The 115,343-nt window shown below is 43.3% G+C and carries 115 protein-coding genes and 1 pseudogene (2 of these 116 running past the window's edge); 43 read left to right on the top strand and 73 right to left on the bottom strand.

The genetic code is table 11. The features are described 5' to 3' along the window. Both FED51_RS14585 and trhA read right to left on the bottom strand, forming a co-directional pair. On the bottom strand, positions 1-192 hold the 5' portion of the coding sequence (locus FED51_RS14585) for a hypothetical protein (protein ID WP_010899011.1). Its footprint begins 36 nt before the window's first position; only the first 192 of its 228 coding nucleotides appear in the window; it begins with the start codon at positions 190-192; its stop codon lies beyond the left edge, outside the window. A gap of 125 nt (positions 193-317) precedes the next feature. Further along, complete coding sequence (gene trhA / locus FED51_RS14590; RefSeq protein WP_010899012.1) at positions 318-965, bottom strand: PAQR family membrane homeostasis protein TrhA; 648 nt, start codon at positions 963-965, stop codon at positions 318-320. Between the two features lie 221 nt (positions 966-1,186). Between trhA and FED51_RS14595 the strand changes: the two genes are divergently transcribed. Together FED51_RS14595 and FED51_RS14600 are read left to right on the top strand one after the other, a co-directional pair. Further along, positions 1,187-1,726 (top strand): HD domain-containing protein, encoded by a 540-nt coding sequence (locus FED51_RS14595; RefSeq protein ID WP_053430681.1) that lies wholly within the window; start codon positions 1,187-1,189, stop codon positions 1,724-1,726. Between the two features lie 87 nt (positions 1,727-1,813). Then, positions 1,814-2,806 carry a sodium:calcium antiporter gene (locus FED51_RS14600; RefSeq protein WP_053430680.1) on the top strand — a complete coding sequence of 331 codons (993 nt, stop codon included), beginning with the start codon at positions 1,814-1,816 and terminating at the stop codon, positions 2,804-2,806. 37 nt (positions 2,807-2,843) lie between these two features. On the opposite strand, the gene FED51_RS14605 is transcribed toward FED51_RS14600, so the two are convergent. Beyond that, a complete protein-coding gene (locus FED51_RS14605; protein ID WP_053430679.1) occupies positions 2,844-3,398 on the bottom strand; it encodes a TlpA disulfide reductase family protein in 555 nt (184 codons plus the stop codon). 82 nt (positions 3,399-3,480) lie between these two features. Between FED51_RS14605 and FED51_RS14610 the strand changes: the two genes are divergently transcribed. Then, the gene (locus FED51_RS14610) at positions 3,481-3,660 is read left to right on the top strand and encodes a hypothetical protein (protein ID WP_053430678.1); all 180 of its coding nucleotides are present in this window, start codon (positions 3,481-3,483) and stop codon (positions 3,658-3,660) included. A 111-nt stretch (positions 3,661-3,771) separates the two neighbouring features. After that, a complete protein-coding gene (gene trpS, locus FED51_RS14615) occupies positions 3,772-4,764 on the top strand; it encodes a tryptophan--tRNA ligase (RefSeq protein ID WP_010899017.1) in 993 nt (330 codons plus the stop codon). A gap of 49 nt (positions 4,765-4,813) precedes the next feature. On the opposite strand, the gene FED51_RS21595 is transcribed toward trpS, so the two are convergent. The 4 genes from FED51_RS21595 to FED51_RS14630 form a co-directional block, all read right to left on the bottom strand. Continuing rightward, complete coding sequence (locus tag FED51_RS21595; protein ID WP_010899018.1) at positions 4,814-4,936, bottom strand: hypothetical protein; 123 nt, start codon at positions 4,934-4,936, stop codon at positions 4,814-4,816. 120 nt (positions 4,937-5,056) lie between these two features. Next, the gene (locus tag FED51_RS14620; protein ID WP_053430677.1) at positions 5,057-5,803 is read right to left on the bottom strand and encodes a YjbA family protein; all 747 of its coding nucleotides are present in this window, start codon (positions 5,801-5,803) and stop codon (positions 5,057-5,059) included. Positions 5,804-5,896: 93 nt separating this feature from the next. Then, positions 5,897-6,124 carry a YuzI family membrane protein gene (locus FED51_RS14625; protein WP_041820753.1) on the bottom strand — a complete coding sequence of 76 codons (228 nt, stop codon included), beginning with the start codon at positions 6,122-6,124 and terminating at the stop codon, positions 5,897-5,899. Beyond that, positions 6,121-7,002: a DUF2268 domain-containing putative Zn-dependent protease gene (locus FED51_RS14630; protein WP_053430676.1), complete on the bottom strand. Its 882-nt coding sequence runs from the start codon at positions 7,000-7,002 to the stop codon at positions 6,121-6,123. Before FED51_RS14630 ends, FED51_RS14625 begins: the two co-directional genes overlap by 4 nt. A gap of 138 nt (positions 7,003-7,140) precedes the next feature. On the opposite strand from FED51_RS14630, the gene FED51_RS21175 reads away from it, so the two are divergent. The 4 genes from FED51_RS21175 (at position 7,141) to FED51_RS14645 (ending at position 10,164) form a co-directional block, all read left to right on the top strand. Then, positions 7,141-7,281, top strand: coding sequence for a hypothetical protein (locus FED51_RS21175; protein WP_153231710.1), 141 nt, complete (start codon positions 7,141-7,143; stop codon positions 7,279-7,281). 263 nt (positions 7,282-7,544) lie between these two features. Then, positions 7,545-8,495 (top strand): type I pantothenate kinase, encoded by a 951-nt coding sequence (gene coaA, locus FED51_RS14635; RefSeq protein WP_053430675.1) that lies wholly within the window; start codon positions 7,545-7,547, stop codon positions 8,493-8,495. 24 nt (positions 8,496-8,519) lie between these two features. Then, entirely contained in the window at positions 8,520-8,717 is a 198-nt protein-coding gene (locus tag FED51_RS14640; RefSeq protein WP_010899023.1) for a hypothetical protein, read from the top strand. A 229-nt stretch (positions 8,718-8,946) separates the two neighbouring features. Next, complete coding sequence (locus FED51_RS14645) at positions 8,947-10,164, top strand: ISL3-like element IS651 family transposase (protein WP_138090144.1); 1,218 nt, start codon at positions 8,947-8,949, stop codon at positions 10,162-10,164. Between the two features lie 214 nt (positions 10,165-10,378). Here FED51_RS14645 and FED51_RS14650 read toward each other — a convergent pair whose 3' ends face one another. Together FED51_RS14650 and FED51_RS14655 are read right to left on the bottom strand one after the other, a co-directional pair. Further along, positions 10,379-11,566 (bottom strand): D-alanyl-D-alanine carboxypeptidase family protein, encoded by a 1,188-nt coding sequence (locus tag FED51_RS14650; RefSeq protein WP_053430674.1) that lies wholly within the window; start codon positions 11,564-11,566, stop codon positions 10,379-10,381. 411 nt (positions 11,567-11,977) lie between these two features. Then, entirely contained in the window at positions 11,978-12,751 is a 774-nt protein-coding gene (locus FED51_RS14655; protein ID WP_010899025.1) for a CAP domain-containing protein, read from the bottom strand. 363 nt (positions 12,752-13,114) lie between these two features. Here FED51_RS14655 and FED51_RS14660 point away from each other — a divergent pair, with 363 nt between their 5' ends. The 3 genes from FED51_RS14660 (at position 13,115) to FED51_RS14670 (ending at position 15,856) form a co-directional block, all read left to right on the top strand. Beyond that, positions 13,115-13,702: a cell wall hydrolase gene (locus FED51_RS14660; RefSeq protein WP_010899026.1), complete on the top strand. Its 588-nt coding sequence runs from the start codon at positions 13,115-13,117 to the stop codon at positions 13,700-13,702. 131 nt (positions 13,703-13,833) lie between these two features. Then, positions 13,834-14,484 carry a hypothetical protein gene (locus tag FED51_RS14665; RefSeq protein ID WP_053430673.1) on the top strand — a complete coding sequence of 217 codons (651 nt, stop codon included), beginning with the start codon at positions 13,834-13,836 and terminating at the stop codon, positions 14,482-14,484. An 88-nt stretch (positions 14,485-14,572) separates the two neighbouring features. Then, the gene (locus FED51_RS14670) at positions 14,573-15,856 is read left to right on the top strand and encodes a CCA tRNA nucleotidyltransferase (RefSeq protein WP_053430672.1); all 1,284 of its coding nucleotides are present in this window, start codon (positions 14,573-14,575) and stop codon (positions 15,854-15,856) included. A 96-nt stretch (positions 15,857-15,952) separates the two neighbouring features. Here the strand turns inward: FED51_RS14670 and fabF are convergent, their stop codons facing one another. Both fabF and FED51_RS14680 read right to left on the bottom strand, forming a co-directional pair. Then, positions 15,953-17,188, bottom strand: coding sequence for a beta-ketoacyl-ACP synthase II (fabF, locus tag FED51_RS14675; RefSeq protein ID WP_053430671.1), 1,236 nt, complete (start codon positions 17,186-17,188; stop codon positions 15,953-15,955). A 37-nt stretch (positions 17,189-17,225) separates the two neighbouring features. After that, on the bottom strand, positions 17,226-18,164 hold the full coding sequence (locus tag FED51_RS14680) for a beta-ketoacyl-ACP synthase III (RefSeq protein ID WP_053430670.1): 939 nt from the start codon (positions 18,162-18,164) through the stop codon (positions 17,226-17,228). A 222-nt stretch (positions 18,165-18,386) separates the two neighbouring features. On the opposite strand from FED51_RS14680, the gene FED51_RS14685 reads away from it, so the two are divergent. Further along, a complete protein-coding gene (locus FED51_RS14685) occupies positions 18,387-18,686 on the top strand; it encodes a hypothetical protein (RefSeq protein ID WP_010899031.1) in 300 nt (99 codons plus the stop codon). Positions 18,687-18,781: 95 nt separating this feature from the next. On the opposite strand, the gene FED51_RS14690 is transcribed toward FED51_RS14685, so the two are convergent. The 20 genes from FED51_RS14690 to ctaG form a co-directional block, all read right to left on the bottom strand. Continuing rightward, a complete protein-coding gene (locus tag FED51_RS14690; RefSeq protein ID WP_053430669.1) occupies positions 18,782-19,036 on the bottom strand; it encodes a hypothetical protein in 255 nt (84 codons plus the stop codon). 68 nt (positions 19,037-19,104) lie between these two features. Beyond that, a complete protein-coding gene (locus FED51_RS14695; protein ID WP_010899033.1) occupies positions 19,105-19,434 on the bottom strand; it encodes a hypothetical protein in 330 nt (109 codons plus the stop codon). An 80-nt stretch (positions 19,435-19,514) separates the two neighbouring features. Continuing rightward, entirely contained in the window at positions 19,515-20,300 is a 786-nt protein-coding gene (locus FED51_RS14700) for a class I SAM-dependent methyltransferase (RefSeq protein WP_138090651.1), read from the bottom strand. Between the two features lie 185 nt (positions 20,301-20,485). Then, positions 20,486-20,665, bottom strand: coding sequence for a ComZ family protein (locus FED51_RS14705; RefSeq protein ID WP_041821709.1), 180 nt, complete (start codon positions 20,663-20,665; stop codon positions 20,486-20,488). Between the two features lie 92 nt (positions 20,666-20,757). Beyond that, complete coding sequence (locus tag FED51_RS14710; protein ID WP_053430668.1) at positions 20,758-21,708, bottom strand: BMP family ABC transporter substrate-binding protein; 951 nt, start codon at positions 21,706-21,708, stop codon at positions 20,758-20,760. 183 nt (positions 21,709-21,891) lie between these two features. Next, the gene (locus FED51_RS21180; protein ID WP_166740048.1) at positions 21,892-22,065 is read right to left on the bottom strand and encodes a hypothetical protein; all 174 of its coding nucleotides are present in this window, start codon (positions 22,063-22,065) and stop codon (positions 21,892-21,894) included. Positions 22,066-22,110: 45 nt separating this feature from the next. Next, positions 22,111-23,016 (bottom strand): NAD-dependent epimerase/dehydratase family protein, encoded by a 906-nt coding sequence (locus tag FED51_RS14715; RefSeq protein WP_053430667.1) that lies wholly within the window; start codon positions 23,014-23,016, stop codon positions 22,111-22,113. Positions 23,017-23,047: 31 nt separating this feature from the next. Further along, on the bottom strand, positions 23,048-23,794 hold the full coding sequence (locus FED51_RS14720; protein ID WP_053430666.1) for an alpha/beta hydrolase family protein: 747 nt from the start codon (positions 23,792-23,794) through the stop codon (positions 23,048-23,050). A gap of 556 nt (positions 23,795-24,350) precedes the next feature. After that, on the bottom strand, positions 24,351-24,530 hold the full coding sequence (locus tag FED51_RS14725) for a YjzC family protein (protein WP_053430665.1): 180 nt from the start codon (positions 24,528-24,530) through the stop codon (positions 24,351-24,353). 52 nt (positions 24,531-24,582) lie between these two features. Further along, positions 24,583-25,542 (bottom strand): ornithine carbamoyltransferase, encoded by a 960-nt coding sequence (gene argF, locus FED51_RS14730; protein ID WP_053430664.1) that lies wholly within the window; start codon positions 25,540-25,542, stop codon positions 24,583-24,585. A gap of 24 nt (positions 25,543-25,566) precedes the next feature. Then, a complete protein-coding gene (locus FED51_RS14735) occupies positions 25,567-28,710 on the bottom strand; it encodes a carbamoyl-phosphate synthase (glutamine-hydrolyzing) large subunit (protein ID WP_053430663.1) in 3,144 nt (1,047 codons plus the stop codon). After that, a complete protein-coding gene (locus FED51_RS14740; RefSeq protein ID WP_010899043.1) occupies positions 28,703-29,782 on the bottom strand; it encodes a carbamoyl phosphate synthase small subunit in 1,080 nt (359 codons plus the stop codon). The genes FED51_RS14735 and FED51_RS14740 overlap by 8 nt, the downstream gene beginning before the upstream one ends. Positions 29,783-29,857: 75 nt before the next feature. Beyond that, a complete protein-coding gene (locus tag FED51_RS14745; protein ID WP_053430662.1) occupies positions 29,858-31,012 on the bottom strand; it encodes an acetylornithine transaminase in 1,155 nt (384 codons plus the stop codon). Between the two features lie 12 nt (positions 31,013-31,024). Then, a complete protein-coding gene (argB, locus tag FED51_RS14750) occupies positions 31,025-31,807 on the bottom strand; it encodes an acetylglutamate kinase (protein WP_083445611.1) in 783 nt (260 codons plus the stop codon). Positions 31,808-31,835: 28 nt separating this feature from the next. Then, positions 31,836-33,071 carry a bifunctional glutamate N-acetyltransferase/amino-acid acetyltransferase ArgJ gene (gene argJ, locus FED51_RS14755; RefSeq protein WP_053430661.1) on the bottom strand — a complete coding sequence of 412 codons (1,236 nt, stop codon included), beginning with the start codon at positions 33,069-33,071 and terminating at the stop codon, positions 31,836-31,838. A 14-nt stretch (positions 33,072-33,085) separates the two neighbouring features. Beyond that, positions 33,086-34,123: an N-acetyl-gamma-glutamyl-phosphate reductase gene (argC, locus tag FED51_RS14760; RefSeq protein WP_010899047.1), complete on the bottom strand. Its 1,038-nt coding sequence runs from the start codon at positions 34,121-34,123 to the stop codon at positions 33,086-33,088. Between the two features lie 422 nt (positions 34,124-34,545). After that, entirely contained in the window at positions 34,546-34,749 is a 204-nt protein-coding gene (locus FED51_RS14765; protein ID WP_053430659.1) for a hypothetical protein, read from the bottom strand. A 400-nt stretch (positions 34,750-35,149) separates the two neighbouring features. Further along, positions 35,150-36,835: a glycoside hydrolase family 13 protein gene (locus FED51_RS14770; RefSeq protein WP_053430657.1), complete on the bottom strand. Its 1,686-nt coding sequence runs from the start codon at positions 36,833-36,835 to the stop codon at positions 35,150-35,152. A 224-nt stretch (positions 36,836-37,059) separates the two neighbouring features. Next, positions 37,060-37,665, bottom strand: coding sequence for an SCO family protein (locus FED51_RS14775; protein WP_053430656.1), 606 nt, complete (start codon positions 37,663-37,665; stop codon positions 37,060-37,062). 16 nt (positions 37,666-37,681) lie between these two features. Further along, positions 37,682-38,596: a cytochrome c oxidase assembly factor CtaG gene (gene ctaG / locus FED51_RS14780; RefSeq protein WP_010899052.1), complete on the bottom strand. Its 915-nt coding sequence runs from the start codon at positions 38,594-38,596 to the stop codon at positions 37,682-37,684. A 158-nt stretch (positions 38,597-38,754) separates the two neighbouring features. On the opposite strand from ctaG, the gene FED51_RS14785 reads away from it, so the two are divergent. The 3 genes from FED51_RS14785 (at position 38,755) to FED51_RS14795 (ending at position 41,009) form a co-directional block, all read left to right on the top strand. After that, positions 38,755-39,564, top strand: coding sequence for a Cof-type HAD-IIB family hydrolase (locus FED51_RS14785; RefSeq protein WP_010899053.1), 810 nt, complete (start codon positions 38,755-38,757; stop codon positions 39,562-39,564). Positions 39,565-39,700: 136 nt separating this feature from the next. Next, a complete protein-coding gene (locus tag FED51_RS14790) occupies positions 39,701-40,156 on the top strand; it encodes a GNAT family N-acetyltransferase (RefSeq protein ID WP_053430655.1) in 456 nt (151 codons plus the stop codon). Between the two features lie 244 nt (positions 40,157-40,400). Then, positions 40,401-41,009 carry a hypothetical protein gene (locus FED51_RS14795; protein WP_053430654.1) on the top strand — a complete coding sequence of 203 codons (609 nt, stop codon included), beginning with the start codon at positions 40,401-40,403 and terminating at the stop codon, positions 41,007-41,009. Positions 41,010-41,123: 114 nt separating this feature from the next. Here FED51_RS14795 and FED51_RS14800 read toward each other — a convergent pair whose 3' ends face one another. Beyond that, positions 41,124-41,693, bottom strand: a complete 570-nt coding sequence (locus FED51_RS14800) for a helix-turn-helix domain-containing protein (RefSeq protein WP_010899056.1) — start codon at positions 41,691-41,693, stop codon at positions 41,124-41,126. A gap of 88 nt (positions 41,694-41,781) precedes the next feature. Here FED51_RS14800 and FED51_RS14805 point away from each other — a divergent pair, with 88 nt between their 5' ends. The 5 genes from FED51_RS14805 (at position 41,782) to FED51_RS14825 (ending at position 47,873) form a co-directional block, all read left to right on the top strand. Continuing rightward, positions 41,782-42,495, top strand: coding sequence for an AzlC family ABC transporter permease (locus FED51_RS14805; protein ID WP_053430653.1), 714 nt, complete (start codon positions 41,782-41,784; stop codon positions 42,493-42,495). Next, entirely contained in the window at positions 42,492-42,800 is a 309-nt protein-coding gene (locus FED51_RS14810; protein ID WP_010899058.1) for an AzlD domain-containing protein, read from the top strand. The genes FED51_RS14805 and FED51_RS14810 overlap by 4 nt, the downstream gene beginning before the upstream one ends. A gap of 328 nt (positions 42,801-43,128) precedes the next feature. Continuing rightward, positions 43,129-44,676 (top strand): SWIM zinc finger family protein, encoded by a 1,548-nt coding sequence (locus FED51_RS14815; protein WP_053430652.1) that lies wholly within the window; start codon positions 43,129-43,131, stop codon positions 44,674-44,676. Next, positions 44,666-47,653 (top strand): DEAD/DEAH box helicase, encoded by a 2,988-nt coding sequence (locus FED51_RS14820; protein WP_010899060.1) that lies wholly within the window; start codon positions 44,666-44,668, stop codon positions 47,651-47,653. Before FED51_RS14815 ends, FED51_RS14820 begins: the two co-directional genes overlap by 11 nt. 13 nt (positions 47,654-47,666) lie before the next feature. Further along, positions 47,667-47,873, top strand: coding sequence for a hypothetical protein (locus FED51_RS14825; protein ID WP_138090653.1), 207 nt, complete (start codon positions 47,667-47,669; stop codon positions 47,871-47,873). Here the strand turns inward: FED51_RS14825 and FED51_RS14830 are convergent. The 5 genes from FED51_RS14830 to FED51_RS14850 form a co-directional block, all read right to left on the bottom strand. After that, the gene (locus tag FED51_RS14830) at positions 47,856-49,493 is read right to left on the bottom strand and encodes an IS1182 family transposase (RefSeq protein ID WP_138091084.1); all 1,638 of its coding nucleotides are present in this window, start codon (positions 49,491-49,493) and stop codon (positions 47,856-47,858) included. The two genes, FED51_RS14825 and FED51_RS14830, sit on opposite strands and share 18 nt — an antisense overlap. A 159-nt stretch (positions 49,494-49,652) precedes the next feature. Continuing rightward, on the bottom strand, positions 49,653-50,156 hold the full coding sequence (locus FED51_RS14835) for a BsuPI-related putative proteinase inhibitor (protein ID WP_053430651.1): 504 nt from the start codon (positions 50,154-50,156) through the stop codon (positions 49,653-49,655). A gap of 35 nt (positions 50,157-50,191) precedes the next feature. Beyond that, positions 50,192-51,013 (bottom strand): YitT family protein, encoded by an 822-nt coding sequence (locus FED51_RS14840; RefSeq protein ID WP_041821717.1) that lies wholly within the window; start codon positions 51,011-51,013, stop codon positions 50,192-50,194. 11 nt (positions 51,014-51,024) lie between these two features. Then, positions 51,025-51,804, bottom strand: coding sequence for an esterase (gene yjfP / locus FED51_RS14845; protein ID WP_053430650.1), 780 nt, complete (start codon positions 51,802-51,804; stop codon positions 51,025-51,027). A 174-nt stretch (positions 51,805-51,978) separates the two neighbouring features. Further along, a complete protein-coding gene (locus FED51_RS14850) occupies positions 51,979-52,233 on the bottom strand; it encodes a hypothetical protein (RefSeq protein WP_010899065.1) in 255 nt (84 codons plus the stop codon). A 113-nt stretch (positions 52,234-52,346) separates the two neighbouring features. On the opposite strand from FED51_RS14850, the gene FED51_RS14855 reads away from it, so the two are divergent. After that, on the top strand, positions 52,347-52,475 hold the full coding sequence (locus FED51_RS14855) for a DUF3941 domain-containing protein (RefSeq protein WP_010899066.1): 129 nt from the start codon (positions 52,347-52,349) through the stop codon (positions 52,473-52,475). A gap of 68 nt (positions 52,476-52,543) precedes the next feature. On the opposite strand, the gene FED51_RS14860 is transcribed toward FED51_RS14855, so the two are convergent. The 6 genes from FED51_RS14860 to FED51_RS14885 all read right to left on the bottom strand — a co-directional run bounded on the left by FED51_RS14860 (position 52,544) and on the right by FED51_RS14885 (position 58,939). Further along, the gene (locus FED51_RS14860; protein ID WP_010899067.1) at positions 52,544-52,915 is read right to left on the bottom strand and encodes a rhodanese-like domain-containing protein; all 372 of its coding nucleotides are present in this window, start codon (positions 52,913-52,915) and stop codon (positions 52,544-52,546) included. 39 nt (positions 52,916-52,954) lie between these two features. Then, complete coding sequence (locus FED51_RS14865; RefSeq protein ID WP_053430649.1) at positions 52,955-54,040, bottom strand: AI-2E family transporter; 1,086 nt, start codon at positions 54,038-54,040, stop codon at positions 52,955-52,957. A 233-nt stretch (positions 54,041-54,273) separates the two neighbouring features. Continuing rightward, the gene (locus tag FED51_RS14870) at positions 54,274-55,308 is read right to left on the bottom strand and encodes a LacI family DNA-binding transcriptional regulator (protein ID WP_053430648.1); all 1,035 of its coding nucleotides are present in this window, start codon (positions 55,306-55,308) and stop codon (positions 54,274-54,276) included. 113 nt (positions 55,309-55,421) lie between these two features. After that, on the bottom strand, positions 55,422-56,264 hold the full coding sequence (locus tag FED51_RS14875; protein ID WP_010899070.1) for a sugar ABC transporter permease: 843 nt from the start codon (positions 56,262-56,264) through the stop codon (positions 55,422-55,424). Then, the gene (locus FED51_RS14880) at positions 56,264-57,556 is read right to left on the bottom strand and encodes a sugar ABC transporter permease (RefSeq protein ID WP_053430647.1); all 1,293 of its coding nucleotides are present in this window, start codon (positions 57,554-57,556) and stop codon (positions 56,264-56,266) included. The genes FED51_RS14875 and FED51_RS14880 overlap by 1 nt, the downstream gene beginning before the upstream one ends. Positions 57,557-57,649: 93 nt before the next feature. Next, positions 57,650-58,939, bottom strand: a complete 1,290-nt coding sequence (locus FED51_RS14885; RefSeq protein WP_053430646.1) for an extracellular solute-binding protein — start codon at positions 58,937-58,939, stop codon at positions 57,650-57,652. A 321-nt stretch (positions 58,940-59,260) separates the two neighbouring features. Between FED51_RS14885 and FED51_RS14890 the strand changes: the two genes are divergently transcribed. After that, positions 59,261-60,997: an alpha-glycosidase gene (locus tag FED51_RS14890; protein WP_053430645.1), complete on the top strand. Its 1,737-nt coding sequence runs from the start codon at positions 59,261-59,263 to the stop codon at positions 60,995-60,997. A gap of 67 nt (positions 60,998-61,064) precedes the next feature. On the opposite strand, the gene FED51_RS14895 is transcribed toward FED51_RS14890, so the two are convergent. The 3 genes from FED51_RS14895 to FED51_RS14905 form a co-directional block, all read right to left on the bottom strand. Next, positions 61,065-61,664, bottom strand: a complete 600-nt coding sequence (locus tag FED51_RS14895; protein ID WP_053430644.1) for a hypothetical protein — start codon at positions 61,662-61,664, stop codon at positions 61,065-61,067. 90 nt (positions 61,665-61,754) lie between these two features. After that, positions 61,755-62,387, bottom strand: a complete 633-nt coding sequence (locus tag FED51_RS14900; RefSeq protein WP_053430643.1) for a DUF4328 domain-containing protein — start codon at positions 62,385-62,387, stop codon at positions 61,755-61,757. After that, complete coding sequence (locus FED51_RS14905) at positions 62,384-63,166, bottom strand: S16 family serine protease (RefSeq protein ID WP_053430642.1); 783 nt, start codon at positions 63,164-63,166, stop codon at positions 62,384-62,386. Before FED51_RS14905 ends, FED51_RS14900 begins: the two co-directional genes overlap by 4 nt. Before the next feature lie 457 nt (positions 63,167-63,623). On the opposite strand from FED51_RS14905, the gene FED51_RS14910 reads away from it, so the two are divergent. Further along, a complete protein-coding gene (locus FED51_RS14910; protein WP_053430641.1) occupies positions 63,624-64,907 on the top strand; it encodes an MFS transporter in 1,284 nt (427 codons plus the stop codon). A 45-nt stretch (positions 64,908-64,952) separates the two neighbouring features. Here FED51_RS14910 and FED51_RS14915 read toward each other — a convergent pair whose 3' ends face one another. Further along, positions 64,953-65,177 (bottom strand): hypothetical protein, encoded by a 225-nt coding sequence (locus FED51_RS14915; protein ID WP_138090655.1) that lies wholly within the window; start codon positions 65,175-65,177, stop codon positions 64,953-64,955. Between the two features lie 71 nt (positions 65,178-65,248). Between FED51_RS14915 and FED51_RS14920 the strand changes: the two genes are divergently transcribed. After that, on the top strand, positions 65,249-65,881 hold the full coding sequence (locus FED51_RS14920) for a LysE family transporter (RefSeq protein ID WP_053430640.1): 633 nt from the start codon (positions 65,249-65,251) through the stop codon (positions 65,879-65,881). 239 nt (positions 65,882-66,120) lie between these two features. Here the strand turns inward: FED51_RS14920 and FED51_RS14925 are convergent, their stop codons facing one another. Together FED51_RS14925 and FED51_RS14930 are read right to left on the bottom strand one after the other, a co-directional pair. Beyond that, on the bottom strand, positions 66,121-66,930 hold the full coding sequence (locus tag FED51_RS14925; protein WP_053430639.1) for a 2OG-Fe(II)-dependent halogenase WelO5 family protein: 810 nt from the start codon (positions 66,928-66,930) through the stop codon (positions 66,121-66,123). Between the two features lie 57 nt (positions 66,931-66,987). Beyond that, entirely contained in the window at positions 66,988-67,716 is a 729-nt protein-coding gene (locus FED51_RS14930) for an alanyl-tRNA editing protein (RefSeq protein WP_053430638.1), read from the bottom strand. A 92-nt stretch (positions 67,717-67,808) separates the two neighbouring features. Here FED51_RS14930 and FED51_RS21420 point away from each other — a divergent pair, with 92 nt between their 5' ends. From FED51_RS21420 to FED51_RS14950, 5 genes are all read left to right on the top strand, one after another. After that, positions 67,809-68,042 (top strand): hypothetical protein, encoded by a 234-nt coding sequence (locus FED51_RS21420; protein ID WP_233443838.1) that lies wholly within the window; start codon positions 67,809-67,811, stop codon positions 68,040-68,042. Further along, positions 67,985-68,731 carry a metal-dependent hydrolase family protein gene (locus FED51_RS14935; protein WP_053430637.1) on the top strand — a complete coding sequence of 249 codons (747 nt, stop codon included), beginning with the start codon at positions 67,985-67,987 and terminating at the stop codon, positions 68,729-68,731. The genes FED51_RS21420 and FED51_RS14935 overlap by 58 nt, the downstream gene beginning before the upstream one ends. Positions 68,732-68,862: 131 nt before the next feature. Beyond that, positions 68,863-70,221 (top strand): MATE family efflux transporter, encoded by a 1,359-nt coding sequence (locus tag FED51_RS14940; protein WP_053430636.1) that lies wholly within the window; start codon positions 68,863-68,865, stop codon positions 70,219-70,221. A gap of 201 nt (positions 70,222-70,422) precedes the next feature. Beyond that, a complete protein-coding gene (locus tag FED51_RS14945; protein ID WP_053430635.1) occupies positions 70,423-71,463 on the top strand; it encodes a TAXI family TRAP transporter solute-binding subunit in 1,041 nt (346 codons plus the stop codon). A 260-nt stretch (positions 71,464-71,723) separates the two neighbouring features. Then, positions 71,724-73,688, top strand: coding sequence for a TRAP transporter permease (locus FED51_RS14950; RefSeq protein WP_053430634.1), 1,965 nt, complete (start codon positions 71,724-71,726; stop codon positions 73,686-73,688). A 41-nt stretch (positions 73,689-73,729) separates the two neighbouring features. Here FED51_RS14950 and FED51_RS14955 read toward each other — a convergent pair whose 3' ends face one another. From FED51_RS14955 to FED51_RS14965, 3 genes are all read right to left on the bottom strand, one after another. Further along, a complete protein-coding gene (locus FED51_RS14955; protein WP_010899085.1) occupies positions 73,730-74,467 on the bottom strand; it encodes a sulfite exporter TauE/SafE family protein in 738 nt (245 codons plus the stop codon). Between the two features lie 260 nt (positions 74,468-74,727). Further along, positions 74,728-75,582, bottom strand: coding sequence for a MurR/RpiR family transcriptional regulator (locus FED51_RS14960; RefSeq protein WP_010899086.1), 855 nt, complete (start codon positions 75,580-75,582; stop codon positions 74,728-74,730). 19 nt (positions 75,583-75,601) lie between these two features. Continuing rightward, complete coding sequence (locus tag FED51_RS14965; RefSeq protein ID WP_053430633.1) at positions 75,602-76,987, bottom strand: aspartate aminotransferase family protein; 1,386 nt, start codon at positions 76,985-76,987, stop codon at positions 75,602-75,604. A gap of 324 nt (positions 76,988-77,311) precedes the next feature. Between FED51_RS14965 and FED51_RS14970 the strand changes: the two genes are divergently transcribed. Together FED51_RS14970 and FED51_RS14975 are read left to right on the top strand one after the other, a co-directional pair. After that, positions 77,312-78,493, top strand: coding sequence for a KamA family radical SAM protein (locus FED51_RS14970; protein ID WP_010899089.1), 1,182 nt, complete (start codon positions 77,312-77,314; stop codon positions 78,491-78,493). Between the two features lie 146 nt (positions 78,494-78,639). Next, positions 78,640-79,404, top strand: coding sequence for a hypothetical protein (locus FED51_RS14975; RefSeq protein WP_010899090.1), 765 nt, complete (start codon positions 78,640-78,642; stop codon positions 79,402-79,404). Between the two features lie 31 nt (positions 79,405-79,435). On the opposite strand, the gene FED51_RS14980 is transcribed toward FED51_RS14975, so the two are convergent. The 6 genes from FED51_RS14980 to FED51_RS15005 all read right to left on the bottom strand — a co-directional run bounded on the left by FED51_RS14980 (position 79,436) and on the right by FED51_RS15005 (position 87,202). After that, positions 79,436-81,406 carry a TRAP transporter permease gene (locus FED51_RS14980; protein ID WP_053430632.1) on the bottom strand — a complete coding sequence of 657 codons (1,971 nt, stop codon included), beginning with the start codon at positions 81,404-81,406 and terminating at the stop codon, positions 79,436-79,438. Continuing rightward, positions 81,384-81,872: a DUF1850 domain-containing protein gene (locus FED51_RS14985; protein WP_053430631.1), complete on the bottom strand. Its 489-nt coding sequence runs from the start codon at positions 81,870-81,872 to the stop codon at positions 81,384-81,386. The genes FED51_RS14980 and FED51_RS14985 overlap by 23 nt, the downstream gene beginning before the upstream one ends. Positions 81,873-81,940: 68 nt before the next feature. Continuing rightward, positions 81,941-82,948, bottom strand: coding sequence for a TAXI family TRAP transporter solute-binding subunit (locus tag FED51_RS14990; protein WP_053430630.1), 1,008 nt, complete (start codon positions 82,946-82,948; stop codon positions 81,941-81,943). 159 nt (positions 82,949-83,107) lie between these two features. Then, positions 83,108-84,469: a sigma-54-dependent transcriptional regulator gene (locus FED51_RS14995; protein WP_010899094.1), complete on the bottom strand. Its 1,362-nt coding sequence runs from the start codon at positions 84,467-84,469 to the stop codon at positions 83,108-83,110. After that, on the bottom strand, positions 84,447-86,450 hold the full coding sequence (locus tag FED51_RS15000) for a transporter substrate-binding domain-containing protein (protein WP_053430629.1): 2,004 nt from the start codon (positions 86,448-86,450) through the stop codon (positions 84,447-84,449). The genes FED51_RS14995 and FED51_RS15000 overlap by 23 nt, the downstream gene beginning before the upstream one ends. 179 nt (positions 86,451-86,629) lie before the next feature. Further along, positions 86,630-87,202 carry a hypothetical protein gene (locus FED51_RS15005; protein WP_053430628.1) on the bottom strand — a complete coding sequence of 191 codons (573 nt, stop codon included), beginning with the start codon at positions 87,200-87,202 and terminating at the stop codon, positions 86,630-86,632. Between the two features lie 88 nt (positions 87,203-87,290). Here FED51_RS15005 and FED51_RS15010 point away from each other — a divergent pair, with 88 nt between their 5' ends. Further along, positions 87,291-89,069: a B12-binding domain-containing radical SAM protein gene (locus tag FED51_RS15010; RefSeq protein WP_053430627.1), complete on the top strand. Its 1,779-nt coding sequence runs from the start codon at positions 87,291-87,293 to the stop codon at positions 89,067-89,069. Further along, positions 89,062-89,817, top strand: coding sequence for an NADPH-dependent oxidoreductase (locus FED51_RS15015; RefSeq protein ID WP_053430626.1), 756 nt, complete (start codon positions 89,062-89,064; stop codon positions 89,815-89,817). The genes FED51_RS15010 and FED51_RS15015 overlap by 8 nt, the downstream gene beginning before the upstream one ends. A 10-nt stretch (positions 89,818-89,827) precedes the next feature. Here the strand turns inward: FED51_RS15015 and meaB are convergent, their stop codons facing one another. The 5 genes from meaB to FED51_RS15040 all read right to left on the bottom strand — a co-directional run bounded on the left by meaB (position 89,828) and on the right by FED51_RS15040 (position 97,351). Continuing rightward, positions 89,828-90,850 carry a methylmalonyl Co-A mutase-associated GTPase MeaB gene (gene meaB, locus FED51_RS15020; protein WP_010899100.1) on the bottom strand — a complete coding sequence of 341 codons (1,023 nt, stop codon included), beginning with the start codon at positions 90,848-90,850 and terminating at the stop codon, positions 89,828-89,830. A 61-nt stretch (positions 90,851-90,911) separates the two neighbouring features. Beyond that, positions 90,912-93,038, bottom strand: a complete 2,127-nt coding sequence (scpA, locus tag FED51_RS15025; protein ID WP_053431941.1) for a methylmalonyl-CoA mutase — start codon at positions 93,036-93,038, stop codon at positions 90,912-90,914. Positions 93,039-93,048: 10 nt separating this feature from the next. Next, positions 93,049-95,094, bottom strand: coding sequence for a methylmalonyl-CoA mutase family protein (locus tag FED51_RS15030; RefSeq protein WP_053430625.1), 2,046 nt, complete (start codon positions 95,092-95,094; stop codon positions 93,049-93,051). Positions 95,095-95,146: 52 nt separating this feature from the next. Then, positions 95,147-96,697: an acyl-CoA carboxylase subunit beta gene (locus FED51_RS15035; RefSeq protein WP_053430624.1), complete on the bottom strand. Its 1,551-nt coding sequence runs from the start codon at positions 96,695-96,697 to the stop codon at positions 95,147-95,149. 3 nt (positions 96,698-96,700) lie between these two features. Further along, positions 96,701-97,351 (bottom strand): TetR/AcrR family transcriptional regulator, encoded by a 651-nt coding sequence (locus FED51_RS15040; protein WP_175414355.1) that lies wholly within the window; start codon positions 97,349-97,351, stop codon positions 96,701-96,703. Positions 97,352-97,609: 258 nt separating this feature from the next. Here FED51_RS15040 and FED51_RS21185 point away from each other — a divergent pair, with 258 nt between their 5' ends. Further along, positions 97,610-97,783 (top strand): hypothetical protein, encoded by a 174-nt coding sequence (locus FED51_RS21185; RefSeq protein WP_153231711.1) that lies wholly within the window; start codon positions 97,610-97,612, stop codon positions 97,781-97,783. 68 nt (positions 97,784-97,851) lie between these two features. Here FED51_RS21185 and FED51_RS15045 read toward each other — a convergent pair whose 3' ends face one another. From FED51_RS15045 to FED51_RS15055, 3 genes are all read right to left on the bottom strand, one after another. Further along, positions 97,852-98,145: an IDEAL domain-containing protein gene (locus FED51_RS15045; RefSeq protein WP_010899106.1), complete on the bottom strand. Its 294-nt coding sequence runs from the start codon at positions 98,143-98,145 to the stop codon at positions 97,852-97,854. A 293-nt stretch (positions 98,146-98,438) separates the two neighbouring features. Then, a complete protein-coding gene (locus tag FED51_RS15050; protein WP_138090657.1) occupies positions 98,439-99,212 on the bottom strand; it encodes a (2Fe-2S)-binding protein in 774 nt (257 codons plus the stop codon). A gap of 6 nt (positions 99,213-99,218) precedes the next feature. Next, a complete protein-coding gene (locus FED51_RS15055) occupies positions 99,219-99,440 on the bottom strand; it encodes a hypothetical protein (RefSeq protein ID WP_010899108.1) in 222 nt (73 codons plus the stop codon). Positions 99,441-99,559: 119 nt separating this feature from the next. On the opposite strand from FED51_RS15055, the gene FED51_RS15060 reads away from it, so the two are divergent. Further along, a complete protein-coding gene (locus FED51_RS15060; protein WP_053430620.1) occupies positions 99,560-99,919 on the top strand; it encodes a YhjD family protein in 360 nt (119 codons plus the stop codon). Positions 99,920-100,298: 379 nt separating this feature from the next. Here FED51_RS15060 and FED51_RS15065 read toward each other — a convergent pair whose 3' ends face one another. After that, positions 100,299-101,132 (bottom strand): YitT family protein, encoded by an 834-nt coding sequence (locus tag FED51_RS15065; RefSeq protein WP_010899110.1) that lies wholly within the window; start codon positions 101,130-101,132, stop codon positions 100,299-100,301. A 1,012-nt stretch (positions 101,133-102,144) separates the two neighbouring features. Here FED51_RS15065 and FED51_RS21600 point away from each other — a divergent pair. From FED51_RS21600 to FED51_RS15075, 3 genes and pseudogenes are all read left to right on the top strand, one after another. Then, on the top strand, positions 102,145-102,270 hold the full coding sequence (locus tag FED51_RS21600) for a hypothetical protein (RefSeq protein ID WP_010899111.1): 126 nt from the start codon (positions 102,145-102,147) through the stop codon (positions 102,268-102,270). 431 nt (positions 102,271-102,701) lie between these two features. Continuing rightward, positions 102,702-103,083: pseudogene (locus FED51_RS15070) on the top strand (transposase); the annotation flags it as partial. 40 nt (positions 103,084-103,123) lie between these two features. Further along, the gene (locus FED51_RS15075; protein ID WP_138090659.1) at positions 103,124-104,341 is read left to right on the top strand and encodes an ISL3 family transposase; all 1,218 of its coding nucleotides are present in this window, start codon (positions 103,124-103,126) and stop codon (positions 104,339-104,341) included. 191 nt (positions 104,342-104,532) lie between these two features. On the opposite strand, the gene FED51_RS15080 is transcribed toward FED51_RS15075, so the two are convergent. The 5 genes from FED51_RS15080 to FED51_RS15100 all read right to left on the bottom strand — a co-directional run bounded on the left by FED51_RS15080 (position 104,533) and on the right by FED51_RS15100 (position 110,110). Next, a complete protein-coding gene (locus FED51_RS15080) occupies positions 104,533-104,895 on the bottom strand; it encodes a response regulator (RefSeq protein WP_010899113.1) in 363 nt (120 codons plus the stop codon). A gap of 23 nt (positions 104,896-104,918) precedes the next feature. After that, entirely contained in the window at positions 104,919-105,386 is a 468-nt protein-coding gene (locus FED51_RS15085) for a chemotaxis protein CheW (protein ID WP_010899114.1), read from the bottom strand. 15 nt (positions 105,387-105,401) lie between these two features. Then, positions 105,402-107,450 (bottom strand): chemotaxis protein CheW, encoded by a 2,049-nt coding sequence (locus FED51_RS15090; protein WP_010899115.1) that lies wholly within the window; start codon positions 107,448-107,450, stop codon positions 105,402-105,404. 159 nt (positions 107,451-107,609) lie between these two features. Further along, complete coding sequence (locus FED51_RS15095) at positions 107,610-109,241, bottom strand: putative bifunctional diguanylate cyclase/phosphodiesterase (protein ID WP_010899116.1); 1,632 nt, start codon at positions 109,239-109,241, stop codon at positions 107,610-107,612. A gap of 38 nt (positions 109,242-109,279) precedes the next feature. After that, the gene (locus FED51_RS15100; protein WP_053430618.1) at positions 109,280-110,110 is read right to left on the bottom strand and encodes an HAD family hydrolase; all 831 of its coding nucleotides are present in this window, start codon (positions 110,108-110,110) and stop codon (positions 109,280-109,282) included. 258 nt (positions 110,111-110,368) lie between these two features. Here FED51_RS15100 and phnD point away from each other — a divergent pair, with 258 nt between their 5' ends. The 5 genes from phnD (at position 110,369) to FED51_RS15125 (ending at position 114,223) form a co-directional block, all read left to right on the top strand. Next, on the top strand, positions 110,369-111,310 hold the full coding sequence (gene phnD, locus FED51_RS15105) for a phosphate/phosphite/phosphonate ABC transporter substrate-binding protein (RefSeq protein WP_010899118.1): 942 nt from the start codon (positions 110,369-110,371) through the stop codon (positions 111,308-111,310). 118 nt (positions 111,311-111,428) lie between these two features. Beyond that, positions 111,429-112,205 carry a phosphonate ABC transporter ATP-binding protein gene (gene phnC / locus FED51_RS15110; RefSeq protein WP_053430617.1) on the top strand — a complete coding sequence of 259 codons (777 nt, stop codon included), beginning with the start codon at positions 111,429-111,431 and terminating at the stop codon, positions 112,203-112,205. After that, positions 112,198-112,989: a phosphonate ABC transporter, permease protein PhnE gene (gene phnE, locus FED51_RS15115; RefSeq protein WP_053430616.1), complete on the top strand. Its 792-nt coding sequence runs from the start codon at positions 112,198-112,200 to the stop codon at positions 112,987-112,989. Before phnC ends, phnE (FED51_RS15115) begins: the two co-directional genes overlap by 8 nt. Continuing rightward, the gene (gene phnE / locus FED51_RS15120; RefSeq protein WP_053430615.1) at positions 112,989-113,789 is read left to right on the top strand and encodes a phosphonate ABC transporter, permease protein PhnE; all 801 of its coding nucleotides are present in this window, start codon (positions 112,989-112,991) and stop codon (positions 113,787-113,789) included. The genes phnE (FED51_RS15115) and phnE (FED51_RS15120) overlap by 1 nt, the downstream gene beginning before the upstream one ends. Before the next feature lie 77 nt (positions 113,790-113,866). After that, positions 113,867-114,223, top strand: coding sequence for an SH3 domain-containing protein (locus tag FED51_RS15125; protein WP_053430614.1), 357 nt, complete (start codon positions 113,867-113,869; stop codon positions 114,221-114,223). 243 nt (positions 114,224-114,466) lie between these two features. On the opposite strand, the gene FED51_RS15130 is transcribed toward FED51_RS15125, so the two are convergent. Continuing rightward, positions 114,467-115,343 carry the 3' portion of a UvrD-helicase domain-containing protein gene (locus tag FED51_RS15130; RefSeq protein ID WP_053430613.1) on the bottom strand. 2,513 nt of this gene lie beyond the right edge of the window, so only the last 877 of its 3,390 coding nucleotides appear in the window; its start codon lies off the right edge, out of view — the gene reads right to left on this strand; its stop codon occupies positions 114,467-114,469.

The following is a 115,343-nucleotide window of genomic DNA, read 5'->3' on the forward strand; positions in this document are numbered from 1 at the left end:
CTCTTGCTCTTCACGACGCGATTCTTCTCGCTTTTTATCCAGTTGCTCTTTATACCATGCAAACGAAGCTTGATTAACGACGTAAGTTCCATCGATAAAGTAAGCCTTTACATGCCCTGCTTGAATTTGATTTTCTAAATATGCTTCAGGGAGTTCCAAATAATCACTTAGCTCCTTTAATGTTACGTACATAAAATCCCTCCCTCATGTTTAGCATATCTTCTCTCCCTTTCATTCGTGAACATCGCTTATTGGAAGCGAAAAAAGCACGCCTCCATTTGGTTGAGGCGCACTTCCCTGTTTTATATCGTCATCGGTCAACCGATTGGCAACACGTAAAACAAGATGAGAACAAAGTGTAGGATGCTACCAATTAACACGAACACGTGCCAAATCGCGTGATGATAGGAAAATCCGCGCCATACGTAGAAAATGGTCCCCACAGTATAAGCGATTCCACCACCAACTAAGCATGCAATCCCCCCTGATGGTAATGTTTCCATGATCGGACGGAAAGCGATGACTGCAAGCCACCCCATCGCAACATAACAAGCGGTTGATAGAAATAGGAAACGTTTGACGAAAAATGCTTTAAACACAATGCCGACGACCGCCAAGCCCCAAACCACTCCAAATAGTGTCCATCCGAGGGCTCCTTGGACAACAATAAACAATAAAGGTGTATAGGTCCCAGCAATAAAAAGATAAATTGCCGCATGATCAATTACCTCAAAAATATCCTTTACTTTTCCCTCTGGGAGGCTGTGTAACATCGTTGACGAGAAATAAAGCATGAGCATCGTCGTACCGTACACAGTGAAGCTAACTACGTGCATCGCACTTCCGTAAAGGCTGGCAAAAACGATTAGCACCACTAGAGCAGCTAAACTAAGTACGACACCGATTCCGTGGGTAATCGCATTCGCCAACTCTTCCTTGCGTGAAAATATGTGGGTCGTTCCCATTTCAGCATCCACCTACTTTTCCATCATAATGACCCATTATATCAAATAAAGTCATAAAAATCTCGTTGAGCTTGCCCCTTTTATCGAAGTTCATCTTTTTAAAAAGTGAAAAAGATGTTGCAACCTTTCTCCCACCTCTATATAATAGAAAAAATACACTTTTTTTATGTTCATTTATTTTACATCGTGTTAGGAAGAAAAATACAAAGGAGGGAAGATCCATGCATCGTGTCACGTTCGTTGAGCTTTTCAATCACCATATTACACAAAAATACGTCAAGCGTTCCGGGATGGCACATGCAATCGCTTGTGCGTACCATGCGCTTCAACTGGCCAAACAATACGGGGTCGACCCTGATCTGGCAACAAAAGCAGCCTTTCTCCATGATATTGGTCACTATACTTGGTATCGTAATGGTTCATGGGATTACGACTTATATAAAGAGAACGACATCCACGCCATTAAAGGAGCCGAGCGAGCACACAAACTCCTCATCCGTTTAGGCGAGCACCCGAAAAAGGCGAAGGAAATTGCTCTCGCCATCTTACTCCATACTGATTCATATTTACCAGAGGGGAAGTTGGAGCTCAGTCCGTTGCAAAAAGTTGTTGCTCTTGCCGATGAAGCAGACGAAGAACCAAAGGGCCGCCACCATTATCGAACCATTTCAGACGAGAAAGCGTTAGAAGCACTTCACCGCTTAGATCAGCTTATCGTCAAAGCACTACAGGAACATGACCTCTATCAAAAAACGGTTTGACGACCAATTTTACTCTTTTGAAGATCGTGCAATTCGGGCACACTCTTCAAGAGAGTTTTTTTATTTGCGCAAATGGAGGGATGTCTCATGGTGTTCGTTTGGTTTATCGTCGCCGCCATTGTCACAATACTTACCGCAATTAAGCTTTCCAACTATGCTGATACGATCGGTGAGAAATCAACATTAGGTGGGATGCTAGTCGGGACCATTTTTTTAGCAGGGGCTACATCATTGCCGGAAATTACAACGACCGTGTCTGCGATCGTTTTAAATAACCCCGATCTTGCCGTTGGGAATGTATTAGGAAGCAATATGTTTAATTTATTAATTTTAGCTACGTTAGACTTATATTTTCGGCGGGCACAACTGTTTCGTGGAGCTGACACATCTCACTTTTTTACCGCTAGCATCGGGCTTCTCCTTGCAATGGTTACGTTAATCGCCATTACCTTACGACTAGACGTAACGCTTTTAGGGATCGGGATCGATATGCTTGTTTTGATCGTGGTTTACGCCTTTGGAATGAAGTTACTTTCAGCGGTTCGAAATGATCCTGTGCCTGAAAGTCAAACAATTGATCAAGAGGGCAATCGACCGGTAAAGAAAGATGTTTCTTTACGACACGCAATGATCGGTTTTGCTATATCTGCTATAGTCATCATGGGAGCTGGAACACTTCTCACGGTAACAGGGGACGAAATTGCTGTCGTCACAGGGCTGGGCTCCAGCTTTGTTGGCAGCTTCCTCATTGCCGCAACCACCTCTCTCCCTGAAGGGGTATCGGTGTTCGTCGCCCTGCGATTGAAGAACATCAATCTTGCACTCGGTTCCGTCCTCGGTAGCAACTTGTTTAACTTTTTAATCCTAGGGGTTTCGGACATTCTTTATAGACCAGGCTCAATCATTGCTGCCATTTCGCCTGTTCACCAGCTTACCGCAGCAGCTGTCGGCATTTTATGTTTGATGACACTTTATGCGTTGCTCCGCCCGGCCGAGCAGTCGAAACGGATGTATTTAATGCCTTCGCTCGTATTGATTGTCTTTTATTTTTTCTCTTCTTATCTTATTTTCGTTCAATGAGTGGAACAAAAAAGGAAAACATCCACTAAGCCTTAACTTAGTGGATGTCCATTATTTCATCTATGATTTCTTCTGTTAGCACTCCATTATATCGTTTTACAATGGTTCCTTCTTCATCTAGGATAAGCGTTGTCGGGATGCCGATCACTTGATAAGTCTCCATGACCTCTCCATCTGTATCGAGTAACGGATCAAATTCCGCGCGATAATGCTGGACAAATGCTCGGACATCTTTAATAGAAGACTCTTGATTGGTCAAGTTTATCGCAAGGAATTGACCACCTTTTTGCCTGTACTCTTTATCGAGCTTGACAAGAGAAGGCATTTCATCTTGACAGACAGGACACCACGTAGCAAAAAAATGGAGAATGACTGGTTGTCCGCGTAGTGAAGATAGGTCAACAACCTGACCCTTAAGCGTTGTTAAGGAAAACGGTACTGCGCGCTGTCCTACTTGAACCCCTTCATTAAATGTCGTGATCGCTTCCTTATCGACTGGTCGGTAAACGTGCTCTGATTGACTGTAAAAGTAACCGACGGTACATAAGGCAAGAATAAGAAAACTTCGGTAAAATGCTTGCTTTCCTTTCATGACAATCCCCCTTTAAAGGACAAACCTGTTATAATAACGTATGTCCAAGGTTTCAAAAACATGCTTAAAGGAGGACTTACTCATGACAAAGCTTCAAATGTATCAGCTTGTCGCTGTGCTCCTGTTAGTGGGATTCGTCATCTATTCCTACACTACAAACGTTCGTTACCACATACCTTTTTTTATTTTAGTTGCTTTAAACCTCGTCCTATGGGTGTTGCGCTTAAAGGAACGTTACAGCAAAAAACATACCAATGCTTAAAAACTTACGGTGGCTCCACTAAGTTTACGAGCGGCATGCAATTCGTTAAGATAAGAGCATACATAGTCGTCAGCTGAACGATGATCATCTATCTGAAAGGAAGTCGAAATCGTGAAAAAAACCGTCTTTTCTGGAATTCAGCCAAGCGGCACGTTGACACTTGGCAACTATCTCGGAGCAATGAAGCATTTCGTCTCATTGCAAGAAGACTATAACTGCTATTTTTGTATCGTTGATCAACATGCGATTACCGTTCCACAAGACAGGCTCAAGCTTCGGGAAAACATTCGTAGTTTAGCCGCTCTCTATTTGGCCGTCGGGATTGACCCGAGCAAGGCGACCCTTTTCATCCAATCTGAAGTTCCTGCCCACGCACAGCTTGGTTGGATGATGCAGTGCGTGTCTTATATCGGCGAGTTGGAGCGGATGACCCAGTTTAAAGATAAATCAGATGGGAAAGAGGCCGTCTCGGCATCTTTGCTTACTTACCCACCTTTAATGGCCGCTGACATTTTACTTTATCACACAAACATCGTCCCCGTAGGTGAAGATCAAAAACAGCATTTAGAACTGACGAGGGACTTGGCGGAACGCTTTAATAAAAAATACAATGACATTTTCACGATCCCTGAGGTACAGATCCCGAAAGTGGGGGCACGTATTATGTCATTAAACGATCCAAGCAAAAAAATGAGCAAATCTAATCCGAATCCGAAAAGTTACATTTCTATGCTTGATGACGAAAAGACAATTACGAAGAAAATCAAAAGTGCCGTAACTGATTCTGATGGAATTGTGAAATTCGATAAAGAAAACAAGCCGGCCATCTCCAATCTCCTATCCATCTACTCTCTTTGCAAAGGAGCATCGATTGAAGAAGTGGAGGCACAATTTGTGGGTAAAGGGTATGGAGAATTTAAAGAGTCGTTGGCTCAAGTCGTCGTTGACACCCTAAAGCCGATTCAAGAACGCTATGAACAGCTCATCCAGTCCGAAGAGCTTGACCACATCCTTGATCAAGGAGCTGATAAAGCGAATCGTGTTGCAAGAAAAACGCTCGAGAAAGCAGAGCGCGCCATGGGCTTGGGACGTAAACGCCGGTAGCAACAAGAGTCATAAAACAAAAAAGCAACGGAAACCGTTGCTTTTTTGTTTAATACCCATTATTCTTTTTCCATATTTTCCCCACAAACAGGGACAGACCAATTGTTCCTACAAGTAGGACAACGGTTAACACTTGCATAACACCATAGGCAAAACCGTCCATCGTATCCATCGTTGCTTCCCCTCCCCTACAAAATCCGTTATGTACATTATAAAGGAAGGGCTCATCTTGTGTAAAGGTAACCGGAATGCCCTGTAGAAGTGATAGAATGTGGAATCGTTCCACCTTCTATCACTTCACGCTCTCACCGTGTTCAAGTTCCCATAATTTCTCAAAGAAAGCTTGTCCTTTGATTAAAGACTCACAAAAATGATAATGGTGTTCACTCCAACCTTGTCGAACGTCACGGTAAAGCGTTTCCCACGCCTGATGATGATCCATTCCTTGAATCTCATCGTACCTGTCAGGCTCCCATTCCGTTAACCAATACCGTATTTCTGCCTCATTTCCTGATGTAAATAGTTGATCCAACGCCATATAAAGTAGTTGCTTCAACTGACGTTCTTTCCTTGTCAGCCCTTTCATTTCCTTTGGATCTGGCGAAAGAATGTGGTGTTCCTTTTTCGGTTCGTGTCCTTGAAGATCGTAGCAAATGTCCGATTCATTTTGAAGCAATTCATAAACGAGCTGCTCTTGACGGGGAGTAAGACGACTTTTGCGAATCGGAGTTTTGTACCCCATCGTATCAACGGCAATAATTCGTTCACCATCACTTGCCACAAAGGCGTAATCAAGCTGTATTCGTGACATATTTTTTCGCAAATAGCTTTTTTGATACACATCTTGTAACAAATCCTCTGGAAGATCGCTCATTTGATTTTCGATATAATCAAAAAGCGGTGGACTGACACGAACCACAACCACTTGATCTAATACTTCAATTCGGTCATCGCTTCTCCATTCAAAGAAATCACAGACGTTATACCCGTTTTCTTCACCTTCGAACCAGTTTACCCACACGTCTCGCATATGAACCATTCGATTAGCCCCCTTTGCTCAGTTATTTGTATCAACAGTATGGTCAGAGGGAAGCCAGTTTATTCCACAATCACTATAAACATTCAACGGCTACTAGTATCTTCCTCTTCTTTTTCGTCGACGAATATCGGGGAAAAGTAAGGCAGCTACAAATAAACTAAAACCGAGAATCATGAGATACAGTTCAAAACGAAACACGATAAATAGGACATAATGAGTAAAGCTGTAGCCTGTCGTCAGTAAGCTTAAATACGCGAGCAAACTAATGCAGCCATACAAACCAGCACAAAGGCCAATGAAGGCTAACACGAAGCGAATCATGAGTGATCACGAGAAATTTCTCGACCTCTCACTGCAACAGCTCTTCCCCGTTTTGCAGAAAAAGAACGCTGCAAAATCGTCTCTGCTTCCATTTTCATCATCGAGGTTGTCGTTAGCGTAGGATCATTTTTCATCGCCTGATCAACAATACGATAGCCTAAATAGTACCCAGCCCATTCAGGAATCCCCCCTACTCCACCAAATAAATATGGATAATGTCGATCCCGTCCTTTCATCATCCGTTGCTCTAAAAGAAGCGCCCATAACGAATGGAGGTCCGCTTTGTCGTACCGTGATGTCCAAATTGCTAGTGCATCACGTCCCACTTCTTCGGCCACAGCTTTTTCAGCTAGACCTTCCATTACCATTGATTCGAGAAGGGTCATCGTCCCTTCATACAGCTTCAATTGGGTGAGCCGACAGCAATGGTGGTACTCGTGTGTCACAAGGGCTTGAACATCTTGATCAGAAGTCATTTCACCAATAAACAATACAATCTTGTCACGGTAACTAACACCCATTTTCATTCCTAATTGTTCACGAATCGTCGGATTTGCTGTATTGACGGGAAAAAGATAGATCGGAACATTAGGCCCCTTCCACTTTTCTCTAAGTTCTGTATATTGTTTATGAACCAAATGCCAAATGGCTCGATCCTGTAACGCACGGTAGCTTGGTTCAATATCATCCGTTGGTAAAAACAATCCTTGTCCTAGAAGCTGTTGCTGTAATTCGTCGAGGTGATCGGTATGAAAAGCATCTTTTAGTAGCGAGATGATTAACTTTTGCTGAAGCTCAAACTTCTCACCCGCTACTTGCGCTTTCGGCCATTGAACAACATACCGCTTGAGCCATTTATCTGTGCGGACAACCCCCATCAGTCTCACCTCGCGATCCTAATTGCTATTATTATTGTATGGGGATTTCCTAAAGAATGACCGGGCAATTTTTTATACTAGTTGTCCTTATTTTGCTACACTGAATAAAGATACTTGTGCAAGGGAGGCTTTCTCTAAATGAAAACTGAACGAGAAAAGCAGCGTGACGTCTATTACGACCTTGTTCAAACATACGATCGAACAGTGAGTCAACTCAATGAACAAGGGGAACCATTTAGGGAAGGAAACACGTTTTACACATTTTCGATTCTATCGTGAGCAGCTCGATCAATTAGCCGCCATTTACCAATACTTTCAATAGGTTAGAGTGGAGCCAGCAAAAAGGACCAATGAAGAGAATCAAGACGCTCGCTTTAAAACAATTTCATGCGTTCGTATCATCCCTAAATAAGACAGGACAACGAGTCATTTGCCACCGATAAATCACGGGCTTTTTGAACATCCTCTATAAAGGTGTATCGTTTTTTAGAAAAATAGTGTACAATGAACGATATTTATTTGATGCAAAAAGGAGCAAACGTATGGCAACGATAGAAGCATGTGACTTTTTTCCATATACCGTACTTTCTCGCAGTCAGTGGAAGTCGTTACGAAAAGCTTCAAGCCTTCCGATTAATGAGCAGGAACTAGAGCAGTTGGTTGGTTTAAATGAACCTATTACCTTAAACGAAGTAGCAGATATTTACGTTCCCCTTGCTGAGCTATTACACGTTCATGCAACCGCTTACCAACGGTTACAGCAGCAGAAGAGAGGTTTTTTTCACCATGGGAAAAATCGCTCCCCGTTCATTATCGGACTTGCAGGGAGTGTAGCCGTCGGCAAAAGCACGACTGCAAGACTCCTACAAAAACTACTTAAAGCTTGGCCAGAACATCATCATGTTGATCTTGTGACAACTGATGGGTTTCTTTATCCGAACGAAACGCTAGAGGCTCGAGGATTAATGGACAAAAAAGGGTTTCCTGAAAGCTATGACCTACCCGCTCTCATTCGTTTTTTATCCGATGTAAAGGCTGGTGAACCATACGTAAAAGCACCTGTTTATTCCCATTTAACATACAATATTGTGGAGGGGGACTATCAAGTCGTTCATGAGCCTGATATTGTCATTGTTGAAGGAATTAACGTGTTACAAGTCAACAAGAGAAACCATCATATACCGAATGTGTTCGTTTCTGACTTTTTTGATTTCTCGATTTATGTCGATGCTAAGGAGGAGCAAATTCTCCAATGGTACATCGAACGCTTTAAGCTATTGCAAAATACCGCCTTTCAGGATCCGAACTCTTATTTCCATCGCTTTCGCCATTTATCTGAAGTCGAGGCAGAGCAATTTGCCACCTCTATTTGGAAAAACATCAACGGTGTAAATTTACATGAAAACATTTTACCGACGAGGCATCGAGCGGATTTAGTGCTGCAAAAAGGCCCCCAGCATTTCGTTGATGAAGTGAAATTACGAAACATCTAATGATCACAATAGAGGAGGAGACGGATGAAGGTAGAGCTAAACGGTGTGTCCCTCTCATTATTTCAGGGTGCGAAGGTAAAACATGCCTTGCTCGCATACGATGAGGAAGTGTATCGCCAAGTTGTTGAGGAAAAGGCAGTCGTCGTCGACCCGTTCGGAAACGAAGTCGAGCTAAGTGGAGCCTTAGATCCCAGTTTTTCTTATACAGTTAAGGATCGATAGGTAAATAGGGAGAGGATGTCTCAAAAAGGCTGCTGTGGGCAGACCGAATGATGAGACATCCTCTCTTTTTTGACTCTACCAAATGTTGAATATTAAACGGCTTTTTTAGGCTCTACAATAAATGTTGGGGTTTTTGCACAAAAGAGGGCAAAAAAAATGCACGCAGGCTCCTTTATCCATTATCCTTGAATTGCCTAGAAACAAAGAAAGGATAGGAGCTGCGTGTACGATGAATTTTACCATGGATTTGCCCGGATTAAAAGGTGTGAAGGTCACAAAGATGGAGGAACGAGAGGACTTTATCGCGCTCCATGTAGAAATGCCGCGAACGCCTCATCGTTGCCCATCCTGCGGGGAGAGAACCGAGAGAATCCATGATTACCGCATCCAAAAAGTTCAACATCTCAAGCTCTTTGAACGGTGGGTGTATCTATTCTATCGAAAGCGCCGGTACGCGTGCAGATGCGGGAAGCGGTTTGCGGAGAAAGCCTGTTTTGTAGAGCGATATCAGCGTCAGACAGTGGAATGGAATCAAGCGTTTCGCTTACGGCTCATTCAAGGGAAGAACTTTACGGACACAGCGAATCAATTCCAAACGTCCGTGACAACTGCCATGCGCCGGTTTGATCAATTGGCGGCCCCCCTCGTGAAGAAGGTGGATCACCTTCCTCCTCGGATTGCGATTGATGATTACAAAGGGGATACGAATGCGGGGAAATATCAAGTGATCATTGCGGATGCAGATACACGGAAGCCACTGGATATCTTACCGGATCGTAAAGCCGATACGCTTAAACGATATCTTCAAGAGAAGGGTCATCATGTGAAAACAGTCGTGATGGATCTCAGTTATACCTTCAAGTCGGCTGTTCAAAAGGCCTTAGGCCACCCGCTCATCATTGGGGATCCGTTCCATTTCTGTCGTTACATCTACTGGGCTCTGGAAGGGGTTCGCCGCCGAGTGCAAAAAGCGTTCCATCCGTATCATCGAAAACGATGTAAACGGATCAAACATCTGTTTCAGAAAGAGAGAGAAGGACTGGATGATAAGCAAAAGAAGAAGGTGGAGCGGTACTTAGAGCTATCCCCTGATTTAAGGGAAGCGTATGAGCTAAAAGAACATTTTCGTCAGTGGTATCAAGAAGCGAAGATGCAAGGAAGGGAAGGACGAATGAGCGAGGTGAAGCAAGGGCTCTACGCCTTTTACCGAAGAGTGGAGGCGAGCCCGTTAAAGGAGTTCCACCGAGCCATTCAGACGCTGAAGAACTGGCAGACCGAGATCTTGAATAGCCTCGCGTTTGGCTTAAACAATGGTTTTATTGAAGGACTGAATAATCAAACGAAGGTGATTAAGAGAAATGCCTTTGGTTTTCGGCGTTATGATCGCTTGCGAAACCGTATTCTCTTGCATCATCAATTCAAACATCAAACATTCGGGGTAGGATAAGAGGGGCTCGCCCTCCTATGCCACCCCAACATTTGACTAAGAACCCTTTTTTAGGACTGAATGCTAGAATAGAGATTTAACGAGTTGATGACAATGGGTACTTTTCGCTGAATGATTTTTCGTCTATAAAAAAGTAGGAAGAGCCGAATTTGAGAAGGATTGGTACGAAAAAAGATACAATCACTGGTGAACTCCCGTTCACCAGTGATTCGTTTTAAGTGCTTTTAGCAAAAGCCCCTTCTTCCTCTGCCTGTGAAATCCACTCTATGAGTGAGGCCCACCAGCGAGCAAAAATGTTTCCATTCCCTTCTTTCTCAGTGGAAACTGGATCTTGGCTTGCAACCAACATATCGTCTTCAGGTACTAAAAACTTTAAATGCTTTTCTGCGACAGGTTCTCCGTTATGGTTGGTTACCGTTAAAACCCCGCCCTCTTCCAAAGAGATACCAAATAGCTCATCTTCCGGGATACTGAAGTAGAAATCCTTTGCTAGTTCATATTCCTTTCCATCTGAATCTACAAATCGTTCTCCCGCTTTAATCTTCTCCGTCTTGAAATGTTCAAATCCATAATCAAGCAACGTCATCGTATCATTGTAGGAAAAGCTAACACCTGGCGCGTTTAACGTGACGGCAATTAACTGTTGATCATCTCGTTCCGCAGTCGTTACAAGAGTGTAACCAGATTGTGACACATATCCATTTTTAACACCCGTAGTTCCAGGGTAATCCCATAAAAGGCGGTGATGATTGTAGATCGTCGTCTCCCATCCTTCACCGATCCATTCCAACTCTTTTGTTGAAGCGACGTCTCGAAATTTTTCGTTTTCCATCGCATACTTTGTGATCATAGCCATATCATAGGCTGTCGTATAATGCTCCTTATCAAACAGGCCATGTGGGTTTGTAAAATGAGTGTTCTCAACCCCGATCTTTACTTGGACGAAACGATTCATACGTTCAGCAAAAGCCTCCTCACTTCCGTCAAAATGCTCAGCAATTGCCGTACCTGCATCATTCCCAGAATTGATCATTAAACCTTGAACGAGCTTTCGCAACGTCACTTCTTCACCTTCGACTAGATATACCCGGGTTCCGATGACCTCCGTAGCTGTTTTACTAACCGTGACGATGTCATCTAAATCCCCTTCTTCAATTGCAATCAAAGCTGTAATAATTTTCGTAATGCTAGCAGGGTACATTTTTTTATCTCCGTGTTCACTATATAACACTTGTCCCGAGAGCTGGTCCATCAGAAGCACCGATTCACTATTTAGATGAAAATGAGCATCGTTTAATGTTTCACCTTCTGAAACAAAAGCAGAAGCATTCGTTTGAACAGAAAATTGAAGGGAAACAAAAAATAAAAATAATAGAATAAATACACGGAATAAATGCCTCATAATGAATCTCCTTTTTTTACACAAACAATTAAAAAGCACAAAGTGCCCGCTTAAAACCGTATACAATGGTTCGGAGCAATGGAGATATAGAAATCACGATGAGCTTGCAAACCGAATGTAAATTGTAGGAAGCTCTCGTGATTCATCTCATTTTGGTGCTTTTCACTAGACATCTTTGTTTATATTTTCCTTACTTGTAGAAAAACTCAGCTTTACCGCTAAGTCTTAGGGCGGAAGTTAAGTTATTTTATCCTTTAATCATTTATAGAGAGTAAGTTTTTTAAAGTAAAATATAATACCGTACTAATGATATCAGTAAAAGGTTACAGTTCTTTTGCATATATGTAACATTTTGATGGTAAATTAGTATGAAAAAACTCCCTTTAAGGGAGTTTTTTCATACTAATTCTATTAACCTTTGAACATTTGAACGAACATTTTACCGTAAGGACCACCTTCGACAACACCGACACCAATTTCAGTGTAGTTCGGGCTTAAGATGTTTGCGCGGTGACCTTGAGAATTCATAAGCGCTTGATGGGCAGCCTCAACCGTTTGGTTCCCTGCAAGGTTCTCACCCGCTGTACGGAATTCAATACCGAACTGACGCATCATGTCAAATGGTGAACCGTACGTTGGAGAGTTATGATCGAAGTAGTTGTTATCGATCATATCTTGCGCCTTCACACGAGCAACCTTTGTAATTTCAAGATTTGCTTTCAATGGCTGCAATCCGTTCTTTTGGCGCTCTTCATTCACTAAATCAATCATCCGCTGTTCATCTTGAGTTAACCCTTGGGTACGCTCAGTCGATGTTTCAGGGGCAGATGTTTGAGGTGTACGATTTTCAACTGGTTGAGCTTCCTGTTGTGGTACGTCAACTGTTGGCTGTTCCTGTTGCTCTGGTTGCTCAGGTTGTTCTGGAGCTGGAGCTTGTCCTTGCTTAGGCACTTGGAATTGATCAAGGTTGATTTGATCTAAATTCAAGTCTTCCACATTGATGTTATAGCGCTCTGCAATCTCTTTTAAAATATTGTTGAGATCTTCTACGCTATTTCCTTGATATTGGATAACCTTTGAATCTATATGGAATGGTAACTGATCTTTTCCTGCCGCGTCTGCCTGTCCTGAAAAACCTACAAAAGCTGCTCCTACTAATAAAGTAGTGGCTAGAAGTTTCTTCATATTTTGTACCTCCTAGATTTTTTTGTTGCTTTGTTCGTTTGAACAGTTAACATGCTAGCATAGATGCACGCCTTTTCAACATGGTAATTATTTCATCAATCCTCCCATACTCTCACCTCATTTGCTTCGAAACCTTGCGATGACAAGGATCATTCTAATTTTCCGATCGTTCAGATTCTTCTTTTTCTATAGATTTTTTAGGTTTCCCCACATTTCGTTACAAACTTGTAAAATAGGCCGCTTAGTTAAGTAATGTCAAGGGTTCCGGCCAATCTTATTTCGTTTTGGAAAAATTTAGACCGCGCTTTTCTAGTATCATTTTGATAGATTGTTAGTATCGCAAGAGGAGGTACAAACGATATTATGATGAAATTTGTATTGTTATTCAGTTGTATCATTTTGTCTTTCACGCTCTTTACCAATAAAGCAGAAGCAAGTCATTCTAAACACCAAGTTCAATCTGGAGATACTCTCTATTTATTAAGTGAGCAATACGGCGTCCCTATGGAAGCTATTAAACGTATTAACGAACGTTCTTCCAATACTATTTATCGTGGAGAACAGCTAACAATCCCTGCACGGGTAACAGCTTCTGAACGAGACTTACTTGCACGTCTCGTACATGCCGAAGCAGAAGGAGAACCTTATGCCGGAAAAGTTGCTGTTGCTGTTGTCGTCTTAAATCGGGTCGACCACCCATCATTTCCCGATAATGTGACAGATGTTATCAACGAAGTCAACAGTGGATACTATGCGTTCTCTCCCGTACAAAATGGACGTATTCAACGCCCAGCCAATGATGAGGCCAAACGAGCAGTTGATGAAGCCCTTCAATTCCGTGGGCAAGGGAATGGCTCTCTCTATTTCTATAACCCAAAAACAGCCACAAGCCCTTACGTTTCAACACGTCAACAAACGATCGTGATTGGAAATCACATCTTTGCAAAATAACAAACGACTGAGTATAAAGTGACTGACCGTCCCATGAGGCGTGTGAGTCACTTTTTTCTGTTCTTTGGCTACATTTCTTGATAAATTGAAAGTAGGGAAAGTGTTTCTCATTTCCAAGGGGAGGTGAATCTATGAGGAGAATTAGCCGCACTTCCTCAACACGGACAGGTTACCGAGCAACCTATGTCAATCCATTGGGAACATCAGATAGTGTAAGAAAAGTGGAACCGCCTCCACCAATAGAGCGAACGGCGAATGAAACAGCGAAACCATCTAACAATTTTATCCTCTCCTACGAACGATATAAGCAATATTTAAAAGAGCTAAAGCAAGTGTTTAAATCGTTTTATTTTCATGAAAAAGAGCTTTATCACACGCTACAAGCCATTGGGACAAATAAAGAAGAGCTCATCTCTCAAACGTGTACATTAATCTGTAAGTACAATGAGACGTTGAAAAGTATTCGTAAACTTGATCAACTTTTTCAAACATCTTACATGGATGACATCCAAGCATTGCATATACAACATCAAAAGGAGTTGGAGGCTCTCGGCCTGCTTCTAAACGACAACGGCACCCTTACACTTAACATTGATGTTTTTCGTTGTCAGTTATCCACATCAGACCAAGATACTATGGCAGTACTAAAACGCTTTAAGTCGTTGCTTTTGAAGCAGTATCATACGATAAGTCAACTTCAAGTGCCAAATTCGCATCAAATGTCTCCCTATGATCCACCGGGTGAACCGTTAAAAGGCTTCATCATTGAAGAAAAGGGCTAATTTATCAGTCATAGTGAAGCTATTTTCTTCCCACCCCCGTTTTTTGGTACACTAATAGAAAGAAAATGGAACATAAAGGAGTCCGACAATGAGTGAAGAACATCAAGAATCTTATCACTCTGACAATCTAATTGATTTAATGAACCACACACTCACAAACGATCATTTGCAATTGTTAAAGAAATTAGGCGAGATGGCCGCTAAATTAAGAATGAACCTCTTCCTTGTTGGCGGAACCGTTCGTGATATGCTAAGAGGGGTACCTGGTGGAGATTTAGACCTTGTAATAGAAGGGGATGCACTCGCCTTTAGCCAAAATGTTGCAAATGTCTTAGGTGGCAAGGTCAAGCATCATGAACCATTTGCCACCGCCACTTGGGTTGGAGCTGAAAACTTAAAGCTTGATATTGTCTCCGCTCGGGCCGAGTCGTATGCCAAGCCAGGCGCGTTACCCACGATTCGCCATTCTCACATAACCGATGACTTGGCTCGGCGCGATTTTTCCATCAATGCAATGGCCATTCATTTACATCCAGCCTCTTACGGCCAACTTGTGGACCCTTTTCACGGCCGTCATGATTTAACGAATGGGCTCATACGGATATTACATTCACAGAGCTTTATCGATGATCCAACCCGCTTGTTTCGGGGAGTTCGTTTTGTCAGCCGGTTCAATTACCGATTTGAACAAAAGACAGCTAACCTCGCTTTAGCCACACAGCCAGCATTAACGAATGCTTTGGCTAACGTATCACCAGAACGGATTGTCCACGAGCTAAAGCTTCTTTGTCACGAGACAGATCCGGTCAGCTCGTTTTCAAAGCTTGAAGATTTGCATGTTTGGCAAGCATTGCTTGGCCTTACGTTTTCTTCTTCTTCTGCCACCCACCTTTCGCGGTTGCAGGAAGAACAAAATGGAGAGCCACTTCATTGGTTTCAAGCAATTGCAACGGTTGGATTTCTTGAGGACAACTGGAAGGCTTCACTCGTTCCTTTCGCCATCACAGGTATGGAGCAGCGGTTCTTACAAAACATTGAGGACATCCAAAAACGGTTAACTAATATGACTCGTTTTTCAACGGACTATTTGCATAAGCAGCTATATCAAGTGCCTGAGGAGCCGCTTCGCTTTTATGCGCTGTCATCAGGCGAGGAAATGCAAAAGGTACTCAAATTGTATTTGCATCAACGTAAACAACTCCAACCTCTTTTGACAGGACATGACTTAATGGAACTAGGGATGAAACCCAGTCCTTTATTTAAAGAGTGCCTATTACTGCATGAATGCGAACAATTAAAAGGGACAATCGAAAACAAACAGGATGCACTCCAATTTGCCCGTGAATTTTTTAATCAGAAACAGCGCTTATGATACAAATGGAGAAAACCTCGGCTGCTCATCCACTTCATAAGCCGAGGTTTTCTCCTTCCTAAGAGTAAAAAGAGTCGCCTTGAAGGCGACCCTTTTCTATTGATATTTTTTAAAGACGAGAGTGGCGTTATGTCCACCAAAGCCTAATGAGTTACTTAATACAGCATTCACGTCCTGCTTTCTTGCTTCATTTGGAACATAGTCCAAATCACAATCTGGGTCTGGCGTTTCATAGTTAATAGTTGGAGGAACAATCCCCTCTTCAATCGCCTTCACCGAAAAGATCGCTTCTACAGCCCCTGCTGCACCGAGCAAATGTCCGGTCATTGACTTCGTCGAACTAATAGCCAATTTGTTCGCATGGTCACCAAACACTTGTTTAGCTGCAAGTGTTTCGTATTTATCATTGTAATACGTGCTCGTTCCATGGGCGTTCATGTATTGAATGTCTTCTGGCGCCAATCCTGCATCCTCGATGGCTTGCTTCATAGCACGGGCAGCTCCTTCTCCTTCTGGAGCGGGCTGTGTCACGTGATAAGCATCGCCTGTTGCGCCATATCCGACAATCTCAGCATAAATCTTTGCCCCACGCTTTTCAGCAGATTCCAGAGACTCAAGAATGAGAATTCCAGATCCTTCTCCCATAACAAAGCCATCTCGATTCGCATCAAATGGACGTGACGCCGTGTTTGGATCTTCGCTTGTTGAAATCGCCTTCGCCATACTAAAACCAGCAACAGCCATATTCGTGATCGGAGCCTCTGCGCCCCCAGTAATCATCACATCAGCATCTCCCCGTTGGATGACTTTAAACGCATCACCTATCGAGTTAGCTCCTGATGCACAAGCGGTTACAGAGCAAGAGTTGATTCCTCTGGCACCTGTTATAATTGACACTTGTCCAGAAGCCATATCAGGAATCATCATTGGAACGAAAAACGGACTGACCCGACGGTATCCTTTTTCGATAAACATTCTAAATTGATTTTCGTATGTTTCCATCCCACCGATGCCAGAGCCAATCCAGACCCCGACTCGCGGTGCAATGTCTTCTGTGATCTCAAGGTCAGCATCCTTCAACGCCATTAATGCAGAAGCGACCGCAAATTGCGTAAAACGGTCCATTTTCCGTGCTTCTTTTCGGTCAATATGCGTTGTCGGATCAAATTCTTTTACTTCAGCAGCTACTTTCATTGGGAAATCAGCAGCTTCGACACGCGTTAACAGACCAACCCCAGATTGGCCGGCAATGGCTTTTTCCCACGTTTCCTCTGCCGTATTTCCAAGTGGTGTCACTGCACCGATCCCCGTAACAACTACACGTCTATTCATATAACGATTCTCCTTTGCAACAGTTTTCCTCTTATGCTTATCTTCCCCATCTAAGAGCTAATGAACCCCACACAAGTCCAGCTCCAAATCCAACGAGTACGAGCAAGTCTCCATCTTTTATTTTACCATCATTTAACTCATCCACCATAGCCATCGGTATAGAGGCTGATGAAGTGTTCCCATACTTCTTAACGGTCGTTGACATTTTCTCAACTGGCAACTCCAAACGTTCTCTGGAAGCTTCCATAATTCGAATGTTCGCTTGGTGCGGGATAAGAAAGTCCACGTCTTCTTTTGATAGGCCCGCTTTTTCAAGGACGCTCAGCGCTGATTCACCCATTTGTCTGACGGCGAACTTAAACACTTCCCGCCCATTCATTTGGATGTACTCCCCTTTTTGATTAATATGCATAGCGCCTTCCCCGTCCGCTCCTAACTCATATGCAAGGATTCCTCTGTCTTCAGAGACTGCCCCCATGACGGCGGCTCCAGCCCCATCACCAAAAAGAACGGCTGTATTCCGGTCTGTCATATCTGTAATTTTTGATAGCTTCTCGACCCCAATGACGAGGACGTGCTTATATCCACCATTTTCAATGAATTGTTGTCCAGTTGCTAATCCGTAAATAAACCCAGCGCATGCTGCACTAATGTCCATCGCTGCCGCTTTTTTGGCTCCTAAACGTTGCTGAACCAATGTTGAAACAGTCGGGAATGGCATATCTGGTGTAACAGTTGCGACTAAAATAAGGTCAATCTCTTCCGCTGAGACTCCTGCAGCTTTTAATGCTTTGACGGATGCCTCATAGGCCATGTCTGATGTGTCTACATTGTCAGGGGCAAAACGCCGCTCCTCAATACCAGTACGTGTGCGGATCCATTCATCTGACGTATCGATCCGTTTCTCAAAATCTTTGTTTGTTACGACATGCTCTCCCACATAACTTCCAATTCCAAGAATTCCTGCTCTGGTCACTAGCTAGGACCCCTTTCTAATATACGATCATTCCTCGTAGGGATTACGAGTTATTATTAGTACCTACTACTAAATTTTATCTTATTTTTCTCCCCCTGTCTACTATATCCCCATTCTTCAAAAGCTACCTTTCATACAAGATGATCGCCCTACACCCATGGTCTCATGGCGCATATACTAAGTAGCGAGTAGAAGAAACGGATCGAGAAAGGAGTCAGTACGATGTCCAATCAGGAGGAGCGAGATTTTTTCACCGATCTTATGTTCGGACGGCCACCTGAAAGCACCGATGTTGCTGAGGAAAACCCTCAGGAAAGCACAAGTGGTAGCACCGTAGAAGAAACAAAAACAGAAGGAGAAACGAAGCAAGAAGAAACGAATGCAGCTCCAGCACTACCACTTACTTTTGAACAGATGGAACACATTTTTCGCTTGGCCCAATCATTAGGACCAGCATTGAAAAGTCTTTCCCCATATGTAAAGACGATACAACAATTGATAAGTCAACAGAAAAAAGACTAAACAAAGGGGCTGGCTCTCTTGTCAATCACATGACACAAGAGCCAGCCTTCCATTCATCGTTCTTTCAATCAAAAACCAAGAAGCATAGGGCTGATTTATTTATAGTAGCCAAAAGGTGACTGGCTAGGAGGACCATACATCGGACCAAAATTTGGACCGTAATTTGGGCCAAAATTCGGGCCATACGAAGGGCCATAAGCTGGTCCGTACCCTCCATAAGGCTTTCCACCAAATAATAACGGTCCAACGGCGAGGCCGGCTAAAAAGGGAAGGACGGCAGGATAAAAGCGTTCCCCTGTTCCGATATATCCATACTGTCTATAGTAAGGGCCATGCGTATAAACGTTCATCGTGACACTCCTTCTAATAGGTGTTCATACCATCTTATGCCCTTTGTCCGTCAGTTGCGCACGTCCCGTTATAACTGTTTATCACTACTTGCCAATTGAGCCAGCACATCATGCAAAAAGCCTTCTAATTTTTCAACGGCCTTCACTTCCGCTTCTGTCTTTAATTCCATCCCTTTAATGTCTTCCACTGTACGAAGAAACCCTTCAAATTCACCTGTTCGTAACTGAGCAATGGCATAGGAAACAAACACTTGCGGTTCGGCCACATCTGTCTGTCGGAAAAGCTCGATATACGGGGTCAACGTTTGGATTCCTTCTTCAAAACGCTTGTCTTTTAATTGTTGTTTTCCTTTTTTTACTTCTTTTACAAACGATCGTAGTGCATCCTCTTTGTTCATCTTCAAGCCCCTTTTCCTGTTCATTTCATACTACATAAATGGGGTGATTGAATCACGTGCATGATAAAAACGTTCGCTTGTCACAGCTGCTTCATACCTACCACACGTATCCGCTTATAATCGGCCCACCAATTCGTTCCATCAAATAACGCGTCCTTCACTTCCGCTTCGACAAACCGCACAATCTCTGCTCTCTCCGTCTCGCTTTTTCCTTCAATAACGCTTTCAGCAAACATGGCCAGCCAGTGTCGTATACCATCCCCGCCCTCCAAAAGGGTCGGGCGATTAAAATGTAGCGCGTGGGTTACTCGAAAACCAACTTGTTCCATGAGTGAGGTATATTGACCAATGCTTGGGAAGAACCATGGTAACTCCTCTTTTGACCAACGGCTATCGGCCTGACTCATCGCATCTGCTAAAGTGTTCACAATCGTCTCCACATTTCCTTTTCCGCCAAATTCCGCTACAAATCTTCCACCCGGCTTCAATGAACGATAAATGACCGTTAAGGCCTCTTCTGCGTCCTTTATCCAGTGCAAGACAGCATTCGAGAATACAGCATCGAATGTTTCAGAAAAGCTCAAGTCTGTCGCTTCTGCCACTTGAAAATCAAGGTGAGGGAACTTTCCCTTGGCTTGTTCGATCATTGACTCTGACACATCAACACCGATTACCTTTGACCCTAGCTGATAAATTTGCTCGGTTAAATCTCCTGTTCCGCATCCAAGGTCGAGAACGCATTCCCCTTCCTTCGGCGCTAACCATTGAATAAGATCTTCCCCATATGCTGATACAAAACGGTGCCTCTCATCATAAAGTTTCGCATTCCAGTCATCCGTCTGACGATTGCTTGACCCCAATCCCATCACTTCCCCGTTTTTATTTGAACCCTATTCGTACTACAGGAAAAAATGTAATATCATCACAAGCTTTTGCTTATTGCAAGTAAACTTTCTTAAAGGGCAAAAAGCTTCTTTTACTGAAAGTCATCGCGTAACCTTCGAGAAAAAGAATAAGGCCTCTCTGCTCGTCCAAAGCAGAGAGCCCTCTTTTATCCATCATTTTGGCTTTGCTGTGCGTCTTCCCAGCCTAACTCATAGGCTTCATTCATAACGTTCATTAAAAGTTGCAGCATTGGCTGCATCTCTTCCATCGATAGCTCAATTCCTTTTTCGTCGAGAAACGCTTTTCCCTCCGGAAGATGCTTCATCGCAATTTGCATGAATTGCATGTTACGATTTGGTTCCACCTGAAACGTCACCTCATTCACCTTTTGATGTTCCTACATTACTAAAAATCGTGCTTGCTTTCAAGGGTCATAGTCTAACGTTCTTCCTCATGTGGAAATTGACCCGTTTGAATATAGGTCGAGATGGCATCTGTTACTTGCTCCCTTACTTCATCTGGAACAACCGAGCTAAACTCCCCAAGAGATACGACTCCATCTTGAAAGTCATAATATAAGTTCCCTGATTCTAGTTTCCCTTCTTGGAACCGTTTCGCTACGAGTACATATAAATCATCGACATGCTGGACGGTGCTCGTTAAAATTGTAGATCCTCCTAAATCGGCTTGATCCCCGACATACCCAATAGCAAAATCTCCTTGATCTTTAATCGCTTCAACGACTGGGACATGGTAGCCATCCCCTGCAGGATAAAAAACATCAACCTGCTCTTTTTGCAATTCCTGAAATAACTCTAGTGCCTTGTCAGCATCTGTCCATTCTCCTACGTACCGAACAAAGGCTTCCGATTCATTCATGTACTTAGCGCCATCAACAAACCCTTCTACTTCAGGCTGCCATGGGAATGCCGCAATGACGCCGACCTTATGAGTCTCACTCATGCTTGCTGCCACCATACCACCAAAGTAGCCCATCGCGTACCCTTCAAAATGAAGGCTTGTTATATTTTCACCCTTCACTTCTCCATTAAAGCTTACAAAGTGCACATCTGGGTATTGATTATGTATGGTCGAGAAATATTCGGCGAAGGCATGTCCGTGTCCAAAAATAAGATTTACCCCACCATCAACTAATTCTTTAATTCGTCGGTGGGCTTTTTGCTCACTGTTCACACCTTCTTCTAAGACAACATCTACATCTAAGTTGCTATGAATATTTAGCAATCCTTCATAAGCCTTTCGATTCCAGCCTTGGTCATCGATGGTATCTTCGACTAACAATCCTACCATTAATTCTCTATCTGTTGGCATGTTGGAACAACCGGCAAGGAATAAAACAGCCAGAAGGATGCTTAATACACGTATCATCTAGTTCGACACGCTCCCTTACGAATGGATCATGCTTTCGTTGGATTTTCGCATGATTCCGTAGATTTGGCTTTCTCATGATCCATTTCTCTCTACTATCTCTATTCAATCAAAACTAACGGCAAACGGATATTACAGTATCGTTACAAAATGATGACAAACAAATTCCCTATATCTTTTTGACTATTTAGCGTGTTTCCATTTCATAAATAATCGTTCCACTAAAAAGCCACAAACTAAGGCAATCACAACACTAAACCCGTCTGAAAGCAACAACACATTATGGAATAGTATATAAGTGCTTATTGTTATTATAGCAAAAATGAAAATACCGAAAATGGCCTCTTTAACGTTCATGCCCTCCCTCCTTATGGCAAAATTTCTTATTCGTCATCTAAATGATTAATGCAGAAAACTCTTCCACCTTTGCCATTGTGTCACATGTTCTCGTTGCTTTTCAAGCCCGTTTTTCAACGGTGTTATCACCTTAAAACCGAGTAGCTGCTTCGCCTTCTCATTCGATAATATAGGGGACAATGGAGTAGAAGATGGATTCCATGATTTATTAAGTAGGTGTGCTTTCCCTTTTTGCCATTCGTTTACGTTTCCGGACGATAGCTGAATCGTTTCATTTGTATGCTTCGTTTTCCCTGCAAGTAGCAGTCCATTTATAGCATCACTAATATACAGTGCATCCAATGTTGATTGATCATCTTTTACCTCTTTTCGCCCTAGTAGGAGCTGCTGATACGTCATATCCTGACGTTGCCAAGGACCGTAGATTGTTGGCAAACGGAGGATCATATAATCCAGCCCCCGTTTGTCCGCTTCCTTCTGGAGCAGCTTTTCAGCTGCCAGCTTAACGATACCGTAAGGAGAGATAGGTCGTGTTGGTGACTGCTCCGTTATCGTTCCTAATCGCTCACCATACACTTCAACTGAAGACACAAAAATCAACCGGGTTCCTTCCTTTGCTTGCGCCGTAAGCGCCCGGATTCGCCTAAACGTATTTTCTTGATTTTCCGGTAAACGTGTCCATAGTTGTTCTCTTTTCGGATGAGCTGCCAAGTGATAGATCGTATCCACGTGTTGAGTGACTTTTGAAAGCTCAAAACGTTCGAGCGAACATTCAATGAAATGAAAAAGGGCATTTCGCCCCATCCGCAGTTGCTTCTCCTCGTACTCTTCCTTCCTCATCTCATCGTTGCAATGATCAATAATGGTTACGTCAATCCCTTGCCCTAATAAGGCTTCACAAAGATGATAGCCAATGAACCCTAATCCCCCTGTAATAAGCACTCGATTCACAGATGTCCCTCCCTACGATTTCGCCGGCTTTTCATGATAATTTTTTTTCGTGTTTACGGAAAAATTGATAAGTTGGATCAATTAAAGAAGAAAATGACTTTTGCGCCATTCGAAGCGTCAGTGTAACTGGACGGTTTTCACGCTCTGCTTTTAATTGAAACGGTTTACTATGGGATTGGACAGGATAACGTCTTTCATTCATTTCATGAAAGATGTGCATAGGTGTTTCAAGATTTGTATAACGATTGTTAAAATATTGATATATAAATGGTTCGACATCCTCGGTGCTCACTTCGTGGGCTGCTGCCATTTCAATTAAAAATCGTTTATAAAACAATTTGTTGGCTTTCTCTTGATCATAATAAGATACGAGATCTAAACATGGATTGATGAAAAATCCGGAGCGGATGCGATCTGGCATCTCCTCCATAACATTCATGGCTAACAACGCCCCCATCCCTTCACCAATCAAGTGAATGGACGGATTTAAAATTTCTCGTTTTATTGACAAATGATATAGCCTTAGAGCTAGTTTTGTTGCCTGTTCACTTCCCCAGTGTCTTCCAAAGAAATTGGAAGTGATGACAGTATACCCATGATGCAGCAAGCCACGAATAAACTGTTCTCTTTCGGGATGCTGTCTCCAAGAACAAGTCTCCTGTTCTACGTAGTGAGTGATGTCGCCAAATAACATACAGGCAAATCCATTTGGACGTGCAGGTAAATAAATAACACACCACTGATCTTCTAATTGAAAGGTCCTTCGTAAATCAATCATGACGTCGCCTCTCATCCACTAGCATTAAACCATTTTGATGGTTCGTCTCGCTTTTCATTCTCCACTATACGGTATGCAGCAGATGGAAAAACGGAATCAAGCTTCGTCGTTTTTTATAGAATTGATAATTTGCCTATTCCTTTCAGGTTTTGATCATCCTATGCAGCAACTTCTATTGTTATGTCTTTAAAGATGCTTTCAAACGTAATAGGATAGGCTTTTTTGTCATGAAACGACAAATAAAGGAGCTGGGACAAAAGTCTATCTTTTGAGACAGCTTCTTTTATTAGTTATACTTCACGATGAGTTGCAACTATGATCGGCGGAAACGAGCATTTTTCCTATGCATTCTCTTTGTAAACTTGCTGCAGGCGTCTCGTGATTTTGGCCATCAACTTGGAAACGTCCGTCAAGTTATGCGTATACAGAAAAAAGGTTCGGATCACTTAATTTTGATGATCCGAACCTTTTTTCTTACGTTTGGCTAGTATTGTTCCAACGTCCATGTTTCAGTTTCAGGTTATCTTGGTCGCGTTCCTCATTCACCCTTCATCTCTTAAGGCTTTCGTTTATACGTCCACTTTCGGTCTTTGTTCGTTGTTTCTGGAAACCGATCGCCTGCTTCTAATTTCACTTCTCGCGGATCGGTTACCATATCCCCCGTTTCACCGATTTCCACATAGACACCATTGTTAGGCGCTTTTTGCCCTGGAATGAACTGTCTGTTTTGCCCCATATTCTCGCCTCCTTTTAGTAAAAGGCTACCCAAATAAGTGAGCAATTATGTTTCATTCACCTGTTAAAAGAGCTGTTAGGACAGCCTTTTGTGCATGGAGACGGTTTTCGGCTTGATCATAAATAGCCGAATGAGGACCGTCAATGACAGAAGCTGTTACTTCTTCTCCGCGGTGAGCTGGTAAGCAATGTAAGAAACTAACGTCCTTTTTGGCTAATGTTAAAAGCTGGTCATTCACTTGATACGGCTGGAATATCTCTTCACGCTCAGACTGCTCTGCTTCATATCCCATACTGGCCCAAACATCTGTATAGATCGCATCAGCATTTTCCGCGGCTACTTGCGGGTTTGTCGTCTGAACGAGCGTTGCTCCTGTCTCTTTCGCTGCTTCTGTCGCTCGTTGAAAAATCTCCTGATCGACTTCGTATCCTTTTGGAGTAGCAACCGTCACATCCATGCCCGTTTTTGCCCCTATGGCAAGCAATGAATGGCAAACATTGTTCCCATCGCCAATATAAGCGAGCTTTTTACCAATAAGGGTCTCTTTTTTCTCGAGAATCGTCAAGGCATCTGCAAGCGCCTGACAAGGATGATAAGCATCCGTTAATGCATTAATCACTGGTACGGTCGCATAGTGTGCAAGCTCTTCCACAGACTCATGAGAATTCGTTCGAATCATAATTGCATCCACGTAGCGGGAAAGGACATTGGCGGTATCTTTAATTGGTTCTCCTCTACCAATTTGCAAATCTTTTGGGCTTAAAAACAGTGCATGCCCTCCAAGTTGCGTCATTCCGACTTCAAATGACACCCGGGTTCTCGTCGACGCATTTTCAAAAATCATCCCGAGTGATTTTCCTGTAAGATAAGGGGTCGGCTCTCCATTCTTTGCTTTTTGCTTCAGCTCGTGCGCTTGGGTAAGAAGTTGCTGAACTTCCTCTGGTGCATAATCTAACAGTGTTAATAAGTCACGACCTTTTAAAGAGATGACTTTTTCTGACAAATGGTTCATCTCGTGTTCTCCTCCCATGGTTTCCTAATTCATCACAACATCTGGAAGTAAAAACGGCTCGCCATCCTTTACTTCTAGACATTCAATCATTTTTTCGAAAGTGGCTAGATCAGACACGACCGTCACTCGTTGCTTCAATGCCTCTTCTCTATTTTGTTTTCCGGTTTTTTGCCCAGGAGCCGGAACACTCACTAAACAAATGGCATCCTCTGAAGCGAGCCACTCAGAAAAGGACATCGCTTCCTCCGTTACAACTGAATACCCTTTTTCTTTTAATTGTCGAAGAAGCGGTTGCCATTCGGTATCGTACGCTCGATCCACTTGACAGAAAACAGAGCCTTTTTTCCGGAAAAGCGCTGGAGTCTGTTCCTCTCCCCACGCAAACGCTTTTCGGAAAGCCGATGGGAGATCCTTACTAATAGCAATCAGCTCACCAGTGGATTTCATTTCCGCTTCTAGTAATGGATCGAGCCCCGCGAGCTTTTGATATGAAAACACAGGTGCTTTTACCGTATAATACGGGGATTCCTTTCGGTAACCAGCTGATAGGCCTAACTCGGCAATGGTTTTACCGAACAAAACATCAATTGTATGCGTGATGAGTGGTAATGAAGTGGCCTTACTGAAAATCGGCACGGTCCGGGAAGCCCGGGGGTTCACTTCAATAACGTATAGCTCTTCATCATAAAGGACGAATTGAATATTGAATAATCCTTTGTACGCCATCCCTTTAGCAATTTGCCTTGTATAGTTGATCGCCTGTTGCTTCCACTTAGCTTCAAGTGTAGGTGGTGGAGTCACCGCCATACTATCACCAGAATGAACACCTGCTTTTTCCACATGTTCAAACATCCCCGGTATGAAAATATCAGATCCATCTGTTAATACATCGACTTCAAATTCCACACCCGGATAATAGGCGTCCACAAGTATTGGGTACGTGACCGAATGGTTCTTGTCTTCACAAAAGGCCGCCAGTTCCTCCTGATTAGAAGCGATGAACATCCCTTGACCACCGATCACATACGATGGGCGGAGTAAAATTGGATAACCGATCGATTGTGCAGCTTTCAGTAGTTCTTCCTTCGTCTCTGCCGTCTTCCCTGGAATGTGAGGCACCTCGACGGAGCACATAAATTCATAAAAACGCTCACGATCCTCTAGCTGGTCGATGACATCTTGCGTCGTCCCTAAAATCGAGACACCTGCTTCTTCAAGCCCTTTCGTAAGACCGATCGCTGTCTGTCCACCAAGCTGAACAATGACGTGATCTACATTTTCCACCTCGATGACGTTCAATACATCTTCTACAGCTAATGGCTCAAAGTAAAGACGATCGGCTGTTTCATAATCAGTGCTGACCGTTTCCGGATTGTTGTTAATAATGATCGCTTCAAAGTTACGTGCTCTAAGGCTTTTGGCCCCATGTACAGAACAGTAATCAAATTCGATCCCTTGTCCAATACGAATCGGACCAGAGCCAATAATTAACACTCGTTCTTTTGCTTTTTCCGGTAGCAGTAAATCGTTTTCCCCAGTCCAACTAGAGTAGTAGTATGGCGTTTTTGCTTCAAATTCCGCCGCACACGTATCAACCATTTTGTAGCTTGGAACAACCCCTAACGCTTTTCGAGTGTGCCGAACATCAGCCAATCCAACTCCCCAACTAGATGCGAGCCATTCATCGGAAAATCCGTATTTTTTATAAGTGGAAAGTTCATCTGATGTTATGTCATCTAGTGATTGTCCTGCAATTTCCTTTTCCAATGTCATTAACTTGGCAAAGGAGGTGAGGAAAAAACGATCGATCTTCGTTTGCTCGTGAATCGCTTCAATTGTTACGCCACGGCGAAGCAGTTCAAGGATTGCAAAAAACCGGCGGTCATCCGCTTTTTTCACAATCGCCCATAACTCGCTGTCCTCCCATTGGCTAAGAGAAGGAAGAGAGAGTCCGTGCGTTTTGATTTCGAGCGAGCGTACCGCTTTTTGTAAGCCAGCCTCAAGATTCCGCTCGATCGCCATCACTTCACCAGTCGCTTTCATTTGCGTTCCTAGTTCGCGATTGACATGGACAAGTTTGTCAAACGGCCAACGTGGAAACTTTACAACAACATAATCAAGAGAAGGCTCAAAGCTCGCATACGTATCTTCGGTAACTGGGTTTTTTAGTTCGTGTAACCCGTAACCTAAGCTAAGCTTCGCTGCCATTCGTGCAATTGGATACCCTGTCGCCTTCGAAGCGAGCGCCGATGAACGACTCACGCGAGGATTGACTTCAATAAGATAGTATTGTTTGCTATCAGGGTCTAAGGCGAATTGAATGTTACAGCCGCCTACTATTCCAAGGGTACGAATGATCTTTAACGATGCTGAGCGAAGCATTTGATACTCTTGATCGGTTAACGTTTGTGACGGTGCGACAACGATTGAATCCCCTGTATGAACGCCAACTGGATCAATGTTTTCCATGTTACAAACAGTAATACACGTATCATTGCTGTCACGCATCACTTCATATTCAATTTCTTTAAAACCAGCAATGCTTTTCTCGATCAAACATTGTTGAATCGGACTTAGTTCTAAGCCGCCTTTTACAATGCGGATGAGCGCTTCCTCTGATTCAGCGATTCCACCACCAGCACCGCCAAGGGTATAGGCTGGCCGAACGATAATTGGATAACCAACCGTGTTTGCAAAATCAACGGCTTCTGCCACTGAATGAACAATTTCGCTTTCTGGTACAGGCTCATGGAGCTCATGCATTAATTGACGAAACGCTTCTCGGTCTTCCCCTTTTTTAATTGACTCCATGGGTGTCCCTAATAGCTCCACATTGTAGGCCTCTAAGATACCAGCTTCCTCTAGTTTCATCGCCAGGTTAAGGCCTGTTTGCCCACCTAATGTTGCCAGTAAGCCATCAGGTCGTTCCCGTTCAATAATGTTCTTCACACTGGCAACCGTTAATGGCTCGAAATAAACGACATCAGCGCACGCTTCATCCGTCATAACCGTTGCTGGGTTGTTGTTGACGAGAATGACTTGGATCCCTTCTTCTCTTAAGGCGAGGCATGCTTGTGCGCCAGCGTAATCAAATTCAGCCGCTTGCCCGATGACAATCGGACCTGAGCCGATTACGAGTACTGATTGAATATCCGTCCGTTTAGGCATAGGTTTTCTCTCTCCCCTTTGCTGCTACATCATCGATGAATGAGTGAAAAATTTCGTCACTGTCACTTGGCCCTGGATGAGCCTCTGGGTGGAATTGAACCGTCTGAATCGGTAAATATTTGTGGGTTAACCCCTCAATGGAACCGTCATTAATATTTTTAAACGTAGCGTCCCAATCCGTTCGTTGGAGTGAGTCTTCCTTCACTACGTAACTATGGTTTTGTGACGTCATATACACACGATTCGACTTCAGGTTGATCACGGGTTGGTTCGCTCCCCGATGACCGAAACGGAGCTTCTCCGTGTCTGCACCAAAGGCTAAGGCGAGCAACTGGTGTCCAAGGCAAATCCCGAGACTCGGATAGGTCGATGCAAGGCGATAGATAGTCGGAAGCCGATCCTCGATTTGCTTTGGATCTCCTGGACCGTTCGAAAATAAGAGACCATCTGGATTTAATTCTTGCACCACTTCAAACGAAACATCGTAGGGAACAATCGTCACCTGACAATCACGTTTTAGTAAAGAATTTAAGATCGATTGTTTAAACCCGTAATCAATTAAAACAATGTGAGGACCGTTCCCTTCAAACGTCTCTACTTTTTTCGTTGACACTTCATCCACTAACGCCCGCTCAGACAGGGGCACCCACTCTTCAAATGACACACGGGAAAGGTCGGTCGTGATGACCGCAGGCATATCACCTTGCTCACGAATTCGTTTCACGACAGCTCTCGTATCAATGCCTGTTAGTAGCGGAAGCTGGTGCTGATCACAAAATTGCTGCAACGATTGAGTCGCTTCATAATGGTGTCCTTCTTCCGATTGTTCACTAACGATAAGCCCAGCGGCTTGTGGCTCCTTGCTTTCAAAATCTGAAGCGTTGATCCCGTAATTCCCGATAAGAGGGTATGTGAAGACAACTAGCTGCCCTTTAAACGATGGATCACTTAACACCTCTTGGTAGCCAGTCATTCCCGTAAAGAAAACAACCTCTCCATATACATCCTCTTTTGCATTCGCGATCTCTCCAGCAAATGTTTCCCCTGTCGCTAATACTAAATATGCCTTCACCTTCGCTCGCCTCCAAAAATCGAATACTTATTACTCCTTAAGAATTTTTATACATTCAGTCGCTAAAAAAATACGTTAAGCGTGTACGGAAGCTTGATCAAGCACTTCCTTCAATTGTGTGACCGCCTCGTGCAACTCTTCCGAAGTCACAACGAGAGGTGGCAACAGACGAATCACATTCGGCCCTGCGTTTAAGACTAACAAGCCTTTTTCCCGCAGTTGTTTGATGAAAGGGGCCCCTTCTTCTTGAAGCTCGATTCCGACTAAAAGCCCGTTGCCTCGAATCTCTTTCACAATTTCTAGACCGGAAAGGGCTTCGTTCAAACCGCTCAACAACTGCTTTCCTTTTTCTTGCACAGCCTGTAAAAAGTTAGGCTGGAACACTTCTGTCAGTACCGCTTGTGCGGCCGCCATTGCTAGCGGGTTTCCACCGAACGTAGAGCCGTGACTTCCTGCTGAAAAAGCGTCGATCAAATGTTGTTTTCCAAGCATCGCGCCGACTGGAAAACCGTTTCCGAGTCCTTTTGCGACCGTTATGATATCAGGTGTTAGCTCGTATTGCTGGAAGGCGAATGCCGTCCCTGTACGGCCAATTCCTGTTTGAATTTCATCTACTATAAGTAAAATCCCATGCTCCTGACATACATGATTCACACTAGCGGCAAACTCAGGATCAATAAGGTTCACGCCACCCTCTCCTTGAATTACCTCAAGGACAATCGCAGCTGTTTGCTCGTTTACAACCTGTTTTAAAGCCGCAATGTCATTGAATGGAACGTGATGGAACGTTTCTAGCATCGGACCGAATCCAGTCTTAATTTTGTCCTGTCCTGTCGCAGACATCGTTCCGAGTGTACGCCCGTGAAACGATTGAGTAAATGTGACGATCTCGTGCTTGCCCGTTGCTTTACGTGCAAGCTTAATTGCCGCCTCATTGGCCTCTGCCCCGCTGTTGCAAAAAAAGACGGCATCCATTCCGCTTTGCTCCGTTAACAGTGCTGCTACATTTTCTTGAATTGGAATATGGAATAAGTTCGACACGTGCCAAAACGAATGAAGCTGCTCTTCTACGGCAGCCACGACCTTCGGATGGCAATGACCGAGGTTACAAACAGCGATTCCTGAGACAAAATCTAAATATTCATTTCCTTGGTTATCGTAAAGCTTTGTTCCTTTTCCAGAAGTAATCGTTACATCCCATTTGGCATATGTGGGAAAAAGATGGCTCATCGCGTTCCTCTCCTATCCTTGCGAATGAATGACTTGCTTTTTTATCGTCGTTCCGATCAACTTCCCAGACTCTGCAAAAAACACGTCGTTGCCATTAACGATCGAAACAGCCTCAAGGGTCCCTGTCAAACTATGAATTGCGGAACGAACCTTTGGAATCATCCCGCCATAGATCGTGCCCTCTTCAATCAATGACTCTACTTCCTCAGGCGTTAAAGCAGGGACTAACTCATCATCCTTTAAAATTCCTGCAACATCGGTTACGAAGATTAGTTCTTTTGCTTGTAACGCAGTAGCAACCGCCCCTGCGACCGTGTCTGCATTCACATTGTACGGTTCAAATTCATCATTGACGCCGATTGGAGCGAGCACCGGGACAAATCCGTCAGCTACAAGCATATGCAAAAGTTCACCATTAACGTGCACCGGTTCACCCACGTAGCCAAGATTTGCTTCATCGATCGCCTTGACGCGAACGAGTTCACCGTCAGAGCCAGATAATCCAATGCTTTTCACGCCTGCTTTTTGCAGTTTGCGGACGACCTTTTTATTCGTCTGACCACACAATACCATTTCGGCCACTGACAACACGGAATCCGTTGTTTTTCGCAAACCATCAACAAACGTTGTTTCAACCTCGAGCTTGGCGAGCATGCCATTTATGGCTGGTCCGCCCCCATGCACAATGATCGGTTTCGCTCCTTCGGCCTGCAAGCGCCGAACACTCGTAAAAAATGAATCTGACAGTGAATCTAATACACTTCCCCCGCATTTAATGACGACAATGTCCCCCATAAATGTTTCCGCTCCTTTTTTCAATCCCTTACGTTCGATAACCGGCATTAATTCGTACGTAATCATAGGTTAAATCACAGCCCCACGCTTTCCCTGTCCCATTGCCAATATGAAGGTTCACCGAGATTTTTACAGGGTCTGCTTCTTTCAAGTAAGCTGTTGCTTCCTCTTCTGAAAAGCTTGTAGGCTCACTTTGCTTTAATGTCACAATCGGTCCGATCGCTATATCAATTGTCTCTTGATTAACTTCACAACCGCTGTACCCAATCGCACAAATGACCCTTCCCCAGTTGGCATCAGCCCCGTAAATCGCTGTTTTGACAAGATCAGAACCGACGATTTGCTTCGCCACCATTCCTGCTTCTTGATCATTAGCAGCGCCTGTGACTTCGACTTCGATCAATTTTGTCGCCCCTTCGCCATCACGGGCAATTTGCTTCGCGAGATCTTCACAAGCAAGCTGGAGTGCCTTGTAAAAATTAGCCCAATCGGGATGCTCCGGTGTGAGAGCTTCGTTTTCGGCAAGACCGCTCGCCATGACGACAACCATGTCATTTGTTGATGTATCTCCATCCACGGTAATTCGATTAAAGGTCTCATTCGTAATCGCCGATAACGCCCCTTGAAGATGACCATGATCAATATTTGCATCCGTTGTCACGAACGATAACATCGTCGCCATATTCGGATGAATCATCCCTGATCCTTTTGCAACTCCTCCAACAGTAACGGTCATACCATTTACTATCGTTTGATAGCACGTATGCTTTTCTACCGTATCGGTCGTTAAAATCGCTTCATTAAACGCGTGAGCGCCCTCGATAGTCGCTTCTGGCTTCAATTGACGAATCCCATTCGTGATGACGTCCATCGGTAAAAATTCGCCGATCACTCCCGTAGAGGTCACCGCAACATAATGCTCTGGAATGTGAAATGTTTCTGCCCCTACCGCTCTCATCGTATAGGCATCATCCAATCCCCGTTTTCCCGTACAAGCGTTAGCAATTCCACTGTTGACGATCATCGCCTGCAGCTTCCCTTCCACGGCAATGCTTTCTTGTGTCACCTTTAACGGTGCCGCCTGCACTTTGTTTAATGTATAAACAGCCGCGCTGCTCGCAGGAACTTCACAAACAATCGCGCCTAAATCTTTTCGCTTTCGCTTGACACCCGTATGAATGCCTACGGCGGAGAAGCCTTTCGCCGATGTCACGCTGCCCGTTTCAAGTTTTAAGACATTTGCTGTTTCATTGATGACGTTCATCTCTATCGCCTCCATCACGGGTATAGGGGAGAGCCTTCCAAGCCCAATGTTTCCTCATATCCGTTCATTACGTTGTAGTTTTGTATCGCTTGCCCTGCAGCACCTTTCACCAAATTATCAATCACCGAAACGACCGTGATTCGATTCGTCCGCTCATCATAAGTCACGCCGATGTGACAACGATTGCTCCCAAACACTTCTTTCGTTGCTGGGTAACGCCCCTCTGAGTACACATGAACGAACGGTGACGTCTCATACACGTACGCAAAATGTTCGCGCAATTCCTTTTCAGAGATTGCTTGATTAGCCTCAGCATAAATGGTCGCCATAATTCCTCGAACCATTGGGACGAGATGTGTAGAGAAGGTAACATTGCCGACCGACTCATCCCAGTTGCGCAATTGTTGCTCAATCTCCGGTGTATGTTTGTGCTGGTTCACTTGATAGATTTTAAAGTTTTCGTTCATCTCACTAAAATGGGTAATCTGCGAAGGGTTTCGTCCAGCCCCTGATGTTCCTGATTTCGCATCAATAATGATTCGTTTCGGGTCAATCCATTTCTGTTGTACTAATGGCGCTAACCCGAGCAGGACAGCCGTTGGATAGCAACCTGGATTGGCAATGATTTGGGCCGCTGCTATTTCGTCACGTTGCCATTCGGTTAATCCGTATACAGCGCCTCGGATCGTTCCCACTGGAGCCGCTTGTCGCTTATACCAAGCTTCATAGACATCTGGTTCATTTATTCGCAAATCACCAGATAAATCGATCACCTTCAGGCCTAATTTCACAAGATCAGGTGTCAACTCTCCCGATACTCCAGGTGGTGTCGCTAAAAACACGGTATCCACGTCCGCGCGTATCGCTTCTGGATCGATTGCCTTTAACGTCCAGCGCACGTTTCCAGAAAGGTGCGGATACATGTCATCTAACGGTAACCCTTCTTGTGATGATGAATAGCAGATGATTTCCTCAACGTTCGGATGCTGCGATAACAGACGAATGAGTTCTAGTCCTCCGTAGCCTGTTGCACCGACAATACCAACCTTCACGATTGTTCTCCCCCAATATCTGTTTTCAGAACTTTTTTAACGTTGCTTCTGATTATAAAACTGAATAAAAATAAATTCAACTGTATTTTTATATATTTTTGTTTTATTTTCTAATCGGCGAAAATGACAAACGATAAGTGCTGAAGTTTTCATGTTTAGCTCCCGTTCTCGTCGGTGTTCATTCATGACTCTGTATAAGCGGCCGCTTAAATCCATAGCTACAACTGAGTGAAAAGAATGATGGTCGCTTTTTAGAACCTTGATGATTTGTGCTTTGTATAAGGTCTCTCCGTTTATACCTTTTAATAAAAGTACCATTTCCTTAGAGTGAAAAAAGAGCGCCGATACCATCTCGTGGTCAGCACTCTTCCTCTTTATTCATTGAGCTCGCTCCTTAAACATTTCTGGCGAGCTAGATTGATTTAATATCTTGGTGAGACGAAATAATGATTTTTCTGGGATAAAACCATTGTATCTTCGTGAGTTCCGCTATTATCCCCCCAATGGATAAGGAGTTGTATATAGTCATTTTTATTCGTAAACATCGATTCAAAGCTGTGAATAAAATCTTCGCTCTGATGCTCTTCTGTTAAAATCGCTTCTTCATAGAATTCAGCTTTATGCATTAGTTCACCATTCCGTGTAAACTCTGCATCTACAAGAGAGACCTCTCCCTCCCCTTGTCAATAGATAACACCGAGCCAGTCTCCTGGGGCATCAGGTTCTCGATTATAATCGTAAGCCGCTTCCCATTGGTATCTTCTGTCGCTCCTCCCCATTTCAGTGATTGATTGATTGAATATGCACCCCATATGAGAAGGAGGGTTGCGATTACGAAAATTGTGTAAAGATATGGTTTGTGTCGAGCCATTGTACTCACTATCCCCTCTGCCAAAGTAAACAGACTTAATATCGGTTACATCTCTCATGATACACGTTGTTCAAAAATTACTATCCTATCTCCTTTGCGTAGTTACAACCTCAGCATAAAAACCTGCTGTGTGTTTTACAGCAGGCTCTACTATTCTATTCATTCTTTCCCAAATAGACTCTTGCTTCATATGGACGTAATCGGAAGGATGTATATGATCCGTTTTCTTCTTCATCATAGTTGCTAAGCAGCAAAGTCGGTTCGCTTAACACTACCTCGGCTGGGCATTCAAAGTCGGTTATTCGCCCGTAAAAGTTACATACGACGAGAAGTGTTTGCCCATTGTACGTACGTTTGTAGGCAAAAATCTGTGGATCGTCCTCAAGAATGAGATCGTACGAGCCATGAACGAGGATCGCATGCTCTTTTCTTAATTGAATCAGTTTTTGATAGTGATAAAAAATCGAGTTCGGGTCTTTCAATGCTTGCTTTACGTTAATTTCCTTATAATTTGGATTGACTTCAAGCCACGGCGTTCCGTCTGTAAATCCTCCATGTTTTGTCTCATCCCACTGCATCGGCGTTCGTGCATTATCTCGCCCTTTTGCATGAATAGACGCCATAAGTGTTTCATGAGGAACCCCTTGTGCTCGTTTTTCTTTGTACATGTTCAGTGTTTCAATATCTTGATATTGCTCAATCGAATCGAAGCGAACATTCGTCATCCCGATTTCTTCCCCTTGATAAATAAAAGGGGTTCCCTTCATACAATGGAGAAGAGTGGCAAGCATTTTTGCTGATTCTACACGGTAGGATTGATCATCACCGAACCGTGAAACGATTCGCGGTTGATCGTGGTTGTTCCAATAGAGTGAATTCCACCCGATGTCTTGCAATCCTTTTTGCCAGCGGGAAAGACTTGCTTTCAAGTCTTTAAGCTCGAGAGGCTTAAGATCCCATTTCCCGTTTGGCCCTTGATCGAGACCAACGTGTTCAAATTGGAATACCATATTCAGCTCGTTACGCTCTTCTCCCGTATAAAGCTGGGCAAGCTCTGGTGTTACGCCTGGCATTTCACCAACCGTCATGAGATCATAATGCTGCAGGACGTTTTCATGCATTTCCTGTAAATACGTATGGATGTTAGGTCCATTCATAAAATAGTTCGAACCAGATACGTACGGTTGCCCCGGTTGAGGTTCTGCATCAGGTAGCCCGTCCACTTTTGATATAAAGTTGATCACATCCATGCGAAAGCCATCGATTCCTTTGTCAAGCCACCACGTCATCATCTCATAAATCTTTTCCCGTAACTTCGGATTCTCCCAATTTAAATCAGGTTGCTTTTTTGAAAACAAATGCAAATAATATTCACCAGTTGTCTCATCGTACGTCCATGCAGACCCGCTAAAATTAGAAGCCCAATTGTTCGGTTCCTTACCATCTTTCCCTGGTCGCCAAATGTAAAAATCCCGATACGGATTGTCTTTTGACTTTCGTGATTCTACAAACCATGCGTGCTCATCTGAACTATGGTTAACGACAAGATCCATGATCAGCTTCATTCCTCGGGTGTGAATCTCAGCTAAAAGTGTTTCCCAATCGGCCATTGTACCGAACTCATCCATGATCGCCTTATAATCACGAATGTCATAGCCATTGTCATCATTTGGAGAATCGTAAACTGGTGAGAGCCAAATGACATCCACTCCGAGCGTTTTTAAATAATCAAGTCGTGAAATGATACCAGGAATATCGCCAATTCCATCCCCATTGTAATCTTGAAAGCTTCGCGGGTAAATTTGATAAACGACACTTTCTTTCCACCATTGCGTACTCATCGTTTTACCTCCTAACGAAAACGTTTACGTAGACGACCAATTAAAATCTCCCCCATTTATCGGTCCGAGTTCTACTTTGATAGATATGGTCGAGAGAGAAAACGTTTACGTGAACATCCTATCACATCTTTTTTATCCCTTCCACCATTGTCTTTTATTTTTTACCTAAAGGTTCAACCGACTAAAAGAGCCTTGACTCAGATGTCAAGACTCCACAAGTATTCCTATTCAACAGTTGCCTTTAAATCGTTAATAATTTCGGCTTGGTCTGTCGCCATTCCATCATAACGACGAATCACTAGCCCTTGATCATCCACTAAGAAAAAGTCCGTCGTATGGATAATGTCCTCATTTTCCGGATCTTCTTGGACGATCGAAGCAAAGGCTGTTTTCGCCAATTCTGTGATCTCCTCATCGGAGTAACCAGTGACAAACGACCAATATTCGAAGTCGGCACCGACATTTTCCCCATAAACCTTTAACAGTTCAGGAGTATCGCGATCAGGATCAACCGTAAAGGACACAACCTTTACATCTAGTCCTTCTTCGATCATTGCATCTTGAAGGTTAACCATATTAGGAGTCATAATATTGCACACACCCGGACAGTGAGTAAAAATCATGTTCACTAGCCAGTAGTTCCCTTTCAGCTGTTCTGTTCCAAATGGGTCCCCTTCTTGATTCACATATTCAAAATCTGGTACGGTCAAGCCTGCTTCCGAAATATCGAAGGCTGGATCAGTTGCCTCATTGTTACTCCCCATATCATAAAGCCAGTTACAGCCGCCTAACATCAAAGCAAGGACGGCAATTGTCATCCATCTTTTCAATTCGTTTCGACCTCTCTTATTTGACAGTCGGAACATCACTAATGGTGAGCGCCCCGTCCTGCTGTTTTTCTTTTGATAACCATTGTTTAAATACATAGCCGATCGTAAACCCGTATGTGATCTCCTGCATAATCTTCATCAGGACGCCAGCTAATTGTTGATCCATTCTTGTTTCTAAAAAAGTAAATGAGTCTGGGCCATTAAATACTGACAGTGGAACCGACGATCCCGGAGGCAAGCAATAGGCCATCACTTCCGCCCAAATAGCTGGATTTGTATACGTTTGATAAAGAGGTTGCGGTGCAAAAATAATGAGCGCACACGCCGGTGTAATGAGAATCCCATTCGCAAAAATATAGCCGATCCGCCGCAAATCCGATAGCTTGGACGTACTTGGAATCGGAGCAATCATGTGCCACCACATTAAAAAGGCACCGTACAGTAATAAAAACTGATACAAGCTATGAAGGATTGGGGATTGCATCAAACTATCAAACATAAATGGGACGTGATACAATGAAAATAACCCATTAAATAGCAATAAAGCAACAATCGGATTCATAGCTATTTTTGCAAACTGCTCAGACCATGGACGTCTTAACTTTTCAAAAATAGCAGAAAACACCCAAGCTGGCGTTCCTAGTAAAAAGAGGGGTACCGCAATAAAATAAGCAAACACCATTTGTGCCATATGAAACGTGATCATCAAATGCCCAGCAACATAAAATGGGCTACCCCAACCTATATAAAGAGCAATTAGGCCTAAAACAAAGTAGATCTTTTTACGGATAGGTACTGGTTCACTATTTGTAAATCGTTCTCGCCATTTCGTTGCAATCATAAAATAAACAAAGCCAACCATGGCTAAGATGATGATCAGTTCAGGAGTCCAAAGAGCACGAAACCCAAAGTTTGAAAAAAGCTGATCCAAGAAAATCCCTCCTAAATCAAAAAACACCTTGCATTCATAGCAACACATGTCCACTCTAATGATAGCACAGTTTGACGTTTGCAGAATGGCTTGAATCTGTCCATTTTGTTACCTTATTTTGAAATCCAATAAAAAACAGACATAGAAAGGAAGTAAACATGCCACAACGACATTTAATTGCCCTTGATTTAGATGGAACCTTACTAACAGACAACAAAACCATCTCCATGAAAACAAAACAAACGATCCAAAAAGCACGAGAAGCGGGTCACATTGTTGTAATTTCAACAGGCAGACCTTATCGGGCTAGTATCCAGTATTACCAAGAGCTACAGCTCGATACAGCGATTGTTAATTTTAACGGTGCCTTCGTCCACCATCCGAAAGATTCCAGCTTCGGTACATATCACCATCCATTGGAGCTTTCAACGGCTAGGCAAGTAATTGAGACGTGCGAGGCGTTCGACGTGTCCAACATTATGGTGGAGGTCATCGATGATTATTATTTGCGCTATTATGATGAGCTGTTTATTCAAACCTTTACGGAAGGACAGGGGCCCGTCGAGCATGGGAATTTGCTTAAAAAATTAAGGGATGATCCTACATGTGTTCTCATTCATCCGAAAGACGATCATGTGAGTGAATTGCGATCCTTATTAGACGGAGCGCATGCAGAAGTGATTGATCAGCGAACATGGGGAGCGCCATGGAATGTCATTGAAATTGTAAAAGCTGGCATGAACAAAGCGGTCGGTCTCAAGCGAATTGCTGACTATTATCAAGTACCGAAAGAGCGGATCATTGCGTTTGGCGATGAGGATAATGATTTCGAAATGATTGAGTACGCTGGAAAAGGGGTCGCCATGGCGAATGCCATTGATCCATTAAAAGCTCTTGCCAACGACATCACATTATCTAATGAAGACGATGGGATTGCTGTTTATCTTGAAGAGGCGCTAAATCTTTAATGGTGTATTGCGGGTAGCGGAATGGCGCCCAAGTTTTTTGAAAGAGACAATCACATATTTCGGTCTACTCCCTTGACCCATTTTATGTTAGGCTAGTCTTAAGAAAGAAAGTGCAGGTATTTGGGAGGATAGGAGAATGGTGAACGTCTATAAACTGCCACGTAATGCGGATCGAGATACGCAAATACAACTGGCAGATCTACTTATGGGGCAATTGGAATCCATAGGGACAAAAGAGCCTTATCAACAAGCATTAAAAACCATTGAGCTAGCGCTACATCCAGATTCACAAGCACATATCTTTGTCGCAGAAAAGGATGAAGCAATGGTTGGAGCTGCTTTTCTTAATGTTGGTCTTAGCCTTGATAAGGGAGGCTACTATATTTGGCTCAATGATTTGTATGTGCATAAAGAACACCGGAACCAAGGAATTGCTAAAAAAATTTTACTCAAAATTATTTACTGGGCTGAAACGAAAGAAATCAAAGGAATTGAATTAGAAACAGGAATTAACAACGAGGCAACAAAGGCACTTTACAATTCATTAGGCTTTTATGATATTATTTCTAAACGATACGGATTTCGCTTTTAACCTTTCTGCACCGGCTTTTTAAGCTAGGTGCTTTTTTTGACGAAAGAAACGCCCATTTCTTCCTGAAGTGGGCGTTTTACTTCTTTTTTTTCGATCTCTTACATATGATAAAGCAACTTAAAACCGAAAGCGACACTCCCTGTTCGTACATGATTGTCGTTAAAAGTTGTCACCTCTCCATCATTTGTCCATCTTCCACTGCTGGGGATCCCTGATGTGAGATCAGGAAAAAGGAGTGTATCACATGCGAGATGCTTTTCAAGGTGTTGAGTTTGTTGATCTGTCTGTCAACCTTCCCAAAAAAACATTACATCATTTCATTAAGCAAATGATGAATGAAGAGTACTCCCTCTACTGGCGCTACGATGAGGATCAAATTAAATTATTAATCGAAAAAGAACAAACCGTACACGAAATCCCTTTTATTAAAAATGCACCTTTTTTAACTCTTTCTGCTAAGTCCCTTTTTGTGACTGAGCCTATCATAGCACAAGCCATCGAACGGCTACTGCAATCGGAAAAAGGGTCAGGAGTCGTCAAACGCCATACGAAGGGCCCCCAATACATTACGTCATATCAAGAGGGGGATATTGAATCAATGATTGAGATTGATGGGAGTGAAAAAGTGATGATGAACCGAAATGGCTCGATGATTCAGTACAAAGATGATGACCAAACAATGGAACCGCAAACAATTTACAACATCGTCAGTCTCGAAATTGATTATCTATTAATGGAATTATACGAAGCGCTCCAATCCCGCGATTCAAAAGTTATTGAAACGTGTAAACAAAAGCTCTCCCGACTCGCCAACCAACGCAAACAGCTGGAGCCGCTCGTGCGGGAACAATGATTCTTCCATTACCATATGAAGAAGCAAGCACATTATGACAACTTTTTTCTCGCTTGCTTCTTTTTTTGTCAAAAATTTTGCAGCAACTAGTAGGTTATTTTTTGTTTTATGAAATTAGAGCCCAGTCCATTCATAGGAGATGATGTTCGTAAACACGCATGCTTCACTGGAACTACCATTAATGTAGTGATGCACCTGATCGGCTGGAAAATGAATACCGTCCCCTCTTTCCAGCACATACACTTCATCCCCGATTTTGACGTTTAACGTCCCTTTCTCCACAATGACAAATTCATGCACACCTTGAGCATGGCCTTCAGACGTATGGTCCGTCCCTGCTTCCAGCTTCACCGAAAAAATTTCAAACGGCTTGTCTTTCGAACGGGGAAAGAGAGGAAACACTTGAAAATCACAGCCATCAATGATCGGTAGTACTTGATCACGTTTAATCACTGTAACATTCGGCTTCTCATCCTCAATAAAAGCGGTGAATGAGACGTGAAGGCCTGTGGCAATCTTCCATAATGTACTTACTGTTGGATTCGATTCTCCTCGTTCAATTTGACCGAGCATCGGTTTACTTACCCCTGTTTTCTTCGCTAACTGATCAAGAGTCATGCCTCGATCTGAACGAATTCTTTTCAGTCGTTGTCCAATTCGTTTGGAAAGCATCTCTTTGTTCATAAAAAACTCCTTGTCGTGATATACGTTATAGCGTACAATTATATTATAAAACAAACAGAACAGTAAATCATTAGAGAGGACATGTTTTATGGAAACTGCGTCAAACATGATAAAAGCAAGAGAGACTGATTGGCTACGTGGTGCTGCCATCGGTTCAAGCATTGCCATCGGCTATATTCCCGCGGCCTTAACCTTTGGCCTCTTAGCAAAGGGAACCGGCTTAACCTTACTTGAAACAATTGCGATGAGCTTGTTCGTTTATGCCGGTGCATCGCAATATATGGCTTTAACGCTCATCGCTATCGGGACCGGAACGATTGAAATCATTTTAACCACGTTTATCGTCAACATCCGTCATTTGCTTATGTCTGCTTCGATTCGTGCAAAGATGGAAGACACCCATCCAGTGAAACGAGCGATCACCGCTTTTGGTATAACCGACGAAGTGTTCGCCCTTGTCACCTCCCAAGATAGACGATTGACAAATGGATTTGTTATTGGTGTTGCTGTGATTGCCTATGTAAGCTGGGTCGTTCATAGCGCCGTTGGCTACATCGTTGGATCTGCTCTTCCCGCCACATTACAGCAAGGAATGGGAGTGGCATTATACGCTATGTTTATCGCTCTCTTAATTCCTTCTGTGAGAAAACATCGTTCTGTTCTTATTTTAGCGGGAACAGCTGCACTTTTAAACGGGTTATTTTCACTCTTTTTCCCAAGTGGATGGTCGATCATCCTAGCAACGCTCATTGCCTCTGTTGGTTATGAAATTGGAAAAGCAAAGAAAGGAGCGAGAGCATGAGTTTAATGATGGTTTGGTTAATCCTTGGAATGGCGCTTGTGACGTACATTCCTCGTATGCTACCGCTCGTATTTTTAGATACGGAAAAATTCCCCCAATGGATGAAGGGTGTATTACAGAATGTCCCTTACGCCGCACTCGGTGCTCTTATTTTCCCAGGGATTTTAGGGGCTCACGATCAACTTTGGATCGCTCTTTTTGGAGGAGTGGTAGCTGTAGCCTTTGCCTATCTTGGCGCCAACTTAATCGTAGTGGTTTTGGCGAGTATCGGGTTTGTTAGCGGACTCACCTATTTCTTTTCTTAATCTGACCTCCATTCTCCTTTGTAAAAAAGAGCGTAAAGCGTTCACAAAAAGATCGTAGCGACTGAGCCGAAGCCACGGGGATAAAGAAATCACGGTGAGCTTGCAAACCGATGAACTGATCATGGACACTCTCGGGATGTCGCTTCGTGTTTGGCGCTTTGCGCTCCTCATCACTAGTTAGCCTTTTTTATCAATAAAAGCAGATCACATTCCCCTTCTTCACTCCCTTAGCCTCCCTTTCATTTCTACATCAGACAGGTTACAATAATAGAATGGTTCTCTGACGAATTTTAAAAAACGTGGAAGTTAATTGCTAGAGGAGGCCACTATGGCGGAAACAACTCCATCTCTTTCCATTGAGTATGTGCAGCACTTACTAAATAAAAAATTCCAATCGTATATTGCTGAGCGCGGAAAGCGATATCATGAAGAAGGTAAAGTGATTAACTTTTCCGTTCAGTCGAATAACAGGATTGAAGCACAGGTAGACGGAACACATTTATACCATGTGACAGTGGTTCTTGACGACTTTGGCCTGAGCAACTGCACGTGTCCATACGAAGACTACTGTAAACACATGGCAGCCGCCTTGTATGAATGGCAACATCGCCAAGTACTAGCCAACATCTGGGATAAAAATATTCCGCAACCTGTGATCGATACGCTCCATCCTGTACTGTTTTCAACCTATCGTCAGCTCATATCAAGAGCTTATTTAACAGTGGCACAGGTAGAGGAGCTGATGGAAGCCATGAAAACAGCTGTGAAGCAACACTTTTCAGATGCGGAAGCGGCGGTCATTTATATTTATATCATTCAAGCCATGTACGGTATGGCCACGTCCTATCAAACGTACGAACGACAAGAACGACGGTTTTCTTCTTTTTTTCAAGGGCTACAAGAAGTCATAATCCAAGCGCTACCTGCCCTATCAGACGGTGACCTGCTACGGCTTGCCAAGGCGATGTTCCGTTCCTTTTTGTCTAATGAAAACACGGAATACGGACCTTGGGAATCTCTAATGAGGGAGTTTCTCCCCCTCGTTCCGTCACGACTATATCAAAGGCTATCCGATTTATTAGACGCCACGTATGAAAAGCAACCGCTAGGAAAAAAAGGGCGATTAGTGAAAAGCTATTTTCTCCTAGCTGAAGGACATGGTCTACTCGCATTACAGCAGCTTGAAGGTCATACGATCCGAGAGCCTGATGTCCTTCCTCATATGACATGGATGAAAACAAATCACGCATGGACAACGATGAAAGCATGGTTTCACATGCTCTTTCCTCGTAAAGAGTCGGCCTTTCTCTACCTACAGCCGTTTTACGATGAAATGGAAGTTGAGACAGCCAGTGATGAATCTTTGCAATCGTCGAACGTTTGGGCACGCTGGCTCCAACAGCCTTCATATCAACGGCTGCTGTCACTAACGAAGAATTGGTCAAAAGAAAAACGCTCAGCACTTATTCAAGAGCTGCTTCCAGCCTTAAAAAATCAGCTAGAGCAAATGCCTTCACGGATAGCGTATATTAAGCTCCTCACCCTAGAAAAACGAGCGGAGGAAGGGGCGAACTATTTACTACAATATGAAACAGAGCCTTTTCGTTTACGCCCTGAGGTAAATGAATTACTGCAAATGATTCAGTGTGAAAACAGAGAACTGCTGTTTCCTGTTTACCATCAATTCGTGCTCCGTTTAATCGAAAAAAAATCCAGACCTCATTATGAAGAGGCTGTCCATTTTTTAAAAATCTTGCATTGTTTGTATAAGGAAACCGAAGACAAGGAACGCTTTCACCAATACATTCGCCGGTTAAAATATACGTATAAATCGTACCGAGCGTTGCTAGAGGAGTTGAGACAGCTTGATTCCTAATATCATCGTCCACGGTGGTTGGTTCAAAGATCACTTTTTCATTTGGGGTGAAGAGCAAGCCTCTTCCTCCTCAGGCCGAATCGTTCGTTTCGAATATCCTTTTTTATATTCACCCTTTGAGTTAAGGCTTGCCCTGTTTCGGCATGATCCTCATTCTTTTTACGGGAGTTTTTTGCAACATGGCCAAGCTGTTTTAGAAGTCCCATTGGCGGAAAGAGCGTTTCATTCCCCTGCGGGTACAACAACGATCTACCAAGCCGAACCCTCGATGAAATCGTTTCGTTTTCCTGTCGAAGGGATTATGCTCTCGGCCGATGAATTGTTTGACTACGGTTCATTTTTGTCAAAGCTTGGGTCATCTTCGTCTGATGAATGGGTATTGGCTGACGACTTTCACTTTTGGCTCCATTTTTTCTTGTACATTCGCCAATCCATCAGAAACGGAGCCTTTTCACCATCCGCTCAAGGAACGTGGGTACTTAATAATCCGCATTGGAAAGCTTGGGCAGAAGCCATGCCCGAGGTGTGTCTTGCCCTTACGGAAAACGCCCCTCTTATTCAAACAACGGAAGAAGAACCAGTTCATGAACAATTGCAGGCGATCGGTGAGCACCTGACCGATAAGTGGATTCGCCGTTTGCTTCAAACAGATAAAGGGAAAGATCGCTTTCTTTCTTATGTTCAGTCGCTCCATCCATCTGTCAAACGAACGCTTGAACAGATGGGACCTTACGGAGAGGGACCGACGGAAGAGACGCATTCAGAAAAAGTAGACCGTGATCACTTTCTCGAAGCCGTTGGTGTGAAACCTCAGGCGCCATTCCAATGTGCCTTTGTGTTAAAAGAACCGATAACGGGTAAGACGGATTGGACCCTGTCCCTATGTGTGGTCGATAAAGTCAATCCATCGATTATCGTGGAAATGGAAGAGCTAAGCCAAGGGCAACACCCATGGCGAATGAATCCAGTACCATTACTAAAAGAACGGTTACCAGCCGTCACCGATCGTCTTCCTCTTTTGCAATCGATAAAGCTTTCTTCTCCTGTCATAAAGCTATCGAATGAGGAAGCATATCATTTGTTTACAACCTATGATGAATACTTAAAGGAACTTGGCTTTCGTCTCATCGTTCCTCGCTGGCTCACCCAACGAAGGCCATTAAAAGTGAAACTGAAAATGGATGCCCACGCCTTGCACTCAGAGGTTGAGCCACTATTAAATTGGCAAAGCGTCGCTTCGTTTCAATATGAACTGGCGATTGGGGATAACCGAGTTTCGCTAGAAGAATTCCAAACGTTTGTAGATGAAAACCGTCCGTTTTTACAGCTTAATGGCGAATGGATTGCTTGGGACCCATCCTTAGCTAAAAAATTGCGCGCTTATTTGAATAAGCTTGAACACGGGCAAACGACTTATCTTGATGCTTGGCGATTAGAGCAATCGGAAGAAGGATCTTTTCAAGAAGCGGTGGAGTGGGAGCTTGAGTGGAGCGCTGAAATCGAACAAAAGATCAAACAGTTGTTTCAACAGAACGTTCCATTAAGACCAGCACCTGCTTCCCTTCAGGCGACACTTCGTCCTTATCAGGAAGAGGGGGCTTCTTGGCTTATCCACCTTCGAGAGACAGGCTTTGGCGGTTGCCTAGCCGATGATATGGGGTTAGGAAAAACCGTACAGACCATTTCCTACATTCTGTATGTGCTCGAACACGGACAGCAGAACAAAAAGCCATTTCTATTGTTTTGTCCTACATCGCTCATTACAAACTGGGTTCATGAATGTAAAACGTTTGCTCCAAGCCTAAATGTTTATGTTCACCATGGACAACAGCGTCATCAAGAAAATGAGACGGCTTGGCGCGAAGCAGATATTGTCATTTCCTCCTACTCCTTAGCATATAAAGATCTCGACCAATGGAAGGACATTGAATGGAATGGACTAATCCTTGATGAAGCACAGCAAATCAAAAACGTTGATACGAAACAGCGGCAGGCGGTGAAATCCATTCGTGCAGCTCATCGAATCGCGTTAACTGGGACACCAATTGAAAATCGGTTAAAAGAATTATGGTCGATCATGGATGTATTGAACCCGTCCTATTTAAAATCACTCACCCATTTTACGCGGACCTTTATTAAGCCGATTGAAAGAGAAAAGGATGAAGCACGCCTTCAAGAATTGCAGCAACTCATTCAACCGTTGCTGCTACGGAGAAAAAAATCCGATGAAGCCTTAGCACTACAACTACCTGAAAAACGAGAGCACGTTCATCGTGTGTCACTAAGCGTCGAGCAAGCGGCATTGTATCAGGCGGTCGTTGATAACATGGTGCATCAGCTTGGCGACGTGACCCATATGGAACGGCGAGCACTCATCTTAAAAACTCTCACAAAGCTGAAGCAAATTTGCAACCACCCTGCCCACTTTTTAAAGGATAAAAACGTTGATGCTCATCAATCAGAAAAATGGGAGTTGCTGCTAACCTTAAGTGAGCAAATCATGGATCGACAAGAGAAAATGCTCATCTTTACGCAATTTAAGGAGATGGGTCATTTAATGCAAGATGCGTTTCAGTCGCAAATAGGTACACCGATCCCATTTTTGCACGGCAGTTTATCACGCCAACAAAGACAAGAAGCGGTAGAACGATTTCAAAATGACCGCGAGCTGCCAATCTTTATTCTTTCGCTCAAAGCTGGAGGGGTTGGGCTAAATTTAACAGCGGCCAATCATGTCATTCATTACGATCGGTGGTGGAACCCGGCGGTGGAAAATCAAGCGACCGACCGCGCCTATCGAATCGGGCAAACAGCGGATGTCACGGTCCATAAGCTAATGACAGAAGGAACATTGGAGGAGCGAATTCATCAAATGCTTGAGAGCAAGCAAGCTCTCGCCGAGCAAATTTTAACGGCAGGCGAAAACCAACTAACTGAGCTAACAGACGATGAATTGTTAGCACTCATCCGACTATAGAAAGGAGGACTCTATGGCCGCGGACGATCGTTTTTCCCATTATTGGCGATTGAAAAAGCAGTTGCCAAAAATCGACGACACTCCGATATATGAAGATGAATCCTTGTTAAAGGAAGAGTGGCTAAAACTAAGAAAAGCGATTCAAGAGGAAGCAAAGAGCGCTTTTCCACCGAACACAGAAAAGGGGCTGTCTCAAAAGCCCTTAAAAAGAAAAGCCTGAAGTGACATTTATAAGTCGCTTCAGGCTTTTTGTCTCCGATGATCGGTTTATCTCTTCCTGAAACAGGCGGATGGTCTTCGCCTGTTTCAGGAAGTTGTGGGCGATTGCGATCAGCCCAAACTCAATGTTCACCTTGTCAAGGCCACGAAGGTGAAAACGACGGAACGACCGATTGCCCTTGATATGACCGAACACGCTTTCGACCTCTGTTTTCCGTTTTCGATAGGTCTTTGCGCCTTCTTCCGTATCAAGGGCTCGTTTCATTTTTGATTTTCCTTCTTCATATACCGGATTATAGTGAATCTGGCGATTGCCTTTCGCTTTTGTACAATCCGTCTTGAATGGACACCCGGTACAGTCTTCACATTCATATATTTTGAAGTCTCGTTCGTATCCGTAGGCATCCGTTCGTTTGCGGTAGTATCGAAAAGTCACTCTCCGGTTATTTGGGCATATATAGGTATCATCATGTTCCAAATACGTCCAGTTCTGTACCTTCCATGGGTCGTTCCGATAGACCCGGCTTTCTTCTTTTCTCATCGTATGATAAGGGATGAGGGCATCCCATTCGTTTTCAGCGATATATAAATAGTTGGGCTCACTTCCATAACCAGCGTCTGCGATTAGCTTCTTTGGAAAGGGGAGTTGGCGTTCTTCAAGCATACGAAGGTGTGGAATCAAACAACGAGTATCTGTTGGGCGTTGATGAATGGAATAACCGACAATGAATTGATTTTCGGTCCCTGCCTGTACATTATATCCGGGTTTCAGTTGACCGTTTTTCATATGATCTTCCTTCATACGCATAAATGTGGCATCTCGATCGGTTTTGGAGAAACTATTTCGATCACCGAATGTCGCTAATTGATCTTCGTATCTTTCTAAGCGTGGCAGATAGTCTGTGTTTAACTTCTTATGTAATTGGCGCCAGTGACGAGCTTCCGCTTTTTTCTCTTTTTTCAGAACCGGATCTTGTTCGTCATGAAGGGCTTGTTCCGCTTGATTCGCCTGTTTTTCCACTTGAGTGACAGCTTCACGTAACTGTTCAGAAGTCACACGCTTGTTTTCCCCTTGATCATTCTCTACCTGCTGGTTATCGGAATCAATCGTCTCTTCAATGTGGGCGAATAATTCTTCGAGCTTGTCCTGTAGCCGCTCCTTATACTTCTGGACGGACTTTTTCCAAACAAACGTATATCGATTGGCATTCGCCTCGATTTTGGTTCCATCGAGAAAGTAGTTGTCCATGGTGATGTAGTTTTGGTCGAGCAGTAACTGAATGAGGGACGTAAACAATGGCTCAATGATGTCTTTCATTCGTTCCGAGCGAAAACGATTAATGGTGCGGAAATCTGGTGTTTGACGAGCGGCCAACCACATCATCGGAAGATGTTCACGCAGGGACTTGGCAATGTCGCGACACGAATATAATTTTTGCGTGTAGGCATACAAAATGATTTTCGTCATCATCTTTGGGTGGTAGGCACTCCGGCCGCCACCTTTGTATGGGGCGTAGAAGAGATCTTCATCCACCATTTCCACCATGTCATTCACCACACGCGCCACATGGTCTTCGGGGATGAGATCGCTAAAATCCATTGGAAGGACTAATTGGTCCATGTTATAATGAATGAAAGTAGCTATAGAGTTACTCAAAAGAATCGCCTCCGTTTTCTTATTTTGTTTGTGTGGGTACTTACATTATAACGAACGGGGCGATTTTTTTGTATTCAAAAGGGCTGCCCATAAGTCAATCATTTTGACTTATGGGACAGCCCCTTACTTTATGACGGTCGTTTGTGCTTTGTATGGAGACGGCTTTGGAACCGATTCGCCATCAACTGCAGCGACAACGACTTCTGCTAGCAACGTGTACGTACCTGACTCAAGGTCTCCTGCTGGGATCGATTCGGTCCATGTTTTCGATTCCCCTGCTGCAAGCGTCTCATCAATGAGCGCCATCGTAAACATCTTATCGTCCGAGTAACGATAGACTGTATCACCTGCTTCATTTTTCAAGATCAACTCATATTGCTGACCTGAAGAAAATTGAAAATGAACATCTTGATCGGTCGTGTTTGTGAGCGTAATCGTTGCTTCGATTTGATCTCCTACTGTTTCTGCTGATACAGATACATTCACACCATTCACCTCAGATTCTTCTTTTAGTTCCTTAGCATCCCCATTCGTTCCATCACCACTTGGCTCAGAACTGGTCCCCTGCCCGCAAGCAGAAAGAGTAGCGAGACCTAATGCCAATAATAGGGTCAAACATCTTCTCATCTTTCTTCACTCTCCCTTCAACAAAAACCTGCCTTTTACGTTTTGCGAAACAATCCGTATACACCCTCTGTATGCACAATATTCGTGAACGCCTCTGGGTCCACTTCTTGAACAACGTGTCGTAAGTCATACAGCTCGTAGCGCGTAAGGACGATCATCAGCACTTCTTTATCATCCTCTAAATACCCACCTTTTGCCGGCATTCTCGTGATCCCTCGTGTGATTCGCTCGTGAATCGCTTTTCGCAATTCTGTCGGCTTCTTCGTGACAATCATCGCAGTGAGCTTAACATGGCGAGTATGAATCGCATCAATGATCCGGGATGTCACGTATAACGTCACAAGAGTGTACAATGCTTTTTCTGCATCAAACAAAAAACCTGATGCGACCACGATCAACCCATTCAAAAGAAAAAAATAAATGCCGACGGGACGATCACTGACTCTCGATAACAAGAGGGCAATAATGTCCAATCCACCAGATGAAGCGCCGACTTTCAACGTGATTCCAGCGCCAATTGCCGCAACCACCCCGCCAAATACAGCGTTTAACAAAATATCAGGGGAAAACGCCTGAACCGGAAACACTTCTAAAAACAGCGTCGTCAATGCCACACTTAGAAAGGAGTAAACCGTGAAGGCCTTCCCGAGCTTTAACCAACCGATAATTGCAACTGGAATGTTGAGCAACAACAGTAAAATCCCCGTCGATAGAGGCAAGAGCGTTGCTAAGATTTGCGCCACTCCCGTAAACCCACTAGCAAATACATCAGCTGGAATAAGGAAGAAGTTTAAAGAAGCAGCGAGAAAAACAGCTCCTATCACAACAACGACGATCTTTTTTAACTCATTCCACATCGTCTGCTTCATCATGTCCTCACAGATGTAGTCGTTGGCATTAACTGTCTTGCCATCCAATCGACGCTCTCCAGTAGGGCTGCTCGTGAGACTTTGTGATCACCCCGAGGATCAGACGTAAACACCACTTGCTCATAGTTTCTTTGTTGTAGCTGCTCATTCAGTTGCTGAGAGTAGGCAAAAGGAACAACGTTATCACGCTCCCCATGCCACAAATAAAGCGGACGATTGTTTAAAGCATCAATCTCCTCGCCAAGATCAACCTCTTTCAATTTAATGAGGGTGTCTTCCTTTATTTCATTCGCCAGTGTAACCCCTCTTTCCTCAAGAAACTCGATCTGCTTTTTTGCAAAGTGCTGGTAAAAGGCACTTCCCATTAAGCTAGCACCTGCCCTGATCCAAGGGTATTTCTTTAAGGCGCCGAACATAGTGATCGCCCCCATTGATGTCCCTGTTACACCAATGGCGTCGCTAGCCGTCCACCCGTTTTCCACGACAAAATGTTTCATCTGAGGTAACTCTTCAATCGATCGCAGCACGATTTCCCAAAAGGAAAGCTGCAATTTCTGTTCGTCTTCAAAAGCTGCCCGTTCTCCGTGATAGAGGGCTTCTGGTAAGATGACGCGTATCCTCTTTTGTGCAAGTAAATACGCATGATGAAGATTATGCTCCTTCGCACTAGTAAACCCGTGTAAAAAAAACACGGTCGGTAAAGGCTCATGACGGAGCTCTTCTTGTACTACATGTAACGCCGGAATTGAAGCAATGGTTTCATTTGTAACGGATATCATCATCTCACTCCTGCTTTTTTCATTTCCATTTTTTCTAATTATAGCATTGTCCAGTAAAGAACACATCTTGTATCCTTTTAGACATTTTACCGCTTCTTTTTTCTCATACGGCTATCCTTTGATTATAAAAGGTGGCTCTCAAAAAGAAAATCGCATGAAGCAACATTTAAGGCTTCATGCGTTCTTTTTCTTATTATAATGTTGAATGCTGTAGAGGGCCCCTTCTTCCACCATTCGATTGTCCTCTGTATCATAAGGATCTGGATGACCAATGGAGATTCGTTTCGTTTTGTCGCCTTCTTTTTTCTGTTGGTTCCCTATTTTCACGACTCGTTTAAGCTTGCTCCGTATGGTGCAATTGTTCAGTGCATATGCTGTGACCCCTGCGATCGTAACGACTCCAGTTAGCCAGCCTAACGTTTTTTTCATTTTCACACCTCTCCTTTCTTTATCAATCCATTCCCAGCCTTACGTTCACTGAAACATGGTGTACATGAAAGTCAAGCTGGAGCACACACTAGCTTTAAAGGAGGGAAACGCGTATGGTAACGAAAGACAACAATAAGAAAAAGCAAGATCATCAGGCAGCTCGTGAGCTAAAGAACCAACAGGTGAAAGAGAATGCGAGACACGGAAAACATACGTATTCGAAAGATACCGATCACTTGTAATAAGTATATACGAAGCCGCTCCTTAAATCGAAAAGCACCCGTCATTAGTAGATACGGGTGCTTCCAGCTTATTTTTTATAAAGTTCATGGACATCTTTCACAAACCATTCAAGACCGGATGTCACCTCTCCAGTCCACTCAAGCATACCACCAGCATAGTTTTTCACATCACGGAAGCCTTGATCTTTTAAATAGAGCGCTACATTTTGGCTTCGGCTCCCGCTGCGGCAGACGAAGATGTAGGATTTTTCCTTATCCATTTCCGCAACGACGGCTGGGATGGACGACATCGGTAACAGCGGAAGTCCTGGGATATGTCCCGCCTCATACTCTTCTGGCTCACGGACATCGACGACAATCGTCTCATCGCCCTTTTCATTTAATAAAGCAGCTAGTTCAGTTTCCTCTACTTGTTCAATCCCATCTAATTCAAAAGCCATCTCTTAATCACCTCAATTGTTATCATACCAAAAAAACGTCTACTCTACAGGCTGCTTACGCAATTTCCATAATCGGTACGAATGGGTCACAATCACTTTGCCGACGGCGTAAGTTGGAACGGCCAATAGCATTCCGACCACTCCTGCAAAGCGGCCTGCCACAAGGAGAATGAAAATAATCGTAATCGGATGAATCGCTAACTTTTTCCCCATGACTTGCGGAGAAATAAGATTGCTCTCGATTTGCTGAATCACCACGACCACAATTACGACAATGAGCGCGGTGAGCGGTGAGTCGATAAAGGCCACAATGACCGCTGGAAATGTTCCAATCCACGGGCCAACGAATGGAATCACATTCGTAAACATGGCAACAAGGGCTAAAATCAACGCATAATCCAGACCAATAATTAAATAAGCAATATAGCAGAGAATACCTACACAAAAGCTGACGATAATCTGCCCTTGAATGTAAGAGCTTAACATTTTATCCATATCGGCTAAGATAAGTCGACCTTCGTGCTGCTGCTTCTTGTTGAAAAGCTTCAACAATTGAACGGGCAGCTTTTCCCCTTCTTTTAGCAAGTAGAACAAAATAAATGGGACGAGGACAAGGATGATAAAAAAGTTCGCAAGTGCCCCAATAAAGCCTGTAATATTGGCACCAATCGTTCCAATAATATCATTTAAAGAATTGACGAAGCGTGAAATCATCTCCTCAGGCTGGAACGTTTCACTTTCTTGGAATCGATTGAACAGCTCATTCGACTGTAAGGCTATAAACGTATCCCGTACTTGATTGATCAACGTAGGCAAATTATTATACAAACTTTGGAACTGTCTCTGTAGCTCTGGTCCGACAATTAACGAAAAGGCCGTGAATGCTCCAATAATCATTAAAAAGAGAATCAAGATCGACAGCCCTCGGTTCAGTTTTTTCGACAATAGCCCTACGATCGGACGGAATAAATAGTATAGAATTCCGGCAATAATGACTGGCGCAAATAGTGTTTGAACGAATACGACAATTGGACGGAAAATCCAATCAACAAGCGAGCCTAAATAAATAATGAGTAAAACAAGTACGATTCCATAACCGAATCGAAACCACTTCCCCTGGGGCATATGTACTCGATTCCTTTCAGCGTTTTTTTCAATTTCCATGCCATTACATTATACCATGCTTTCCAGTTTCTTCGAAAGAGAAACGGAAAAGCGCAGCAATTGACCCAAAGCACCGGAGTGAAAGAACAAACCGATAAGTTTGTGAACCGATGATGATTGGCAAGCTTTTAAAGGAGAAAAGATTCTCAGTTGTTGTACAAAAAAACGGTCCGACTATGTCAGACCGCTTGAACTTATGATTTTAGTAGACGCCGGCACGTTTGCCGTTTAATGAGCTTATGAGGAATAATAATTTGTGCTGGCGGTCGCTCTGGATCTTTCATTTTCTCGATCAAGCATTCGGTCGCTTGAAAGCCTAAGTCAAAAATATGAATATCCACTGTCGTAAGAGGCGGAGAAGACAGTTCAGAAATCATTGCATTGTTAAAGCTAATGATCGACATTTCCTCCGGTACTGAAACATCCATTTCGTCTAACATGCGCAAGACACCTAATGCCATTAAATCGTCAGCCACGATTAAGGCCGTCGGTGGCTCTTCAAGGGACATTAGCTCAATGACCGCTTCTTGTCCCCCTTCTTCAACCTCATCATAGTAGACAACATACTCCTCGCGAAACGGGATTCCTGCGTTGGCAAGTGCACGCTGATACCCTTCCTTGTGGTCAATCGTCACCGTGTATTCAAGATTCCCACCAATGAATCCAATTTTTCGATGGCCGAGTAATAGGATGTACTCTGTTACCATTTTGGCTGCTTTCACATTGTCATTATTCACGAACGAAACGAGTTCCTTAAGCTGATCGTCGTACGGTCGACCGACTAGGACAAAAGGAAAATCTTCTTCAATTAAATATGGCATCACTTTGTCATCTTGTTTCGCATACAACAAAAGAATTCCATCCACCCTGCGACTCTGCACCATCTCTTTTACCTCTGCAAGCAGTTCCTCTTCCGTCTGCCCTGTGGATAAGTACAAGCCATACTTTTCAACATACGCCTTCGTCGTGATCCCGCGAATGACTTCAGGAAAAAATGGGTTCTGAAACGCAATTCTCGCAGAGCTCGGAATGATGATCCCTAACGTTTTTGTACTTTGGTTCACGAGACTCCGAGCATTGTAATTCGGATAATATCCGAGTTGCTCCATCGCTTCACGGACGCGCTCCTTTGTTCGTTGGCTAATTCTCGGATTGTTGGCAATGACTCGTGATACCGTTGACGGTGCAACCTTTGCCAGTTTTGCCACATCTTTAATTGTTACCGCCATCGGTATCCCCTCCGATCGTAAAAATTTGTATGAACAATCGTTTTTTATTGTAAACGATTTTTTCACAAAAGACGATAGACTTTCTTTTTTATTTAAAGAAAGGGGTTCCTAATTTAACCTTTCGTAGCACCAGTCGTTAACCCGCTAATCAAATAGCGCTGCAAGAACAAGAAAACAGTTGCAATCGGAATGGCAATTAAAATTGCTCCTGCCGCAAACCTAGTAAAGTTGTTGGCAAACTGATCGTTCACAAAGTTGAATAACCCTAAAGCGAGCGTATAATTCTCGGGGCTTCGTAAAATAATTCGTGGCAAAATAAAATCCATGAAAGGCGACATAAAATTAAACAGTGCCACGACGGCTAAAATGGGCTTTGCCAGTGGTAGCATAATCGTAAAGAAAATACGGAAATGGCCAGCACCATCCAATTTCGCTGATTCGTCTAATTCGCGAGGAATCGTATCAAAGTAGCCTTTTACGAGAAACGCATTCATCGGAATGGAGGTTCCTACATAAATAAGGATAAGCCCAAGAAGCGTATCAAGCAAATTCACCGTGTTTAACAAAATATACAAGGCGACCATCGCCATTAAAACAGGGAACATTTGCAGCAATAAAAAGCCGTACAGGCCATATGTTCTTCCGACAAAACGATAACGTGAAAACGCATAGGCTGTTAAAGCGACAAGGAACGTTGAACAAACAGAGGTTACACTCGCGACGATGAGCGTATTTTTATACCATTGCAAATAGTTGCTTCGCGGATCGAAGAACAACCATTCATAATGGCGAAACGAAATCGTCTCTGGGATCATCCGTGACGAGAATAAACTTGTCCCGGGATTCAACGACAACCCGACCGTCCAAAGAAGGGGATAAAGAATGACGATACCCATGACGAGTAAAAACAAATAAATCGCTGTCACTTCGAGTCGTGATTTTACTTTTTTATTCATTAGATACTCCCCTCCTCTTTAAAGGAACGACTGCGACGGAACTGGAACAAAGCGAAACCGGCAACAATTAAACCGATAATAATCGAAATGGCTGCCGCCATACTGTACTGTGAGTTTTCAAATGTGAGACTGTACACCCACGAAATTAGAATATCGGTTCCGCCTGCATTTTGCCCGCGAATCGGCGGTCCCCCTTGGTTAAAAAGATAAATGATCGTAAAGTTGTTAAAGTTTCCTGCATACTGCATGATGAGTAGCGGCGCGGTCGCAAACAAAATATGTGGCATCGTAATGTGACGAAATTTTTGCAGTCGATTGGCTCCATCCATATCTGCCGCTTCGTACCAGTCGCTTGAAATGCTTTGAAGAACCCCCGTAAATAAGGCAAAAACAAATGGAAAGCCTAGCCAAGTTTGAATCATGATTAACGCGAACCGGGACCAGAATGGATCAGTTAACCATGGAGCCCCTTGGCCAAACAAAGGAATGAGAATATCTCGGTTAATAGCACCGAAATTGTCATTAAACATCGCAGAGAAAATCAAAATCGTCACAAAAGCTGGTACGGCCCACGGTAAAATTAGAATCGTGCGAATGAATTTTTTAAACTTAATCCGCGGATCATTGACCATCATCGCTAAAAATAACCCGAGCGCAATTTGACATGACGTGGCGACAAACGTCCAAATTAACGTCCAGGAAAAGACGCTAAAAAACGTTTCGCGCCAAATCGGTACTGTTACGAGCTGAACAAAGTTGTCAAATCCAACCCAATCAAGTAAATTGCGGGGCGGGGCATTATACAAATTGTAGTTCGTAAAGGCAAGTCCGAGCATAAACAACAGAGGAAAGACAACAGTAAAGATTAAAAAGATGAGTCCCGGCCCGATAAGCATATAAGGGAATCCTTTATCCCATGCTTGCTGAAAGCTTTCTCGAAGCGGAGGAATTCTCCAGCCTTGTTGAATTCTCTTTGCATCCTTATATGCATCACGTAAATTTAGAAGATAAAAGCCAACGGCAAAAACGGTAAGAATGAGCGCCATGATTCCTTGGGCGAGTAACATCCGTGAGTCATCGACTCTCTCTAACGTCCCTAGCGTCATAATCCCCCAATAGCCAATATTTAAAAAGTCATGAAAGACGATGATAAAGGCAGCAAAGAGAATGAAAAAGACCGACCCTTTTAAATAACGCTTATTGTACAATTGTCCCAATCCAGGAATGATCGACAGTAAAAGCGCGAGTTTTGGGTTCGTTGTCGCTGCTTTCTCCCTTACCTCTTTTTCCATTTTTGTTCCTCCTCTACATGCGATGACCTCGTTCACCGCCTACACTCTATCAGAAGGATGGAGAGCGGTTAACTCTCCATCCAATCACTTGAATTAACTTTCTTGAAGGGTGATCTTATCAGCAATTTGTTGAACCGCTTCTTCTAAAACTTCTGCCGGATCCTCCCCTTGTGAAATGAACTCAAATGCATCCTCCATTGGTTCCCATACAGATGACATGGCTGGGATGTTCGGCATCGGCACTGCGTATTCAGATTGCTCTAAAATCGGTTGACGCAGTTCATCATCAATCTCCACATCTGTACGAGCTGGCAACTCACCTGCTACTTCAAAGTACGTAAGTGAGTTTTCAGGGTTTGTAATAAATAACGCTAAGTCTGTTGCCCAATATTGATTCGCGCTGTATTCGTTCACTAACCAACCTTTTACGCCTGAAAATGAAGCAGGATTTTTGCCGTTGATTTTAGGAAGAGGAGCAACGGCTAGATTGTCGCCAAGAGCCTCTGAAAATTCCGGAATGCTCCATGGACCCGTGATGACGGCTCCCACTTGTCCATCGCGGAAATAGCCGCTCATAATATCACCGTTAATCCCTACTGGTAAGTAACCTTCTTCAAACCATGATTGAATTAAACTTGCTCCTTCAATCGCACCTTCGTTGGCAAGGCCGATGCTTGCCGAATCATACACGCCTTCCGCATCTTGCTCAAACACGTAGCCTCCATGCGCTTCAAGGAATGGGTAAAGGTAATAGAAATTAGTCGCTTCCATTAAAAATCCGTACTCGTCCGCGCTAGCATTCGTAAGCTCTGCTGCGATTTGTTCCATTTCCTCAAATGTTTCAGGTGCTTCTGGAACAAGCTCAGTGTTATAGAATAACGTGTAGGTTTCAATAACAGCCGGTATCCCTAGCTGGGCTCCTTCGTAGTTTAAAGCATCAATTGCACCTTCTGGATATCCTTCAAGTTGTTCTGGCGTTAACTCTAGCTCGGCCGCCAACCCTTGTAAGTAAATATCCCCCATCCGATCGTTCGGCTGGAAGAATAGATCAGGCCCACCACCAGCTGCTGCATCTAAAGAAAGGGCATCCAATTGATCAAGCATGGAAAATGGGGTAATCTCAACCGCAATGCCTGTCTCTTCTTCATATTTCTCAACAATTTGTTCATATGCACTTAATTGTGCATCTTCATCATTGACCCACATTGTTAATGTATCTGGCTTCTCTGGTGCTGTCCCTTCTCCCCCATCTTCACCAGCTGACGCTCCGCTCTCACTTGCTGAACCATTTCCTTCATCACGATCAGGACCACACGCAGCAAGCAATGCCGATAACGCAAGAACTAAAACAGTAAGCCACAAAAATGATTTTGTTCTCTTCATTTCGTTTTTCCCCCTTAAACGTAATTTTCTCTGCAAGGCCGAAAACTCACCTTGCAGCAGCGCAATTTTAGGAAATCGTTTGCACAACCTACGAGAAAAAATGAAACCGGTTGCAATAACCACTTCCAACGCCATTATATTACGTTATCATGAGGAATACAACTATTTTTTCTGTCACATAGAAATCTATTAACCTATCATTCGACAAACGTTTGCACATTTCTCTTGACATTCCTATCCTCATCTCCTAGGCTGAAAAGTATAAAGACTGTAAACGTTTAAGCAAGCTTGTAATCTCATATGGAAGGGAGTTAGTTACGATTGAAAGCTACAATCTATCATCGACCAAAAAGTGAAGACGCTTATGCTTATGATAAAAGCACGATGCACATTCGTCTTCGCACAGGTAAGAATTACGTGCAAAAAGTGAACCTGATTTATGGCGATCCTTATGACTGGGTAAAAAAACAATGGGTAACCTCTAAAAAAGAGATGACTCCAACAGGATCTGATGCACAGCATGATTTCTGGTTCGTAGAGGTAACTCCTCCTTATCGACGGTTGCGTTATGGCTTCGAAATCATAACAAAAACTGAAACGATCTACTATGGAGAAAGTGGGTTTCTCGATACACCATCAAAAGATACGAGCGACTATTTCTGCTTTCCATTTATGAATCCAGCTGATTTGTTTTCACCACCTGAGTGGGTAAAAGCCACTGTATGGTATCAAATTTTTCCCGAACGCTTTGCAAATGGGGATCCGAGCCGTAATCCTGAAGGTACCTTACCGTGGGGAAGCGCTGCCCCAACTCCAACCAATCATTTCGGTGGAGACCTTCAAGGAATCATCGATCATCTCGATTACTTGCAAGAGTTAGGGATTAATGGAATCTATTTAACACCGATCTTTGAAGCGTTTTCTAATCATAAATACGACACGATTGATTATATAAAAGTGGACCCTCACTTTGGTGATAAAGCAACGTTTAAACGTCTTGTAGATGAGTGCCACAAACGGGGAATTCGCATCATGCTTGATGCCGTTTTCAATCATGCCGGCTTCTACTTTCCACCGTTTCAAGATGTGCTCAAAAACCAGCAGCACTCAAAATATCGTGATTGGTTTCATTTGCGTGACTTTCCTGTTCGTGCGGAAGAGCCGCCAAACTACGATACGTTTGCCTTCACGCCATTTATGCCAAAGTTCAATACAGAAAACGAGAAAGTGAGAGAATACTTGCTGAATGTGGCAACGTATTGGATCAAAGAGTTTGACATTGACGGCTGGCGGTTAGACGTAGCTAATGAAGTCGACCATGCCTTTTGGCGAGAATTTCGTAAAAGAGTTAAAGCACTAAAGCCTGACTTATACATCCTTGGTGAAGTATGGCACAACTCCCTTCCTTGGCTTGCCGGCGATCAATTTGATGCGGTCATGAATTATCCACTGACTAATGCGATCATCGATTTTGCCGGGAAACAAAAGATAGGTAAACAGCAATTCGAGCATGTCATAACCCAATTGACGCACATGTACCCAATTCACGTCCAACAAGTAGCCTTTAATTTGCTCGGTAGTCATGATACCCCGCGAATATTGACGCAAACGAACCACGATGTGGCCCGTGTTAAACTTCAGTTTCTCTTGCTCTTTTCGCAGCGCGGAACACCGTGTATTTATTACGGTGATGAGATTGGCATGACCGGTGGGCAAGATCCTGGATGTCGTAAATGCATGATTTGGGAGGAAGAAGAACAAAATCAAGAGTTACTCTCCTTTGTCAAAAGGCTCATACAACTTCGCAAGCAAGAGAAAGCTTTCGGAACCGAAGGGGATTTGACGTTTGTGGAGAATGATTCTTCTCTTCTCATCTATCAAAAAACATACGAAAATCAACAGCTCTTGTTTGTCATCAATTCCACAGATCAACCAGACAGCGTACAGTTACCTGTCAGCTGGACAAATCGTGACGCAAATGACTTGCTAACAGGTGAAACTCTCTCGCTCACAACAGAAATTGGCATCCCGGCTAAATCCGCGATGGTGCTTAAATAGGTCTTTAGAATAGAACAACACACCACTTGAAAGTTCAAAAAAGTGGTGTGTTGTTTGCAATGAAAGACTAATCTTCGTTCTGCTTGATTTCTTCCAATAGCGATTCATACTTTTCTATGTCTTCTTGTGATTCATTCCAATCGTCTGCGTAAATGTAGGCGATTTGGCCAAGTTCTACTCCGACAATTGCCTGAACATCTGTTTCTTTATTCACTAGAAGACAATAAGCGACGAGCGATAACCCTCTATGTGGATAAAAAACTTCTGCGATTTCTGCACCGATCAATTGTTCAAAAAGAGGATGGTCTAAATTTTCTCGTATGATTGATTGGTAACTTGGTTCAACGATTTGCGATAGAACCGCTTCTAACTCATTCTCAGCCAAACGTTGCAGAAATAATTCGACAGGTTGTATCGTTTTTTCTACCATGCTAACTGCTCTTTCTTGTGCAAAATCTTCTTGTGTTTCCCTAATGGACTCTTGAATTTCAGGCGTGACAGCTTCTGGAACCGTTTTATCCTCAAATATCATATCCCCGTATTTATAGAAAAAACTAAGAATCAATCCTGTGATCATGATAATCGTAGGCCATTTATATGCGTTATATTTCCCTGATCGATTCGTTTTCTTCTTTTTTTCGCTCCCTTGGTGGTTGCCCTCATTCATGTCCATTCCTCCATAACATTTTCATGCTGTCAAAGGGGGCGGTTGCTGCCCTCGTTCCTTCAAACGGTATAAATACTAAACTGCTCATGGTTAAGCTTTTAATGACGGTTCCTCCTCAGGTTGTTGCTCGAGGTCTTCCTTGCTAGCCTTTAACTGCTGTAAGCTGTTTGTGACGGCCTTTAATAACAGAAACGACAAAATCATTAGAGTCAGAAAAACGAGATCTGATACGAGCCATAACTCGTTAGAAATATCTAAGGGATGTGTTCTACTGATATAGTTATCAATGAAAGAATTGAAGAAATAAAGACCCATTGCAAATGGCCACATAGCAGAAAAACGTTTCCCGTCATCGGCAGTTACTGGCTCGTGTTTTAACTTATTACTTATTTTCATAGGAATGTTAAAAAGCCAATAAAAATTAAAAATAGGGATAAAGTAAAATCCGACTGCCTTCCCTGGGGTAATCGGGTAATCCAGAAAAAGATTGTTGAAATCCACATGAACTTTATAAACCCAAATCAAATAAAGGACAAGGAGAATATAATAAAGAAAGGTGAGCAAAAGGATCACCGCTTGATCAAACCGAAATAAGTACTCGTAAACTTCTGGGGCAGCGTCAAAGAGAGCGGTATTAATTAATGCAACACTGGCTAAAACGATTGATATCTTAAGTATAATTGATAGTATGTTGCTAACAGATTCAGAGCGTAGTTTGTTCATTGTGTAAACACCTTTCCCATTTCGTCGTTTTCTAAATAATCAATAGCTTCGTCTAATGTTTCGACGGGAACAACAAGTAGATCTAGATTCTCCTCTTCGAGCACTTGGTGGGCCTCCCGCTCATTACTGTACTCACCATAGATGTCTTCATCTTTAGGAATAAAAAAAACATCGACACCGCTATCGGCAGCGGTGAGCAGCTTTTGTCGAATAGCGCCAACGAACCCGACGGTTCCATCGTACTCCATGGTCCCTGTTCCAGCGATGATAATGGAGTTCCCCCAAGAATAGTCCAACATATTCATTTCTTCCATCAAGCCAATGGCAATCATTAATCCGAATGAGTTTCCGTCATATTCCTCCGTTTGAGACAGAATGTCCTCGACCTTTTTCTGAATAGCTTGTTCTTCCACAATTTCCGTTGTTGTGACATGAACGGCATTGACAATCGTTTGCTCTTTATAGGTTTCCTCCTCTAGCTCTTCCTCGTAATCTTCAGAATAAAGCTCAAACTCCTCATCCGCCAATGGGATAAACTCTGCATCATTAAAGATCATTTTAACGAAAAACTTTTCCAAATAATTTTCTATGATTCCTGTATGAACGTAAGTAAAATAAACACTTCCTTCAATCCCCAATTCACTGACAGGAGTAATGTTTCCTTTTGCGTCATATTCCTCCTGTACCGGTACATAAACGAGTAGAAGTACAATGAATAGCGGAATCGCTACTAGCACAATGCTAATTTTCAGTTCTTTTGATGCTTTGATTGTGTGCACCTCCTAGAAGCCGTTCACAAGCTTTGAATAGACCGTTCAACATCATTTGTTAAACGGTAAATGTTACATTTTCTTTTCCCCTCTTGCACCCTATTTATCATATTCCTTTCCCCTCCTACAAAAGAGTGGTATGAATTACCATCTATCAATCATAAACGAAGATAAACAGGGGATAAATAGGTGAATTTCATTATTTTTCAATTCACAACCAGCTTAAATTATTCCAAAAGGACGAGGTAACAAATACCTATGATGTTAGATTTGTACTTTCTCCAAATTCAAGACTATCAATGGACTTAGTATCTGTTTAAAGGATTTTCCTCTCCATTTGACACCTTTTTTTGATAAGACATTATCGGTGCAATGTTAATAAAATGTAAAAACCGTTAAGTCTTCCCTATGAATCTAGGATTGTTTTCGCCTCTTAAGTAGACTACTACTAAGGAGGGACAAATTCATGGGTAAATATAATAAAGCAGAGAAAAGTTGGATGATGTATGATTGGGCGGATTCCGCCTATTTTCTTATTATTGTAACGGCCATTTTCCCTATTTATTATAAAGAGGTAGCAACTAATGGCGGCGTTGCCCCTGCTGATTCGACAGCTTATCTTGGCTATACAATTTCCATCGCGACCTTTTTATTGGCATTGCTTGGACCCATTTTAGGGACCGTTGCGGACTATAGAGGGATGAAAGGGAAATTTTTCGGCTCCTTTTTTTTCATAGGGGTACTATCGACAATCGGCTTGTTTTTTGTCCCTGACAACCATTGGTTGCTACTCTTACTGGTTTACACCCTCACATCTTTAGGAGCCCGGGGAGCAAATGTATTTTACGATGCATATATAGTCGACGTGACAACGAAACAACGAATGGATGAACTATCGGCAAGGGGGTACGCTTTAGGTTATGTTGGTAGCTCCATTCCTTTTATTATTTGCATAGCGCTCATCATTTTAGCCCAAACAGGCACTATCCGATTGACTGTGTCTGAAGCCAGTCGAAGTGCCTTTCTAATTACCGCGGGATGGTGGCTCGTTTTTACGATTCCAATGCTTAAAAACGTGAAGCAACAATATGGGGTTGAACGAGAACCAAAAATGGTTGTCAGTAGCTTTAAACGTCTCGGACAAACCTTTAAAGAAATCAGACAATATCGGACAGTGTTTTTGTTTTTAATCGCCTATTTCTTTTACATTGATGGCGTCGGAACCATTATTTCCATGTCAACCGCCTATGGTACCGACTTAGGCTTAAGCGCAACCGACCTCATTCTTGCATTATTGGCAGTACAAATTGTAGCAGCTCCCTTTTCAATACTATACGGAACGTTAGCCAACCGATTCGGTGTAAAAAAGATGCTTTATACAGGGATTGTCATTTATATGATCGTTTGTGTATACGCCATGTTCTTGAGAACTAGTGTAGACTTTTGGATAATGGCCATGCTCGTTGCCACTTCACAAGGAGGAATTCAAGCGCTAAGTCGCTCCTATTTTGCCCAGATGGTTCCAAAAGAAAAGTCAAACGAATTCTTTGGCTTCTATACGATCTTTGGTCGATTTGCCGCTGTTTCAGGGCCATTTCTTGTCGGTGTCATCACCCAAATAACAGGAAGCTCTGCTTTCGGTGTATCTAGCTTAATCGTATTATTCGCCATTGGTTTGATTGTGTTAACGTTTGTCCCTGATGCAGGGAAGGAAGATGCTGTCGAACCTAGAGTAAAACTCATGCAGTAGCATAGGTGCGTGGAGACTTAAAATCTTTTAAGAAGGGTAGACATGTTAAGCCGGATATAGGATGGGAGCAGCTATACCCTGCATCCGGCTTCCGCCCAATGATCCGTTCTCTTTTGGCACTGCGTATCTTCCGTCTACTTGAGCTGTCTTCCAGTTATGATGATCAATGATCACATGAATGTTGTAAATGATAGTGCGTGGTCTTAGAGAAAAGAGAATACGCTCATGATCGCCTAATAAGAGATAACAAGGAACACATATATACCCCATCGCCCCCTTTCCAGATTGTAGGAATTCCTATAATTTGTTATAATTTTTCAAAAAGAAAGGGGGAACCGTACATGTTCGTTGAGGTATTCATCGTCGGGCTGTTAGCAGGAATGTCTCCTGGCCCAGACTTCTTTATCGTCATGAAAAACAGCCTAGGGTTTGGAGCGAGAGTTGGTATCCTAACTTCTTTAGGGATTGCTTCTGCCCTAATCGTTCATATTACATATACAGTACTGGGATTTGCTTTTTTAATTGAAACATATCCTGCCCTTTTTTTTACGATTCAACTATTAGGAGCTGCTTATTTAATTTGGTTAGGTTTTCATGCCATACGCTCATCTCCCCCTAAAAAGGAAGAAGCTGTAATCGAAGAAACACAACCAATCCAATCAACAAAAGATAGTAAATCATCCATACAAGGTTTCAAAGAAGGGTTTATTACTAACCTTTTAAATCCTAAAGCTGCTCTCTTTTTTTTAAGTATCTTTTCACAATTTATAACACCGCAAACGGCTGATTGGGTGAGGTGGATGTATGGATTAGAAGTGGTGGTGGCAGTGGGATTATGGTTTTCCTTTTTGGCCATTTTCATCTCCTATAAGCATTTCAGACGTTTTTATCAAACACACTCTTACTGGTTTGATAGATTTCTAGGGGCAGCTTTGCTATTTTTCGCCATTCGAATTATCATCGGAGCTTTTTAAGAAAAATAAGACAATATCGCAAAACTGTATTCCTTAAGGCTGCTTTACTTTACGGTAACAGTGACTAGATCAACAACTGCAAGGGAGTGCACATTAAGCTCGTGCTTGTGACCTCTCCCATAACCTTAGAAAGCTTGAACAAACTGACTAGGGCAAAAAACAAAATCGGGTGATCCGCTTTAATGGCTCACCCGATTTTATTTACGGTACATTCGGCTAGATTTATCTTTCTTCAAAACTTAAGACCAAAAAACTAAACGCTGATCTGGCATTAATCCGATAAAGGAGCTTACAGTGATTCGATCTGTGTCTCCTTCTGTCATTTGTACTTCATGATAATGCTGGGGGTTGAAGAACACTAGCTCACCTTGCTGTGGAATGATACGAACAAAATCGGAATCAGCGACCACTTCCTCATTATATGCGTAACTATCCTGTAATTTATAGAAAGTTTCATCTGATTTTCTCCACAAGCGACGATAAACGATTGTAGAGCCTCCGCTGTTACTAGGTTGTAAGTAAATGTTCCAAGCTAACTGAGCGTTGATTTCACCAATTGACCATTCTGGAAATAGACCATCCAATCCTCCTGCCCAGTCAACATGAAGGAGTGCTCTATTCATTACACGAATTAACCCTGCAAAATATTGTTCATTGGTGCCTTTTTCAACGGCAAAGGTGACAGGGTGCTCCCACCCCTCTTGAACAGCTTCTACTACTTCTTTAACTGGGTCATTGGAAGCTTGAAAGATTGATTCTCTCACATGATTTGCCTGTTTCGCCTTTGCAAAATACTCTTTCTTCTTCTCAGCACTAAACCGATGTTCAAATTGGGTAATACCGACTTTCCCTATTTTAGGGTAAACTCCTTCGTAATAATCTACACCATTATTTTTAATTGCTTCGAGACATTTGTTACAAGCTTCTTCAGAAAGAAAATTCTGAATTCTAACTGCACCAACCTCCCCTTTAAGAAGCGAAATAATCAAATCTGGAGTCAAACGATCAGCATTCACAACCTTCCAAAGATCTACTGCTACTTCAGGCACAATGACCCCTCCTATATTTATGATTCAATCAAATGATAGCAGGGGTCCATTAGCACTTCAACCATTTTTTATATTTTTTTCTATTAATTGAAATTCTAGTCTTCGCTTTCCTTTCCCTTTCGATTTATTACCGGAGATTTTAAAGGGACCAATTTCATTAATATTGTTTACATGAGTCCCCGAACAAGGTTGTTCATCCATATTTTCAATCGCGACTAAGCGAATATTCTTTACTGAAGCGGGAATCAAATTAATCACCGTTCTAATTTTCTCACTTATACTCTCCGAATCCCGCTCCACATTTCTTATGTTCATTTTTCTGCCTTCATTAATTAAACGATTCAATTCTTCTTCTACACGATGAAAATCAACATCAAGCTCTCCCCCGCGAAAATCAATGTCTAATCGAGCCCTATTTTCAAAAATTTGATTTCCAATCGCTAGCGCACCATATTCATGATAGAGGTGGCCAGCAACTAAATGAAGAAGAGTGTGATATTTCATAAAGTTGTACCTGCGGGACCAATTAATTTTCATTCTTACTTCATCTTCCTCTAGATCGCCCGCATCCTCTAGATAATGAATAATCTCTTCTCCTTCTTTCCTTACGTTTATGACCTTGTATGCTTTTCCATTCTGATAAAGCCATCCTTCATCATTCGGCTGACCTCCACCATTAGGATGAAAGATGGTCTCTTCCAATATGACTTTGTCTTTATACAGTAATTTAACATTAGAGGTATAATCTTGTCGGTAGCTATCTTCTAAATACAACTCTTTACTCATAAATACCACCTTTTATACTAATAAGTGTTAAACGAACCATGTTATTATAATATTAGCAAACTTTATTGCAAATAGGGAGGGTTATATTTTCAATGAAATATTGTATTCACAATACAAGACTTATCATAGGTATAGCTGATCGCGTAATCGAAAATGGCTCCATTTTATTTGATCAAGATAAAATCCTTAAAGTGTCGGCCCATTCTATTACAGACGCTGATGTGTTCATTGATGGGACAACTTTTTCTGTTCTACCAGGTGACAACCTATGGGTACAGAAGTGGACGGAAAGGATGAAGTCATTAAGGCCACTCGCCAACGAATAAAAGAAGGAGCTGACCTTATTAAAATAATGGCTACTGGGGGCGTATTAACTAAAGGAAATCATCCAGGAGCTGTTCACTTTAATGTCGATGAACTTAAATGCATCTGTCAAGAAGCGGCAAAAGCTTCTTTAACCACGGCCGCGCACGCCATAGGCTTAAATGGGGTTAAAAACGCAATCAAAGCTGGAGTCAATACAATCGAACATGGATATTACTTAGATAAGGAAACGGTTGATACGATGAGAGATTTAGGGATCTATCTCACACCTACTCTCTTGGCTCCGACATTACTTCAAAAAAACAGTGAACACATTCCACAACATATGATAGATAAAATAGAAGAGATTGAAAAGGAACATAGAAAAAGTTTCCGACTAGCTTTAGAAAGAGGCGTTAAAATCATCGCGGGTACAGACGCTGGGACCCCTTTTAATAATCCCGGTCAACTTGTAGAAGAATTAAAAATTATGTTAGAAGAAGGTATGACAACTGCTCAGGCCATTGAATCGGCTACCTATTTAGGCGCTAAGTGTCTTAAAGTCGATTCCTTAATAGGATCTCTTGAGGAACAAAAATTGGCCGACCTAATTGTCGTTAAAGGAAATCCTTTAGAAGATATAAGAAACCTCAAGAATATTCAACACGTGTTTAAAGGAGGGGTTCGTCTTTACCCGGATCAAATCCATTGACAGAATGCCATTTATATTCACAAAGAATAAAAAGGCGAAAAATTTTTTTCGCAAGTCTAAATAACCCCTTACCTTTTCATAAGTTACCCTTTATAATTAACGTCGACATTAATTTTTTAAGGGGATTAGAAATGAAAGGTGAAACGAAAAAACAACTCACCCTCTTTGCCCTCACTTGGCCTATATTCATTGAAATTTTGCTGCACATGCTTATGGGAAACGCTGACACTCTTATGCTCAGTCAATATTCTGATGACGCTGTTGCTGCGGTCGGTGTTTCAAATCAAATTCTCGCGGTCATTATTGTCATGTTCGGGTTCGTCGCAACTGGCACAAGCATTTTAGTCGCGCAACACCTTGGTGCAAAGGAGCGAGAAAATGCCGGAAAAGTAGCGGTTGTTTCGATAGGCGCCAACTTGATATTTGGTATCGTTTTAGGTTTATTGCTCATCGCCTTTGGTCCACCTATTCTAAAAGCGATGCAATTAGATGATAGCCTGTTACAAGAGGCCACTCTTTATTTACAAATCGTCGGTGGCTTTTCCGTTGTTCAGTCACTCATTATGACCGCAGGTGCCATTCTTCGGAGCCATTCATTTACGAAAGATGTTATGTATGTAACGATCGGGATGAACATCCTTAATGTGATCGGAAACTATTTGTTTATTTTTGGTCCGTTTGGGATTCCCGTGCTCGGTGTTACAGGTGTTGCCTTATCCACTGTCGTAAGTCGTACGATTGGCCTTTTCGTGATCGCCATCTTGCTTTATAAACGAATTAGAGGAGAGCTTCCATTTGCTTACTTATTAAAAAGATTTCCTCGTGTCGAATTGAGAAATCTATTAAAAATTGGGATTCCATCTGCTGGGGAGCAATTGTCCTACAATGCATCTCAGTTAGTGATCACCTACTTTATCGCTATGATGGGCACAGAAGCACTCACAACGAAAGTGTACACCCAGAACTTGATGATGTTCGTGTTCCTTTTTGCTGTTGCCATCGGGCAAGGTACGCAAATTTTGATCGGTCATCAGGTCGGTGCGAAACAAATTCAGGCAGCGTATGTCCGCTGTTTTAGAAGTCTATGGATTGCCATGACTGTCTCCGTTTCAATGGCTGTGGTATTTTTTGCTTTCAGTACACCATTGCTCGGAATTTTCACCGACAATCCCGACATCTTATCCCTCGGCACGACCTTGCTTTTGCTTACGATCATCTTAGAACCTGGGAGAGCGTGTAACCTCGTGGTGATTAGCTCACTGCGAGCGGCAGGGGATGTTAAGTTCCCGGTCTATTTAGCGATCGTGTCCATGTGGGGAATTGCCATACCGATTGCCTATCTACTAGGGCTCCCCCTCGGTCTAGGCCTCATTGGGGTATGGATTGCCTTTATCGCAGATGAATGGTTCAGGGGATTGCTGATGATTTGGCGTTGGCGGAAAGGGAAGTGGCAAGAAATGTCCTTTGTCGGAAAAAAAGCGTCTGCATAAACCTGCTCATATAAGAGAAAATGTCCCAGTTCGTTGTAAAAAACAGGGGGAAGACATGAAAAATATGTCGGATTTTCTCCCACGAAACTTATCCCATTCTTTTAGTCACTCTTTGACATCAAACGAAATTTTAGATTAAAATGGTACTATGCCTGTATGAAAGGGCATACGAAATAATAAATAAAAAAGGGGGAAACTTTCATGAAGAAGAAACTTGGTTTTCTTTCAGCAGGCTTTCTTTCACTTGGTCTGATTCTAGGTGCATGTGGTGGCAATGCTGACACAGATGCGGAAGAACCAGCAGGTGACGATCCGGCCGATACAGGTGAAGAGCAGGAAGAAGCAGCTGGAGATCACTTAACAGATTTACAGCTTGGGACGGGGAGTACCGGTGGTACATATTATCCACTTGGTCAAGAAATCGCAAATGTATTAAATGCGAACGTGGATTACGATGGATTTAACGTTAGTGCCGTAGCATCTGGTGCATCGGTCGATAACCTTGGGCAAATTTTCCGCGGGGAAATGCAGCTTGGGATGACCGTTCATATCCCTGCCTTACAAGCGATTGCTGGTGAGGGGGACTTTGAAGGAGCAGTTGTTGATAACTTCGGCTTCTTAGGCTACATCTATCCTGAAGTAATGCAAGTAGTTACGACAGAAGACACAGGAATTACTTCTATTGAGGACCTTAAAGGGAAGCGCGTTGCTATTGGTCCAGCTGGAAGTGCTACGCAGTCAGCTGCTCGGTTAATTTTAGAAGCACACGGTATTGAAGATGGTGACTATGAAGCATTTGAAGAAGGCTTCGGTGATGCAGCTGCTCGTATTCAAGACGGACAGCTTGACGCCTCTTTCGGATTACTCGGGTTACCAGATAGCACGACTTCAGAGCTTTCCCTTCAACGCGAAGTTGTCATCCTACCAATCGAAGGTGATGCCCTCGCATACGTTGAAGAAAACAGCGATTACGGTGCCTATGAAATTGATGCAGGGGCATATGACTTCTTAGATGACTCTGTAAGTACGGTTACGGCTTATGCAATTCTTGTTGCTTCCTTAGATCAAGTTAGCGAAGATCTTGGCTACGAAATCGTTAAAGCATTGTATGAAAATGCTGGAAGCATCACTCATCCACAAGGTGAACACATGAAAATGGAAAACATCCTAAATGGATCTGAAGGATTACCGATCCATCCTGGTGCGCAAAAGTATTTCGAAGAGCAAGGTATAAGTGAATAATTGAATGAAAGGGACTGGGCATCTCGCTGTCCAGTCTTTTTTTATACTTCCTCTAGTACGATTTATAAGTTTTGTAGAGTCGCTCAAAAATTGTCGACGAAAAAGCTATGAGCCGTTACAATAGAAAGAGCCTTGGATTTCTACAAATGATTAGACCTTCCTCGCATCGGCTTTAATTACGGGGCCTTCCTGTTCACTCTAGTTGTCTCTTCCTTTTTCGTCGGGAATTTTAACTTTATTTTAAGGTGGTGAATAGTCGTATGAAAGAAAAGCAATCTGAAGCAGCTACAGTCGATAAAGCTGAAGAAATTTTGCGTAAATATGATAAAGAATCAAACTACCGTACGAACTTACAAAAATGGGTTTGGGTGGTTACGATACTCGGCATCTCCTTAACCCTTTTTCAACTATACACATCGTTTCGCGGGGCCTATGTGACCCTCATACAAGGGGCCATCCATTTAGCTGGTGGCTTGTCGTTAATTTTTATTTTGTATCCAGCGAAACGCTCCCTATTAAAGAAGAAGGGAGTTCCTTGGTATGACGGAGTACTTGCCCTCCTAGCCTTAGCCGCGAACTTTTACATTGTTTTTGAATACCAACGATTGACAAGCAATCAAGTGACGATTTTAGGTTACACCGATTTGGATATTATCGTTGCCACATTAGGGGTTTTACTCGTCCTTGAAGCGACTCGTCGCGCGGTTGGCTTACCGATTGTGATCATTGCCACGGTCGCCTTATTGTACGGGCTATTTGGGCAGCATTTTCCTGTCGCCCAGTTCCGACATGCCGGCTTCGATTTCGACCGGTTAATGACGCTCATGTTTTTTAATACCGAAGCGATATTTGGTACGCCGATCCGAATTTCATCCACTTTCATCTTCCTGTTTTTATTTTTCGGTGTCATGCTAACGAAGACGGGAATTGGCCAGTTTTTCAACGACCTCGCCTTCGGTGCAACAGGCCGAATGACAGGGGGAACAGCTAAGGCTGCTGTTACCGCTAGTGGACTCCAAGGGATGGTTACGGGTAGCTCAGTTGCCAACACGGTTAGTTCTGGATCGTTCACCATTCCGATGATGAAGCGGGCTGGTTTCAAACCGGAATTTTCTGCAGCAGCTGAGGCCTCTGCGTCAACTGGTGGACAAATCATGCCACCGATTATGGGGGCAGCTGCCTTTATTATGGCGAGTAATACGGCGATACCGTATCAAGAAATTATTTTAATTGCTATTATTCCAGCTCTTTTATATTTTACCGGTGTGTTTATGGGTACCCATTTTGAAGCAAAAAAACAAGGCATTCGTGGTTTGCCAAAGGAACAACTTCCATCGCTAAAAGGGATTCTCAGACGACTTGATTTACTCGCACCGCTCGTAGCAATCATTGTCATGCTATACCTTGGCTACTCGCCTACACGTGCGGCTCTTTTTGGAATCGGTGCTGCTTTCTTCGTAAGCTTGTTCCGTAAAGACACACGCATGGGGATTCGCGATATTTTTGACACCCTTGAACAAGGGGCCCGTATCGCACTCCCGGTGATTGCGGCTTGTGCCACGGCTGGGATCATTGCTGGGATCGTCACAACGACAGGTTTGGGCGGGAAAATTGCCGGTGGTATTATCGATCTAGCCGGAGGAGTCTTCTTCCTCGTCTTGTTCTTTACAATGATTGCTTGCATCTTGCTCGGAATGGGCTTACCGACAACAGCTAACTATGTGGTTACTGCGTCGATGGCAGCGCCTGCTCTTATGGCCTTCGATAGTGTACCACTGATTGCTGCTCATTTCTTTGTGTTCTATTTCGGGATCGTTGCAGACATTACACCACCTGTTTGTCTTGCCGCCTATGCAGGTGCTGGGATTGCCAGGGCCAATCCGATGAAAGCAGGGATTACCGCCTTTAAACTGGCGATAGCCGCCTTCATCATTCCGTACGCCTTTATGTACAATCCGGTCTTGCTTTTAGTAGATGCGAATTTTGTAGACATTGTCATTGCCGTCTCGACTGCCCTCATCGGTATGGCAGCCGTTAGCGCATCGATGATGAACTACTTTGTTTCCCATACAAATATCATTGAACGCATTCTTTTATTCTTTGCAGGGGTCGCGTTGATTTTACCAGGTATTCTTTCCGCTTCAGGACTTGTCGTCGTCCTTGCGATCGCTGGTATTCAATTTTTCCGCAAACGAAGTAAAGACCAAGCACGAGCCACAGCCTAACGAAAAAACGCTAATCCCTCAAAAGGGGGATAGCGTTTTTTTTAACTAAAAAATACGAGACTCAGAGCCGCAATGGCTACAACGATGCCTGCCAATCTACGAATGTTTTTCTGAGACAAGTAGGTGAAGCAATAAACACCGAGGCGTGTTCCAATGAAGACGCTTAAAAGACCGACAAGCAAGTAGATGAGGTACGATTGAGTAAAATCCCCATGTACACCGTGAATGACGACCGTTGTGAAATTGGTAATAAAAAAACTGACTTGCAAATTGGCACTGTAGGCATACTTGTCGTCTCGGAATAAAAGCATAAAATAAAAAACAAAAAACGGTCCGCCCACTGCAAAAACGCCTCCAACAAGCCCACCGAAAAAGCCAAGGGTCGCTGGTAACCACGTTTGATTCACACTTCGTCCCTCCGGCTGCGGCTTATCCCAAAACAAGTAGCCAACCACGATAAGTAAAAATACACCTAAAATGGACTTTAAAAGATCCATCTCCCCGTAAGCTGTCAATACAAACGAGGCGACATAACGACCAATAATCGCTGCACACATAATGACAATTAAATCTTTCCAGCGAATATGGCGGAATAATTGAATAACAATAAACAATGCCGTTAAAACACCTAGCGCTACGACAAGAAGGGTGCTCTCTTTAATCGTAAAGAAAAACGGCAGGAAGCTCATGGCAATGATGCCAAAGCCAAAACCGCTCACGCCTTGGACAAAACTTCCAACTAACAAAATCAAAAATATAAAAATAAGCTCCATCCACATCTGTTTTGATCCTTCCTATATTCCAAGAGACCTACAATCGACGAATCTCTCGTGATTCATTTCCAGTTCCATGCCCTATCTAGCAATGGTAAAGGCTTTATACTATAAGTAAAGCACAGGTAAAAAACTCAGCGTTTGCTGAGCCTTTAAAAGGGCAAAGCCGTAATTTGCTTACCGTAATCCTTTGTCCTTTAATCCTTAATAGAAATTAAACTTTCTAAAAAAACGTAGACCCATGCAACACGCACGGGCCCTATTTTTCATTCATAAAAGACGTTAAAAGACGCCCACAGTTCTTCTAACTGCTGGAGTCGATTTTGAACTTTCTCGTGTTCCGATCGTGTGACCGCCGTAATGAATGCACTGACGATGCTATGGGGAGCTGCAAATGAATCAATAAATGAGTTGATCTCCGTAGCCGCTAAGAGCACACGGTCTCCATATGGAACGAGGGGGGACAACGCATGATCGGTAATGACGATCGTTTTGGCCCCTCGTTGTTTCACATACTTTAACACATCAACGGTTCGCTTCGTATAACGGGCAAATCCGAAGCCAATGACAAGATCGTCCTCGGTAATGTCCAGTAAGTGCTCAGACACTCCATCTGCCTGCTCAACCAGCTCTGTGTTTTGCAAGACAAGATCTAAATAAAACGTTAAAAATTGTCCTAAGCTCGCGGCACTTCGATAGGCAATCACATAGATACGCTTCGCTTCTATAATACTATTAACGGCCTGTTCAAACTCTTCAAGCTCAATTTGTTGTAACGTCGCTCGTAAATTGGCCATGTCATCGGTTAAAATTTCTTCAATTGCATGGGACGGCCGATCCTCTCGATCCGTTGTCCGTGCAAAAACTTCCGCCGATGTCATTTTCTTTTGCAAAGCCTCTTGCAAATGACGCTGTAGGTCAGGGTAGCCCTCATAGCCTAAAAACACCGCAAAGCGAATGACCGTCGCTTCCCCCACTGCTGCATATTTTGCTAATTTTGATGCTGTGAGAAAAGGAGCGGTATCGGGATGTTGAATCAAGTAGTTGGCAATTTTCTTTTGTGATTTGCTCATTTTTTCTTGCAGATCCATAATCCGTTTGTACACATCGCTGTTTAACACAGGCATCATTCCTTTAAGATCAACCTCCAAATAATCGGGATAACACTCGATCATACGCCGCAATCGTTCGCTCCACCTCACGCTCCGTATGGGCAGTGGATAAGCTATAACGGTTAAGAGGTTTCGTATAAATACCTTCATTTAATAAATGCAGGTCAATCAGTTTACGCGTTTGTAGATCGGACGCTTGGAGATCACGGTAATTAAAAATGTCTTCCTCTGTTAATACTACACTAAAGATTGAACCGATGCCAACCGCTTTCATTGGCACTCCTTTTCGGACAAACAACGCTTCCAACTCATCCTTCAGCATATCCGTTCGTGCAAAAACATCTTTAATATCCCGTTTAAGAACGTCCACGGTTTTTAACCCTGCTGCTAAAATCAGCGGATGTCCATTGTACGTACCGCTATGAAAGACAACATCTTTTGCCCTTGAAAAGGTGCTTTGTGATTGATCAAACACATCAGAACCCGTCGTTGGAGATGTGACCTCCATAATGTCCTTCCGTCCGCCGACAATTCCGAATGGGAATCCAGCGCCAATGACTTTTCCGAGTGTCGTCAGGTCTGGTGACACCCCATACCACTCTTGCGCACCCCCGAGTCTAATGCGAAAACCTGTTTTGACTTCATCAAAAATTAGCACGATCCCTAACTCTTCGGTCAATTCCCGTAAACCGGCAATAAACGTATCGGTCGCGGGTATAAATCCCCCTTGCAACGGCTCGATCATGACGGCCGCAATCGAATCTTGCTGTGCCCGTAGCAATCGTTCACATGCGGTTAAATTGTTGAATGGTAAAATGAGCGGCTCTTCTCCATCCGTCACATGCATCCCCTTTGATTCTTTAACCGGTATAGGCGCGTCTACTGGCCCCGCTTCCGAAAGTGTCGGACTGACACTATAAAGTACATCATTGTATCCGCCATGGTAATGACCTTCAAATTTAGCGATCCTCTTTTTGTTCGTATACGCCTGTGCAATCCGCATGGCTAAAAGCGTCGCTTCCGTTCCAGAATTTGTGTAACGGAGCCGTTCCATGCTCGGATAGAGCTGCTGAATTTCATGTCCAAACGTTACTTCCAACGGATGAGGTGCCCCAAACAAAAGAGTTCCGGAGTCTGCAAACATCTCATCGATCGCCTGCTTTACCTCTGGGTGACCGTGACCTAGCATCAACGCCCCATAGGCGAGTAAATAGTCTACATATTGGTGGTTATCCACATCTGTAATGAACGCCCCGCAACCTTTTTTCATAACAATGGGGTATGGAGCAAAATGTTTAATGTTTGCTGTAATTCCACCGGGCATTACCTTTTTCGCCTGTTCAATCCACGATTTCGATCGGGGGGTTTGCTCCGCATACGTGTGCTCAGGTCGGGTGTCTTCTACCATCGCCATCCATTCATCACTCACCTTAAGAAATATTTTTTTCTTTTGTTTATATCTATGAAATTTACACTTCATTATACTATGTGTCGGCCTAATTTTGAATAATTAATTTCATTTTTAAATATAAATGAAGGTTTTCCTTCTTCCAGAAAATGAACCTGCCCTCTCGTGGATCTCCTAACACGTAACCAAATGAAAGAAAAAGTGAAGGTTTTTTTTCATTTTCATTCAATTTCTTCAATTTTTCTTTCTTTTTTGACGTTTTTTACAAGAGATTGTTATACTGATGATGCAGGGACTTCCCTAGATTACGAGAACGGAAGGTGAAGAAAGATGGCTCAACCAAAGTACATTATGAATGTGGACAAGATTGAGCAAATTCCAAAAGAAGAACGGGAAAAACTTAAGCAAATTACGGACAAGTTCGTTTTTCGTGTAAACGATTATTATTTAAGCCTCATTGATTGGAACGATCCGAACGATCCTATACGAAAGCTAGTCATTCCAAATGAGGGAGAGCTTAGTGAGTATGGGCGCTGGGATGCTTCCGATGAAGACACTAATTACGTCGTGCCAGGCTGTCAGCACAAATATGAAACGACTGCCCTCCTCATCTGTTCGGAGGTTTGCGGGGCTTACTGTCGTTATTGCTTCCGAAAGCGCCTTTTCCGTAATGATGTAAAAGAAGCGATGTCCGACGTAGATCCTGGTCTTGATTACATTGCTCAAACGCCACAGATTAACAACGTGTTGCTGACTGGTGGCGATCCACTCATTTTAGCAACGAAAAAACTTCGCTACATTATCGAGCGTCTCCGTGCAATCGATCACGTAAAAATCATCCGCATTGGCTCAAAGCTACCTGTCTTTAACCCAATGCGTATTACAGAAGATGAACAACTACTAGAGTTAATCCGTGAATACTCCACCCCAGATCATCGTATATACATTATGGCTCATATTAATCACCCCGTAGAAATTACAAATGAAGCGAGACAAGCATTCCAAGCCTTACATGATGCAGGTGCAATTGTCGTGAACCAAACGCCTGTATTGAAAGGAATTAATGATGATCCTGATGTCTTGGCCGAGCTCCTCGACAAGTTGTCATGGGCCGGAGTTACTCCATATTATTTCTTCATTAATCGTCCGGTTGCAGGTAATAATGATTTCGTTCTCACATTGGAAGAAGTGTACAACATTGTGGAAAAAGCAAAAGCGAAAACCTCGGGTCTAGGGAAACGTGTTCGCTTAAGCATGAGCCACACATCGGGGAAAATTGAGGTCCTTGCGATAGAGGACGGAAAAGCCTACTTAAAATACCATCAATCGAGAGACGGAAATTACGGTAAATTTATGGTTCTTGACTGTCCGAAAGACGCAACATGGTTTGATGATTTACCAGGCAATGAAAACTATTGGACAAAACCGGAGAAAAAAGTAAAAGAAGTCGTGTCAGTCAATGAAATGCCAGATACTCCGCAAAAAAAGAAACGAGCTGCTACCGTAAGATAATGAAAAACGAACAAAGTGCTCCAAGTGCGCTTTGTTCGTTTTTTTGTGTTCAACCGAACCAATATTACGGAAGAGAGGCTGTCAAGGGGACATTATTCGTGGTAAAATGGTGGTGTAATTCTTCATACATATTTGAGGTGAATCGATTGAAACGATTGTTAGGGGGGAGTATTCTCCTATTTCTATTCTTTTTAGCAGGGTGCAACGAAACGTTTGAAACGATTGTACAAGCAAATAATGCCGAGCATCCCACCGATCATCATCGCTTTGAAATAGGGACTCCTCATGTTGTGGCAGAGCCCGACGGGTTTTTTATCGAAATAATGTTAACATCTAAAGATCCAGACTATGTGTTAGATGAAGACTATCTTTTCGCGATAAGCCATATTAGTATTGATGAAAGTGGTAAGGAGTATGAAGCCCAATCGAGTGAAAAAGAACATTTTGTGACGGATCAAGACCAAGACGCTGTTCTTATCAGGCAATTTTTCACACCAGCGCTAGAATCAGAGGCGCCAAGCATTGATTTTACCTTGTATGTCCAACCTACGTACTACGAACATGAAGTGGTTTTTAACAAGCTCGATGAACACGTGCGCTCTGTCGAAAAAAACGATTTAACGATTCGCTCAATAGACATTAAAGGAAAAAAACTTGCCCTTGTCGTAGAAGATGTCCACAACGTCAAAGGAATAGAGCTTGCATTAAAGCAAGGACAGGAGTACATTTACCCGGTCTCTTCCATAACCGATCATCACCCTCACTTTAATTCCTTTCACGCCGAATATGAATTTGCCCAATCGTTACCTAATACGTTGACGCTCCGCATGCGTCGTCCCCACCTCGATAAAATCATTTGGGAGTTTCCACTCACGGCAACGGAAGAAATAATAAACACACCCGCTAAGTAAAGAGAACGACGGGTGTGTTTCCACGTTAAATTCATAAGCTGACTGTTTCGCTAGCCACTGCCTGCTTCTTTCCTCTCCACCATTGATACAATAGGACGAAACCAATGATAGCAAAGCCCATTAGATCTTGAACAAGATTCGGATTCATGAACAACAAGGCTCCACCAAACAACAAGATTCGTAGAAACAGTGGAATTTTCGTAAATAGATAGCCTTCTGCCGCGGCACCTAGCATGACAACACCTGTTATGGAAGTAACAACAACTAGCGCCCCTTCGATAAAGGTCGTATTTAGCAACAACAGCGCTTCGTTGTACACAAACATATACGGAACGATAAATCCCGCGATAGCCAGTTTCATGGATATAAAGCCTGTTTTCATCTGATCACCGCCAGATATGCCAGCCGCAGCAAATGCAGCCAAAGCGACCGGAGGCGTAATGTTGGCAAACAATCCAAAATAGAATACAAAGAGATGGGCAACGAGTGGTTCAATCCCTAATGTGACTAAGGCCGGAGCTGCCATTGTCGCCGTAATAATATATGTTGGAATGCTCGGTAAACCCATTCCGAGAATGATGCAAGCAATCATCGTAAAGAATAAGGTCAAAAATAAGCTTTCTCCCCCAAGCATCACAATGCCGTTGGCGAGTTTTAACCCAAAGCCCGTCATCGTGGCAACCCCAACAATTATTCCGACACACGCACAAGCAACGGCAACACCGATCGCGTTTCGTGCTCCCTGTTCTAATGCATCAAGAAGATCACGTATGGTCATCCGAGTCGTTTTTCTAAACATCGCCACAAAAACTGTTACGATAATGGTTAAAAACGCAGAATAAATAATTGTTCGACCGCTGAAAAAGAGCATATAAAGGAGAAAAAATAACGGAATTAACAAATGACCACGCTCTTTTAATACATCCATTACTTGCGGTAAGTTCTCCTTTGAAATCCCTTTCAACCCCAGCTTCGTCGCCCGTAAATGAATTTGAACGATAATCGCCAAATAGAATAAAAGGGCTGGCAATAGGGCTGCAAGGGCAATTTGACTATAAGGAATGCCGAGAATTTCCGCCATGATGAAGGCTGCTGCTCCCATAATAGGCGGTAAAATTTGCCCACCGACCGAGGCTGCTGCTTCAACCGCTCCAGCAAAGTTTCGGTGATAGCCGATTTTTTTCATTAGTGGTATCGTAAACGAACCTGTCGTGACTACATTGGCGATCGCCGCACCATTAATGCTGCCTAAAAAGCCGCTCGCAATGACGGACACTTTGGCCGGCCCACCTTTCGTTTGCCCCGCAATCGCAAGGGCCATATCGTTGAAAAATTGTCCCATACCCGATTTGCTTAAAAAGGCTCCGAACAAGATGAATAAGAAAATGTAAGTGGCCGATACACCAATCGCCGTCCCATATACACCTTCTGTCGTCACATACATGAAGTTAATCAGTTCATCCCAGCCATACCCCCGATGCCGCCAAATGCCTGAAAGCTCTCGCCCAAAAAGTCCATAAATGAAAAATAGTACAGCTAAAAGGGGGAGCGCCCATCCTGTTACACGGCGTGCTGCCTCGAGGATGAGGATGACTAAAATGGCTCCGAACAGCAGGTCATACGTATTAGGGATTCCGCCTCGATGAACGATTCCAGCATAATCAACAAAAAAATAGATGGTCGTTGATAAGGCTAACAAGACGCAGAGCCAATCATATAGGGGAACGCTTTTACGGTTAGCCTTTTTAAAGGGCGGATAAAGAAAAAACACAAGCGCTAAAATAACCGCCACGTGCAAGGATCGATGTTGAAGCGTTAGCGGTGTTCCAAAATAAGATGTATATAAATGATAGAGCGATAAGCCGATGGCCAACAAGGAGACGAGCAAGGGTAACTTTTTGCCGCTGAAAGTGCGAAATCGCGACTCTGCATCGTACTTTTCAAGTATTTCTTGCTCCTCAGGCGATAATTTAGGCTCGTCAATTGTTTGTTTTTCTGTCATGTTCGTTCACCTCTTCGTGAATGACAATTTCGATTTTTTCATGATGGGGTAAATCAGCTCCTGTGAAAACCCTCTCCCCATTGATGTTGAGCTGAAAATGAACCGAGTGGGAGTGAATCCATTTGAGCGCGTCCACTTGATCATTCATCCCCCTTGCGACAATCTGGCCATCTTCAACGGTCATCGTCCCTTTCTCATGTGGGACACCAGCACCAAATGAATGAAAGACTGTCTCCTCAAGCAGCATCACGCCATCCTTCAGCACAATGTACGTTTCCTCCCAAGGGGTTTTTTCCACCGAGTGAATCCAAGAAAGGGTCAAACGATCTCCTTCCACGACCGGAGTACTCACATAAATTACTTTGTTCTCCTGTCCTTGAACATAAAGAGTTAAAGAAGGAAGGTCACTGCCTGCCAGAAGAAAAAACAAACATAGACTGAAAACGAAGACAGCCTTTCGACTCATAAGGCCACACCCCTTTCTTCAGATATCAAGTTAAGGGGAGACGTTTCTCTCCCCCCTGCTTCATTTCCTTAATCCAATACACCGACTTCTTTAAAATAACGTTCTGCTCCAGGGTGAAATGGAACCGGCATTCCCACTTCCACTGTTTCTAACGAGATATCGGTCGCTGCATTGTGAGAAGCGTGAATCTCATCCAAATGTTCGAAGAGCGACTTCGTGATCTCATAGGCTACCTCTTCATCGATTTCATGGGAAATGAGGAGCACGTTCGTAATCGCTGCAGTTGGAATTTCCTCTTCATTGTCATACGAACCAGCTGGAATAGCTCCTTCCGAGAAGAATGGATAATTTTCCGTTAAATAATCCATCGCTTGCCCTTCAATTGGGATAATTTTCGCGCTATGTGTTGTTCCAAGATCGATAACGGTTGCATTCGGGACACCGCTCGTCACAAACGCAGCATCAATTAAGCCATTTTTAATTTGATCGATTGCCTCACTGTAAGAGAGATAATCCTCTTCAATGTCGTCATACGACATGCCGTGAGCTTCTAGCACCATCCGTGCATTTAATTCAACCCCTGAATTCGGTGCGCCAACACCTACACTTTTCCCGCGTAAATCGTCTACCGTTTCAATGCCCGAATCTTCTGTCGTCACAATTTGCACAAAATTCGGATAAAGGGATGCAAGACCTCTTAATGTCTCGATCGGCTCTTCCCCTTCAAACTCACCGCTGCCTTCGTATGCTTGTAAAACGGTATCGGCCATCGTAATCGCCAACTCAGCTCGACTATTGGAAATCAAGTTCACATTTTCAACCGAAGCACCCGTCGCTTGTACGGACGTAGCGAGTCCAAGATCGCTTTCTAAAATTTGCGCGATGGCACCTGCAATCGGATAGTACACCCCAGATGTGCCTCCAGAAGCAACGGTTACAAATAAGTCATCGATCGGAGCTGTATCACCTCCGCCATTTTCTGCTGTTCCTTCATCTGTAGAAGCTCCTTCATTTCCGCATGCAACTAAAATTGAAAAACATAAAGCCACAACCATTAGATAAAAACGTTTTCTCATACTTCTTCCCCCTTTTATGTTAGTCACTTTTTATAAATGCAATTTCTATGCCAACTTTAAAAAGCTCGTTTTTGTATGCGCTTTCAATTCGATCGGAACTGTTTGCCTGTTGAAAAACGGCAAAAAATGCCGCACCTGCAATTTTTGCCGTTTTCGTGATTAGTTTTTACCGACAAGATACTGTTTTAATTTATCCCTTAATCCCCGTTCACTAATGCCGAGCATTTCCGCTGTTTTCTTACGGTGATTGTCGTTGTGCTTCAAGGTTGCCAAAATGAAGTCTTTCTCTAATTCTTTTAGCGGGCGACCGATATAATCATCGAGTGAGCCTTTTTGTTTGGCGAATCCTTCCCCTTTTTCACGTATGAACATAGGCAAGTCCTCAAGCTCAATATACTCGCCATCTGCAATTACCATTGAGCTTTCCACAATGTTAGATAGCTCGCGAATATTGCCAGGGTATTGATAGGCTAGTAACTCCCGTTGAGCATCAGACCGAAACCCTTTCATGCTTTTTCCTAACTCCTGATTAAATGTATGAAGAAAGTGTTGCAGCAAATACGGAAGGTCCTCTTGCCTTTCACGCAATGGCGGCAAATGGATATGGATGACGTGTAAACGAAAGTATAAATCCTCGCGAAACGTCCCTTCCTTTACTTGTTCCTGTAACGACTTGTTGGTTGCCGCAATCACACGTACGTCAAGCTTTTCCGTTTTGTTTGAACCGAGCTTGGTTACTTCTTTTTTCTGCAACACTCGAAGTAGCTTCGCCTGGAGTGCTAACGGCATGTCACCGATTTCATCAAGAAAAATCGTTCCTCGATTGGCGAGTTGAAATTTTCCTTCCTTTCTTGTCGCAGCCCCAGTGAAGGCCCCTTTCTCATAGCCGAAAAGCTCGCTCTCTAACAAGTGTTCCGGAATCGCTGCACAATTCACAACTTCAAAGTGTTCCTGTTTTCGTTTGCCTGAAAAGTGAATCGCCCGAGCGACGAGTTCCTTTCCTGTGCCACTTTCACCTGTAATTAAGACGCTTGAGTCAACATTTTTTACTTTTTCAATAAGATGAAACACTTGGGTCATCGCTTCACTTTTTCCGATCATACCTTCATAGCCGTACTTCTTTTCAAGCTCTTGGCTTAAATAAGCAACTTGTTCGTTCAGCTTTTTGTAATGTAATGCTTGCTCTAAAACCGAGAACAATTCTTCCATGTGGATTGGCTTTGTTAAATACGAATAGGCCCCTAATCGAATCGCCTTGACCGAATTGGCAATCGTTCCATAAGCCGTAATCATAATGACAATCGTCTCCGGCTTTTTCCTTTTAATTTCCTGAAGTACTTCAAGGCCATCGACTTTACCAATCTTTAAATCAAGAAGAACAACATCGATAGGTTCTTGCTCGATGATATGCAATCCTTTGTCTACCTCGGTTGTCGCCTCTGTCTCATAGTCATCCTCTAACGCAAACTGCAAAGAAGAACAGATGGAAGGTTCATCATCAATTATGAGAATTCGTTTCATCGGTTGTTCCCTCCCTTATCATTGGAAAATAAAGGCTTATCGTCGTACCAATCCTTGCAGTAGTTCTAATCACAAGCCTGCCCCCATTTTCCTGTACATACTGGTTGGCAATCGCAAGTCCTAATCCTGTTCCTTTTGCCTTCGTCGTAAAAAACGGCTCAAGGGCTTGCTTCTGTTCTACTTCTGTCATGCCAACACCTTCATCCTTAACTTCAAGAATATACTCCTGTTTCAACTGGTACACGCGGATGGATAGCCGTAAGCCTTCTTCATTTTTCTCCTCCATCGCGTCCAAGCTATTAATCATTAAGTTCATAACGACTTGTTTCAGCTGGTTAGGATCCGCCTTTACGAGAAAGGGTCCTTCGATCGCTCCGTCCATCGTAAAACCCCGATTGGTCACGGTTCGATCAAAAAGCAGCATACACTCTCGGGCGAGCTCTGCGAGATCGATCATCTCCCTAGAAGGTTGCTTCGGTTTTGCATAATCAATGAGCCCTTCAATCAACGTGCTAACCCGCTCAATTTCTTGTGGAACATAAGTGGAAATCTCCTTTTGGAATCGTTCGTTACCAAGCTTTTTCGGGATTAACTCGACAAATGTTTTAATCGAGGTGAGGGGATTTCGCACTTCATGGGCGATCCCTGCCACCACACGGATGAGAGCACGGCTTTTTTCTTGTTCGAATATTTGCATCCGCAGCTGCCGTTCTTCCGATATATCTTCAAACGTAACAATAGTTCCCGTTACGTTCCCTTCGACGTCAAATACTGGATATACATAATAGCGCAGGTAGATGGTGCGTCCATCAGCTCGCTCCCATTTGGTTTCCTCCCCTAAAAACCGTTGTTTTTCTGTAAATACCGTTTGTACTTTTCCGATTAATAGTTTTTTCAAAAGAGAAACTTTTCCAAAGTGAAGGCCAACGGTCTCTCTCGTAGTCCCTACAATCGCAGCCGCTTTCGGGTTAAAAGAAGTAATGATCCCTTCACGGTTAACCGTGGCAATCCCCCGCGGACTGCTATTTAAAATTTGGCGCTGAAACTCGTTGCTATTGCGTGTTTCCTCTATTTGTTTTTCTAGCGTTCGATTCAACTCATGGAGGACAACGGTTTTTTTTGCTACTTCTTTTTGGAGCTGGCGATTCCAACGAATCCCTAGAAAAAACAAAATGAGCGCAATAAGCAATAGAACCCCAATAATTTGAATCGCTAGCCACAGCCTCTCGGTGACAAGCTGTTCTCCGTTAAACCAATGTCGATAAAGAGTGCTATACGTCCCATCGCTTTTCAACTCTCGTAATCCGTCATTGATGTCCATTAAAAGTGGGTAGTTTTCTTTTTGTACGGCTATCGTATAATCGAGAGGGAGCAAATAGTTTCCAGCTACACGATACTTATGAGACAGACCTTTTTGCTCCAGCAAATAGTTCGCCGTCAACACACTCCCAATAAACGCCTCAGCTCGATCGTTTTGCAACAGCTCAATCCCTGCTTCTTGATGACTTGTCACATGATAACGAATGCCGCGAATATTTCGTAAAAACTCGTACTCTAACGTATCTGCTTGCAGGGCAGTTACTTTGTTCGCCAAGTCTGGTAATCCTTGAATCTCCTCATTATTGGTCGCCACAATTAAGCCGATCGATGTTCCGAGAATTGAATCTGTAAATTCAAGTCGGTTCGCGTACGACTCTTTAAAAGGCAGGGAAAGAAAAATGTCCACTTTCCCTTGATCAATTGCTTCTATAGCCTGTCGCTGAGTCATTGGCACATAGTGAGCGTCCCATCCTTTCCTCTCAGCAACCTCAGAAAAGATATCAATAACAAACCCGTACGGTCCGTCACCTCCTTCCGCATGCAACGGGGGGAGATGAGGATCATAGGCCACCTTCACTTGCCGCTCAGCTAACGCGGGGGCGGGAAGCATCACGAACATAAAGACAAGCTTGATCATCAGGTAAAGCGGAAATCGTCTCATAGCTGTAACCCCTTACAAGTAGTCTCTTTTTTTCATCGTAGAGGAAAAGCAGCAAAATGCCAACCCTTCTAGTTTTTCCATTACAAGCTTGTTGGCTAATTGAACGTGTTGATGAGAGGGCCTTTCCCTTTTTCTATTGAAAAAAGCAAGACGCGATGCTTCACGTCTTGCCTCTCCTTCTATTGATTCAGGTTAGCTTCGTGGCCGGGAAGCCTGTCGTTGATCATTTCCTCCATTGCCGATAAGGAGGGTGGTTCTTCCTCGAGAACATCCGTAACAACAGGCTGAACAACGGCTTCATAATATGCTTGAAACGGAAAAAAATGTGTACCTTCTGAGTGAAGCTCCATCGCTCGCTCATAGATTTCGGGATAATGGGTTACTTGCCAGTGAATGCGCATAGTCCCTAGTTCATTCGTTTCTATCGATTCATAATATCCGTGACGAAATAGATTCGCCACTACTAACGGACGCTCGGTTGACAAATAACGAGCAGTAGCGTCTTCCACTTCCCACGCTTTATCAGCAGTAAACAACACATCGCCTTCATATACTCGCTCGACAAAAGCCTCCGATGTGGCAATAACGAGCAAAATCGTTACAACAGCGGCTAGAAAGCCTGCCATGTTTTCCTTCCGCTTATCCCCTTTCTTCAAAAACTTGCTCATGATGACACTTAGCAAAAAAGAAACCCCGATCGTAAACAAAATGCTTACCATCATAAAGAGCCATGTAGGCATAATGATCGTCATGTGGCGTCACTCTCTCATTAATTCTGAAACTCCCTCTGAATATGGTATCATATTTTACGGAAGCAATTAAAGAATTGAGGGATTAACGATGAAAACCGTCGTGACGACTTTAAATGCAAAATACATCCATACGTGTTTAGCGCTTCGTTGTTTAAAAGCGTACGCCGAACCAGAGTTTCCTATTGAAATGGTTGAATATACAATTAAAGATCCTGCCATGAACATCGTTGCTGATCTTCATCAACGAAAGCCTGATGTCATCGGGTTTAGCTGTTACATTTGGAACATCCAAGAGACGATTCAAGTTATTGAAATGCTTAAAAAAGTCATGCCTTCCGTGAAGATCGTTCTTGGTGGTCCTGAGGTTTCATACGACACCCGAGAATGGATGGAGCGCCTCCATGCAGTCGATTTCATCGTGGTCGGCGAAGGGGAAGAAACGTTTAAACATCTGCTAGAGGAAATGAACACCACCGCAAAGTATCATCTCGTCTTTGGCTTAGCATACCGAAAAGGGGATGACATTGTTATCAATCCACCACGGCCGAAGCTTCCGTTAAACGAGCTCCCCTCTCCGTATCGCTTTTCAGAGGATGTGGCTAGCTTAAGTAAACGAGTGACCTATTTTGAGACGAGCCGTGGCTGTCCATACAGCTGTCAGTTTTGCTTATCCTCTATCGAAGTGGGCGTTCGTTATTTTGACTTAGAACGTGTGAAAGCAGATCTTCTTTATTTAATCAACAGCGGGGCCAAGCTGATCAAATTTGTTGATCGCACATTTAACATTCGGCGCGACTATGCCCTTGAAGTGTTTCGCTTTCTGATCGACAATCATCAAGGCTGCGTGTTTCAATTTGAAATCACAGCAGATATTATGCGTCCTGAGGTGCTTGCGTTCTTAAATGAGCATGCGCCGAAAGGGATTTTTCGCTTTGAAATTGGCGTCCAATCGACCAACGATTTAACCAACGAACTCGTACAACGTCGGCAAAACTTCGAAAAGTTAAAGCGGACCGTGACGATGGTGAAAGAAGGGGGAAAAATCGATCAACATCTCGATTTGATTGCCGGCTTGCCTGAGGAAGACTACCAATCGTTTCGGAAAACATTCAATGATGTATTTGCCATGCATCCCGATGAGTTACAGCTAGGTTTTTTGAAAATGCTTCGCGGAACAGGTCTTCGCCTTCGTGCGGAGGATCACAACTACCTCTTTATGGACCAAGCGCCGTATGAAATTCTCGGTAACAACGTGTTGTCATTTGATGAAATTGTACGGATAAAGCGAGTGGAGGATGTGCTCGAGAAATATTGGAATGCACACCGAATGGATACGACCATCCTCTATTTAGTGGAATACGAATTTGACAGCCCATTTGACTTCTTTCAATCCTTTGGCGACTATTGGGATGAAAAGGGTTGGGCCCGTATTGGTCACCAGCTTGAGGATTTATTTATTCGCCTTTTCGCCTTCCTTGAAGATCGCAGGACAGACAACTTACCGATCATTAAAGGACTCATGATGTACGATTATTTCCGCGGTCACAAGCATAAGCCGCGAAAAACGTGGTGGCCATTTTCGTTAACAAAGGAAAAACAGTCATCTCTTATTAAACGATTAGCAGCGACTCCAGAAGTGTTTTCTGAAGCGCTTGCCCGTCACCAGCTGTCAGAGAAAGAATTGCACAAACATACGATGCTAGAGGTGATTCCTTTCTCCCTTGCCGATTGGCTAAAGCGAGGGGTTATCGTAAAAGAAGATACATTATTACTAGCTCTCTACCAGCCGAAAGGAGAGGGGACGGAAGTATTTAGTGGCCCTTTACACAGCCTCACCAACCAAAAGGAGGAAACGATTCATGAATGAAGTGATTCAAACGATGATGAACCACCGCTCCTGTCGCCAATACAGTGACAAACCAGTTCCCGACGATCATTTGCAAGCGATTCTTCGCGCCGCCCAATGGGGGCCGTCGTGGATTCATGGTCAGCAAGTCTCGGTTATTGTCATTCGTGAGCCAAACGAGCGAGAGTTGTTTGCTGAGCTCGTAGGTGGACAGGCTCACGTTGCACAAGCACCGATCTTTCTCGTGTTTTGCGCAGATTTTCACCGTGCGGCGGTGGCGGCAGAAGCCCGTGGGAAATTCTTAGCAGCCTTGGAGGATGTAGATGCCCTTATGGTTGGTGCAACAGATGTTGGTATTGCACTCAGCAACGCCATAACAGCAGCCGAATCGCTCGGCCTTGGAACCGTACCGATTGGTGGAATCCGGCGCCAGCCTTTGCGCGTAATCGAAACGCTCCAATTGCCATCATATGTGATCCCGATTTCTGGGCTCTGTATCGGATATCCGGAGGAGACAGTCGAACAAAAGCCACGCCTCCCGTTGGATGTATTCACCCATGATGGCCGGTATGAGCCACTTAGTCAAAAGACACTTGCTGCTTATGACGAACTCATATCTGGTAATACGAAACAGCGGACAGGTGGAGCGACGACTACAACCTGGTCGGATCGCCTCATCAGCTTCTATGAACAGCCCTACTACCAAGAGATTGCCGCCATGCTAAAACAGCAAGGGTTCACTTGTAAAAATGTAAAAGAAGAAGGTTGAGGGACTCTCCCTATCCTTCTTCTTTTCGTTTTTCTAACCCGTTCGTAAATGTCGTTAATAATTGGGAGGCGGCAACCGTCGGCACGACTTCTCCCTTTCTCATTTGCTCCATCAAAAGCGGGAGCTGTTGCTTGATGTCATCTTGCTGAAAAAACCATAGCTTTAATTCATCTTCAATGACAGCGTAAAACCATTCAAGGGCTTGCTTTTCTCGGCGTTCTTCAAAGATACCATTCTCCTTTGAAAACTGGAAAAAGCTATAGATCACATCCCACATCTCCGAAATTCCTTCACCAGTTAACGCCGATACCGTGTACGCTTTCGTTTCCCATCCTTCCGTCGCTTGAGGAAGAAAATGAAGCAGGCGATTGTACTCAGCTTTTGTTTTCAGTGCGACCTGACGATTCGGACCGTCCGCCTTATTAATAAAAATTGCGTCAGCCATCTCCATCACGCCTTTTTTTATCCCTTGCAATTCATCTCCTGCCCCTGTCAGCATGAGAACGAGAAAGCAATCGACCATGGAACGAACGACCGCTTCGCTTTGCCCCACTCCAACCGTTTCCACAATGATTACATCAAAACCGGCTGCTTCGCAAAGCAGTAATGTCTCACGGCTTCGCCTCGTCACACCACCTAATGTGCCACTAGAAGGGGAAGGACGGACATATGCATTTTTGTTGCGTGAGAGCTCTTCCATGCGCGTTTTATCCCCAAGGATGCTCCCTTTCGTCAGCTGACTGGATGGATCGACAGCGAGAACAGCGACACGATGTCCCTTGTCACAAAGCATCGTCCCGAGTGCTTCAATCAAAGTGCTTTTCCCTGCACCTGGGACACCTGTAATTCCGATTCGAATCGACTTCCCCGTCTGTGGGATGATTCCGTTTAACACTTCCGTTGCGATCGGCCTATGTCTCTCTGAATGACTCTCGATCAACGTGATCGCCCGTGCCAACAAAGCCCGATCCCCAGCCAATACTCCGTTAATATAATCTTCCACCGTCAGTTCCTTTCGTTTCGGTGGCTCCACACTTCCCCCTCCTTTCTTTCACGTCGGATCATTTTTCGCTTCGTTGTAGTAAAGGGAAGTGCTATGCTTCCCCTTCATAGCCTAGACGGCGGTTCATCTCATGAAGCACTTGCTGGGCGCATACAGGAATGATCGTACCTGGTCCGAAAACGGCTGCAGCTCCATGCGCTTTCAAAAAGTCATAATCTTGAGGGGGAATGACACCGCCGATGATGACCATAATGTCCTCACGACCGAGCTTTTTCAATTCATCTACCACTTGAGGGAGGAGCGTTTTATGTCCTGCAGCCAGAGAGCTCATACCTAGAACATGAACATCGTTTTCAACCGCTTGCAATGCTGCTTCCTCTGGAGTTTGGAATAGCGGACCGATGTCAACGTCAAAGCCCATATCAGCAAAAGCGGTTGCGATGACCTTTGCCCCGCGATCGTGGCCGTCTTGGCCCATTTTTGCCACCATGATCCGTGGCCTCCGTCCTTCACGTTCATAAAACGTGTCCGTCATTTCCCTCACACGTGCCATTTCTTCTTTCTCACCAAATTCAGAACGATACACACCGCTAATCGATCGAATCACCGCCTTATGACGACCTACCACCTTCTCGTACGCCATCGAAATTTCACCTAACGATGCCCGCGCCCGTGCTGCTTCTACCGCGCATGTAAGCAAGTTTTCTTTCCCTGTTTCTGCCGCCTTTGTGATTCGATTTAACGCCTGCTGTACCCGTTCCTCATCACGCTCTGCTTTTAGCTTTTCTAAGCGGCGAATTTGTGCTTCCCGAACCGCTGTATTGTCAATGTCGAGAATATCAAGGGGTTCTTCTGTATCTGGGCGATATTTATTCACACCGATGATCGCTTCTTTCCCTGAGTCAATTTTTGCCTGACGACGCGCTGCCGCTTCCTCAATTCTCATTTTCGGCAATCCTGTATCGATTGCTTTCGCCATTCCGCCAAGCTCCTCGATTTCCTCGATATTGGCCCATGCTTTTTGCAGCAACTCGGCTGTCAGCGACTCGACGTAATACGAACCGCCCCACGGATCAAGAACGTTCGTAATTCCCGTTTCATCCTGCAAATACAGTTGCGTGTTACGAGCGATCCGGGCGGAAAAATCGGTCGGTAAGGCGATGGCTTCATCCAGTGCATTTGTATGAAGAGACTGGGTATGACCGAGCGCTGCCGCAAGGGCCTCGACACATGTGCGGACGACATTGTTGTACGGATCTTGTTCAGTGAGCGACCAGCCTGACGTTTGCGAATGGGTTCTTAAGGCGAGTGACTTTGGATTTTTCGGGTTAAACCGTTTCATGAGCTTTGCCCAAATGAGCCGAGCGGCCCGCATTTTCGCTACTTCCATAAAATGATTCATACCAATCGCCCAGAAAAAGGACAGCCTTGGTGCGAACGCATCAATATCCAATCCCGCCTTCATCCCTGTGCGCACATACTCCAAGCCGTCAGCTAGCGTGTAGGCAAGCTCCAAGTCAGCTGTCGCTCCGGCCTCCTGCATATGGTAGCCAGAAATGCTGATGCTGTTAAATTTCGGCATATAGTTAGACGTATATTCAAAAATATCGGCAATCACTTTCATGGATGCTTCTGGTGGATAAATGTACGTGTTGCGCACCATGTACTCTTTTAAAATGTCATTTTGAATCGTTCCCGTCAACTGTTCTTGCTTCACCCCTTGCTCTTCCGCTGCCACGATGTAAAATGCCATCACCGGCAGAATGGCTCCATTCATCGTCATCGAAACCGACATTTGATCAAGGGGAATACCGTCAAACAAGATTTTCATGTCTAAGATGGAGTCAACAGCCACTCCCGCTTTTCCTACATCACCGACCACTCGCGGATGATCAGAATCATAGCCGCGGTGAGTGGCAAGGTCAAAAGCGATCGAAAGTCCTTTTTGTCCAGCTGCTAAATTCCGTCGGTAAAAGGCGTTTGACTCCTCAGCTGTGGAAAACCCTGCATATTGCCGGATCGTCCATGGGCGTGTTTTATACATCGTTGGGTAAGGCCCGCGAAAAAAAGGGGGGATACCCGCGACGTAATTAAGGTGTTTCATGCCATGAATGTCTTCTTTTGTATAAAAGGTTTTGACGGGGATCTGTTCATTTGTTTCAAAGGCTACATTAGCTTCTTTGCTCTTTATAGACAAAGAACTTCGCGGAAATGACATCGTTGCAAAATCAGGTGTTTGCATCGCGGATCACCCCTCTTTTCATCAACACTTCGTTCATAAACTGGAAAACGTTCGTTCGAACATGGATCGTACCATACAATCCTTTTTGCTCGTATGCTTGTAAAGTTTCACTTGAAAGGTTACCCGCTAGTAAGATCATGGCGTTCGGATGCGCCTCGCGAACGGCTTCAATCAGAGAAGCAGCTAATGATTCGTAGTCTTCATCCCGGCCACATAAAACGATCGGGTTCCCCGTTTTTTCTTGCAATTGGCGTAATGCTTCATCGGTTGAGGTAACCCCGGTCGTCGTGTCCACTTGAAACCCACCAACCTGAAACAGTTCCCGGGCAAAATCAGCTCTAGGCTTGTGGGACGCGAGGGAACCTAGCGTTAATAAAGTCACGCGCGGACGATCACCAGTCCTTTTCACCCATTGCTCGGTCGCCTTTCTTAGAGCTTCATAGCTCATGCTAAGGCGTGTTTCTTTTATAGATGCAATGGTTGGTACCGCCTCCTTTGTTTGTAGTGCCGTTAGTAGCTTACTAAAAGGGACCCCTTCCTTTACTGCTTGGAGGAGAGACGGATAATTTGATGCTTTTAGATGCTTTTCTTGCTTTGTCCGAATGGCTTTCCTGTACGGTGCTATTGGTTCTTCTTCCTGTTTTGTCAGTGGCTTTTCATCGATCGCCACATAACGATTCGTCCCGACCATCACAGTTTTTCTTACTTCCGCTGCTTGTTCCTGTCTTTGCCTTGATCGTTCTACCCATTGCTGTGGTAAACCTTTCTCTAAGGAGGCAATCATTCCTCCTTCAGATTCTATCGTTTGAAATAATGACCAAGCGGCTTCACCTAACTTTTCCGTAAGTACTTCTACATACCATGATCCTGCTGCTGGATCTTCCACTTGGCCGATGTGAGCTTCTTCTTGAAGGATTATGGACGTGTTTCGCGCAATCCGACGCGAGAATGGACTTGGCTTTTGAATCGGTTCATCAAATGGGCTGACATGAAGACTGTCTGCTCCTCCTACAGCGGCGGCAAACGCTTCACCTGTCCCACGTAACATGTTCACATACGGGTCATAGACCGTTTTTGTGTAAAAAGACGTCCGCGCATGGAGCCATATGTTTCGCCCTTCTTTCTCAGCACCGAACGCCTCCATAATGTTAGCCCATAGCAAACGTAGAGCACGGAGTTTAGCGATTTCCTTAAATAGATCAGAGCCGACAGAAACGCTCATGCAGAAGCTTCTACCGATGTCATCAATAGCGATGTCTCGTTCTAGGAGCGCGCGGACGTATTGGACACCTGTTGCGAGAAGGAAGGCAAGCTCTTCAGTCGCAGTAGCCCCACCATTATGATACACATGACTTTGAACAAGGATCGTTTTCAAATCAAGCGCTCGCTCATTTACCACTTGTACACTATGGGATAGCTCATCAAAAACTGTTCGCCATGAATATGACAAGGAGCCTTTTTTCACCCACTCATGAATCGGATCAGCACCAACCACACCATGAAGGGATGTGGGGGCAATCGCAAGTAAGCTAGCAAGAAACGGTGTTTGAACCGCTCCTCCATTTAAATGGATTGGTACACTACTGACATCGATTCCTTCTAGCGCTGTCTCCATATCCTCATGGTTGTATAAGAGGAGTCCTGTTCGTCCTGTCTCCCCTTTTTGATCCGCAGGCGATAAACCATCCCGCACCGTTTGATCAATAACCATATGAAGGGCGGTCTGTCCTCTTGCTAGATCGTTTTTAGCTGTACGGTTAAACGATTCTGGTGTCCCTTGAGTGAGTTCTTGGCTGACGAGCCATTTCCCGTTTTTTCGTTTGACTGGATGAACATGGCGCTCACTTATGTGAAGTTCATCAACATCACGCTGCTGATACATTGGTTCAAGGGTGAGTCCCTCTAACGTTTTCGTCAACAGCTTTTGATCAAAGGCTGCTCCCTTCAACGATGCCTCAGCTACCTTGCGCCATTCATCGTACGTAGGGATCGGAAACTCTGCAAAAAGATCTAAATCTACTTGCTTTGTCATATTTATTGCGGCAGCAGGGCCGCTTCCCTCCTTCCCAATTCCGGCACACTCACTATAAAGGAATGTTGCCGTGCTTTTTCTTTGGAAGAGTTTTCTTTTTATTTTTTAACATCGCAAGGGCACTCACTAGGCTTTTTCGTGTATCTCGTGGGTCAATCACATCATCAATCATTCCATTGGCAGCCGCTACGTATGGATTGGCAAACCGCTCGCGATACTCTGAAATTTTCGCTTGCCGAGTGGCATCAGGGTTGGCACTTTCTTTTATCTCCTTAGCAAAAATAATATTGGCCGCCCCTTCAGGCCCCATAACAGCTAGCTCTGCATTCGGCCATGCGAAGACAAGATCGGCTCCAATCGCTTTACTATTTAATGCGACGTACGCTCCGCCATAGGCCTTCCGCAAAATCACGGTTATTTTCGGCACCGTTGCTTCAGAATAGGCGTACAAAATCTTTGCTCCGTGGCGAATAATTCCCCCATGCTCCTGCTGAACACCCGGTATGAATCCGCTTACATCCTCAAATGTAATGAGCGGAATATTAAAACAGTCACAAAAGCGGATAAACCGTGCGCATTTGTCTGATGAATTAATGTCTAAACCGCCAGCCATCATTTTCGGATTGTTGGCAATGATTCCGACTGTATCCCCGTTGATTCGAGCGAAACCAACGACTATGTTTCGGGCAAACTGAGGCTGGACCTCAAGAAACTGTTCATCATCCACTACTTTTTTAATGACGTGGCGCACATCATATACTTTCGTTCCGTCAACAGGGACAATGTCAAGCAATTCCTGCACCCGTTCGTCAAGGGGAACAGGATGCTTCGCTCGTTGATGTGGGGGCTTTTCTTCAAAGCTCGAAGGCAAATAGGAAAGGAGATTCCGTACCTGCTGTAAAACCCCCTCTTCAGAAGCGGCAGTAAAATGGGCGTTTCCGCTTATCGTGGAATGAACCTTCGCCCCGCCTAAATCTTCGCTGTTTATTTTTGCCCCTGTCACGCTTTCAATCACCTTCGGGCCTGTGATAAACATTTGACTCGTTTTTTCGACCATGAACACAAAATCAGTGATTGCCGGAGAATAGACAGCCCCCCCAGCACATGGACCTAAAATCACTGAAATTTGCGGGATGACACCTGAATAAATCGAATTCCGATAAAAAATTTCCCCATATCCATCAAGGGAACGAACACCTTCTTGAATTCGTGCCCCTCCTGAATCATTTAGACCAATAATCGGGGCCCCATTTTCCGCGGCAAGGTCCATCACCTTTGTGATTTTCCTCGCGTGCATTTCTCCTAACGCCCCGCCAAAAACCGTAAAGTCTTGAGCGAAAAGAAACACGAGTCGCCCATCGACTTTTCCATATCCGGTAACAACGCCTTCACCAGGGGCTTCAGCCGTTCCAAAATCCAAGCCACGATGCTCGATAAATGGATTTAATTCGACAAACGTTCCTTCATCAAGGAGCAAATCGATTCGTTCACGTGCCGTCAGCTTTCCTCGATCATGTTGGGCATCGATCCGTTTTGATCCACCCCCGAGCTTCACTTTATCGCGACGTACTTCCATTTCATGAATCCGATCAAACATATCCATTCGTTACACACTCCTTTCACCCGTCCTTAAACCATGCTGAAGAAACAGCGATTGATAATCAGGACGAGTCAATGCTTCTTGCGTCAACACTGCGTGCAGTACTAAATCAGCATAAATGTCTGCAATCTCCGCCACAGAGTACATTCCGGATGTTTTATACCATTTATACGTCCAGTAGATCATCCCAAAAATAGCCATGGATGTAATCGGGACAGGGATTTCTTCTCGGAACTCACCAGCGTCAATCCCTTCCTTGACTAAACGAAACATTAATTGTTTATATTGATCACGTTTCTTTTTAATATCCTTAAAGTAATCTGAACTTAAATATAATGACTCCTGGTAAAATACGGTTACATGGGGACGATAAAAATCAAACATCATGACAAACGAACGGACCGTAGCATGGAGACGTTCTGCTGGTGTTTCATACTTTTCATACGCTTCTCTCGCTTTTTCAAGCACATACGTAATGAACGAATCATGAATGGTATACAATAGCTCATCCTTTGATTTAAAATTATGATAAAATCCTCCCTTCGACGTCCCACTTTCTTGCACGATTCGATCTACCGTTACGGCGTGAAACCCATGTTCTTCAAAAAGAAGGAGGGCCGTTTCGATAATTCGCTCCTTTGTTGATCTTTTCAATATACGTTCCACCCTTCTCCTCGATCAGACCGACTAGTCAGTCCTTCGTTTGTATCCGCTTTCATTTTATGAAACGTTCGCACCATTGTCAATAAATACTGATGACAATCTCACTTAATCTACTTCTCCCGCGAAAAAATAACGCTGAATTGGATTTACCTCTCTATTATTGGACATGCTAAAATTAATAGTGAAGAGCTTGCACCCTTTGGCCAAAAGCTCATATTTTATCAAAGAGAGGTTGTAAAGGTGGGGGTTGTGGTGAAGTTTGAAAAAGCTAAAATGCAATCGTTGCTAGAGCATGACCGCTTTCTACGTGAAACGTACAATGATACGATTCAAGTAATGGACGAAGAAGAAGCGTTGCGTTTGCTTTATGATGTGATGATCTTAAAGGAACCGCTTCAACAAAATGCTTACTTGCATTTAACCTAATCATTAAAGTGCTTTGCAGTAGCCATTAAAAGAAATGCCCACCCGCCGAAAGGGTGAGCATTCTTTTGTTAAAAAAAGAGTAATTGGAGTTTATGCCCTTGCTCTTCAACTATTTTTCCGTTTTTATACTCGTCTATAAATACTTGACGCTTGTTCGTAAGTGACATAAATGCGTCTTGATCCCGTTTTTCTAGCGCCTGATCGATCGCTTCGTCAATTTCCTTTTTTCGATATGCAAAGATCGCATATTCTAAAATGGCTTGAGCGTACAACGATTGTAAAACGGACTCAGGACGCTTTTCGACTCTCAACTTTCGCAATTGACGTAGTGCCTGCCGCTCCATCGCAAAATGTTGGCTCATCGTCCGCATCCCCTTTCTTATTAAAATTTCCATTCTCCGATTGTTGCCGGCCATAGCGTTTTTTCAACCAGATAAGTGCTGATTCTCTGGTTTACCTTTCTATTCCCCGTATAACTCAATCGAAAACCTTTTCATTCTTTCTTTTTTTCGGAAATTTAGTATCAATCTACGAGCACTCTTATGCTCGTGACAGTAGGCGATGCTAACTACGATCGAATGATCATCTGCCTAAAGTTGCGTGAGGAACCGTACGATTTTAATGAAAATCCATTACTAATCAATTTATCCTGTTTTTAGGATGACTTTTGCTGCTGGGCTGCCTGTTCTCGCAATTGGGCTGCCCGCACTTCCCGCTGCTCTGTGTCCATTTTCGGACAGGAGTAACAATAGTTTCCTCCTTCCTTTAAATAGCTTAAACAACAGGCAGGTTTGATTCGAACATGTTCGTTCGGGTCCGCCCAACTGCTGACATAACGAAACTTTACATCGAACGGATTTCGTTTTAAGCCAAATGCGTCTCCACTTAACTGCTTTAAAACCTCACCATCTGTCCGGATTCGCAGTTCGGTCGTTTGATCAGTTTCTTTTTTTAACCACGCACTTTGCTGTTGATAAAGGGGAAATGCTAGTAAACCGAAGGCATGGGTTTTCGGCAAATCAGCCACTTCTGCTATATTTTCAATGATCGGGGCAATTCGTTTCGCAAGTGCAGTAAAATATGAAGAAATGTCATTCAGTGCTAATGGTTCTAGTCTGGCCCGCCTGAGCTCAAATCCTACTTCCTTCCCTTTAGAGAAAAACGCCAGTTCATCAAATAGAAGCCACTGGTTCTTAACAGACGCTAAATAGTAGTGGGCAGCAAATAGGAGGGAGAAGGGCTTGATCATGCTTGCGCCTCCCACTTTTAACTCTTTCCCTTTCAAAATTCCATTTCGCCATTCCACCATTTTCCATGCGCCTTCCTTGCCAACAAGTCCTGTTTCTGTGATCATTAGATCTACCTTTTCCGCAGGAAATGTATGGACGAAAAACATTTCCTTCAATTGTTGCTGAATCTCTTCATCCATCAATGATCACCCACCTTTTTTCATTCCATCTGTCCGTTTAATAGACTGAATTTCTGTAAGAGCTAGATGATGAACACTTTTACCATCATCATCATAGACAAGACATGCCCTGTTTTTAGAATCATAATGTAAAATTCGGCCGATGACTTTTCGGTCGTCTTCGAGCAAGGAGATGACAACAAGCTGATTTTCGTCAATCCAACGCTGTATAATTTCTAATTGTCTCATCTTGACCTATCGCTCCGATCTATCTTCTTGTTTTTTAAATGGTACTTGTCATTGTAGCAGAAAAGGGGTACAATAAACAACGAACACATGTTCCTATTTTAATTTTGGTGGTGACTGGCATGTTAGATGAAGTACAGCGAAACCTGGTGCAACGCTATATTATTTTAACACTAGTTCGCCAAGCACTAGAGAAAGATTTTAACACGTTACAGGCTTCCTCGCTCTTCTGTCAGGAGTCGCTTCATTCGTTTCTAACGGAACGTATGCATGAAGTAGGTCGAGAAATCGGGGCTCTCCAGCGCGCTTTACGTAAACAGCAATTAACGATCAAAAAAGAAAAGAACGACGGATTTTTCACGAAATACAGTTACTACTTTAAAGGATATGAAGGGACTTTCTCATTGTTGAATGCCAGATTGAAACACGACGCTCTCACCTATATGAAGCGACACCTTTTTAAACTGGAGACTAAACAATAAAAGCTTGTCCCCCTAAGTCTTAATTTAGCAACGCTCGGTTATCTTATACTTCCAGCCTTCTCTAGAAAATAATTGTTCTTACTCAAAACAAAAACAAGGAAGAAAAGCCTTCCTTGTTTGTTTAGCTAGGAACTTGCCATTTCTGCTCTGCCTGCTTCGTCTTAAACAATCGTTTGGTAATAGCAGGGGCAGACTGAAACAAAATGATTCCAAGCATTGCGGAAGCAAGGATAAAAATACTCCCAAACCTTAAAAGAAAAAAATTTATAAGCTGACAAGACCCCACTCTCTCTAATCCTCCTCAGAGAAATCAAAAGAACTTATTTGCCTATTCATTTTAAAGGAAAGTTAGAGAAAAGATGTTATGTTGATTTCTTTTTTAATTAAATAATGATTTCCTCTTCACTCCTGTTGTTTCTGTTACAAACGATGCTTCTAGGATTGCTGAAGGATCAATGGAAAGGGCTATCTCTTTTATCTTTGGATACCTAAAACGATCTGTAATACAATAAATTAAGTGGACTTCTTGATTGCTATATCCTCCTTCTCCATAAAGGTAAGTAATTGTCATACCTAACTCATCAATTAATTGCTGTCCTATTTCTTCCGGTTTTTCTGAGATTATCATAACTGACTTCCCTTGATTAATTCCGTCAAGTATAAAATCTATTGTTTTCGTTACAATAAAAAAGACGGCAATCGAAAACATGGCCTGTTCTAGAGAAAATACAAATGCAGCTGTGGATAAAATCAGAGCATTAACTAACAATAAAAACTTACTAATAGGAATATGGTATTTTTTATTAATCCATATAGCCAACATCTCTGTACCATCTATAGCACCACCGGCCTTTACAACGAGCCCCACTCCAACCCCTAGTAACAAGCCTCCATAAAGTACAATTAATACCTCAGATGTTGTTATTGCTGGAAAAGGAGCCATATTAACTAGCGCAAAGGCAGTAATGATGTTCGCATACAAGGTTCTTATTATAAATTTTTTACCCATATATTTACCAGACACATACAAAGATGGGATGTTTAATAGTACGAATACAAGCCAAATTGGTAAATTAAAAATTGCATTAAGCATAATTGCAATTGCTGTTACTCCACCATCTACTAAACTATTAGGCGCTAATATTAATTCAAGTCCTACTGCTACAATAATAGATCCAATCGTTAGTATAAAATAATCAAACAATTTATTCACAGAATCATCACCCGTTCCTTCAAATTCATACTTCTCATCTTTTTTATCAGAGATTATCGGAGTCCTTATAAAGATTACAGACTATTTTCTTCAACTCCTATTAGACAAAGCATCAAGGGCTTTTTGTCTGTTCTATAGGTGTTGCTATTTATATTACAATGCTGCACTTGCTTTTTATTATAGACCGATTAACAAGCTAAAACAAAGTAAGATTTCCACTATTTCTTCCATCCATTGGTTAGATCCAATTTTCAACAAGAAATTCATTGCACTTCAATGGGAAAGGGGGTTTTTCATAAAAAATTTGGTTTTAAAAGAAAAGAGCGAAATGTGATGGAGTACGCACATGCAAAGTATCGAATGTGTAATCTATAAATACAATTTTTGATTGGAGGATCGTCACAAGAGCAGAAGTCAAATACGTATTCCTAGGTGGATTGGGTTTAGCGATAATATCCATATATGGAACTAAAAACTCATTATGTCTATAACTAATGTTAATGAAATCAGAAGTTCGTCTAGCAATTGCTAAATTAATTAGTGGTTTTCTTTTTTGGCAGAGCTTTCAAATCTGAAAATACCATACTTATCACTATCAATTAAGCGATTTTTCTGTAATTTTAATTATAAGTGTATTATAATTAACTCAAATTATTGTGGAGAAAGTATAAATATGAAGACTACATTCATCATCCTCATTTTAATATATTTTCTAACTATCCTTAATATCTTTTTTTCTAAAAACGGAACTGATTTATCTAATCGTATAACTCATTATGCACCCAGTAATGTAGTAGAGATTGATTCCTTTTCATTCTCTACTACTTATAAGCACACTAAAAATTTTTCCTTATCATTTCAAAGTCCAAATCTAATTATTACGTTTTACAATGATCTAGTTAAATCATTTGTTCCTACTTTAAAAATTAACAGTTATTTAATTACGATAAAATACGGCAGTACACTGATCCTCCTAGCTTAGTACTATTAGAAAACCTAAGGAGGGAAACTGATGAAACAACTAATTAAAAAATTATTCTCTCATGAGTCAATTAGAGGATTGATCATTGGTGTAGGAATGATGATTTTTGTTTTCCTTTTTGTTCACTATATACTAGGTATAAAAGCTTTTAAATAATCAAGTGGGGAATGTCCCACAAGCATCCTGAAATATAAGATCGGAGCTGTCTCAAAAATCTATCTTTTGAGGCAGCTCCTTTGCTTATTCGTTCGAAATGGCGACTTGACGGACGCTTTCATCACAGGCACAAGTGCAACATCAACTCACGCACACTTTGTTTGCATTCGTCGTGTTTTCTTTGCCACGGGCAACGGTTCAGCTTCCTCGAGAACCCCACTCTCGGCGATCTTCCGCTGTTGCTTTTCCCGCAGGAGTCGCCGCCTGTCGCCGTTCGACTCCCATTAACGTGCGAAAGAACATAAAAAAATCGCCCAATCGTTTAAAATGAAGGTACCACTACCAAAATTCAAACGAAAGAAGGCGATTTTTTTGCGTAACCAAACGGCTACTTATCTGCAGTATACCATGAATCAAATCGTGCTTCCTATGAGGCCTGGGGAAATCGACAGGTACACTACACTCCAGTGTATGAGGAACTCAAAGCGAAGCAAAATCAAAAACTGAAAAGCGAAGAAGGTCGAACGCTCTACCCAAAAAACAAATCCTCGGCTTCCGAAGGCTACATCTTCGCGGCAAGGAAAACGTGCACATCGAGCTCGGGCTTGTGGCCCTTGCCCACAACCTAAGGAACGAGCGACGGTGGATCGTCGCTCGAAGAAACCAAAGAACACAAATCAACACAAAAATCGGGAGAACTGCATCAAATGGATCTCCCGATTTTATGTTTTAGGCTCTACAATAAATGTTGGGGTTTTTGCACAAAAGAGGGCAAAAAAAATGCACGCAGGCTCCTTTATCCATTATCCTTGAATTGTCGAGAAACAAAGAAAGGATAGGAGCTGCGTGTACGATGAATTTTACCATGGATTTGCCCGGATTAAAAGGTGTGAAGGTCACAAAGATGGAGGAACGAGAGGACTTTATCGCGCTCCATGTAGAAATGCCGCGAACGCCTCATCGTTGCCCATCCTGCGGGGAGAGAACCGAGAGAATTCATGATGACCGAATCCAAAAAATTCAACATCTCAAGCTCTTTGAACGGTGGGTGTATCTATTCTACCGAAAGCGCCGGTACGCGTGCAGATGCGGGAAGCGGTTTGCGGAGAAAGCCTGTTTTGTAGAGCGATATCAGCGCCAGACAGTGGAATGGAATCAAGCGTTTCGCTTGCGGCTCATTCAAGGGAAGAACTTTACGGACACAGCGAATCAATTCCAAACGTCCGTGACAACTGCCATGCGCCGATTTGGTCAATTGGCGGCACCGCTCGTGAAGAAGGTGGATCACCTTCCTCCTCGGATTGCGATTGACGATTATAAAGGGGATACGAAAGCGGGGAAATATCAAGTGATCATTGCGGATGCAGATACACGGAAGCCACTGGATATCTTACCGGATCGTAAAGCCGATACGCTTAAACGATATCTTCAAGAGAAGGGTCATCATGTAAAAACGGTCGTGATGGATCTTAGTTATACCTTCAAGTCGGCTGTTCAAAAGGCCTTAGGCCACCCGCTCATCATTGGGGATCCGTTCCATTTCTGTCGTTACATCTACTGGGCTCTGGAAGGGGTTCGCCGCCGAGTGCAAAAAGCGTTCCATCCGTATCATCGAAAACGATGTAAACGGATCAAACATCTGTTTCAGAAAGAGAGAGAAGGACTGGATGATAAGCAAAAGAAGAAGATGGAGCGGTACTTAGAGCTATCCCCTGATTTAAGGGAAGCGTATGAGCTAAAAGAACATTTTCGTCGGTGGTATCAAGAAGCGAAGATGCAAGGAAGGGAAGGACGAATGAGCGAGGTGAAGCAAGGGCTCTACGCCTTTTACCGAAGAGTGGAGGCGAGCCCGTTAAAGGAGTTCCACCGAGCCATTCAGACGCTGAAGAACTGGCAGACCGAGATCTTGAATAGCTTCGCGTTTGGCTTAAACAATGGTTTTATCGAAGGACTGAATAATCAAACGAAGGTGATTAAGAGAAATGCCTTTGGTTTTCGGCGTTATGATCGCTTGCGAAACCGTATTCTCTTGCATCATCAATTCAAACATCAGACATTCGGGGTAGGATAAGAGGGGCTCGCCCTCCTATGCCACCCCAACATTTGACTAAGAACCATGTTTTAAGGTGCTTTTGGACAGCCCCGACTTGTTTGTTTTCTCCGCTTCCTTTGAGAGACGACTTAGATGACCTTTAGCCTAACTCATTTACCTTGCCTTTAAGTTGTAGCCGTAAATATTCGAAGTTTTCTTTAAGGTAGCTCTTATTTTCCTAGTACTTTGTTAATCGCTTCAATGACGCGATCTCCTTGAAATGGTTTAACGATGAAATCCTTCGCCCCTGATTGAATAGCGTCAATAACCATCGCCTGTTGTCCCATCGCCGAGCACATAATGACTTTCGCATCTGCATCATAAGCTTTAATTTCTTTCAATGCTTGAATGCCATCTTTTTCAGGCATCGTGATATCGAGTGTGACGAGGTCAGGTGAATGCTCTTTATATAATTGAACGGCTTCTTCTCCGTTCGCTGCCTCTCCTACGACCTCAAAATCGTTTTTCGTTAAAATGTCTTTAATCATCATTCTCATAAATGCCGCATCATCCACGACTAATACGGTTGCCATGTTTATCTACCTATCCTTTCATTCTACGTTGAGAGTTGTCCCTTTTTCCGTTGGATTACTTTTTCTAAGTTTAACAAGGTGAATAAACGATCTTCTTCTTTTACAACACCTCGTAAGTAGTCTTCCTGTACACCACCAACCACTTCAGGAGTCGGCTCGATTTTTTCAGCAGGAACGTCGACGACATCATTAGCTCCATCTACAACAAAGCCAATTTCAACCCCATCATCGGCAATAACAAGTATCCGAGTGGAATCATCGTGCGCCTTTGCTGGTAATCCGAAGCGGGCTCGTAAATTAATGACTGGTGTAATCACCCCACGGAGGTTCATGACACCTATAACATATGAAGGGGTTCCAGGGATTCGCGTCACTGGTTGCATCCGCTCAATGGACTGAATATAGTCCACTTCAATCGCATACTCTTCATCCCCTAATTGAAAAACAATAAGCTTTAAATCGTTTTTTGTTGCCATTTCGCTGGACACCATTTAACTCCCTCCTTGCTATTTGATAAGCGCATTTGTATCCACGATGAGTGCCACTTGGCCATTTCCAAGAATCGTTGCACCAGAGATTGCAAAAACATCAGTCAAGTAATCCCCAAGTGATTTAAGAACGATATCGTGTTGGCCAATTAATGAATCAACAACAAGTCCAGCAACCTTCTCCCCTTTATGTACGATCACAAGGGAATAGAGTTCATCAGCCTCACGTTTTTCTGGAACAGCAAAAATGTCCGAGAGGAAGACAAGTGGAACGACTTTCCCTCTAAAGTCAATCACCTTTTGGTTGTGGGCACTATACACTTCATTTTTGTTCACAATGGCAGTCTCCACAATCGAGGAAAGTGGAATCGCATATTTCTCATCCGCAACCTCGACGAGCATCACATCAATGATGGACAAAGTGAGCGGCAATTGAATAGAGAAAAGAGAGCCTTTTCCGAGTTTTGAGGTGACACTCACAACCCCTCCAATTGATTCAAATGTGCTCTGCACAACATCAAGCCCTACGCCTCGACCAGAAATGTCTGTAATTTTTTCAGCCGTGCTAAAACCTGGAGCAAATAATAGCTGGAACACTTGGGAATCGTTCATTTTGGCGGCGTCCTCTTCTGTTACGACACCGTTTGTCAGCGCCTTTTGTAGCACTTTATCACGATCGATGCCGGCTCCGTCATCCTCGATTTCAATAAATACATTGTTCCCACTATGGAATGCTCGGAGAATGACCGTCCCTTCCTCAGGCTTTCCTGCCGCACGCCGAACCTCAGGTGTTTCAATGCCGTGATCAATTGAATTTCGAATGAGATGGACGAGGGGATCCCCAATTTCATCAATAATTGTTCGGTCCAACTCTGTCTCTGCGCCAACAATTTCTAAGTTTACTTTCTTGTTCAATTCTTTCGACAAGCTACGAACCATCCGCGGGAAGCGATTGAACACTTGCTCCACTGGCATCATTCTCATATTTAAAATGATTTCTTGCAAATCACCAGAAATTCTGGACATTCGCTCCACTGTTTCATTCAATTCATTTTGATTAAGTTCGCTCGCGATTTGCTCTAACCGCCCCCGATCGATGACTAGTTCTTCAAACAAGTTCATCAATACATCAAGCCGCTCAATATTGACCCGAACCGTTTTATTTACTTCCACGCCTTTTTTATCAGAAGGAGTCGTAGTTGCCGTTTTTTTCTCCGTCTGTTCTTCCGCTTTTTCAACGTCTACCTGCTTGTCCGATTGGGTGTGTTGCGTTTCTTTTAATGCTTGTAAGGCCTGTTTGTCGAGAGAGCAAATGTCGACAGCCGTAATTTCTGATACTTTTAAAATTCGCTGCCTCACTTCCTCGCCGTCCACTTTCGTAAGTAACGTTACTAGAAAGCGCTCATCAAATTTTTCCTCTTCTAGCTCTTCCGCAGAAGGTGTAGATTTGATCACTTCCCCCACTTGCTCAAGAACTTCAAACACCATAAATACTCGTGCTGCTTTAAGCAGCGTTTTCTCATCAAGAGTCACTTCAATTTGATAGGCTTGATACCCTTGTTCGAACGATTGATCCAAAACCGTCATTTCGAATTCATCGTACGACTCAATGATGGAACTACCTGAAAGCTCTAGTTGACCGGCAGCAGGACTCGGTGTGTGCACAGCTTTTCCAGCATCAGGAGTTTCCCCCTTCTCAATCTGCTCAAGCATCACGACGACTTTTGTAACATCTCGCTTTCCGTCTCCACCTGAAGCGATGTCACCAACCATCGCTTCTAAGTCGTCGACAGCCTCAAATACCACATCAAGTACTTCTGAGGTTGCGTCTAACTTTTGATTTCGAATTAGATCGAGGACATTTTCCATGTTGTGTGTCAAGTGGGCTAAATCCTCAAAGCCCATCGTAGCAGCCATTCCTTTTAACGTATGAGCCGAACGAAAAATTTCCCCGACAATTGAAAGATCGCTAGGTGAAACTTCCAACTTCAATAAATTGTCATTGATTGCCTGTAAATGCTCCTGACTTTCATCAATAAATACTTCTAAATATTCAGAGTGACTCAAGATTTTTCACCTCGATACGTATAGTCCTAGAAGACATAATACCATTTTACTAGATTATACATGAAACTTCTTTTATATTACCATAAATTTTGCGATTTCGAACGGTCACTCTCCATAAAAATAAGAAAAATAACCTAGGATCTTTGGCATTGTCTTATTTTAGCTCAATAAATATTTTTTAAATTCAGAAAAGGTTAACGGCTTCGCATGATAATAGCCTTGGACAGTGTCACACTTTTTCTCCTTCAAAAAAGAAAGCTGTTTTTCCGTTTCAACACCTTCCGCAACGACAGTTAAATCGAGCTCATGACCTAGGTGAATGATCATTGAAATGATGGCTTCCACTTGAGAGTTCACGCCAATCTCTGCGATAAAGGATTTATCAATCTTTAACTTTTGAATAGGTAACTGGCTTATATATTGAAGCGAGCTATACCCTGTACCAAAGTCATCGAGGCTTACTCGGATCCCTTGTGCCCTTAATTTTTGGAGTACTTTCATCGCACGATTCATATCTATTGTAATTCGCTCAGTGACTTCGACCTCTAACAAAGAGGGGTCTAAACCATATTTGTTTAAGCTATCTAAAATCATATCGACAATGTCTGGTTGTAAAAACTGCCTTAAAGAAAGATTGACTGACATTGGGACCGAACTAGCTTCTTTTTCAATAAGGAGCGCCTTTTGCTTACAAGCCTCATCCAACACCCACTTGCCGACAACTCCAATCAAACCAATTTCTTCAGCTACTGGGATAAAGAAATTTGGCCCTAACACTCCTAGAGCTGGATGATTCCAACGGACCAACACTTCTTCGCCACAATGCTCTCCCGTTGTCGTTTCAAAGATTGGTTGAAAGTAAAGCTCAAGCTCCTGATTTTCAACAGCTCGACGCAAATCATTTTCTAGCCGAAAAGGATGAATCCATTCGTCTTTCAACTCTTGGCAAAACCAGGAGACACAATTACCGCCTCGCGCTTTAGCATGTCGCAATGCGCGCTCTAATGAATTCCAGATCATCTCTACACTTTTTCCGTCCATTGGATAAACCGCTGCCCCGATGCTGGCGGTCATCGTAAACTGCACTTCATCCACTTGAAATGGCTGCTGAATGATAGAGGAAATATAAGTTGCCAACGTTTCCTTTTTTGGCAGCTCCCCTTTGATCGCAGCACAGGCAATAAATTCATCTCCACTCACCCGTGCGATCCATTGCTGATTCGGTAGTTGCCAAAGCAACCTCCTAACGAGTGTTTGCAACACTTGATCACCATAACCTTCCCCTAACGAATCATTGACGAGCTTAAAACGGTCCAAATTAATAAGGAAAAGCACATACGTCTCTGCCTGATTTTCCTGAAAGGTACGTTCCATTAGGCGTGGAACTTCTTGACGAATCGGCACCCCTGTTAACGGATCCATCCCCTTGTCGATCAAAGGAGCAATGAACGCAATCACCTGCTTGTCAGGAAGAAGCTGCAAAGAGAGGCAAAAGGTTTCAAAGGTTTCTCCATTTCGTTTAATGAGTTCGACTTTCTCCACCTGCGATATTTTATTGACGGTAGCCAATGCTAAATAAAGAGATTCTCGACACTCTGATTCAAACAGTTGAAACACACTGCTCCTCTGATTTTGCTCCCAGTCAACACGAAGGGTTTCCATCGCACCTTCATTCATATTTAATAAGGCTCCCTCTTCATCCATCGTAAACATCGGTAACGGGACGTGGGCATATAAAATCGACTCTAGGTCTTTATGGAATGGTCTTGATTCGTTGGATTGGTTAGGCATACGTGCATCCCCTATCGTATGTATTGGTTTCTAAAGCTCTAGTTTTTGAACAACTCAACAACTGAACGAATGACAGTTAAATGGTCATGAGCAACTTCTGACGCTCTATGGGGATGGATGTAAATACCTTGCATGCCTAGTGTTAACGCTTGAGCGATCTCATTCATAAAATTATCCCCAACAGAGACAACTTGACTCATGTCCACTTCATACTGATGCACCACCTCTTTAAATATATCGGTCGTTCGCGTCGGTTTTTTTGCTGATGTTATAATATGGTTAAATACATCATGTAAATGAAGCTCATGTAGCAAGCGCTGAACATCTTCTCGGTCACTGTTCGTCACAAGGACGATTTCTTTTGTCGCCTTTAATTCAATCAATCCTTCACGCAAACCAGGAAGAGGAGTTAACTCAAACTCATCCGTCACCATATATTCTTTTGTCGCAACATAGCTTGCATAACAATCTTCGACACCATAATGCTTTGCTGTGACAAATGGATACCACCAGCCATCACCAACTGCAATGATGGTTTCAAAATCAAATGAAACAGGATCAGAATAAAGCGTCTCCCATTCTTCAGCTGGTACGTATGAGCCATCCCATGTTTGAACTGATTGGACAGAGATCGTCATTGGGTCAATCGTCAAAATAAAATCACGTTTCACATCATATCCTTTTCCGATTTGAACAGGGTGATGCCCATCTTTCATCGCAGTATAATCGCGCCAAAAATCTAACTGCTGGCTCTGCGGGACGTTTTGCTTTAAGTGGTTCGCATAATAATCAAAATGGTCTGTTCCTTCATATAATGTGCCATCCAAATCAAAAATGACAAGCCTACTTGACTTCAACACTGGATTCATATCTTTTGTTCCCTCACTTCATCTAAAAGTTCCTTATTAAGATCACTATAAGTTTTTACGACAAATCAAGCAAATAACTTTATCAAAAAAACGAATTTACGAATTACTTTATTAAAATAATGTAAAGTTAACATGTGAAAACGATGAACTTTGTGAATTCCGTAAAGTTACAAAATTCGCTAGCAATCTATTACACAATCTTATATAATTCAACTGTAACAAACTTTAAAAAATACATAAAAAAAGGGGTTTTACAAAATGAAAAAAATGCTTTACTTTTTGGGAGTAAGCATGCTTGTTTTTGTCCTTGCTGCATGTGGAACTTCTGACGACGGCGACACAGCAGGATCTGGAGAGGCAGATGGCGCCGATGAAGCTGGTGAAATGCCGTCAGAGCTTATTATGGGATTTGTTCCATCCAGCGAATCTGATCAAATTGCCGATACTGTAGAGCCGCTTGCTGAGCGTCTTTCTGAAGAGCTTGGTATTCCAGTTAGTGGACAAGTCATGACAAATTACACTGGCCTTGTTGAAGCCATGGGCAACGATCAAGTACACATTGGCTTCATTCCTGCATTCGGTTATGTCCTTGCAACCGATCGCTATCCTCAAGTCGAAGTCATCCTCAAGTCTGTCCGTAACGGCAGCGGTACATACCGTGCCCAATATACCGTTCTTGCAGATTCCGATATTGAATCGATTGAAGACCTTGAAGGAAAAGTTTGGGTGTATAGTGACCTTGCATCAACGTCAGGATACTTATTCCCTGCCGCTCAATTAGTGACAGAATACGATGTCCCTGCTGATGGAATTGATTCATTTTTCGGTAATCAAATTCAAGCGGGTAGCCATGACAATGCCCTCATCACTGTTTTAGAAGGCGGTGCTGATGTGGCGACAACGTTTGAAGACGCCCGTGAAATCATCGAAGGCGACTATCCTGAAGCGATGGAAGATCTTCGTGTTATCGGATATACAGAAGAAATTCCAAACGACACTATTTCTGTTCTGAATACACTTCCTCAAGAGTTAATCGACCAAATTCGTGACGTATTCCTTTCATTCAATGAAGATGAAGACATGATCAAGATTTTGAATGACGTTTATCGTTGGGATGCTATTGAAGAAGCATCTGATGATGAATACGATATCGTTCGCGAAACGTATGAGCTATTCTCTGACCAAGTGTCATTAGATTAACGATCCAGCTCAAAGCTGCTTTTTAGACAAAGAAGAAGGGGAGTGGGTACCTCCCCTTCTCTTTTGTATGTAGGCGTTTGTCACTTTACTAGCATTTATGAAATGAGGGAAATGTCCGATGATAGAGTTTAAAAATGTGTCTCTCGTCTATCCAAACGGAACACAAGGGTTAAAAGGTGTAAACTTAAAAATTAACGAAGGAGAGTTTGTCGTCATTGTTGGCCTTTCTGGTGCCGGGAAATCCACGCTCATACGCAGCATGAATCGACTTGTCACCCCAACCGAAGGCGAACTTCTTATTGATGGTGAAAACATTCTTCCCTATTCTTCAAGACAGTTACGTAAGCTTCGCACAAAGGTCGGCATGATCTTTCAAAACTACAACCTTGTCAAACGTTCATCTGTGATGAAAAATGTCATTTCTGGCCGCCTCGGTCATGTTGGAACGTTCGCAAGCCTTTTAAACCTTTATCCGAAGGAAGATGTGGCACTTGCGTATCGCAGCTTGCAACGGGTTAACATTGCCGAAAAAGTGTATCAACGGGCCGATCAACTGAGTGGTGGTCAACAGCAGCGTGTCGCAATTGCTCGCGTGTTGACCCAGCAACCAAAAATAATTTTAGCCGACGAGCCTGTGGCAAGTCTCGATCCGCCGACTTCTCATCAAGTGATGACCTATTTACGCAAGATCAACAAGGAAGATAAAATTACAACGATTGTCAATTTGCATTTCATCGACATGGCGATGGAATATGCCGATCGAATTATTGGTATGCGTGCAGGTGAGGTCGTATTTGATGGACCTGCTAGTGAAGTGAGCGAGGAAACGTTCGAGGAAATTTACGGTAGAAAAATTCGTGAAGATGACCTAGTAGGAGGTCAGGACAATGAGTAAGCAAGAGGTTAAAGGAGTCATCTCGTCCAAGGCGAAGCTCCGGATGACCGTGCTCCTCGTTGCCATCGTCGGCATGTACGTGTTTACATCCGCACGAACAGGGTCTTCGATCCCTGATTTAATTTCAGGCTCTCCGCGTATTTTCTCTATGTTCGCAGAGTTGTTCCCACCGAACTGGGGATATGCCTCTCAAGTGTGGGGGTACTTGGCAGAGACTGTGCAAATGGCGATCATCGCGACAACCGTGGCAGCCATCATTTCCATTCCGATTAGCTTGCTATCAGCGGCAAACTTGTTTCCAAATCGGGCCATTCATATGCCCGTTCGCTTTATTATGAATGTCTTACGGACGATTCCTGACATCTTATTAGCGGTCATTTTCGTGGGCATTTTTGGAATCGGTGTCTTTTCTGGAATTATGGCCCTTATTATTTTCTCGCTTGGCTTATTAGCGAAGCTCTTGTATGAGACGATTGAAGCGATCGATCTCAATCCGCTTGAGGCGATTCGTGCATCAGGAGGCAACACCATTCAAGTCATTTGGTATGCTGTCATGCCACAAGTCCTCCCTCAGTTTGTTTCGTTTAGCTTATATGTATTTGAAGTCAACGTGCGGGCGTCGGTTGTGCTTGGATTCGTTGGTGCTGGTGGAATCGGTTTGATTCTGCAACAGCAGCTCGGTTTTTTCAATTATCCAAACGTTTCCACGATCATCATCATTATTTTCGCCGCCGTCGTTGTCATTGATTACATTAGTAATAAGATTAGGGAGGGACTTGTCTAATGAATCTTACGTTACCTCCAAAAAAACCGCGCTCTGCTGCGAAAACGATTCGTAACATTGCCGTTGCGATCGCGGTCATTGCGATTTATACTTGGACGTTTACCTCTATTAATATTGATTGGGGACGCATCTTTAGTGAACGAACAATCGAAAACATGGGGCGAGTGATTCCGCAACTATTTTCTCCTGACTGGCTCACCTATTCCAAGGTATTAAACGCGATGATGGAAACGTTGGCAATGGCCTATACTGGTACGTTGATGGCTGCCATTCTAGCAATTCCATTTGGCTTTTTTGCAGCCAGTAATATGGTAAAAAATAAGTTTTTCAACACGTTATCGAAGTGGGCTTTGGATGCAATCCGTGCATTTCCAGAATTAATGCTCGCGATTATTTTTATCGCAGCCGTCGGTCCATCGCCGTTTGCTGGGGTCTTAGCCATCGCGATTGGCTCGATCGGGATGCTCGGGAAGCTTTATTGCGAAGTGATTGAATCGATTGATATGAACGTCGTCGAAGCTCTTGAGGCCAATGGTGCAAACAAGCTACAAGTTCTCGTGTATGGGATCGTTCCACAAATCCTTCCAGAATTTCTATCCTACGCGATTTATCGATTTGAAATCGATGTTCGTGCCTCCACGATCTTAGGGATTGTCGGTGCTGGGGGGATCGGGATGCTCGTTTCGATTGCGACGCAAAACCGAAACTGGGATGAAGTCGGAATGATTCTTCTCGTCATCATCATTGTCGTCACATTGATCGATTACATTAGTGCGGCGATCCGTAAGCGAATTGTTTAACTTAACATCCGTGCACACGAAGCTAGGCATCGGAATCTTCCTTTGCTTGGCTTCTTCTTTCAAAAGGAGGACTTTTCATGCTTTATATCGTAAAAAAGAAACATCGCACGAATTACCCAAACCCGATTACGCTTGTGAAGGGACAATCTGTCCATATAGGCGAACAATATAGCGGCCCTAAGCCTTGGGATCACTGGTATTTCTGTCAAACAGCGGATGGTAGTTTAAAAGGCTGGGTTCCGAAGCAACTGCTTGCGATCGAAGGCTCAAAAGGAGTAGCATTGGACGACTATACAGCGACAGAATTAAACGTAGACGTAGGAGAAATCGTAGTGAAGCTAAAAGAGCTAAACGGTTGGATTTGGTGTCGTCAGCAAACGAGCGGTGAAGTCGGCTGGATTCCGAAAGAAAACGTGGAGCAGCGAGTTAAATAATGAGAGTTTTTTCTTTTCTGTCCTCACTATATGTTTAGAACCTTTTTAAGGATAAGACTCTACTGAAGCTAAATCTGAACATCTACAATGGTTGTCTCTATACTAACGAAAGCTACTGTAAACTCGGGCTGTTTCACCACCTCACTTCATTTTTTACTAGACCATTAGTATCCTTTCCAACTCTATTTATTAAGGCAGCACCTTGACTACGGATGCTGCCTTTGACTGTTTAACGGAGACGGGTTATTTTTTCACGCCAAGTTGTTCGTAGTCGAAGCGATTCGCCTTCCTCTTTCGTAAATCGACGAGCTGCTGAACATGCTTTCGCACTCTTGCGATGACACCGGAGCGGTCCGTTAAAGAATGAAGAGGCTGCTGTTGGTCCCGTACAACAAAGAGCGAAGCCGACTTGACGGGAACATGACATAGCTGCTCGTAGGCCTCTGCATACAAAGCAAGCTGTGGTTCATAAAATGGAAGCAATTCTGCCCCGGAGCGACGAATTTGATTCGTTTTAAAATCAATGATATGGTACTCGTTTTCGTTCTTCACGATTTTATCTATTTCCCCTATAATTTCAGCTCCTTCAAAGGAAAAAGAGAACGCCCATTCATTCGCGACAGGTTCACCCAACCATTGTAGGGAATGTTGGTTCACTCCACGAAACAATCTTTGAATATGTTCCTCGTAATTGGTTCGTTCATCTTGGGTGCAATCATGTGCTGCAAGGGTCATCTCTATACTGCCAGCAAGGGTTACTCCTTGATCTACGAGTTCAAACACTTTATGAGCCAAGCTTCCTACCTTTGAAGGATCAATATTTGAATCTTCTTGTTTCGTTTTTGCTTCGTATTGAACGCTCGTCTCTATTCCGAGAATGTAGCGCTCGTAATAGGCGACCGGGTCTTGGATAAATGTCATCATTTCAGTTACAGACAATGGTACAAGTTCCGGCTGACGGGGAACGATTGGCGGAACCGTGTATGTCTGAATGTCTTTTTCCCAACGATCATGGGATGCAACGTCTTCTTCGATCTTTAAGTGAGACCTAAGTTCAGGCATTTCCTCTAACGCTTCTTCTACTTCGTATAGCCATGACGAGGTGGAAGGTTGTTCCTTA

Source organism: Halalkalibacterium halodurans, assembly GCF_005671335.1.
GTDB classification, from domain to species: domain Bacteria; phylum Bacillota; class Bacilli; order Bacillales; family Bacillaceae_D; genus Halalkalibacterium; species Halalkalibacterium halodurans.

Excerpts from the sequence above, each read along its gene's own strand:
- FED51_RS15050 (WP_138090657.1), bottom strand. The coding sequence starts at position 99,212 with ATGGATGAAGAGATTCAGCAACAATTGAAGGAAATGTTTTTCGTCCAT.
- FED51_RS14630 (WP_053430676.1), bottom strand. The coding sequence starts at position 7,002 with ATGGGGGTTGTCCGCACAGATAAATGGCTCAAGCGGTATGTTGTTCAA.
- FED51_RS14895 (WP_053430644.1), bottom strand. The coding sequence starts at position 61,664 with ATGAATGAGGGCAACCACCAAGGGAGCGAAAAAAAGAAGAAAACGAAT.
- FED51_RS15060 (WP_053430620.1), top strand. The coding sequence starts at position 99,560 with ATGTTAGATGAAGTACAGCGAAACCTGGTGCAACGCTATATTATTTTA.
- FED51_RS14625 (WP_041820753.1), bottom strand. The coding sequence starts at position 6,124 with ATGATTCGCTTCGTGTTAGCCTTCATTGGCCTTTGTGCTGGTTTGTAT.
- FED51_RS14655 (WP_010899025.1), bottom strand. The coding sequence starts at position 12,751 with ATGAAGAAACTTCTAGCCACTACTTTATTAGTAGGAGCAGCTTTTGTA.
- fabF (WP_053430671.1), bottom strand. The coding sequence starts at position 17,188 with ATGAATAGACGTGTAGTTGTTACGGGGATCGGTGCAGTGACACCACTT.
- FED51_RS14835 (WP_053430651.1), bottom strand. The coding sequence starts at position 50,156 with ATGAGAAGATGTTTGACCCTATTATTGGCATTAGGTCTCGCTACTCTT.
- FED51_RS15095 (WP_010899116.1), bottom strand. The coding sequence starts at position 109,241 with ATGCCTAACCAATCCAACGAATCAAGACCATTCCATAAAGACCTAGAG.
- FED51_RS14645 (WP_138090144.1), top strand. The coding sequence starts at position 8,947 with ATGAATTTTACCATGGATTTGCCCGGATTAAAAGGTGTGAAGGTCACA.
- argF (WP_053430664.1), bottom strand. The coding sequence starts at position 25,542 with ATGAACCATTTGTCAGAAAAAGTCATCTCTTTAAAAGGTCGTGACTTA.
- FED51_RS15005 (WP_053430628.1), bottom strand. The coding sequence starts at position 87,202 with ATGACGATCATTATGCCTACATGGCTCTTTATGATGGTAAGCATTTTG.
- FED51_RS14920 (WP_053430640.1), top strand. The coding sequence starts at position 65,249 with ATGTTCGTTGAGGTATTCATCGTCGGGCTGTTAGCAGGAATGTCTCCT.
- FED51_RS14825 (WP_138090653.1), top strand. The coding sequence starts at position 47,667 with ATGGCCGCGGACGATCGTTTTTCCCATTATTGGCGATTGAAAAAGCAG.
- FED51_RS14950 (WP_053430634.1), top strand. The coding sequence starts at position 71,724 with ATGAAAGAAAAGCAATCTGAAGCAGCTACAGTCGATAAAGCTGAAGAA.
- FED51_RS15075 (WP_138090659.1), top strand. The coding sequence starts at position 103,124 with ATGAATTTTACCATGGATTTGCCCGGATTAAAAGGTGTGAAGGTCACA.
- FED51_RS15085 (WP_010899114.1), bottom strand. The coding sequence starts at position 105,386 with ATGGTGTCCAGCGAAATGGCAACAAAAAACGATTTAAAGCTTATTGTT.
- FED51_RS14700 (WP_138090651.1), bottom strand. The coding sequence starts at position 20,300 with ATGGGATTGGGGTCAAGCAATCGTCAGACGGATGACTGGAATGCGAAA.
- FED51_RS15035 (WP_053430624.1), bottom strand. The coding sequence starts at position 96,697 with ATGGATATGTTTGATCGGATTCATGAAATGGAAGTACGTCGCGATAAA.
- FED51_RS21175 (WP_153231710.1), top strand. The coding sequence starts at position 7,141 with ATGAAAACTGAACGAGAAAAGCAGCGTGACGTCTATTACGACCTTGTT.
- FED51_RS14910 (WP_053430641.1), top strand. The coding sequence starts at position 63,624 with ATGGGTAAATATAATAAAGCAGAGAAAAGTTGGATGATGTATGATTGG.
- FED51_RS15125 (WP_053430614.1), top strand. The coding sequence starts at position 113,867 with ATGCTTTATATCGTAAAAAAGAAACATCGCACGAATTACCCAAACCCG.
- FED51_RS14690 (WP_053430669.1), bottom strand. The coding sequence starts at position 19,036 with ATGAACGTTTATACGCATGGCCCTTACTATAGACAGTATGGATATATC.
- FED51_RS14900 (WP_053430643.1), bottom strand. The coding sequence starts at position 62,387 with ATGAACAAACTACGCTCTGAATCTGTTAGCAACATACTATCAATTATA.
- FED51_RS14770 (WP_053430657.1), bottom strand. The coding sequence starts at position 36,835 with ATGAGTACGCAATGGTGGAAAGAAAGTGTCGTTTATCAAATTTACCCG.
- FED51_RS14685 (WP_010899031.1), top strand. The coding sequence starts at position 18,387 with ATGTCCAATCAGGAGGAGCGAGATTTTTTCACCGATCTTATGTTCGGA.
- FED51_RS14650 (WP_053430674.1), bottom strand. The coding sequence starts at position 11,566 with ATGAGGCATTTATTCCGTGTATTTATTCTATTATTTTTATTTTTTGTT.
- FED51_RS14815 (WP_053430652.1), top strand. The coding sequence starts at position 43,129 with ATGGCGGAAACAACTCCATCTCTTTCCATTGAGTATGTGCAGCACTTA.
- FED51_RS14840 (WP_041821717.1), bottom strand. The coding sequence starts at position 51,013 with ATGTGGAATGAGTTAAAAAAGATCGTCGTTGTTGTGATAGGAGCTGTT.
- FED51_RS14880 (WP_053430647.1), bottom strand. The coding sequence starts at position 57,556 with ATGGAAAAAGAGGTAAGGGAGAAAGCAGCGACAACGAACCCAAAACTC.
- FED51_RS14940 (WP_053430636.1), top strand. The coding sequence starts at position 68,863 with ATGAAAGGTGAAACGAAAAAACAACTCACCCTCTTTGCCCTCACTTGG.
- FED51_RS14795 (WP_053430654.1), top strand. The coding sequence starts at position 40,401 with ATGCGAGATGCTTTTCAAGGTGTTGAGTTTGTTGATCTGTCTGTCAAC.
- phnC (WP_053430617.1), top strand. The coding sequence starts at position 111,429 with ATGATAGAGTTTAAAAATGTGTCTCTCGTCTATCCAAACGGAACACAA.
- FED51_RS14930 (WP_053430638.1), bottom strand. The coding sequence starts at position 67,716 with ATGAGTAAAGAGTTGTATTTAGAAGATAGCTACCGACAAGATTATACC.
- FED51_RS14720 (WP_053430666.1), bottom strand. The coding sequence starts at position 23,794 with ATGATTGATTTACGAAGGACCTTTCAATTAGAAGATCAGTGGTGTGTT.
- FED51_RS14915 (WP_138090655.1), bottom strand. The coding sequence starts at position 65,177 with ATGGGGTATATATGTGTTCCTTGTTATCTCTTATTAGGCGATCATGAG.
- FED51_RS14735 (WP_053430663.1), bottom strand. The coding sequence starts at position 28,710 with ATGCCTAAACGGACGGATATTCAATCAGTACTCGTAATCGGCTCAGGT.
- FED51_RS14745 (WP_053430662.1), bottom strand. The coding sequence starts at position 31,012 with ATGAGCCATCTTTTTCCCACATATGCCAAATGGGATGTAACGATTACT.
- FED51_RS14935 (WP_053430637.1), top strand. The coding sequence starts at position 67,985 with ATGGGTACAGAAGTGGACGGAAAGGATGAAGTCATTAAGGCCACTCGC.
- FED51_RS21420 (WP_233443838.1), top strand. The coding sequence starts at position 67,809 with ATGAAATATTGTATTCACAATACAAGACTTATCATAGGTATAGCTGAT.
- FED51_RS14670 (WP_053430672.1), top strand. The coding sequence starts at position 14,573 with ATGAGTGAAGAACATCAAGAATCTTATCACTCTGACAATCTAATTGAT.
- FED51_RS14665 (WP_053430673.1), top strand. The coding sequence starts at position 13,834 with ATGAGGAGAATTAGCCGCACTTCCTCAACACGGACAGGTTACCGAGCA.
- FED51_RS15045 (WP_010899106.1), bottom strand. The coding sequence starts at position 98,145 with ATGAGCCAACATTTTGCGATGGAGCGGCAGGCACTACGTCAATTGCGA.
- FED51_RS14620 (WP_053430677.1), bottom strand. The coding sequence starts at position 5,803 with ATGGTTCATATGCGAGACGTGTGGGTAAACTGGTTCGAAGGTGAAGAA.
- trhA (WP_010899012.1), bottom strand. The coding sequence starts at position 965 with ATGGGAACGACCCACATATTTTCACGCAAGGAAGAGTTGGCGAATGCG.
- FED51_RS14990 (WP_053430630.1), bottom strand. The coding sequence starts at position 82,948 with ATGAGAAAACGTTTTTATCTAATGGTTGTGGCTTTATGTTTTTCAATT.
- FED51_RS14885 (WP_053430646.1), bottom strand. The coding sequence starts at position 58,939 with ATGAAGAGAACAAAATCATTTTTGTGGCTTACTGTTTTAGTTCTTGCG.
- FED51_RS14970 (WP_010899089.1), top strand. The coding sequence starts at position 77,312 with ATGGCTCAACCAAAGTACATTATGAATGTGGACAAGATTGAGCAAATT.
- phnE (WP_053430616.1), top strand. The coding sequence starts at position 112,198 with ATGAGTAAGCAAGAGGTTAAAGGAGTCATCTCGTCCAAGGCGAAGCTC.
- FED51_RS15000 (WP_053430629.1), bottom strand. The coding sequence starts at position 86,450 with ATGAGACGATTTCCGCTTTACCTGATGATCAAGCTTGTCTTTATGTTC.
- FED51_RS15100 (WP_053430618.1), bottom strand. The coding sequence starts at position 110,110 with ATGAATCCAGTGTTGAAGTCAAGTAGGCTTGTCATTTTTGATTTGGAT.
- FED51_RS14725 (WP_053430665.1), bottom strand. The coding sequence starts at position 24,530 with ATGGGGCAAAACAGACAGTTCATTCCAGGGCAAAAAGCGCCTAACAAT.
- FED51_RS14640 (WP_010899023.1), top strand. The coding sequence starts at position 8,520 with ATGAAGGTAGAGCTAAACGGTGTGTCCCTCTCATTATTTCAGGGTGCG.
- FED51_RS14830 (WP_138091084.1), bottom strand. The coding sequence starts at position 49,493 with ATGGACCAATTAGTCCTTCCAATGGATTTTAGCGATCTCATCCCCGAA.
- FED51_RS14855 (WP_010899066.1), top strand. The coding sequence starts at position 52,347 with ATGGTAACGAAAGACAACAATAAGAAAAAGCAAGATCATCAGGCAGCT.
- scpA (WP_053431941.1), bottom strand. The coding sequence starts at position 93,038 with ATGTCATTTCCGCGAAGTTCTTTGTCTATAAAGAGCAAAGAAGCTAAT.
- FED51_RS14860 (WP_010899067.1), bottom strand. The coding sequence starts at position 52,915 with ATGGCTTTTGAATTAGATGGGATTGAACAAGTAGAGGAAACTGAACTA.
- FED51_RS15015 (WP_053430626.1), top strand. The coding sequence starts at position 89,062 with ATGAATGAAGTGATTCAAACGATGATGAACCACCGCTCCTGTCGCCAA.
- FED51_RS14790 (WP_053430655.1), top strand. The coding sequence starts at position 39,701 with ATGGTGAACGTCTATAAACTGCCACGTAATGCGGATCGAGATACGCAA.
- FED51_RS14865 (WP_053430649.1), bottom strand. The coding sequence starts at position 54,040 with ATGCCCCAGGGGAAGTGGTTTCGATTCGGTTATGGAATCGTACTTGTT.
- FED51_RS21180 (WP_166740048.1), bottom strand. The coding sequence starts at position 22,065 with ATGAACGTTAAAGAGGCCATTTTCGGTATTTTCATTTTTGCTATAATA.
- FED51_RS14765 (WP_053430659.1), bottom strand. The coding sequence starts at position 34,749 with ATGCATAAAGCTGAATTCTATGAAGAAGCGATTTTAACAGAAGAGCAT.
- FED51_RS15030 (WP_053430625.1), bottom strand. The coding sequence starts at position 95,094 with ATGACAAAGCAAGTAGATTTAGATCTTTTTGCAGAGTTTCCGATCCCT.
- FED51_RS14660 (WP_010899026.1), top strand. The coding sequence starts at position 13,115 with ATGATGAAATTTGTATTGTTATTCAGTTGTATCATTTTGTCTTTCACG.
- argB (WP_083445611.1), bottom strand. The coding sequence starts at position 31,807 with ATGGGGGACATTGTCGTCATTAAATGCGGGGGAAGTGTATTAGATTCA.
- FED51_RS21600 (WP_010899111.1), top strand. The coding sequence starts at position 102,145 with ATGAAACAACTAATTAAAAAATTATTCTCTCATGAGTCAATTAGAGGA.
- FED51_RS14605 (WP_053430679.1), bottom strand. The coding sequence starts at position 3,398 with ATGAAAGGAAAGCAAGCATTTTACCGAAGTTTTCTTATTCTTGCCTTA.
- FED51_RS15080 (WP_010899113.1), bottom strand. The coding sequence starts at position 104,895 with ATGGCAACCGTATTAGTCGTGGATGATGCGGCATTTATGAGAATGATG.
- yjfP (WP_053430650.1), bottom strand. The coding sequence starts at position 51,804 with ATGATATCCGTTACAAATGAAACCATTGCTTCAATTCCGGCGTTACAT.
- FED51_RS14600 (WP_053430680.1), top strand. The coding sequence starts at position 1,814 with ATGGTGTTCGTTTGGTTTATCGTCGCCGCCATTGTCACAATACTTACC.
- FED51_RS14785 (WP_010899053.1), top strand. The coding sequence starts at position 38,755 with ATGCCACAACGACATTTAATTGCCCTTGATTTAGATGGAACCTTACTA.
- FED51_RS14705 (WP_041821709.1), bottom strand. The coding sequence starts at position 20,665 with ATGCAATTCATGCAAATTGCGATGAAGCATCTTCCGGAGGGAAAAGCG.
- argJ (WP_053430661.1), bottom strand. The coding sequence starts at position 33,071 with ATGAACGTCATCAATGAAACAGCAAATGTCTTAAAACTTGAAACGGGC.
- FED51_RS15010 (WP_053430627.1), top strand. The coding sequence starts at position 87,291 with ATGAAAACCGTCGTGACGACTTTAAATGCAAAATACATCCATACGTGT.
- FED51_RS14805 (WP_053430653.1), top strand. The coding sequence starts at position 41,782 with ATGGAAACTGCGTCAAACATGATAAAAGCAAGAGAGACTGATTGGCTA.
- FED51_RS14955 (WP_010899085.1), bottom strand. The coding sequence starts at position 74,467 with ATGTGGATGGAGCTTATTTTTATATTTTTGATTTTGTTAGTTGGAAGT.
- FED51_RS14800 (WP_010899056.1), bottom strand. The coding sequence starts at position 41,693 with ATGAACAAAGAGATGCTTTCCAAACGAATTGGACAACGACTGAAAAGA.
- phnD (WP_010899118.1), top strand. The coding sequence starts at position 110,369 with ATGAAAAAAATGCTTTACTTTTTGGGAGTAAGCATGCTTGTTTTTGTC.
- FED51_RS21595 (WP_010899018.1), bottom strand. The coding sequence starts at position 4,936 with ATGGATACGATGGACGGTTTTGCCTATGGTGTTATGCAAGTGTTAACC.
- FED51_RS14870 (WP_053430648.1), bottom strand. The coding sequence starts at position 55,308 with ATGGCGGTAACAATTAAAGATGTGGCAAAACTGGCAAAGGTTGCACCG.
- FED51_RS14810 (WP_010899058.1), top strand. The coding sequence starts at position 42,492 with ATGAGTTTAATGATGGTTTGGTTAATCCTTGGAATGGCGCTTGTGACG.
- FED51_RS14980 (WP_053430632.1), bottom strand. The coding sequence starts at position 81,406 with ATGACAGAAAAACAAACAATTGACGAGCCTAAATTATCGCCTGAGGAG.
- FED51_RS14595 (WP_053430681.1), top strand. The coding sequence starts at position 1,187 with ATGCATCGTGTCACGTTCGTTGAGCTTTTCAATCACCATATTACACAA.
- FED51_RS14965 (WP_053430633.1), bottom strand. The coding sequence starts at position 76,987 with ATGGCGATGGTAGAAGACACCCGACCTGAGCACACGTATGCGGAGCAA.
- FED51_RS15055 (WP_010899108.1), bottom strand. The coding sequence starts at position 99,440 with ATGAGACAATTAGAAATTATACAGCGTTGGATTGACGAAAATCAGCTT.
- phnE (WP_053430615.1), top strand. The coding sequence starts at position 112,989 with ATGAATCTTACGTTACCTCCAAAAAAACCGCGCTCTGCTGCGAAAACG.
- FED51_RS14695 (WP_010899033.1), bottom strand. The coding sequence starts at position 19,434 with ATGAACAAAGAGGATGCACTACGATCGTTTGTAAAAGAAGTAAAAAAA.
- FED51_RS14610 (WP_053430678.1), top strand. The coding sequence starts at position 3,481 with ATGACAAAGCTTCAAATGTATCAGCTTGTCGCTGTGCTCCTGTTAGTG.
- FED51_RS14945 (WP_053430635.1), top strand. The coding sequence starts at position 70,423 with ATGAAGAAGAAACTTGGTTTTCTTTCAGCAGGCTTTCTTTCACTTGGT.
- FED51_RS14850 (WP_010899065.1), bottom strand. The coding sequence starts at position 52,233 with ATGAAAAAAACGTTAGGCTGGCTAACTGGAGTCGTTACGATCGCAGGG.
- FED51_RS14710 (WP_053430668.1), bottom strand. The coding sequence starts at position 21,708 with ATGATACGTGTATTAAGCATCCTTCTGGCTGTTTTATTCCTTGCCGGT.
- FED51_RS14995 (WP_010899094.1), bottom strand. The coding sequence starts at position 84,469 with ATGAAACGAATTCTCATAATTGATGATGAACCTTCCATCTGTTCTTCT.
- FED51_RS14875 (WP_010899070.1), bottom strand. The coding sequence starts at position 56,264 with ATGAATAAAAAAGTAAAATCACGACTCGAAGTGACAGCGATTTATTTG.
- FED51_RS14985 (WP_053430631.1), bottom strand. The coding sequence starts at position 81,872 with ATGAGTCGAAAGGCTGTCTTCGTTTTCAGTCTATGTTTGTTTTTTCTT.
- coaA (WP_053430675.1), top strand. The coding sequence starts at position 7,545 with ATGGCAACGATAGAAGCATGTGACTTTTTTCCATATACCGTACTTTCT.